At 70.6% G+C, this 115,343-nt stretch carries 103 protein-coding genes and 1 pseudogene (2 of these 104 cut by a window edge); 73 read left to right on the plus strand and 31 right to left on the minus strand.

Annotation, left to right across the window (positions count from 1 at the left end; genetic code table 11):
* The 12 genes from FHR38_RS24610 to FHR38_RS24660 all read left to right on the plus strand — a co-directional run.
* Positions 1-17: the final stretch of an IS982 family transposase gene (locus tag FHR38_RS24610; protein ID WP_184531708.1), read on the plus strand. Its footprint begins 886 nt before the window's first position; the window shows 17 of its 903 coding nt (coding positions 887-903); its start codon lies beyond the left edge, outside the window; its stop codon occupies positions 15-17.
* 116 nt (positions 18-133) lie between these two features.
* The gene (locus FHR38_RS24615; protein ID WP_312882111.1) at positions 134-1,252 is read left to right on the plus strand and encodes an IS630 family transposase; all 1,119 of its coding nucleotides are present in this window, start codon (positions 134-136) and stop codon (positions 1,250-1,252) included.
* Positions 1,253-1,335: 83 nt separating this feature from the next.
* On the plus strand, positions 1,336-2,427 hold the full coding sequence (locus FHR38_RS24620) for an IS630 family transposase (RefSeq protein WP_184536062.1): 1,092 nt from the start codon (positions 1,336-1,338) through the stop codon (positions 2,425-2,427).
* A gap of 47 nt (positions 2,428-2,474) precedes the next feature.
* Complete coding sequence (locus tag FHR38_RS24625; RefSeq protein WP_184536062.1) at positions 2,475-3,566, plus strand: IS630 family transposase; 1,092 nt, start codon at positions 2,475-2,477, stop codon at positions 3,564-3,566.
* Positions 3,567-3,667: 101 nt separating this feature from the next.
* Positions 3,668-5,248, plus strand: a complete 1,581-nt coding sequence (locus tag FHR38_RS24630) for a DNA polymerase Y family protein (RefSeq protein ID WP_184536884.1) — start codon at positions 3,668-3,670, stop codon at positions 5,246-5,248.
* Positions 5,249-5,395: 147 nt separating this feature from the next.
* On the plus strand, positions 5,396-8,698 hold the full coding sequence (locus FHR38_RS24635) for an error-prone DNA polymerase (RefSeq protein ID WP_376771497.1): 3,303 nt from the start codon (positions 5,396-5,398) through the stop codon (positions 8,696-8,698).
* 213 nt (positions 8,699-8,911) lie between these two features.
* Entirely contained in the window at positions 8,912-9,169 is a 258-nt protein-coding gene (locus FHR38_RS31685) for a hypothetical protein (RefSeq protein WP_221449171.1), read from the plus strand.
* Positions 9,144-9,506: a hypothetical protein gene (locus FHR38_RS24640; RefSeq protein WP_221449172.1), complete on the plus strand. Its 363-nt coding sequence runs from the start codon at positions 9,144-9,146 to the stop codon at positions 9,504-9,506. The genes FHR38_RS31685 and FHR38_RS24640 overlap by 26 nt, the downstream gene beginning before the upstream one ends.
* Before the next feature lie 215 nt (positions 9,507-9,721).
* The gene (locus tag FHR38_RS24645) at positions 9,722-10,465 is read left to right on the plus strand and encodes a class I SAM-dependent methyltransferase (protein WP_184540156.1); all 744 of its coding nucleotides are present in this window, start codon (positions 9,722-9,724) and stop codon (positions 10,463-10,465) included.
* A complete protein-coding gene (locus tag FHR38_RS24650; RefSeq protein ID WP_184536886.1) occupies positions 10,462-11,628 on the plus strand; it encodes an alkaline phosphatase family protein in 1,167 nt (388 codons plus the stop codon). Before FHR38_RS24645 ends, FHR38_RS24650 begins: the two co-directional genes overlap by 4 nt.
* 126 nt (positions 11,629-11,754) lie before the next feature.
* A complete protein-coding gene (locus FHR38_RS24655; protein WP_184536887.1) occupies positions 11,755-13,014 on the plus strand; it encodes a DNA polymerase IV in 1,260 nt (419 codons plus the stop codon).
* 115 nt (positions 13,015-13,129) lie between these two features.
* Entirely contained in the window at positions 13,130-13,513 is a 384-nt protein-coding gene (locus FHR38_RS24660) for an SCO2097 family morphological protein (protein ID WP_184536888.1), read from the plus strand.
* Between the two features lie 361 nt (positions 13,514-13,874).
* Here FHR38_RS24660 and FHR38_RS24665 read toward each other — a convergent pair whose 3' ends face one another.
* Genes FHR38_RS24665 through FHR38_RS24675 form a run of 3 tightly spaced genes read right to left on the minus strand, consistent with a single transcriptional unit; the run spans position 13,875 to position 18,702 of the window.
* On the minus strand, positions 13,875-16,346 hold the full coding sequence (locus FHR38_RS24665) for a transglutaminase TgpA family protein (protein WP_184536889.1): 2,472 nt from the start codon (positions 16,344-16,346) through the stop codon (positions 13,875-13,877).
* Positions 16,343-17,641 carry a DUF58 domain-containing protein gene (locus tag FHR38_RS24670; protein WP_184540158.1) on the minus strand — a complete coding sequence of 433 codons (1,299 nt, stop codon included), beginning with the start codon at positions 17,639-17,641 and terminating at the stop codon, positions 16,343-16,345. Before FHR38_RS24670 ends, FHR38_RS24665 begins: the two co-directional genes overlap by 4 nt.
* Before the next feature lie 2 nt (positions 17,642-17,643).
* Positions 17,644-18,702 (minus strand): AAA family ATPase, encoded by a 1,059-nt coding sequence (locus FHR38_RS24675; RefSeq protein ID WP_184536890.1) that lies wholly within the window; start codon positions 18,700-18,702, stop codon positions 17,644-17,646.
* Between the two features lie 388 nt (positions 18,703-19,090).
* On the opposite strand from FHR38_RS24675, the gene leuS reads away from it, so the two are divergent.
* Positions 19,091-21,931, plus strand: a complete 2,841-nt coding sequence (leuS, locus tag FHR38_RS24680; protein ID WP_184536891.1) for a leucine--tRNA ligase — start codon at positions 19,091-19,093, stop codon at positions 21,929-21,931.
* 186 nt (positions 21,932-22,117) lie between these two features.
* On the opposite strand, the gene FHR38_RS24685 is transcribed toward leuS, so the two are convergent.
* Positions 22,118-22,750: a hypothetical protein gene (locus FHR38_RS24685; RefSeq protein WP_184536892.1), complete on the minus strand. Its 633-nt coding sequence runs from the start codon at positions 22,748-22,750 to the stop codon at positions 22,118-22,120.
* 34 nt (positions 22,751-22,784) lie between these two features.
* Between FHR38_RS24685 and FHR38_RS24690 the strand changes: the two genes are divergently transcribed.
* Genes FHR38_RS24690 through FHR38_RS24700 form a run of 3 tightly spaced genes read left to right on the plus strand, consistent with a single transcriptional unit; the run spans position 22,785 to position 27,396 of the window.
* Positions 22,785-26,102 (plus strand): hypothetical protein, encoded by a 3,318-nt coding sequence (locus tag FHR38_RS24690; RefSeq protein ID WP_184536893.1) that lies wholly within the window; start codon positions 22,785-22,787, stop codon positions 26,100-26,102.
* Between the two features lie 9 nt (positions 26,103-26,111).
* Positions 26,112-26,789 (plus strand): hypothetical protein, encoded by a 678-nt coding sequence (locus FHR38_RS24695; RefSeq protein ID WP_184536894.1) that lies wholly within the window; start codon positions 26,112-26,114, stop codon positions 26,787-26,789.
* 28 nt (positions 26,790-26,817) lie between these two features.
* Entirely contained in the window at positions 26,818-27,396 is a 579-nt protein-coding gene (locus FHR38_RS24700; RefSeq protein ID WP_184536895.1) for a hypothetical protein, read from the plus strand.
* Positions 27,397-27,644: 248 nt separating this feature from the next.
* Here the strand turns inward: FHR38_RS24700 and FHR38_RS24705 are convergent, their stop codons facing one another.
* Positions 27,645-29,051: a glycoside hydrolase family 6 protein gene (locus FHR38_RS24705; RefSeq protein ID WP_184536896.1), complete on the minus strand. Its 1,407-nt coding sequence runs from the start codon at positions 29,049-29,051 to the stop codon at positions 27,645-27,647.
* A gap of 81 nt (positions 29,052-29,132) precedes the next feature.
* On the opposite strand from FHR38_RS24705, the gene FHR38_RS24710 reads away from it, so the two are divergent.
* On the plus strand, positions 29,133-29,534 hold the full coding sequence (locus tag FHR38_RS24710; RefSeq protein ID WP_184536897.1) for an amphi-Trp domain-containing protein: 402 nt from the start codon (positions 29,133-29,135) through the stop codon (positions 29,532-29,534).
* A 144-nt stretch (positions 29,535-29,678) separates the two neighbouring features.
* On the plus strand, positions 29,679-30,977 hold the full coding sequence (locus tag FHR38_RS24715) for a low temperature requirement protein A (RefSeq protein WP_184536898.1): 1,299 nt from the start codon (positions 29,679-29,681) through the stop codon (positions 30,975-30,977).
* A gap of 11 nt (positions 30,978-30,988) precedes the next feature.
* Here FHR38_RS24715 and FHR38_RS24720 read toward each other — a convergent pair whose 3' ends face one another.
* The 3 genes from FHR38_RS24720 to FHR38_RS24730 are packed head-to-tail and all read right to left on the minus strand — an operon-like array spanning position 30,989 to position 33,652.
* The gene (locus tag FHR38_RS24720) at positions 30,989-31,699 is read right to left on the minus strand and encodes a TVP38/TMEM64 family protein (protein ID WP_184536899.1); all 711 of its coding nucleotides are present in this window, start codon (positions 31,697-31,699) and stop codon (positions 30,989-30,991) included.
* On the minus strand, positions 31,696-32,415 hold the full coding sequence (locus tag FHR38_RS24725) for a type 1 glutamine amidotransferase (RefSeq protein ID WP_184536900.1): 720 nt from the start codon (positions 32,413-32,415) through the stop codon (positions 31,696-31,698). The genes FHR38_RS24720 and FHR38_RS24725 overlap by 4 nt, the downstream gene beginning before the upstream one ends.
* Positions 32,405-33,652 carry a MurT ligase domain-containing protein gene (locus FHR38_RS24730; RefSeq protein ID WP_184540160.1) on the minus strand — a complete coding sequence of 416 codons (1,248 nt, stop codon included), beginning with the start codon at positions 33,650-33,652 and terminating at the stop codon, positions 32,405-32,407. Before FHR38_RS24730 ends, FHR38_RS24725 begins: the two co-directional genes overlap by 11 nt.
* Positions 33,653-34,100: 448 nt before the next feature.
* Here FHR38_RS24730 and mraZ point away from each other — a divergent pair, with 448 nt between their 5' ends.
* From mraZ to FHR38_RS24850, 24 genes are all read left to right on the plus strand, one after another.
* Positions 34,101-34,532: a division/cell wall cluster transcriptional repressor MraZ gene (gene mraZ, locus FHR38_RS24735; RefSeq protein WP_184536901.1), complete on the plus strand. Its 432-nt coding sequence runs from the start codon at positions 34,101-34,103 to the stop codon at positions 34,530-34,532.
* 218 nt (positions 34,533-34,750) lie between these two features.
* The gene (gene rsmH, locus FHR38_RS24740; protein WP_184540162.1) at positions 34,751-35,890 is read left to right on the plus strand and encodes a 16S rRNA (cytosine(1402)-N(4))-methyltransferase RsmH; all 1,140 of its coding nucleotides are present in this window, start codon (positions 34,751-34,753) and stop codon (positions 35,888-35,890) included.
* The gene (ftsL, locus tag FHR38_RS24745) at positions 35,887-36,585 is read left to right on the plus strand and encodes a cell division protein FtsL (protein WP_184536902.1); all 699 of its coding nucleotides are present in this window, start codon (positions 35,887-35,889) and stop codon (positions 36,583-36,585) included. Before rsmH ends, ftsL begins: the two co-directional genes overlap by 4 nt.
* A 161-nt stretch (positions 36,586-36,746) precedes the next feature.
* Complete coding sequence (locus FHR38_RS24750) at positions 36,747-38,858, plus strand: peptidoglycan D,D-transpeptidase FtsI family protein (RefSeq protein WP_246446737.1); 2,112 nt, start codon at positions 36,747-36,749, stop codon at positions 38,856-38,858.
* A 91-nt stretch (positions 38,859-38,949) separates the two neighbouring features.
* Complete coding sequence (locus tag FHR38_RS24755; protein ID WP_184536904.1) at positions 38,950-40,476, plus strand: UDP-N-acetylmuramoyl-L-alanyl-D-glutamate--2,6-diaminopimelate ligase; 1,527 nt, start codon at positions 38,950-38,952, stop codon at positions 40,474-40,476.
* Entirely contained in the window at positions 40,473-41,873 is a 1,401-nt protein-coding gene (locus FHR38_RS24760) for a UDP-N-acetylmuramoyl-tripeptide--D-alanyl-D-alanine ligase (RefSeq protein ID WP_184536905.1), read from the plus strand. The genes FHR38_RS24755 and FHR38_RS24760 overlap by 4 nt, the downstream gene beginning before the upstream one ends.
* Before the next feature lie 211 nt (positions 41,874-42,084).
* Complete coding sequence (gene mraY / locus FHR38_RS24765; protein WP_184536906.1) at positions 42,085-43,209, plus strand: phospho-N-acetylmuramoyl-pentapeptide-transferase; 1,125 nt, start codon at positions 42,085-42,087, stop codon at positions 43,207-43,209.
* Between the two features lie 195 nt (positions 43,210-43,404).
* Positions 43,405-44,865: an FtsW/RodA/SpoVE family cell cycle protein gene (locus FHR38_RS24770; RefSeq protein ID WP_184536907.1), complete on the plus strand. Its 1,461-nt coding sequence runs from the start codon at positions 43,405-43,407 to the stop codon at positions 44,863-44,865.
* A 12-nt stretch (positions 44,866-44,877) separates the two neighbouring features.
* Positions 44,878-45,984, plus strand: a complete 1,107-nt coding sequence (murG, locus tag FHR38_RS24775; RefSeq protein ID WP_184536908.1) for an undecaprenyldiphospho-muramoylpentapeptide beta-N-acetylglucosaminyltransferase — start codon at positions 44,878-44,880, stop codon at positions 45,982-45,984.
* A gap of 31 nt (positions 45,985-46,015) precedes the next feature.
* The gene (murC, locus tag FHR38_RS24780; RefSeq protein WP_184536909.1) at positions 46,016-47,548 is read left to right on the plus strand and encodes a UDP-N-acetylmuramate--L-alanine ligase; all 1,533 of its coding nucleotides are present in this window, start codon (positions 46,016-46,018) and stop codon (positions 47,546-47,548) included.
* Positions 47,545-48,402, plus strand: coding sequence for a cell division protein FtsQ/DivIB (locus FHR38_RS24785; RefSeq protein ID WP_184536910.1), 858 nt, complete (start codon positions 47,545-47,547; stop codon positions 48,400-48,402). Before murC ends, FHR38_RS24785 begins: the two co-directional genes overlap by 4 nt.
* Positions 48,403-48,700: 298 nt before the next feature.
* On the plus strand, positions 48,701-49,816 hold the full coding sequence (gene ftsZ, locus FHR38_RS24790; protein WP_184536911.1) for a cell division protein FtsZ: 1,116 nt from the start codon (positions 48,701-48,703) through the stop codon (positions 49,814-49,816).
* Between the two features lie 9 nt (positions 49,817-49,825).
* On the plus strand, positions 49,826-50,572 hold the full coding sequence (locus FHR38_RS24795; RefSeq protein ID WP_184536912.1) for a YggS family pyridoxal phosphate-dependent enzyme: 747 nt from the start codon (positions 49,826-49,828) through the stop codon (positions 50,570-50,572).
* Positions 50,573-50,763: 191 nt separating this feature from the next.
* Complete coding sequence (locus tag FHR38_RS24800) at positions 50,764-51,453, plus strand: cell division protein SepF (protein WP_184536913.1); 690 nt, start codon at positions 50,764-50,766, stop codon at positions 51,451-51,453.
* 29 nt (positions 51,454-51,482) lie between these two features.
* Positions 51,483-51,794 carry a YggT family protein gene (locus FHR38_RS24805; protein ID WP_184536914.1) on the plus strand — a complete coding sequence of 104 codons (312 nt, stop codon included), beginning with the start codon at positions 51,483-51,485 and terminating at the stop codon, positions 51,792-51,794.
* A gap of 42 nt (positions 51,795-51,836) precedes the next feature.
* Positions 51,837-52,640, plus strand: a complete 804-nt coding sequence (locus FHR38_RS24810) for a DivIVA domain-containing protein (protein WP_184536915.1) — start codon at positions 51,837-51,839, stop codon at positions 52,638-52,640.
* A 44-nt stretch (positions 52,641-52,684) separates the two neighbouring features.
* Positions 52,685-53,290, plus strand: coding sequence for a hypothetical protein (locus FHR38_RS24815; protein WP_184536916.1), 606 nt, complete (start codon positions 52,685-52,687; stop codon positions 53,288-53,290).
* Positions 53,291-53,406: 116 nt separating this feature from the next.
* Positions 53,407-53,733, plus strand: coding sequence for a DUF167 domain-containing protein (locus FHR38_RS24820; protein WP_184540164.1), 327 nt, complete (start codon positions 53,407-53,409; stop codon positions 53,731-53,733).
* Positions 53,734-53,754: 21 nt separating this feature from the next.
* Complete coding sequence (locus FHR38_RS24825) at positions 53,755-55,260, plus strand: potassium/proton antiporter (RefSeq protein WP_184536917.1); 1,506 nt, start codon at positions 53,755-53,757, stop codon at positions 55,258-55,260.
* A 357-nt stretch (positions 55,261-55,617) separates the two neighbouring features.
* Positions 55,618-56,037, plus strand: a complete 420-nt coding sequence (locus FHR38_RS24830) for a TraR/DksA family transcriptional regulator (protein ID WP_184536918.1) — start codon at positions 55,618-55,620, stop codon at positions 56,035-56,037.
* Entirely contained in the window at positions 55,940-56,728 is a 789-nt protein-coding gene (gene lspA / locus FHR38_RS24835; protein WP_512698626.1) for a signal peptidase II, read from the plus strand. Before FHR38_RS24830 ends, lspA begins: the two co-directional genes overlap by 98 nt.
* A 77-nt stretch (positions 56,729-56,805) precedes the next feature.
* Positions 56,806-57,684 (plus strand): RluA family pseudouridine synthase, encoded by an 879-nt coding sequence (locus FHR38_RS24840; protein ID WP_184540166.1) that lies wholly within the window; start codon positions 56,806-56,808, stop codon positions 57,682-57,684.
* Between the two features lie 128 nt (positions 57,685-57,812).
* A complete protein-coding gene (locus tag FHR38_RS24845) occupies positions 57,813-59,456 on the plus strand; it encodes an ATPase (protein ID WP_376771433.1) in 1,644 nt (547 codons plus the stop codon).
* Between the two features lie 137 nt (positions 59,457-59,593).
* Positions 59,594-60,511: a DUF2567 domain-containing protein gene (locus FHR38_RS24850; protein WP_184536921.1), complete on the plus strand. Its 918-nt coding sequence runs from the start codon at positions 59,594-59,596 to the stop codon at positions 60,509-60,511.
* Here the strand turns inward: FHR38_RS24850 and FHR38_RS24855 are convergent.
* A complete protein-coding gene (locus tag FHR38_RS24855; protein WP_184536922.1) occupies positions 60,426-61,127 on the minus strand; it encodes an LON peptidase substrate-binding domain-containing protein in 702 nt (233 codons plus the stop codon). The two genes, FHR38_RS24850 and FHR38_RS24855, sit on opposite strands and share 86 nt — an antisense overlap.
* A gap of 121 nt (positions 61,128-61,248) precedes the next feature.
* On the opposite strand from FHR38_RS24855, the gene hisD reads away from it, so the two are divergent.
* The 8 genes from hisD (at position 61,249) to hisF (ending at position 67,221) form a co-directional block, all read left to right on the plus strand.
* A complete protein-coding gene (hisD, locus tag FHR38_RS24860) occupies positions 61,249-62,580 on the plus strand; it encodes a histidinol dehydrogenase (RefSeq protein ID WP_184536923.1) in 1,332 nt (443 codons plus the stop codon).
* Entirely contained in the window at positions 62,577-63,662 is a 1,086-nt protein-coding gene (locus tag FHR38_RS24865; RefSeq protein WP_184536924.1) for a histidinol-phosphate transaminase, read from the plus strand. Before hisD ends, FHR38_RS24865 begins: the two co-directional genes overlap by 4 nt.
* Complete coding sequence (gene hisB, locus FHR38_RS24870; RefSeq protein ID WP_184536925.1) at positions 63,659-64,270, plus strand: imidazoleglycerol-phosphate dehydratase HisB; 612 nt, start codon at positions 63,659-63,661, stop codon at positions 64,268-64,270. The genes FHR38_RS24865 and hisB overlap by 4 nt, the downstream gene beginning before the upstream one ends.
* Before the next feature lie 167 nt (positions 64,271-64,437).
* Positions 64,438-64,611, plus strand: coding sequence for a CG2302 family histidine operon protein (locus FHR38_RS24875; RefSeq protein ID WP_184536926.1), 174 nt, complete (start codon positions 64,438-64,440; stop codon positions 64,609-64,611).
* Positions 64,611-65,234, plus strand: a complete 624-nt coding sequence (hisH, locus tag FHR38_RS24880) for an imidazole glycerol phosphate synthase subunit HisH (RefSeq protein WP_184536927.1) — start codon at positions 64,611-64,613, stop codon at positions 65,232-65,234. The genes FHR38_RS24875 and hisH overlap by 1 nt, the downstream gene beginning before the upstream one ends.
* Positions 65,231-65,557, plus strand: coding sequence for a hypothetical protein (locus FHR38_RS24885; protein ID WP_184536928.1), 327 nt, complete (start codon positions 65,231-65,233; stop codon positions 65,555-65,557). Before hisH ends, FHR38_RS24885 begins: the two co-directional genes overlap by 4 nt.
* A gap of 43 nt (positions 65,558-65,600) precedes the next feature.
* Positions 65,601-66,326 (plus strand): bifunctional 1-(5-phosphoribosyl)-5-((5-phosphoribosylamino)methylideneamino)imidazole-4-carboxamide isomerase/phosphoribosylanthranilate isomerase PriA, encoded by a 726-nt coding sequence (gene priA, locus FHR38_RS24890; RefSeq protein WP_184536929.1) that lies wholly within the window; start codon positions 65,601-65,603, stop codon positions 66,324-66,326.
* Between the two features lie 109 nt (positions 66,327-66,435).
* The gene (hisF, locus tag FHR38_RS24895) at positions 66,436-67,221 is read left to right on the plus strand and encodes an imidazole glycerol phosphate synthase subunit HisF (protein WP_184536930.1); all 786 of its coding nucleotides are present in this window, start codon (positions 66,436-66,438) and stop codon (positions 67,219-67,221) included.
* 6 nt (positions 67,222-67,227) lie between these two features.
* On the opposite strand, the gene FHR38_RS24900 is transcribed toward hisF, so the two are convergent.
* Positions 67,228-67,683 carry a hypothetical protein gene (locus FHR38_RS24900; protein ID WP_184536931.1) on the minus strand — a complete coding sequence of 152 codons (456 nt, stop codon included), beginning with the start codon at positions 67,681-67,683 and terminating at the stop codon, positions 67,228-67,230.
* Between the two features lie 151 nt (positions 67,684-67,834).
* On the opposite strand from FHR38_RS24900, the gene FHR38_RS24905 reads away from it, so the two are divergent.
* From FHR38_RS24905 to FHR38_RS24915, 3 genes are read left to right on the plus strand one after another with little or no spacing between them, the layout of a single operon-like run.
* On the plus strand, positions 67,835-69,079 hold the full coding sequence (locus tag FHR38_RS24905; RefSeq protein WP_184536932.1) for an MFS transporter: 1,245 nt from the start codon (positions 67,835-67,837) through the stop codon (positions 69,077-69,079).
* A 9-nt stretch (positions 69,080-69,088) separates the two neighbouring features.
* Entirely contained in the window at positions 69,089-70,543 is a 1,455-nt protein-coding gene (locus FHR38_RS24910) for a TldD/PmbA family protein (RefSeq protein ID WP_184536933.1), read from the plus strand.
* Positions 70,540-71,895 carry a TldD/PmbA family protein gene (locus FHR38_RS24915; protein ID WP_184536934.1) on the plus strand — a complete coding sequence of 452 codons (1,356 nt, stop codon included), beginning with the start codon at positions 70,540-70,542 and terminating at the stop codon, positions 71,893-71,895. The genes FHR38_RS24910 and FHR38_RS24915 overlap by 4 nt, the downstream gene beginning before the upstream one ends.
* Positions 71,896-71,999: 104 nt before the next feature.
* Here FHR38_RS24915 and FHR38_RS24920 read toward each other — a convergent pair whose 3' ends face one another.
* The 3 genes from FHR38_RS24920 to FHR38_RS24930 are packed head-to-tail and all read right to left on the minus strand — an operon-like array spanning position 72,000 to position 75,211.
* Positions 72,000-73,487, minus strand: coding sequence for a M28 family peptidase (locus FHR38_RS24920; RefSeq protein ID WP_184536935.1), 1,488 nt, complete (start codon positions 73,485-73,487; stop codon positions 72,000-72,002).
* Positions 73,484-74,176 carry a TIGR03086 family metal-binding protein gene (locus tag FHR38_RS24925; protein ID WP_184536936.1) on the minus strand — a complete coding sequence of 231 codons (693 nt, stop codon included), beginning with the start codon at positions 74,174-74,176 and terminating at the stop codon, positions 73,484-73,486. The genes FHR38_RS24920 and FHR38_RS24925 overlap by 4 nt, the downstream gene beginning before the upstream one ends.
* 54 nt (positions 74,177-74,230) lie before the next feature.
* Positions 74,231-75,211: a class I SAM-dependent methyltransferase gene (locus FHR38_RS24930; protein ID WP_184536937.1), complete on the minus strand. Its 981-nt coding sequence runs from the start codon at positions 75,209-75,211 to the stop codon at positions 74,231-74,233.
* A 116-nt stretch (positions 75,212-75,327) separates the two neighbouring features.
* On the opposite strand from FHR38_RS24930, the gene FHR38_RS24935 reads away from it, so the two are divergent.
* Positions 75,328-76,518 (plus strand): MalY/PatB family protein, encoded by a 1,191-nt coding sequence (locus FHR38_RS24935; protein WP_184536938.1) that lies wholly within the window; start codon positions 75,328-75,330, stop codon positions 76,516-76,518.
* Between the two features lie 111 nt (positions 76,519-76,629).
* Here the strand turns inward: FHR38_RS24935 and FHR38_RS24940 are convergent, their stop codons facing one another.
* On the minus strand, positions 76,630-77,832 hold the full coding sequence (locus FHR38_RS24940) for a cytochrome P450 (protein ID WP_184536939.1): 1,203 nt from the start codon (positions 77,830-77,832) through the stop codon (positions 76,630-76,632).
* A 578-nt stretch (positions 77,833-78,410) separates the two neighbouring features.
* Between FHR38_RS24940 and FHR38_RS24945 the strand changes: the two genes are divergently transcribed.
* Positions 78,411-79,481, plus strand: a complete 1,071-nt coding sequence (locus tag FHR38_RS24945; RefSeq protein ID WP_184536940.1) for an aspartyl/asparaginyl beta-hydroxylase domain-containing protein — start codon at positions 78,411-78,413, stop codon at positions 79,479-79,481.
* A gap of 47 nt (positions 79,482-79,528) precedes the next feature.
* Here FHR38_RS24945 and FHR38_RS24950 read toward each other — a convergent pair whose 3' ends face one another.
* Entirely contained in the window at positions 79,529-79,780 is a 252-nt protein-coding gene (locus tag FHR38_RS24950) for a hypothetical protein (protein WP_184536941.1), read from the minus strand.
* 98 nt (positions 79,781-79,878) lie between these two features.
* Positions 79,879-80,547 (minus strand): membrane protein YczE, encoded by a 669-nt coding sequence (gene yczE / locus FHR38_RS24955; RefSeq protein ID WP_312882395.1) that lies wholly within the window; start codon positions 80,545-80,547, stop codon positions 79,879-79,881.
* Between the two features lie 57 nt (positions 80,548-80,604).
* Between yczE and yczR the strand changes: the two genes are divergently transcribed.
* Positions 80,605-82,062, plus strand: coding sequence for a MocR-like transcription factor YczR (yczR, locus tag FHR38_RS24960; protein ID WP_184536942.1), 1,458 nt, complete (start codon positions 80,605-80,607; stop codon positions 82,060-82,062).
* Between the two features lie 97 nt (positions 82,063-82,159).
* Positions 82,160-83,473: a low temperature requirement protein A gene (locus tag FHR38_RS24965; RefSeq protein WP_312882396.1), complete on the plus strand. Its 1,314-nt coding sequence runs from the start codon at positions 82,160-82,162 to the stop codon at positions 83,471-83,473.
* A gap of 133 nt (positions 83,474-83,606) precedes the next feature.
* On the opposite strand, the gene FHR38_RS24970 is transcribed toward FHR38_RS24965, so the two are convergent.
* The 4 genes from FHR38_RS24970 to FHR38_RS24985 all read right to left on the minus strand — a co-directional run bounded on the left by FHR38_RS24970 (position 83,607) and on the right by FHR38_RS24985 (position 88,188).
* Positions 83,607-85,433: an AMP-dependent synthetase/ligase gene (locus FHR38_RS24970; protein ID WP_184536943.1), complete on the minus strand. Its 1,827-nt coding sequence runs from the start codon at positions 85,431-85,433 to the stop codon at positions 83,607-83,609.
* 286 nt (positions 85,434-85,719) lie between these two features.
* A complete protein-coding gene (locus FHR38_RS24975; RefSeq protein WP_184536944.1) occupies positions 85,720-86,061 on the minus strand; it encodes a PepSY domain-containing protein in 342 nt (113 codons plus the stop codon).
* A 76-nt stretch (positions 86,062-86,137) separates the two neighbouring features.
* Complete coding sequence (locus FHR38_RS24980; RefSeq protein ID WP_184536945.1) at positions 86,138-87,499, minus strand: HAMP domain-containing sensor histidine kinase; 1,362 nt, start codon at positions 87,497-87,499, stop codon at positions 86,138-86,140.
* Positions 87,496-88,188, minus strand: coding sequence for a response regulator transcription factor (locus FHR38_RS24985; RefSeq protein ID WP_184536946.1), 693 nt, complete (start codon positions 88,186-88,188; stop codon positions 87,496-87,498). The genes FHR38_RS24980 and FHR38_RS24985 overlap by 4 nt, the downstream gene beginning before the upstream one ends.
* 116 nt (positions 88,189-88,304) lie before the next feature.
* Between FHR38_RS24985 and FHR38_RS24990 the strand changes: the two genes are divergently transcribed.
* Positions 88,305-88,766: a septum formation initiator gene (locus FHR38_RS24990; RefSeq protein WP_184536947.1), complete on the plus strand. Its 462-nt coding sequence runs from the start codon at positions 88,305-88,307 to the stop codon at positions 88,764-88,766.
* Positions 88,767-88,853: 87 nt separating this feature from the next.
* Here the strand turns inward: FHR38_RS24990 and FHR38_RS24995 are convergent, their stop codons facing one another.
* Both FHR38_RS24995 and FHR38_RS25000 read right to left on the minus strand, forming a co-directional pair.
* On the minus strand, positions 88,854-89,807 hold the full coding sequence (locus tag FHR38_RS24995) for a terpene synthase family protein (RefSeq protein WP_184536948.1): 954 nt from the start codon (positions 89,805-89,807) through the stop codon (positions 88,854-88,856).
* 162 nt (positions 89,808-89,969) lie between these two features.
* On the minus strand, positions 89,970-90,599 hold the full coding sequence (locus FHR38_RS25000; protein WP_184536949.1) for a TIGR03085 family metal-binding protein: 630 nt from the start codon (positions 90,597-90,599) through the stop codon (positions 89,970-89,972).
* Between the two features lie 221 nt (positions 90,600-90,820).
* On the opposite strand from FHR38_RS25000, the gene FHR38_RS25005 reads away from it, so the two are divergent.
* Together FHR38_RS25005 and FHR38_RS25010 are read left to right on the plus strand one after the other, a co-directional pair.
* Positions 90,821-92,674, plus strand: coding sequence for an ABC transporter ATP-binding protein (locus tag FHR38_RS25005; RefSeq protein WP_312882397.1), 1,854 nt, complete (start codon positions 90,821-90,823; stop codon positions 92,672-92,674).
* A complete protein-coding gene (locus FHR38_RS25010; RefSeq protein WP_184536950.1) occupies positions 92,671-94,455 on the plus strand; it encodes an ABC transporter ATP-binding protein in 1,785 nt (594 codons plus the stop codon). Before FHR38_RS25005 ends, FHR38_RS25010 begins: the two co-directional genes overlap by 4 nt.
* 85 nt (positions 94,456-94,540) lie before the next feature.
* Here the strand turns inward: FHR38_RS25010 and rpsD are convergent, their stop codons facing one another.
* Positions 94,541-95,152, minus strand: a complete 612-nt coding sequence (gene rpsD / locus FHR38_RS25015; RefSeq protein ID WP_184536951.1) for a 30S ribosomal protein S4 — start codon at positions 95,150-95,152, stop codon at positions 94,541-94,543.
* 71 nt (positions 95,153-95,223) lie between these two features.
* Between rpsD and FHR38_RS25020 the strand changes: the two genes are divergently transcribed.
* The gene (locus FHR38_RS25020; RefSeq protein WP_184536952.1) at positions 95,224-96,012 is read left to right on the plus strand and encodes a DUF2470 domain-containing protein; all 789 of its coding nucleotides are present in this window, start codon (positions 95,224-95,226) and stop codon (positions 96,010-96,012) included.
* Positions 96,013-96,068: 56 nt separating this feature from the next.
* Here the strand turns inward: FHR38_RS25020 and FHR38_RS25025 are convergent, their stop codons facing one another.
* The 3 genes from FHR38_RS25025 to FHR38_RS25035 all read right to left on the minus strand — a co-directional run bounded on the left by FHR38_RS25025 (position 96,069) and on the right by FHR38_RS25035 (position 98,215).
* On the minus strand, positions 96,069-96,674 hold the full coding sequence (locus tag FHR38_RS25025; RefSeq protein ID WP_184536953.1) for a TetR/AcrR family transcriptional regulator: 606 nt from the start codon (positions 96,672-96,674) through the stop codon (positions 96,069-96,071).
* Positions 96,675-96,737: 63 nt separating this feature from the next.
* Complete coding sequence (locus FHR38_RS25030) at positions 96,738-97,493, minus strand: ABC transporter permease (protein ID WP_184536954.1); 756 nt, start codon at positions 97,491-97,493, stop codon at positions 96,738-96,740.
* Entirely contained in the window at positions 97,490-98,215 is a 726-nt protein-coding gene (locus FHR38_RS25035; RefSeq protein ID WP_184536955.1) for an ABC transporter ATP-binding protein, read from the minus strand. Before FHR38_RS25035 ends, FHR38_RS25030 begins: the two co-directional genes overlap by 4 nt.
* Before the next feature lie 117 nt (positions 98,216-98,332).
* Between FHR38_RS25035 and FHR38_RS25040 the strand changes: the two genes are divergently transcribed.
* From FHR38_RS25040 to FHR38_RS25055, 5 genes and pseudogenes are all read left to right on the plus strand, one after another.
* Positions 98,333-99,130: an SMI1/KNR4 family protein gene (locus FHR38_RS25040; protein WP_184536956.1), complete on the plus strand. Its 798-nt coding sequence runs from the start codon at positions 98,333-98,335 to the stop codon at positions 99,128-99,130.
* Positions 99,131-99,566: 436 nt separating this feature from the next.
* A pseudogene (locus FHR38_RS33325) lies at positions 99,567-99,881 on the plus strand (phosphoribosyl-AMP cyclohydrolase); the annotation flags it as partial.
* Between the two features lie 222 nt (positions 99,882-100,103).
* Positions 100,104-100,535, plus strand: coding sequence for a phosphoribosyl-AMP cyclohydrolase (hisI, locus tag FHR38_RS33330; protein ID WP_312882598.1), 432 nt, complete (start codon positions 100,104-100,106; stop codon positions 100,533-100,535).
* Entirely contained in the window at positions 100,532-102,088 is a 1,557-nt protein-coding gene (locus FHR38_RS25050; RefSeq protein ID WP_184536958.1) for an anthranilate synthase component I, read from the plus strand. The genes hisI and FHR38_RS25050 overlap by 4 nt, the downstream gene beginning before the upstream one ends.
* A 137-nt stretch (positions 102,089-102,225) precedes the next feature.
* Positions 102,226-102,840: a Trp biosynthesis-associated membrane protein gene (locus FHR38_RS25055; RefSeq protein ID WP_184540172.1), complete on the plus strand. Its 615-nt coding sequence runs from the start codon at positions 102,226-102,228 to the stop codon at positions 102,838-102,840.
* On the opposite strand, the gene FHR38_RS25060 is transcribed toward FHR38_RS25055, so the two are convergent.
* Positions 102,833-103,114, minus strand: a complete 282-nt coding sequence (locus FHR38_RS25060; protein ID WP_184536959.1) for a hypothetical protein — start codon at positions 103,112-103,114, stop codon at positions 102,833-102,835. The two genes, FHR38_RS25055 and FHR38_RS25060, sit on opposite strands and share 8 nt — an antisense overlap.
* A gap of 425 nt (positions 103,115-103,539) precedes the next feature.
* On the opposite strand from FHR38_RS25060, the gene trpC reads away from it, so the two are divergent.
* The 5 genes from trpC (at position 103,540) to FHR38_RS25085 (ending at position 108,915) form a co-directional block, all read left to right on the plus strand.
* Complete coding sequence (gene trpC, locus FHR38_RS25065) at positions 103,540-104,343, plus strand: indole-3-glycerol phosphate synthase TrpC (RefSeq protein WP_184540175.1); 804 nt, start codon at positions 103,540-103,542, stop codon at positions 104,341-104,343.
* A 43-nt stretch (positions 104,344-104,386) separates the two neighbouring features.
* Entirely contained in the window at positions 104,387-105,628 is a 1,242-nt protein-coding gene (gene trpB / locus FHR38_RS25070) for a tryptophan synthase subunit beta (protein WP_184536960.1), read from the plus strand.
* Entirely contained in the window at positions 105,625-106,425 is an 801-nt protein-coding gene (trpA, locus tag FHR38_RS25075; RefSeq protein WP_184536961.1) for a tryptophan synthase subunit alpha, read from the plus strand. The genes trpB and trpA overlap by 4 nt, the downstream gene beginning before the upstream one ends.
* A 79-nt stretch (positions 106,426-106,504) precedes the next feature.
* Positions 106,505-107,698, plus strand: a complete 1,194-nt coding sequence (gene lgt / locus FHR38_RS25080; protein WP_184536962.1) for a prolipoprotein diacylglyceryl transferase — start codon at positions 106,505-106,507, stop codon at positions 107,696-107,698.
* A 17-nt stretch (positions 107,699-107,715) separates the two neighbouring features.
* Complete coding sequence (locus FHR38_RS25085; RefSeq protein WP_184536963.1) at positions 107,716-108,915, plus strand: FAD-dependent oxidoreductase; 1,200 nt, start codon at positions 107,716-107,718, stop codon at positions 108,913-108,915.
* A gap of 21 nt (positions 108,916-108,936) precedes the next feature.
* On the opposite strand, the gene FHR38_RS25090 is transcribed toward FHR38_RS25085, so the two are convergent.
* Both FHR38_RS25090 and FHR38_RS25095 read right to left on the minus strand, forming a co-directional pair.
* A complete protein-coding gene (locus FHR38_RS25090) occupies positions 108,937-109,542 on the minus strand; it encodes a GNAT family N-acetyltransferase (RefSeq protein ID WP_312882398.1) in 606 nt (201 codons plus the stop codon).
* Positions 109,543-109,594: 52 nt separating this feature from the next.
* On the minus strand, positions 109,595-111,100 hold the full coding sequence (locus tag FHR38_RS25095) for an APC family permease (RefSeq protein WP_184536964.1): 1,506 nt from the start codon (positions 111,098-111,100) through the stop codon (positions 109,595-109,597).
* A gap of 237 nt (positions 111,101-111,337) precedes the next feature.
* Between FHR38_RS25095 and FHR38_RS25100 the strand changes: the two genes are divergently transcribed.
* The gene (locus tag FHR38_RS25100) at positions 111,338-111,988 is read left to right on the plus strand and encodes a GOLPH3/VPS74 family protein (protein WP_184536965.1); all 651 of its coding nucleotides are present in this window, start codon (positions 111,338-111,340) and stop codon (positions 111,986-111,988) included.
* A gap of 157 nt (positions 111,989-112,145) precedes the next feature.
* Here FHR38_RS25100 and FHR38_RS25105 read toward each other — a convergent pair whose 3' ends face one another.
* Both FHR38_RS25105 and FHR38_RS25110 read right to left on the minus strand, forming a co-directional pair.
* Positions 112,146-113,180 carry a hypothetical protein gene (locus tag FHR38_RS25105; RefSeq protein WP_184536966.1) on the minus strand — a complete coding sequence of 345 codons (1,035 nt, stop codon included), beginning with the start codon at positions 113,178-113,180 and terminating at the stop codon, positions 112,146-112,148.
* Positions 113,181-113,312: 132 nt separating this feature from the next.
* Positions 113,313-114,161, minus strand: coding sequence for a GNAT family N-acetyltransferase (locus FHR38_RS25110; RefSeq protein WP_376771434.1), 849 nt, complete (start codon positions 114,159-114,161; stop codon positions 113,313-113,315).
* A gap of 144 nt (positions 114,162-114,305) precedes the next feature.
* Here FHR38_RS25110 and gltB point away from each other — a divergent pair, with 144 nt between their 5' ends.
* Positions 114,306-115,343, plus strand: the 5' portion of a protein-coding gene (gene gltB / locus FHR38_RS25115) for a glutamate synthase large subunit (RefSeq protein WP_184536968.1). The gene runs 3,708 nt beyond the window's last position; the window shows 1,038 of its 4,746 coding nt (coding positions 1-1,038); the start codon lies at positions 114,306-114,308; the stop codon falls past the right edge of the window.

The following is a 115,343-nucleotide window of genomic DNA, read 5'->3' on the forward strand; positions in this document are numbered from 1 at the left end:
TCGCATACGACCATTGACCAGCAGGGATTTAGGACTCAATCATCTAGTGCCGTGACCACGAACGTTCGCGGTGTTGGGTGACACGCCGTCCGGCCTGTCGGCTGGGCGGCGTCGTGGCGGTCAGGCTGTGGCGGTGGCAGATCCTGTACGTGTGCGGCGGCTGAGTGACCAGGAGGGTCAGCAGCTGCTCAGAATTACTCGCCGGGGAACCGGTTCAGCGATCCGACTACGGCGGGCGATGGTCGTGCTCGCCTCGGCCGGCGGGAACACGGTGCCGGCGATCGCCCGCCTCGTCCAAGCCGACGAGGACACGATCCGGCAGGTCATCCACCGGTTCAACGAGATGGGGATGGCCAGCCTGGACCCTCAGTGGGCGGGTGGCCGTCCCCGCCAGATCAGTCCTGACGATCAAGCGTTCATCGTCGAGACGGCCAACACCCGCCCCGAGAAACTGGGGAAACCGTTCACCCGCTGGAGTGTGCGTAAGCTCGCCGACTACCTGGGCTCGCATACTGCCCGCCCGATCCGTATCGGGCGGGAGCGGCTGCGGCAGATCCTGCACCAGCAGAAGATCACCTTCCAGCGGACAAAAACGTGGAAGGAGTCCACCGACCCTGACCGGGACACCAAACTCGCCCGGATCGAGTACGTGAGCAGCCACTTCCCGCAGCGGGTGTTCGCGTTCGACGAGTTCGGTCCCCTCACGATCCGCCCGCAGGCCGGCGCCGGGTGGGCACCGGCCCGACACCCACACCGGCTGCCCGCGAACTATCACAAACTGCACGGCGTCCGGCAGTTCCACGGCTGCTACAGCATCGGTGACGACCAACTCTGGGGCGTCGTCCGATGCCGCAAGAGTGCCGTGAACACCCTCGCCGCACTCAAGTCGATCCGCGCCGCCCGTCCGGACGGGGCACCGATCTACGTGATCCTGGACAACCTGTCCGCACACAAAGGCCTCAAAATTCGCAGGTGGGCAGCCCGGAACAAGGTCGAGTTGTGCTTCACCCCGACCTACGCCTCCTGGGCCAACCCGATCGAGGCCCAGTTCGGGCCGCTACGCACCTTCGTCATCGCCGGCTCGAACCATCCCAACCACCCCACGCTGACCCGGAAACTGCAGACCTACCTGCGCTGGCGCAACGCCAACACCCGCCACCCCGACGTCCTGGCAGCCCAACGCCGCGAACGCGCCCGCATTCGCAGCGAACGACAACGACAATGGGGCCAACCCGCCACCCGCGCAGCCTGACCCCGACACTCTGAACGTTCGTGGTCACGGCACTAGTGTCCTGCGCCAGAAATTCGCCTTATAAGTGGGTGTAGGCTACGAGGATGCCAAGAACCGGGCGTCCGACCCCACCGTTGACGCTGACGGACGAAGAGCGGGCGACGTTGACGCGCTGGTCACGGCGGGCGAAGTCGTCGCAGGTTCTGGCGATGCGGTCACGGATCATCCTGGCGTGTGCCGAGGGCGCCTCGAACGTCGACGTGGCGACGGAGCTGGGTGTCCATCTGTCCACTGTGGGTAAGTGGCGGCGGCGGTTCCTGAAGCTGCGGCTCGACGGCCTTATCGACGAGCAACGGCCGGGCCGCCCGCCGTCGATCAGCCTGGACCAGGTGGAACAGGTGGTGGTCGCGACTCTGGAGCAGGTACCACGCAACGCCACGCACTGGTCCCGCACGTCAATGGCCGAGCGATCCGGGCTGTCGAAGTCCACCATCGGGCGAATCTGGCGGGACTTCGGCCTCAAGCCACACCGGGCGGACACGTTCAAACTGTCCACCGATCCGCAGTTCATGGAGAAGGTCGTTGACGTGGTCGGCCTGTACCACAACCCGCCGGAACGGGCCGTGGTGCTGTGCGTCGACGAGAAATCCCAGATCCAGGCCTTGGACCGCTCCCAGCCGGTACTGCCGATGATGCCCGGCATGCCGGAACGCCGCACCCACGACTACGTCCGTAACGGCATCACCAGCCTGTTCGCCGCGTTCAACGTCGCCGACGGCACCGTGATCGGCCAACTCCACCGCCAGCACCGCGCCACCGAGTTCCAGAAGTTCCTGACCGCGATCGACAAGACCGTGCCCGCCGACCTCGACATCCACCTGATCTGCGACAACTACGGCACCCACAAGACCCCGGCCATCCGGGCCTGGCTCGCCAGACACCCCCGCTTCCACATGCACTTCACCCCGACCGGCTCGTCCTGGCTCAACCAGGTCGAACGCTGGTTCGGCTACCTCACCGAACAAAAGATCCGTCGTGGCGCGCACAAGAGCGTCCGGTCCCTTGAGGCGGACATCCGGGCGTGGATCACCGACTGGAACAGCAATCCACGTCCCTTCATCTGGACCAAGACCGCCGAAGAGATCCTCGAATCACTCGCACGATTTTGTAGGCGAATTTCTGGCGCAGGACACTAGTGTCCTGCGCCAGAAATTCGCCTTATAAGTGGGTGTAGGCTACGAGGATGCCAAGAACCGGGCGTCCGACCCCACCGTTGACGCTGACGGACGAAGAGCGGGCGACGTTGACGCGCTGGTCACGGCGGGCGAAGTCGTCGCAGGTTCTGGCGATGCGGTCACGGATCATCCTGGCGTGTGCCGAGGGCGCCTCGAACGTCGACGTGGCGACGGAGCTGGGTGTCCATCTGTCCACTGTGGGTAAGTGGCGGCGGCGGTTCCTGAAGCTGCGGCTCGACGGCCTTATCGACGAGCAACGGCCGGGCCGCCCGCCGTCGATCAGCCTGGACCAGGTGGAACAGGTGGTGGTCGCGACTCTGGAGCAGGTACCACGCAACGCCACGCACTGGTCCCGCACGTCAATGGCCGAGCGATCCGGGCTGTCGAAGTCCACCATCGGGCGAATCTGGCGGGACTTCGGCCTCAAGCCACACCGGGCGGACACGTTCAAACTGTCCACCGATCCGCAGTTCATGGAGAAGGTCGTTGACGTGGTCGGCCTGTACCACAACCCGCCGGAACGGGCCGTGGTGCTGTGCGTCGACGAGAAATCCCAGATCCAGGCCTTGGACCGCTCCCAGCCGGTACTGCCGATGATGCCCGGCATGCCGGAACGCCGCACCCACGACTACGTCCGTAACGGCATCACCAGCCTGTTCGCCGCGTTCAACGTCGCCGACGGCACCGTGATCGGCCAACTCCACCGCCAGCACCGCGCCACCGAGTTCCAGAAGTTCCTGACCGCGATCGACAAGACCGTGCCCGCCGACCTCGACATCCACCTGATCTGCGACAACTACGGCACCCACAAGACCCCGGCCATCCGGGCCTGGCTCGCCAGACACCCCCGCTTCCACATGCACTTCACCCCGACCGGCTCGTCCTGGCTCAACCAGGTCGAACGCTGGTTCGGCTACCTCACCGAACAAAAGATCCGTCGTGGCGCGCACAAGAGCGTCCGGTCCCTTGAGGCGGACATCCGGGCGTGGATCACCGACTGGAACAGCAATCCACGTCCCTTCATCTGGACCAAGACCGCCGAAGAGATCCTCGAATCACTCGCACGATTTTGTAGGCGAATTTCTGGCGCAGGACACTAGCGAGCCGCATGGGCTGTGCTCCACCTCCTCCTTCCGGGTCGGCCGGACGCGAATCGAACGCGTGTTCTAATCTGGCATTGTCACTGGTCAAGGGAGGTGTGATGGGGGACGGCGGGACGCCGGTGCGGACTCTGCTCGTCTGGTGCCCCGACTGGCCGGTGATCGCCGCCGAGATCGTCGACGGGGTACCGGCCGTCGACCCGGTCGCGGTGCTGCACGCCAACCGGGTGGTCGCCTGCTCCGAGGCTGCCCGCCGCGACGGCGTACGCCGGGGCCTGCGCAAACGGGAGGCGCAGAGCCGTTGCCCCCAGCTGACCGTCGTCGCGTACGATCCCGGCCGGGATGCCCGCGCCTTCGAGCCGGTGGTCGCCGCCGTCGAGGAGGTCGCCGTTGGGGTGGAGGTGCTCCGGCCAGGGATCTGCGCGCTCGCCGCCCGGGGCCCGACCCGCTACTTCGGCGGCGAGGAACCGGCCGCCGAACGGATCGTCGAACACGTCGCCGAAAGTTGCGAGGTGGAGAGCCAGATCGGCATCGCCGACGGGGTCTTCGCCGCCGGCCTGGCCGCCCGCGCCGGCCGGATCGTCCCGCCCGGGCAGACCCCGCACTTCCTCGCCGACCAACCCGTCGAGGCGCTCGGTCGGCCCCGACTGACCGACCTGCTGCGCCGGCTCGGCCTGCGTACCCTGGGCGACTTCGCGGCGCTGCCCGCCGGGGACGTACTGGCCCGGTTCGGGTTCGACGCGGCGCTGGCGCACCGGCTGGCCGCCGGCCGCGACCACCGGCCGCTCGCGGTCCGTCGCCCACCGCCGGACCTGGACGCCACCGAGACGTACGACGAGCCGCTGGACCGGGTCGACGCCGCCGCGTTCGCCGCCCGAGCCCTGGCCGAACGGCTGCATGACACGCTCGCCGGACACGGCCTGGCCTGCACCCGGCTCGGCATCGAGGCGGTGACCGCCGACGGGCAGGAACTGCACCGGGTGTGGCGGCACGACGGCCTGCTCACCGCAGCGGCGATCGCCGACCGGGTGCGCTGGCAACTCGACGGCTGGCTCTCCGGCACCAACCGGCGGCCCGGCGGCGGTGGCCGGCTCGCCCCACCCCGCCCCACCGCCGGGATCATCCGGCTCCGGCTGGTCCCCGCCGGGGTGCTCGCCCAGGCTGGCCTGCAACCCGGTCTCTGGGGTGAGACCGGCGCGGAACGCGAGCGCGCGCACCGGGCGCTGAGCCGGGTGCAGGGCATCCTCGGCCCCGAGTCGGTGGTTACCGCCGTACTCGGTGGTGGGCGTGCCCCGGCCGACCAGGCCCGCCTGGTGCCGTGGGGCGACGAGCGGCTTCCTGCCCGACCGTTGGCCCCGCCGTGGCCGGGCCGGCTGCCGCCACCCGCTCCGGCCGTGGTGCTGCCCGTGCCACTGCCGGCCGCCGTGCACGACAGCACCGGCCAACTGGTCGGGGTGACCGCCCGACTGGAGGTCAGCGCCGCGCCGGCCCGGCTCACCGTCGGTACGACCGCAGCCGTGGAGATCGTCGGCTGGACCGGGCCGTGGCCGGTCGACGAACGCTGGTGGGCCCCGGCCGAGGCCCGCCGGGCGGCCCGGTTCCAGGTCAGTCTCGCCGACGGGGGCGCTCTGCTGCTCTGCCTCGCCGCCGGTCAGTGGACGGTAGAGGCCATCTATGACTAGCCACGTCGGCGTGCCTCGCGGTGCCGGCGGGCCCAGCGGGACCCGGCGATGAGCTTTCACAACCCGGACCTGCCCTGGTCCGAGCTGGAACGCCGGCTCTCCGGGCGGGTCACCGCCGACCCCGGGCGGGTCGTCACCGACCCCGGGCTGAGCACCGCCGACCCGGCAACGCCTGGCGGGCGCCTGCGGGTGGTGGACCCACTGGCCGCCGCCGGAGACGAGGAAGCGCCCCGGAGCCGGAGTCGCGAGACGATTCCAGTCCGACCCGTCGAGCCGCCCCCGGACGCGGTGCCCTATGCCGAGCTGCACTGTCATACCAACTTCAGCTTCCTCGACGGGGCCAGCCACCCGGAGGAGCTGGCCGAGGAGGCGGCCCGGCTGGGGCTGACCGCGCTCGCCGTCACCGACCACGACGGGTTCTACGGCGTGGTGCGCTTCGCCGAGGCGGCCCGGGCGCTGCGTCTGCCCACCGTCTTCGGTGCCGAACTGTCGCTGGACCTGCCCGGTCCCCGCACCGGCGAACCCGACCCGCACGGCCGGCACCTGCTGGTCCTGGCCCGAGGGCCGGAGGGGTACGCCCGGCTGGCCAGGACCATCGCCCGGGCCCAGCTGCGGGGCGGGGAGAAGGGCCGCCCGGTCTACGGCGAGCTGGCCGAAGTCGCCGCCGAACTACGTGACCACGTGTTGCTGCTCACCGGCTGCCGCAAGGGGCCGGTGCCATCTGCGCTGCTCACCGAGGGGGTCGATGCGGCAGCCCGCGAACTGGACCGGCTGACCGCGCTGTTCGGGGCGGAATCCGTGGCGGTGGAGCTGACCGACCACGGCGACCCGCTCGACGCCGACCGCAACGACGCCATCGCCGAACTGGCCGCCCGGGCCGGACTGCCCACCGTCGCCACCAACAACGTGCACTACGCCACCCCGGGCCGCCGCCGACTGGCCACCGCGCTGGCCGCCGTACGGGCCCGGCGCAGCCTGGACGAGTTGGACGGCTGGCTGCCGGCGGCGGCCACCGCCCACCTGCGTACCGGGGCGGAGATGGCCGCCCGGTTCGCCGCCCATCCGGGCGCGGTGGCCCGGGCCGCCGCGCTCGGTGCCGAACTCGCCTTCGACCTGCACCTGGTCGCCCCGGAACTGCCCGCCTACCCGGTGCCGCCCGGGCACACCGAGATGACCTGGCTGCGCGAGCTGACCATGGCCGGTGCGTTGGACCGCTACGGGCCGCCCGGGGCGCACCCGGAGGCATACCACCAGCTCGACCACGAACTGAAGATGATCGACGAGCTGGGCTTTCCCGGCTACTTCCTGGTCGTCTACGACATCGTCGAGTTCTGCCGGCGCAGCGGCATCTACTGCCAGGGGCGTGGTTCGGCGGCCAACTCGGCGGTCTGCTACGCGCTGCGGATCACCAACGTCGACGCGGTCCGCCACCAGTTGCTCTTCGAACGGTTCCTCGCCCCCGAACGGGACGGGCCACCGGACATCGACGTGGACATCGAATCCGACCGTCGGGAGGAGGTCATCCAACACGTCTACGCCAAGTACGGCCGCGAGCACACCGCCCAGGTAGCCAACGTCATCTCCTACCGGCCTCGTTCGGCGGTACGGGACATCGCCAAGGCGTTCGGCTTCTCGCCCGGCCAGCAGGATGCCTGGAGTAAACAGATCGACCGTTGGGGTTCGGTTGCCGCGGTGGACGCCGAGGGCATCCCCGAGCACGTCGTGGCGTACGCCAACGAGTTGCAGACATTTCCCCGGCACCTGGGCATCCACTCCGGCGGCATGGTGATCTGCGACCGTCCGGTGATCGAGGTGTGCCCGGTGGAGTGGGGGCGGATGCCCGGTCGCACCGTGCTCCAGTGGGACAAGGACGACTGCGCCAACGCCGGCCTGGTCAAGTTCGACCTGCTCGGGCTGGGCATGCTCTCGGTGCTGCGCTACGCCCACGACCTGATCGGCTCCACGTTGGACCTGGGCAGCATGTCGTTGGACGACCCGGAGGTCTACGACATGCTGTGCCGGGCCGACTCGGTGGGCGTGTTCCAGGTGGAGAGCCGAGCCCAGATGGCCACCCTGCCCCGGCTCAAGCCCCGGGAGTTCTACGACCTGGTGGTCGAGGTGGCGCTGATCCGGCCCGGCCCGATCCAGGGCGGCTCGGTGCACCCGTACATTCGGCGCAAGAACGGGCAGGAGCCGGTGACGTACCCGCATCCGCTGATGCGCAACGCGCTGGAGAAGACGCTGGGCGTACCGCTCTTCCAGGAGCAGCTGATGCAGCTCGCGATCGACCTGGCTGGCTTCGACGCGGCCGGTGCCGACCAGCTACGCCGGGCGATGGGGTCCAAGCGGTCCACCGAACGGATGGCGCAGATCCGCGACCGGCTCTACGCCGGTATGGCTGAGCGGGGCATTACCGGCGAGCTGGCCGACGACGTCTATCTGAAACTGTCCGCCTTCGCCAGCTACGGCTTTCCGGAGAGCCACGCGATGAGCTTCGCCTACCTGGTCTACGCCAGCTCCTGGCTCAAGCGCTACCACCCGGCCCCGTTCCTGGCCGCGCTGCTCAACGCCCAGCCGATGGGCTTCTACTCGCCGCAGACCCTGGTCGACGATGCTCGGCGGCACGGTGTCGAGGTACGCCGACCGGATATCAACGCCAGCGGAGCCAAGGCGGTGCTGGAGTCCACCCCGGACACCCGGTGGGGCAGCGCACCCGGTGAACCACCGCACAGGTGGGGGCTGGGCGGGCCGGCGGTCCGGCTGGGGCTGGGCAGTGTCCGTACCGTCGGCGACGAGTTGGCCGAGCGGATCGAGGCCGAGCGGACGGCCGGTGGACCGTACCGGGACATGGCGGACCTGGCCCGTCGGGTCGGCCTGACCGCCGCGCAGTTGGAGGCGCTGGCCACCGCGGACGCCTTCGCCGGGTTCGGGCTGACCCGCCGGGAGGCGCTGTGGGCGGCCGGGGCCGCCGCCCAGGACCGGCCCGACCGGCTACCCGGCACCGTCACCGGAGCGAGCGCACCGGTGCTGCCCGGCATGGAGGCGGTCGACCGGCTGGTCGCCGACGTGTGGGCCACCGGACTGTCGCCGGAGAGCCACCCGGCCCGGTTCATCCGGCCCCAGCTCGACGCCCTCGGGGCGGTGCCGATCGCGAAACTGGCCCAGGTCGAGCCCGGCCGGCGAGTACGTGTCGGCGGCATCGTCACCCACCGGCAACGCCCCGGTACGGCCGGTGGGGTCACCTTCCTCAACCTGGAGGACGAGACCGGGATGCTCAACGTGACCTGCTCACCGGGGCTGTGGCAGCGCTACCGGAAGGTGGCCCGGACCAGTGCCGCGCTGGTCGTACGGGGTCGGCTGGAACGGCATGACGGGGTGACGAACCTGACCGCCGACCGGCTCGACGCGATCACCCCGCCGGTCAGTCCGGCCTCGCGCGACTTCCGCTGAGGGGTGAGGAAAGGCCTGCCTCGACGGTCGATCTTGTCGGCGGGGGTCGTTATGGTCGGCCGGCCGGACCCGCGACTGAGCACAATGGAGTGACATGAAGGATTTCGCCGGAGATTTCGAGACGCGCCTGACGGTACGTCTGGACGGCGGAACAGGTGGAGCCTGACACGGCGGAACAGGTGACGACGAGCCGTTACGCGACTGGGCCTGACGATGGATCCCGGCTGGATCACCCCGCCGGGACAGCGGTCCAGAGATCGCAGGATCCGTCCCGGCAAGCCGGAGTTCACCGATCCGGTGCAGGCGGACCGCTGGCGGACCCTGCGACGTACAGCCCTGGATCATGCTCTTGCCCTGGTCGCCGCGTCGCCGTTGCGGGAGAAGCTGGTACTGCGCGGCAGCATGCTGCCGCCAGCCTGGGCGGGAGAGCAGGCCCGTGCGCCGGGTGATCTCGACTGGGTGCTGGGTTGATCAGAGGATCGAGGCCGACCGCCTCTATGCCGACCTGGCCGACCTGTTGCGGCAGCAACCGAAGGTGACGGACGGCCTCGTCGACGAGAAGGATCTCTATGACGCGGTCCTGCTCGCGGAGGACCCCCGGGCGAAACTGTCCCCGTCTCTCCTGGACGAGGTGCTGGACCCGTGGTTGGCGGCCGAGGACGTTCCGGACGCGATCGATGACCTGGACGTGGATTGGGAAGACTTCCAGAAGGACTATCCCTGGGTGGGCGGGACCGGGGAGGAATGGCTTACTCGGCTGAGCCGGGCACTGACCCACATGCTCGACACGGCTGACGAGCAGCACTGACACCCACGAGCAGCACTGATGCCCACGAGTAGCACTGACGCCGCTTTGCGGTTAGGAAGGGCCCCTTTCGATACAAAAAGCGATAACAAGAGGCCCTTCCTAACCGGCAATCCCCATCCCGGGCCTCGCCCACTAGGCTCGGTCGGGTGGAGCGAACTCACATCCGACCGGGTACGACGGTGAGCCGGCCGACTTCCGCCGCCGCCGGCTTACCGGTGGCCCCGGGTGCTGCTGCCGGCCCGCACCCGTCCCCCCGTACCGCCGTGGTCTGGGCCGTGCTGCGCACCGAACTCGACCGCCGGGCCGGCGAGCCGCTCACCGTACTCGACGTGGGCGGGGGCACCGGTGGCTTCGCCGTGCCGCTGGCCCAGGCCGGACACCGGGTGACGGTCGTCGACGCCAGCCCTGATGCGCTGGCCGCGTTGACCCGTCGCGCCGCCGAGGCCGGGGTCGGCGACCGGGTCCGGGCGGTGCAGGGGGACGGTGACGCCCTGGCCGGGCTGGTCGAGCCGGCCAGCGCCGACCTGGTGCTGTGCCACTCCGTGTTGGAGGTGGTCGACGATCCGGCCACCGTGGTCGAGGCGGTGGCCACCGCACTGCGCCCCGGTGGCGCGGCCAGTGTGCTGGTCGCCGGCCAGGCCGCCGCCGTACTGGGCCGGGCGATGAACGGCCACCTCGACGTCGCCGCCGCGCTGCTCGCCGACGCGGAGGGCAGCGCCGGGCCCCGGGACACACTGCGCCGACGGTACGACGCCGCGAGCGCCACCGCCCTGCTGGACACCGCCGGCCTGCAGGTGGAGGAGATCCATGGCGTACGTGTCTTCGCCGACCTGATCCCCGCCGCCGCTGCCGAGGGGGATCCGCAGGCGCTGCTCGCCCTGGAGTTGGCCGCTTCGGCGTACCCGCCCTACCGGGATCTGGCCGCCCAGTTGCACCTGTTCGCCCGCCGGACGTCATGACCGAGCCCTTCGACACCGTCCAGCCCCGCTACGGCGCGGGCAGCCTGGCCGATGTGCTGCCCAGCGCGTTGGCGGTGCTGGGGGTGCCGGGTGCCGTCGACCCGCTGGGGCTGGTCGGGCAGCTTGACGGGGTACGCCGGATCGCGGTCCTGCTGGTGGACGGGCTGGGCTGGTACCAGATCCCGGTCGCGGCCCCGTATGCCCCGACCCTGGCCGACCTGGCGGCCCGGCATGGTCGGCCGCTGACCTCCGGGTTTCCGTCCACCACGCCGACCAGCCTGGTGACCCTGGGCACGGGCACTGCCCCGGGCGCGCACGGGGTGCTGGGCTTCCGGGTCAACGTGCCCGGCACCGACAGGGTGCTCACCCACATCGACTGGCCCGGTGATCGGCTCGGTGACCCGGACCCGCTGCGGTGGCAGCCGGTGGCCACCCAGTTGGAGTTGGCGAAGGCGGCCGGGGTCGCGGTGACGGTGGTGAGCCGACCCGAGTACGCCGGCAGCGGCCTGACGGTGGCGGCCAACCGGGGCGGGACCTATCGGGGGGCCGCCGATCCGACCGCGCTGGCCACCGAGATGCTGGCGGCGCTGACCGCCGGTACGGGGCCGACGCTGGTCTCCGGCTACCACCCGGACCTGGACACCCAGGGGCACCTCAGTGGGGTCGACTCGCTGCCTTGGCGGGCGGCGGCAGCCGACGTGGACGCGTTGCTGGCCCGGCTGGTCGCCGGGTTGCCGGCCGATGCCGCGCTGCTGGTCACCGCCGACCACGGCCAGCTCAACGTGCCGCTGGACCATCGGTTCGACCTCGACGCCGATCCTCGGCTGCGGGCCGGCGTACGGGTCGTGGCGGGTGAGCCCCGAGTCCGCTACCTGCATGTCGAACCCGGCGCGACCGACGACGTGGTGGCCGCCTGGTCGGCGGTGCTGGGCGAGGCGGCATGGGTGGCCACCCGGGCGGAGGCGGTCGCCGCCGGCTGGTTCGGGCCGGTGCCCGAGTCGCACCTGGCCCGGGTCGGCGACGTGGTGGTGGCCTGCCAGGGGTCGTACGCCGTGCTGGCCACCCGGACCGACAACCCGGTCGAGGCCCGGCTGGTCGCCTACCACGGCTCCAGTACGGCGACGGAGATGACCATCCCGTTGCTGGTTGTCCGGGGCAGCTGACACCGCTGCCGGTCGTCGTCGGCGGACCGGTCGCTCGGTCGGGGCCGGGGCTCCTGCCCCGGGCGGTGAACGGCACCGGCCAGGACGCGTCGGCTGGTTGTCCCACCCGGGGGTTAACCTGCCGACATGGGTCGCAGCCAGTCCGTTCCGCGGGGTGACGATCCGCGCTTCGGTGCGGACGCCGACGACACCGACTGCCCGATCCTGCACGTCGACATGGACGCGTTCTTCGCCGCTGTCGAGGTGCGCCGCCGACCGGAGCTGCGTGGCCAACCCGTCGTGGTCGGCGGGGTCGGCCCGCGTGGGGTGGTGAGTTCGGCCAGCTACGAGGCGCGGGAGTACGGGGTCCGCAGCGCCATGCCGACCATGCGGGCCCGATCGTTGTGTCCCCGCGCGGTCTTTCTGCCCCCCGACTTCTCGCAGTACGCTGCCGCGTCCCGCGCCGTGATGCAGATCTTCCGGGATGTGACGCCGCTGGTGGAGCCGCTTTCCCTGGACGAGGCGTTCCTCGACGTGGCAGGTGCCCGGCGGCTGTTCGGCCGCCCGGCCGAGATCGCCCGACTGATCCGGGCCCGAGTCGCCGAGCAGGAGGGGCTCACCTGTTCGGTCGGGGTGGCGTCGACCAAGTTCGTCGCCAAGCTCGGCTCTACCCGAGCCAAGCCCGACGGGCTGGTGGTGGTGCCGGCCGGGCAGGTGTTGGACTTCTTGCACCCGTTGCCGGTGGCGGCCATGTGGGGGGTGGGGGAGCGGGCGGCCGAGAGCCTGCGCCGGCTCGGGCTGTCGACCGTGGGTGATCTTGCCCACGCCCCGGTGGCCATGTTGCGCAACGCCCTCGGCCCGGCCGCCGCCACCCACCTGCACGAGCTGTCCTGGGGGCGCGACTCCCGACCGGTCGACCCCGAGCAGGTGGAGAAGTCGATCGGGGCGGAGGTCACCTTCGACACCGATGTCGCCGATCCGGCGGCGATCCGGCGTTCCCTGCTGGCACTGGCCGAGAAGGTGGGGATGCGGTTGCGCCGGGCGGGGCAGATCGGTCGGACCGTGTCGATCAAGGTGCGATTCGCCGATTTTCGTACCGTGAACCGGTCCCGCACCCTGTCCGAGCCCACCGATGTCGCCCGCGAGGTGTTCGAGACCGCTTGGGCGTTGTTCGGTGTGCTCGCCCCGAGCAGCCCGATTCGACTCGTGGGCGTACGGGTCGAAGGGCTTGCCGCCGCCGGCTCGACTCCGCAGCAGCTCGCTCTGGGCGCCCCGGAGCACGGTTGGCGGGACGCCGAGGCGGCCGTGGATGCCGCTGCTGTCCGATTCGGGCGTTCCGTGGTACGTCCGGCCAGTCTGTTGGACGGCGGCGGAGGGGCCCGAACGGAAATTCCGCCACGGCCATAGGTCGTCCCGCTTTCCGACCCGCGACCCCCCTCGTAGACTTGCGGGTAAGCAGCCGGTTGGCTGCCACGGTCTGTCGGTCCGACCGGACCGACCAACGTGACCGGGGAGGAGTGCCGTGCCGCTCTCGGAGCACGAGCAGCGCCTGTTCGAGCAGATCGAGCGGTCGCTTGCCGAGGACCCCAAATTCGCCTCGGCTGTGCGTGCCAGCGACCCACGCTTCCATGCGCGGCGTCGGCTACTCGTCGCTGCCGGCGTGATCATCGCTGGTCTTGCATTGGTCGTCTACGGCACGGTGAGCAAATCTTCGTTGCTCGGCGTGGCCGGCTTCGTGGTCATGCTCGGCGCGGCCGGGTTCGCGGTGCTTTCCCACCGTCGGGCCCAGTCACCCGACCTGCACGTAGTTGGCGGCACCGCCAGTCGGCGCACCCGCGCCCGGCGGTCTTCGTTGATCGACCGGCTTGAGGAGAGATGGCGTCAGCGGCCGGAAGGCCACCGCTGACCTGTCTCCCTGCTGTTGCGGGTGACCACACCCGCTGGGCGACGAGCGAGTAACGGCGTTGTTCGCGCGTGCGTGATTCGTGTGGGCAGGGGCGGCCGCAGTCCGGCTGGCTCTCCCTGCGCATACGAATCACGCATGTCCGGCATGATCGCGCTGCGCCTGTTCCTTTTGCGCGCATGACGCATGAATTCACTAATGGGATGAAGCACGCGAACCGGGTTCACCTCGCGGTCAGGTCCGGCCCGTCACGATCTTCGCCGTGACGGGCCGATCATGATCCGGCCGGGTCCGCCCTTCCTGACCACCCGGGCCGCCCTTTCCTGACCCGGGTCGGGGTGCGACCTTCACCGGCGGCGAGCCGTCAGCGGGTCGGCTGGCCGCCCGTCAACCGCCCGGTGCGCCAACGGCGAAGCCGGTCGAGGTTGAACAGCCGGCTGCGGACCCCGCCGACCCAGGTGATGAATCCGGTCGTGGTGTCCGTGATCGCTCGGCGCCACCGCATCAGCACCGAGGGTGGCAGAACCGTCGCGACCATCCGGGTACGTCGGCTGGTCTCGGCGGCGAGGGCCCGGCGTACCGAGTGCAGCGGCCCGATCAGTTGGCCGCTGGGCAGTGGCTCCCGGGCGTACCGGGCCCGCTCCTCGGCCCGGCCCAGCAGGCGGGTGGCCTCGGCCGCCGGCTCGGCCACGTGACCGTCGCGGATCAGTCGGTCGACCGTCGCCCGTGGGGTTTCCGTCGGGTCGACTCGGAGTCGGAGGTCGACCAAGGTGTCGATCAGCTCGTCCCAGGCCGCGTGTGCCTCTACCCGGGCCTGGTCCACCACCAGCCCGACCTCTGCCACCGGATGCATGGTGGCGCTCGCCCCAGCCGCCGCCAGCGCGGCCGATCCGGTCGGGACCCGGGGCGAGCGGCGACGGCGGAGCAGAGCCCGCCGGAGGGCCGGCAGACTGAGCAGGAGCACCACCGCGGCGGCGACGAACCAGGGCCAGATGGTGACCGGCCGGTCGATCGGTGCGCCGGATGCGTCGAACCCCGGGTCGACATCCCGCTCGGGGCGCTCGACACCCCCCGGCCCGGCCGAGGAGCCCGGACCGGCGGCGGTGTTCGGTCCCGCCGTCGGGGTGACCGGGGCCGGTTCATCGCTGTTCGGTGCCCACGTGGTACGGGTCGAACCAGGCACACTGGCCGCCGGGGTCGCGTCGAACGGCACCCAACCGACGCCGTCGAAGTAGACCTCGGTCCAGGCGTGCAGGTTGCGGTTGGTCAGGGTGTAGGTGTTCCCCTCCTTCCGGGTGCCGTTGCTGAACCCGAACGCCACCCGGGCCGGGATGCCGGCCGCCCGGACCAGCCACGCCATCGCCGAGGCGTACTGCTGGCAGAAGCCCACCCGGTTGGTCAGGAAGTCGACGATGTCCTGCCCGCTGGTGCCACCCTCGGTGGCGAGGCTGTAGCGGAACTTGTTGTCCTGCGAGAAGTGGTCGTAGATCGCCCGTACCCGGGCGTAGTCGGTCCGCTTGTCCTTGGTCAACTGGGCGACGAGTTCCTCGACCTCGCGGACCTTCGGTGTCTCCGTGTACCGCTGGCGCATCGGATGGTCTGCCGGCAGCGTCGGCACGGCCTCCAGCACCGCTGGCGTGTAGTCCGCCCGAAGGTAGTCGAAGGAGTACTTCCTGCCCTTCGACTGCTCCCGCCGGGAGAAGACGATCCGCTGGTCGGTGTCGTAGAGCCAGCCGGACGACAGTTCGACCATCAGCAACGGGTCGAGGTACAGCGGCAGCAACGGCATGTTGAAGCCGGCGGTGGTCTCCACGTCCGCCCGGTGCTGCTGATAGGTGACCCCGGCCCGGCTGCCGGACCGGGGATCCGGCAGACCCCGGCTGACCGGCCGTCCGCTCGGATTGCTCGCCGCGAACCCGCCGGGAAGGAGCCGGTCGGCCACCCCGAACCGCAGATAGAACGGGTTCGACTCGGTGGTGGTGACCTTGACCATGTCGACGGTGGTCGACTGGTTGAGCTGGCCGCTGAGCGAGGCGAAGAGGTCGACCCGGCCGGCGGGCCCACCCTGGCTGCCGCGTCCCTGACCCCCGCCACCGAGGGAGTTCTGCCGGTCCAACAGACCACCGGTCATCCCGGGTACGACGAAAGGCAGTAGGACCGCCAATGCCACCCCGGCGATGGCCAGCCGGCGACCGGCGGCCGCCAGTGGCGACGGCTCCCAGATGTCCACGTCGCGCCCGTCACCGGTGAACCGGCGGCCGAACCGGCGGACCCGTTCGACGTTCTCGGCGACCAGCAGCCAGAGGAAGCCGGCCGCTCCGACGACGAACGGCAGTGGCGGCACGCTGTCGACGTAGACCGCCACGGGCACCGCGTAGATGGCGAGCATCGGTAGTCCGGCCAGCGCCGGCCGGCGCATCCCGACCGCGAGCAGGTCCACCACCACCGCGACCAAGCCGACACCCAGTACGGTGATGAACAGCAGCGGCTCGGTGTCGGGCACCTTGAGCCCGTACGATCGGATGTCCTGGACCGAACCGCTCATCAGTTGGCCGAAGTACGCGAAGGTGTCCGGGGTCGGTAGCACCACGAGGATTTCGCGACCGCTGGGAAAGAGCCAGGTCAGCGCGATCAGCAGGGTGCCGAGCAGACCGATCGGCTGCGCCCAGAGGGGTGTCCGCCACCAGCGCAGCAGCATCCCGACCGCGACGAGCAGCGCCACCACGATGAGGCACTGCAACAGCCAGGTCCAGTCTCGGAAGATCGTGGAGAGCGGGGCGGCGGCCAGTAGGGTGGCTGCCCCGGCGACGAGGCCGAGCCGACGACTGCCTCTCATCGCACCCCTCCGGCGACCGTCTCGGCCAGCGCGGCCCGCCAGGCGAACCCCTGTGATCCCCGACCCGCCTGCGGCCACAGCGCGGCCAGTTTGCTGCCGTGTTCGACCTCGACCACCCGCCACCCGCTCTGCAACAGACTGACTACGGCGGCGCTGCGCGTCTGCGCGGCCTCGGCCCGGGCGGCTGCGGGCAGGTTGAGCCAGGTCGAGCTGTTCAACAGCAACGCCACGCAGGTCGCCCCGTTGCCGCGGAGCGCGGCCAGCAGCTTTGCCTCGGCGGGGGTCAGCATGCCCAGCAGGGCGATGATCAGACCGCCGTCGGACCGTTGCCGGACCCGATCCACCAGGGCGGCGATGTCGCTACGTTGGGCGAGCCGGACCTCGGCGAGATGGTCGAGCAGGATCCCGTCGCCGCCGGCCTCGGACGCGTCGGCGTCCAGCCCGGACCCGGTCACCAGCCGTAGCTTGTAACCGGAATGACGCAGGTGGACGGCGATGCTGGCGGCCGAGGCCACCGCCCATTCGAAGCTCGCGGTCGGCCCGTCGCCCCGATGGCCGTGCGCGCGGGTGTCCAGTACCACCGTGGCGCGGCTCTCCCAGGGCTGTTCCTCGCGCCGTACCATCAGCTCCCCGGTGCGGGCCGTGGACTTCCAGTGCACCCGGCGCAGGTCGTCGCCGCGCCGGTACTCGCGGGTCGCCGCGTCGTCCTCGCCGTGCACCGCCACCGACCGGGCACGACTCTCCCCGGAGCCGGCGTACTCACCGGCCAGACGGACCGTGGGCAGGGGGGTGACCTGCGGGATGACGGTGAGCCGGTCGGTGCTGGGGAAGGCCCGGCTCAGCTCGCACAGCCCGAACGGGTCGGTCAGCCGGACCACCAGCGGGCCGACCTCGTAGCGACCCCGGACGTCGGCCCGCACGGTGTACGCCACCGAGCTGGCCTGCTGCGCTCCCAACCGTTCCAGCACCACCCGGGGCCGGCTGCCCAGGGCGTACGGCAGCCGGTCCTCCAGCAGCAGTGTGCCGGTGGGCAGCCGGGACAGGTTCTGCAGTTGCAGCACTATTCGGGAACTGGCCCCTACCGGCACCCGGTGTGGTTCGAGGGTGCGGTGGCAGGCAAGCTTGTAGCGGCTCCGCCCGACGTAGAGCACCGCCAGCAGCGGCAGGATGGCGAGCAGCACCGCGACTCGCAGCAGGTCCTTCTCGCCGAGCAGTACCGCGGACAACGCCGCGGCGACGGCTGCGGCGAGGAACGATCGGCCTCGGGTGGTGAGACCGGCCAGCGCCGCGCGCACGGTCATCGCCGCCGCGGCTCGTACGGGGATCGCCCGCCGGCGTCGCCGGACGGTGGGCGGGTGTCGTAGGGCGAACGTTGCCGGGTCTGTGGCAGGGCCAACCGGTGCACCAGGTCGGCGACGATGGCGTCGGTGGTACGCCGGGCGAGCTGCGCGTCCGCGGTCGGGATGATCCGGTGCGCCAGCACCGGTACGGCCAGCGACTGGAGGTCGTCGGGGAGGACGTAGTCGCGCCCCTCCAGGGCGGCGAAGGCACGAGCCGTGCGCAGCAGTTGCAGGCTGGCCCGAGGCGACGCGCCCAGCCGCAGCTCGGGGGCCTCCCGGGTGGCGGTGACCAGGTCGATGGCGTACTGCTTGACCGCGTCGGCGACGTGCACCTGCCGGACGGTGGCGATGAGTCGCCGGACGGTGACCGCGTCGGCGACCGGGTGCAACGAGTGCAGTGGGTCCACCCCGCCGTGCGCGTCGAGCATGGCCAGTTCCGCGCCGGGATCGGGGTAGCCCATCGCGATTCGGGCAGTGAACCGGTCCCGCTGGGCCTCCGGCAGCGGGTAGGTGCCCTCCATCTCGATCGGGTTCTGGGTGGCGATCACCATGAACGGCGTCTGGAGCGCGTAGGTGGTGCCGTCGACGGTGACCTGGTGCTCCTCCATGCACTCCAGCAGTGCCGACTGGGTCTTGGGGGAGGCCCGGTTGATCTCGTCACCGACCACCAGGTTGGCGAAGACCGCGCCGGGTCGGAACTCGAAGTCGTGGGTTTCCTGGTTGTAGACGCTGACCCCGGTGACGTCGCTGGGAAGCAGGTCGGGGGTGAACTGGATGCGGCGTACCGAGCAGTCGATCGAGCGGGCCAGGGCCTTGGCCAGTTTGGTCTTACCCACGCCGGGTACGTCTTCGATCAGCAGGTGACCCTCGGCGAGCAGGACCGCCAGGGCGAGCCGAACCGTAGCGGTCTTGCCCTCGATGACCTTCTCGATGTTGGTGACGATCGCATCGCTGGCGGCGCGGAACTCGTCGTGTGGCAGCACGTCACCCAGCTCGTCCCGGGTCTGTTGTGTCACGGGCACCTCCTCGTCGCTACACGGACTTCTTACTAGACCCGTGAGGTCGGCCGTTAGGTTCGCGGGAAGACGACCCGACCGAGTGGCGTGGGTCACCCGCATGCTTCAGGCTAGCCGTATTCGGCAGCGGCTCCGAATGCGCGTTGGGTGGCGTGATGAGCAGCAGGTAGACTCCGGGCCATGCCCGGGGCCTACCTGCTCCTTAGCGAGCCGTGCTGACGCGACAGACAGCGACAGCGCGGCGCCCCTCCTGTGTGAGGGGCTTTTTTGTGCCCTGAACGCAGTGCCCTGAACGCAATACCCGACCGCTGCCCGACCGCAACGGCCGAACCGATGCCCGACGCAGCGCCCGAACGTGATGGCCCTGGACCAGACCCGAGGTGGACCGATGACTGAGGCAACCGAGCCGGTGGTGGACATCCCGCCCTTCCGCTACACCGCCGAGCTGGCCGGCGAGATCGAGCACCGCTGGCAGGACAGGTGGGCCGAGCGTGGCACCTTCCACACGCCCAACCCGGAGGGGCCGCTGGCCGACCCGACCCATCCCCGGGCCGGTGCCGAGAAGCTGTACGTGCTGGACATGTTCCCCTACCCGTCCGGGGCCGGACTGCACGTCGGTCACCCGCTGGGCTACATCGGCACCGACTCGTACGCCCGCTACCAGCGGATGGCTGGCCGTAACGTGCTGCACGCGATGGGCTTCGACGCGTTCGGCCTGCCGGCCGAGCAGTACGCGGTGCAGACCGGTACCCATCCGCGTACCACCACCGAGGCGAACATCGAGCGCTACCGGGCGCAGCTGCGCCGACTGGGCATGGGGTACGACCATCGGCGCTCGGTGGCCACCATCGACGTCGACTTCTACCGCTGGACCCAGTGGATCTTCCTGCAGGTCTTCAACTCCTGGTACGACCCGGCAGCCGGTAGGGCCCGGCCGATCGCCGAGCTGATCGCCGAGTTCGAGGCAGGAACCCGGCGTACGCCGGATGGGCGGGCCTGGGCGGAGCTGTCCGCTGTGGAGCGGCGGCGGGTGGTCGACGACCACCGGCTGGCGTACGTCTCCGAGGCACCGGTGAACTGGTGCCCGGGGCTGGGCACGGTGCTGGCCAACGAGGAGGTGACCGCGGACGGGCGTTCCGACCGGGGCAACTTCCCGGTGTTCAAGCGCAGCCTGAAGCAGTGGATGATGCGGATCACCGCCTACGCCGACCGGCTGCTGGACGACCTGGACACGCTGGACTGGCCGGAGCCGATCAAGCTGATGCAGCGCAACTGGATCGGCCGCTCCACCGGTGCGCACATCGACTTCCCGACCGCCGTCGACCCGGTCCGGGTCTTCACCACCCGACCGGACACCATCTTCGGCGCGACCTACATGGTGCTGGCACCCGAGCACCAGCTGGTCGACGCGCTGGTCCCGGCGACCTGGCCGACCGGCACCCGGGAGGCGTGGACCGGTGGCCACGCCACCCCACGGGAGGCAGTCGACGCCTACCGCAAGGCGGCCGGGGCCAAGACCGACGTCGAGCGGCAGGCCGAGACGAAGGAGAAGACCGGCGTCTTCGTCGGGGCATACGCCACCAACCCGGTCACCGGCACCGAGATTCCGATCTTCATCGCCGACTACGTACTGGCCGGCTACGGCACCGGGGCGATCATGGCGGTACCCGGGCAGGACGAGCGGGACTGGGCGTTCGCCGAGGTCTTCGACCTGCCGATCATCCGTACCGTGCAGCCGGCGGAGGGGTTCGACGGTAAGGCGTACACCGGGGACGGGCCGGCGATCAACAGCGCCGCGCCGGAGCGCGGCCTGGACCTGGACGGCCTGGCGGTCGTCGAGGCCAAGGCCCGGATCATCGAGTGGCTGGAGGCCAACGGGCATGGCACCGGCGCGGTCACCTACCGGCTGCGGGACTGGCTGTTCAGCCGGCAGCGCTACTGGGGCGAGCCGTTCCCGATCGTCTACGACGAGACCGGTCAGCCGATCGCGCTGCCCGAGTCGATGCTGCCGGTCGAACTGCCCGAGGTGGACGACTTCTCCCCGCGCACCTTCGACCCGGAGGACGCCGACTCGAATCCGGAGACGCCACTGTCGCGCCGCCGGGACTGGGTCGAGGTCGAGCTGGACCTGGGCGACGGGCCGAAGCGCTACACCCGCGAGACCAACGTGATGCCGCAGTGGGCCGGTTCCTGCTGGTACGAGATGCGCTACCTGGACCCGGCCAACGGCGACCGGTTCGTCGACCCGGTCAACGAGCGCTACTGGATGGGTCCGCAGGCACCCGGGGACTGCGGCGGCACCGACCTGTACGTCGGTGGCCAGGAGCATGCCGTGCTGCACCTGCTGTACGCCCGGTTCTGGCACAAGGTGCTGTTCGACCTGGGCCACGTGTCGTCGTTCGAGCCGTTCCGCAAGCTGTTCAACCAGGGCATGATCCAGGCGTACGCGTACACCGACGCCCGGGGCAGCTACGTCGAGGCGTCCGAGGTGGTCGAGCGCGACGGCGACTTCTTCCACGGCGAGGAGCAGGTACGCCGCGAGTACGGCAAGATGGGCAAGTCGCTGCGCAACGTGGTGACGCCCGACGAGATGTGCGCGGTGTACGGCGCGGACACGTTCCGGGTCTACGAGATGTCGATGGGTCCGCTGGAGGTCTCCCGCCCGTGGGAGACCCGGGCGGTGGTCGGGTCGTACCGGTTCCTGCAGCGGGTCTGGCGGGCCATTGTCGACGAGCAGACCGGCGAGCTGCGGGTCACCGACGACCCGGCCGACGAACCGACCCGTCGGCTGCTGCACAAGATGATCGACGGGGTCCGGGGCGACATGGAGGGGATCCGCTTCAACACCGCGATCGCCAAGCTGATCGAGCTGACCAACGGGCTGACCCGGCTGAGCGCCACCCCGCGTGAGGTGGCCGAGCCGCTGGTGCTGATGCTGGCACCGTTCGCCCCGCACATCGCCGAGGAGCTGTGGCAGCGGCTGGGGCACACCGAGTCGCTGACCTACACGTCGTACCCGGTGGCCGATCCGGTGCTGCTGGTAGCCGAGACGGTGACCTACCCGGTGCAGGTCAACGGCAAGGTCCGCGGCCGGATCGAGGTGGCCGCCGACGCGGCGCAGGATGACGTACGGGCCGCCGCGCTGGCCGCGATCGCCGAGCAACTGGCCGGTAGGGAGCCGCGCAAGGTGATCGTGGTGCCCGGCCGGATGGTCAGCGTCGTCCTCTGAGCTGGCTGGGGGAGTCAGGGCTCTGGCGAGGGGGTAGGACCTCGTCGCCGACCTGGTGACGGTGATGGGCACGTCTTCCGGCGTGCCCATCACCGTAGCGGGCAGTGCCTCCTCGGGCAGTTGCGGTTGCGCTAGCTGCTGCCCCCGCGTCGATGAGCGAACGGCGGGGGTTGCCCAACACTCGGCCTACGGTGCGCTGTGGTCGTAGCGGGTCCGGGGCTGGGGGCGCGACGTGAGGACAACGACCGAGGAACTCGGGGCCGGCAGTAATCCCGTACGCCGTGCCACGACGTCTGTTCCCGACCAGGTCACGGAAGGCTCCCGCGCCGCAGCCGAACCTGACGTCAACGTCTCCGCACCTGTCGTACCGGGGGCTCCATCTCGGACGCTGACTCCGGCGGTGGCGCAGCGGTTGCAGGCGGCGGCGGGTAATCGTGCGGTGTCGGGGTTGATCGCCCAGCGTAGGGCGGCGTCGACGCGTCCGGTCAGGTCGGCGCGTAGGACTGCGGCGGGTGGGAGTACGGCGGCTGCCCAGTCGACCCAGCAGGTGGGTTCGGCTTTGGGCTCGACTTCGGGTTCGGTTTCGGAGTCTTCGGCCGGGTCGGCGGGGGCCGAGGCGGTGTTGTTGCCGGCGGTGCAGCGGTTGGCTCCGGGTGCGGATGGTGGGCCGGTGGCCCGGCCGCCGGCTTCGGCCGATCCGAAGTTCGCGGTGTTGACCGGGGATGTGCGGGCGAAGCAGAAGCAGATGTCGGCGCATCCGCCCGCATCGGCGGAGGCGGCGAAGGCGCAGGGTGCGGCGAGGCCTCCCTCGGATGACAAGGAAGCCCAGGGTAAGACCGCGAACGCGGAGAAGATGAACGCCGCGAAGCCGGGTGGGTTCGACAAGGCCGGGTTCGTTACGGCGGTGAACGAGGCGATCGCCGCGCAGGCCCCGAAGAATTTGGATGAGGCGGACAAGTTCGGGGAGTCGGGTAAGGCCGACGCGGTCAAGGGGCGGGTGCAGGGGCAGGTCACCGACGGGAAACAGGCCTCGGCGGAGGCGATCGACACCGCGACGAAGGCACCCCCGGACACGTCGGCGGCGAAGGACAAGCAGGTCACGCCGTTGGTGGCGGACCGGCCGCCGGGTGCACCCGGGACGCCGGATTCGGGTAAGGCGGTGCCGGACAAGGCCCCCGCTGCGGCGACTGATTTCTCGGCCGGGCCGGCGCAGGTGGATCAGCAGATGACGGATGCGCAGGTCACCGAGGAGCAGTTGGCGAAGTCCAACGAGCCGGAGTTCACCGGGGCGTTGAAGGAGAAGAAGGCCGGGGAGGCGCATGCGGCGACCGCCCCTGGTGAGGTGCGGGCGGGTGAGGCGCAAACCCTGGCCGGGGCGAAAGCCTCGGCGGGGGCGGCGGGTGCGGCGGCGATGACCGCCCTCGCCACCGACCGGAAACAGGCCGGGCAGGCGGTCGGTGAGGGTAAGGAGACGGCGAAAGGCTCGGACGAAGCCAAACGGGCGCAGGTCACCGCCGTGTTGCAGAAGGTGTTCGACGCGACGAAGAAGGACGTCGAGGGCATCCTCACCGGTTTGGACAAGAAGGTCGATGAGGCGTTCACCCGGGGTGAGAAGACGGCGCGGGATGCGTTCACCGCTGATCACAAACGGCGGATGGACGCCTACAAGGACAAACGCTATTCGGGGCTGATCGGCAAGGGTCGGTGGGTCAAGGACAAGTTCGCCGGTCTGCCGAAGGAAGCCGACGAGATTTTCGTGACCGCCCGGAAGGGCTACGTCGACCGGATGCAGCAGGTCATCTCCGCCGTGGCGGACATCATCGGCGCGGAACTGGGTCGGGCGAAGCAGCGTATCGCCGCCGGCCGGGACCAGCTACAGGCCGAGGTCAAGAAACTCCCGGCTGACCTGCAGGCCATCGGGAAACAGGCGGCCGGCCAGTTCGCGGGCAAGTTCGACGAGTTGACCGAATCCGTCGACGCCAAAGGCAAAGAGTTGGTCAACACCCTCGCGTCGAAGTACAACGAGGCGTTGAAGGCGGTGGACGCGGAGATCGCCGCGGAGAAGGAGAAGAACAAGGGGCTGATCGCCAAGGCCGTAGACGCCGTCGCCGGGGTCATCAAAACGATCATGCAACTCAAGGACCTGCTGCTGGGTGTGTTGGCCAAGGCCGCCAGCGCCGTCATGGGCATCCTGAAGGACCCGATCGGGTTCCTCGGCAACCTCGTCACCGCCGTCGGCGCCGGACTGAAGGCGTTCATGGCCAACATCGGCACGCATCTGAAGAAGGGCCTCATCGGTTGGCTCCTCGGCGCGATGGCCGGCGCCGGCCTGGAACTACCCGCCAAGTTCGACCTACGCGGCATCATCACCATGATCGCCAGCCTCCTCGGGCTCACCTGGGCAGCACTACGCACCCGGATCGTGTCCCGTGGTGTTCCCGAACCCGCCATGACCGCCGTCGAGCAAACCGTGCCCGTCGCCCAGAAACTCCAGTCCCAAGGCGTGGCGGGCGTGACTGACGAGATCGGTCAGCAGGTCGGCGACCTCAAGGGCAACCTGCTGGGCAAAATCGCCGAATACTTGATCCCCACCGTCCTCATGGCCGGCATCACCTGGATCATCAGCCTGCTCAACCCCGCCAGCGCGTTCATCCGCGCCTGCAAAATGATCATCGACTTCGTCATGTTCATCGTCAACCAGGGCGCCCAGATCATCCAATTCGTCAACAGCGTCCTGGATGCCATCATCGCCATCGCCGGCGGCGGCGCAGGCGGCGTCCCCGCACTCATCGAGAAGGCCCTCGCCAACTCCATCCCGGTATTGATCGGCGCCCTCGCCGCCATCCTCGGCATCGGCGGCATCGCCAACAAAGTCAAATCCTTCTTCCAAACCCTCACCAAACCCATCCGCAAAGCCGTCGACTGGATCACCGACAAAATCGTCGCCACCGGCAAGAAACTCTGGGCAAAGCTGAGGGGCAAGAAGGGCAAGGACGGTAGCAGCCGCAAGGGGCCCGACAGTCCTGCGGGGAAGGCCGCCCGTGAGAAGGCAGCGCTCGCCGACGCCGAGCGGATGCTCGCGACCAAGCCCTCCCACGACAAAGCGGCGGACCGCCTACCGAGCATCGGACGTAAGCACCAGGTCCCGCTTCACCTCGTCGTCGAATCCCGGACCCCGGATGGCGAAGTCGTCCACGTCCAGACGGCCAAGACCAACAGCCATCAGATCGGTGGCAACGATGAGCAGCGCTACCAGGCGTTGCGAGCGCGGCTCACCGATGTCAAGGCGCAGATGGCATTGGATGATCTCGTCCGAGTGCAGCGAGCGGAGCGCAGGCCGCTGAGCAACATTCTCGGACCGCTGGAGAAGATCGCCGCCCGTTCCGTAGCGCAGTGCGAGGTGGTGCTGATCCGGCAGTACGGGGAGGAAACCGACACTGGTCGGTCCAAGCTTCCCGTTGACCGCCTGCTCACAAAGGTCAAGCAGGTGAAGATGCCGCTGGAGCACGCGATCGACCTGGAGACCAGGCGCCGACTTCCCGAGTGCGTGGCAGTGCTCTCCGTCATGCGGGGAATGAAGGGCGAACTCGACGACATCGAGGCCAAGCTGCGGATCGGGGCGATCGGCAAGAAGCAGCAAGAGGACGATATCCGAGCGCGGATCAACAACATCATGGAGAGGTTCGTCAAGGAGGCCGAGAAGCACGGGTATCCGTCGATCAGAGTGCTCAGGCATCCATCCGACTACGTGCTCGCGGGGGAGATCCGGGAGGAGTGGCGAAGCATGATCCGGCAGAAGTTCTACGGCACGATCTACTCCGCGGCCGTAGCGTCCTGGGGCGACCGGGAATTGGTGCGGCTGACCGATGAGAAGAAGAATCATCCGGAGCTGAAGAACGAGGTCGGCTACGAGGATGCCGACTACTTCTACTGCCCGAGCTGCCGTCGATTGAGGCACCGCAGTGACCGAACCTTCGACCATGTGAAGTCGCTTGCCGACCACTGGACCAATAGGGGTGGGAACAATACCAACCAGGCCGCCCGGCTCGCTTACTACAGCCTCATCAGCAACCTCGAAGTCATGTGTCGGCCGTGCAACTCGAGTAAGGGTAGCGCCGGTGAACGATACGACCCGCACGTCGGGCCGAGTTTCCGTGGTCCCGGTGAGTAGGATGAGCCGGTGACGAAGGTCGGATCGGAGATACGGAATCCGGACTTCCGCCTGTGGTTTCCAGACATCGATGTGTCAGGTCACGAGGCTCGATGCAGGTTCGACGCTGTTCAAGCGGGAGCCATTCTGTTGCATCAGGGCACCGAGGCGACGTGTCTGAAGTTCCTGGACCGTCTTGGGATCGTGACCCGCGAGGTCCGAGACTGGCATATCGAGCGCATCTGTACACCGTTCTTCACCGATCTGCCCGACGCCTCGGACTGGCGTGATCGCTACCGGGTCTCCTGGCGGGTGACGATCCGGGCGCTCGTCGCCACCCCGGTGCCCGACCCCGGAGCCGAGCCGATCGACGTCGTCGCCACCGATGCGACCGCCCAGGCCGGGCGGCCCGACTGGGTGCCGGGCGACGAAGTGTGCGAGGTGTTCGCCGTGCAGGTCGGTCGAGCCGGATCCGGAGCCGCGGACACGCTGTTCGAACGGTTACAAGAACACTTCCCTGACCACTCGCTATCAGTGCAGACAATGGTCGAGCCGGGACGCGTGGCCCGGATCGGGCGCATCCGGGTAGGACGGCTGGCGGTCGAGGCAGGACTCGATCGGCTCGACCTGATCAAGAACGAATGCGCCGAGTTGGGACTGGCGACCGACATCCCCAGCCTTGCGCTGCTGCGGGCCAGGGGCAGCTAGAAACCACAGACCACCGACGGAGTCGTACATGCCGGACCGACTACTGGGAATTTTCTTCATCGGGCATCCGTCCGACGACTACACCGACTGGCTCACCCAGCGGTTGGCGTGCGCCAAGATGGCAGTGGAGAACCTGCAGATCGTCGACGGTCGGGGAGTGGCGGTCGGCTCCTGGGTCGGTATTCCCTGCGTGGCCCGGCATCTCGATGACACCGACCACGGTCCGCTGCTTCTCACCTTCGCTCCCGAGGACTTCGAGTCGGCCATGAAGCTGCCGGCGGCCAACGACTATGAACTGGCACCGCCAATGGCCACCTTTGCCGACGCGTGCAGGGCGCTCGACTCCAACATCGCCTTGCTGACCGACGAGCCGCTCGACGATATCGCCATCGGACGGTACGCGGCCGAGCTGGAAGCAGCCGTCGCTGACGGGCCCTCGGCCGAGCTGTACGGGCGTTCGTTCCGGGCGTTGTACCTGTCCAACTTCGACATTCTGCTGCTCGAAGCCGAACGGCCACTTCCGGAGACGATGCACAGGCTGGACCTGGCCGGCGGGGCGGTCTTCTTTCCGGTTGGTGCCTCGCCGACCGGTTCTGCCGCGCACTGACGGATCTACCGGGTTTCGTCACCGCTGGCCCCGCCGTTCTGGCCGGCCAGGTCGCCCGGTCGGGCTCGGTACGCGAGTGCGTGACGACCGATGACCCGGCGATGCGTACCTGATCGGTGTCGGGGAGCTTCGACGGACTGGCTGAGCGAGCGGAGGGCGCGCATGGTCTGACCACGACCATGCACGCCCTCTCCGGTGAGCGCGGCCGGGGTACTGCGGCCCACCACAGGATGGGCCCGGGGCAGGGGTCAGGTGCCGTTGATCAGACGGATGGCGAGGTCGGGGTCGAACTGACCGGCGGGCGTGTTCGGGGCGATGCCACAGTTACCGTCGGAGTCACCGGGCACCTTGACCCACATCAGTAGTTCGGCACCGCCGCCGGCCTGGGTCGGGACGCCCAGCTTCCGGCCGGCGGGGTTGCACCACTCGCCGTTGGAGCCGTTGCCGTTGCGGCTGGTGTCCACCACGAACGTGCGGCGGTAGCCGAACTGGCTGGTCAGCTCGGCGTTCACCGCGTTGGCGTAGGTGATCGAGTCGCCGGTGGTGTGGTAGTTGGAAACGTTTACCGCAAAGCCACGGATCTCCCGCACCCCAGCGGCCTGCAGTCGTTGTGCCGTTACGTCCGCAGCGATCCAGGTGGCGTTGCCCCCGTCCAGGTAGGTCCACGCGTTGGGTGCGTAGGAGCGGAACTGCTCGCTGGCGTAGCGCAGCAGACTGGTTCGTACCGTCTGCTCGGCGGCGGGTAGGCAGTCGAGCTGAGCCAGCGCGTCCGGTTCGATGATCACCACTGCCGGCCGGGCCCCGATCGCCTGCGCGAATGCACGGATCCAGGTGCGGTACGCCTCCGGGCTGCCCGCGCCGCCGCCCGAGTGCGAGCCGCAGTCCCGTCCCGGGATGTTGTATGCCACCAGCATCGGCAGTTTGTCCGCCTGGTCGGCGGCACCGACGTAGCTGGACACGGCGGTGCTGATATCGCCGCTCCAGTTGCCGTACCAGCGGGCACCGGGCTTGTTGGCTAACTGGGACGAGATCAGGGCGGCCCGGGAATCACCGCCGTTGTCGGCCACCCACTGCTTCGGGTTGGAGTTCGGGTCGACGTAGAAGCCACTGGTCAGCGCGAGCGGACTGGGGGTCAGCGAGACGTTGTCCAGGTACGCCGTGTAGTTGGTGGTCGACCCGCCGAGCTGGAACGTCACCTGTCCGGTCGTCGCGTCGATCGGCGAGGTGAACGGGTAGAGGTAGTGCTTGCGACCAGGGCTCAGGGTAAGCGGCTGGTCGAGGGCCTTGGTGTACGGCGCGGATCCGAGCTGTACGGTCACGACGACCGAGACGGTTGCCGAGGCGGACGCGTCGAACGACAGGGTGTAACTACGACCGTTCGCCAGGGCGATACCGCTCTGGCCGACCTGTGCGTCCCACAGGTTCGCTGCGCCTGCGGTGACGTCGATCTTCCACTGCCCGTTCTCGGTCGTCGCCCCGGTGCCGGCGCTGTTCCACCACGACGCCGTACCGCTGTCGAAGGTGCCGTTGGTGACCAGCTCGCCGGTGGCCACTACGGCTGCGGCAGCCGCAGGTGGGTGCCCTACGGCGAACCCGGCTACCACGCCCAGTGCGAGTACGGCATGGCCCAGTCGTTGGGGGAGGGAGGTTCTCATCGACCACTTCCTTTCGCGAGGATGATCTTCAATGTAGACCAGGCTGCCCCCTTTCACGGTCAGTCCCCTGTGGATGCGAACATGACGGGCATGGAAATCTACGAGGACACCCGCGAGGTGTCGCGCGCCGATCTGGCTGCGTGGCTGCGTCAACTGGCCAACCAACTGGAGGGCGGCCAGCTCTTCTACGGAGCTGCCGGCACGGTGAACGTCGCCGACCAGGTCGAATGCGAGTTGGAGATCGAGCAGGAGGACGACGAGATCTCGGTAGAGATCGAGTTCACCTGGTCCAGCCCGAAGGCGGCGGAAGCCCCGGAGGCGTCCGACGCCGACGAATCCGACGAGGAAGAGGGCACCGAGGCGGAGGAGTCCGAGGCGGAGGAGCCCGAGGCCGAGACCACGGAGGTCGAAGCGGAGGAAGCCGTGGCCGAAGCTGCCGAGGCACCGGCGGCCAAGAAGGGTAAGTCCGCCAAGAAGGCGTGACCTAGCCTTCTTCCTGTCGCGAATATCGCCCCGAGGCCAGTTCGGTGAGCTGGCCTCTTGTTTTGTCTCCTCCGTACCGGCCGTCACCTTGGCCGGTCCCCGCCGGATAGACCGGGTGTCGTCGGCGTACGGGGAGCGAGGCAGATGCGTGGCCTAGGCGGCCTGCTCGGCAGGAGGGTCGACGGTCTGCCGCCCGGTGTCCAATCGGTGACCGAACGGACCCAGGTCACCACCGCGGAACTCTTCTTCGACCTGGTCTTCGTCTTCGCCTTCATCCAGGTCACCACGCTGATGGCCGAGGACACCACCGGGCTGGGGATGACCCGTGGGCTGCTCGTCCTGGCCATGCTCTGGTGGGCCTGGTCGTTGTACACCTGGCTGGGCAACCGGGTACGCGCCAACTACGGCCTTTCCCGGCTGGTACTGCTGGGTGCCACCCCGGTCATGTTCGTGCTCGCCATCACGATCCGCGAGTCGTTCAACGACCTGCCGGGCGGCCTGGACGGGCCGATCGTGTTCGCCATCGGCTACCTGCTGGTCCGGCTGCTCTATCTCGCCCTGCGGTTGTACGCCACGCCGGCCCTGACCCGGGCCGACCTGGTGGCGCTGACCGTGCCGATGGTCGCCGGCACCGGGCTGCTCTTCGTCGCGGCCGTGGTGCCCCAGCGGTTGACCGACGATCCGTTCCAGGTCGAGCTGTGGCAGGTCGGCTTCTGGGCGCTGGCGGTGGCGGTCGAATACGGCACCGGGCTCGGTCTTCCGATGCCGGGGCGGCGCATCTTCGCCGCCGGTCACTGGGCCGAGCGGCACCGACTCATCATGATCATCGCGCTTGGCGAGTCGATCATCGCAGTCGGTCTGAGCGGTGCGGACCTACCGGTGTCCTGGGGGCTGGTCTGGGTCTCGGTGTGTGCCGTCGTCACAGCCGGGGCACTGGAGTGGACCTACTTCGACGTCGTTACGCTGGCCGGGGAGCAGTCCCTGATCGACGCGACGCCCGAGCAGCGGACCAATCTCGCCCGGCATGCCTACACCTATCTGCATCTGCCGATGGTCGCCGGGATCATCCTCTTCTCCCTCGGGCTCAAGCACACGCCGTACTTCCTCAAACCCGACGTACAGCATTCGGGCGCGGCGTTGACCGGCCTGGCCCTGTGGTCCCTGTACGGCGGCGCGGCGCTCTTCCTGCTCGGCAACGTCGCCTTCCAGGTCCGGATCACCCGTCTCGTCCGGACCAACATCTGGCCCCGGCTGGTCACGGCGCTGCTGTTGCTGGCGCTCGTCCCGGTCGCCGGCTCGATGCCCGCGATGGACTCGCTGGTCCTACTCACCGTCCTCACCGTGACGTTGGCACTGGTGGAGGTCAGGGTGGCCGGCGAGCAGCGGCGTCGGTTGCGGGCGGCGGCGCTGGCCGAGGAGCCATCCGACGTCGTCGAGTACTGAGCAGACGAGGATCAGGCTCCGCGTTGCGCAGGCTCCGGGTGCCGAACCTCTGCCCGGATCTGTCGCTCCGACCGCCACCAGCGACTGACCAGCCAACTGGTGGTGACGAGTCCGATGATCGCCGGGGCCACCGCCAGCCAGTTGACCTCCGTGGGGGAGACGACCGCCGCCCCCACCGCGGCGTAGCCGAACGCGGACGGGGTCGAGGCCAGCAGGCTGCCGATCAGGTACGGCATCGGTCGGGCCGCGGTGGTCCCGTAGCCGTAGCTGATCAGGCCGAAGCCGCCGATCGGGATCAGCCGTACGCTGATCACTCCGAGGATGCTCTGCCGGGCGAACCAGCCATCGAGTCGGGCCAGTCGGCCGCGTACCCGTTCCGCCACGAAGTCCCGGCCGAGTAGCCGCCCGACCGCGAACCCCAGCGCGGCGGCCAGCATGGCGGCGGCCAACGCGTAACCGGCCCCGGTCAGCGACCCGAAGATCGCTCCCCAGGCCATCGAGATGAAAGTACGTGGGATCAGCACCACCAGCAGCAGCGCGCCGCCGAGCACGGCGGCCACCGGGGCGAAGGGGCCGAGTGGGTCCGCCAGTCCGGGCACCTCGTCCATGGACGGCAGCGGCACCAGGAGCAGGGCCAGACCGAACAGGGCGAGGATGACCAGCAGCAGGGTGAATCGCCGGCCCGACCGCTGGCGGACCAGCCGTCGGGCGGCGGCGATCATGGGCGCCCAGCGGCGACGGCAGTCTTGCGTTCGGAGCGCAGCCGCTCTGCCCAGGTGTCGTTCAAGGGCGGCAGGTTGTTGACCCCGAGCGCCCAGCGCAGCAGCAGGTCGGCCAGGGCCGGGTTGCGGGCCAGGGCCGGCCCGTGAGCGTAGGTGCCGAGTAGCTTGCCACGCCAGGCACCCTCGTAGGTGCCGTCATTGCCAACCCCGGCGGTGACCCGGGCCAGTGGGGACACCCCCGGGCCGAGGTGGGTCCGGCCGCCGTGGTTCTCGAAGCCGCTCAGCTGCGGCACCCCGAGCCGGGGGTCGATGTCGCCGGCCAGCTCGCCGACGGCCCGGCTCGGCCCTCGGTCGGATTGCAGATCGAGCAGCTCCAGGCCGGCGCACTTGGCGCCCTTGGCAAAGAACGAGGTGCCGAGCAGCTGGTAGCCGGCGCAGACCCCGAACACCACCGAGCCTCGCGCGACGGCCCGGTGTAGTCCGCCATCGGCGAGCAGGCGCTGCGCGCCGAGCGCCTGCGGACCGTCCTCGCCACCACCGATCAGGTAGATGTCGGCGCTGTGCGGCAGTGGATGGTCGGATCGGACCTCGGCGACCTCCACCGGCACGCCGCGCTGCATCGCCCGCCGGGCGAGGATCAGCAGGTTGCCCCGGTCGCCGTAGGTGGACAGCAGGTCGGGGTAGATCCAGACGATGCGCAGGCTCTCAGTTGACACGGTCCAACTCCGCTCGGATGTCCTGGAACGCGGTGTAGTTCGCGATCACTTCGAGTCGTCCGGGTGGCACCGATCCGACCGCGTCGCCGAAGGACCGTACGTGCTGGAATGGCACGTCGTTGACCTCCAGCCGGACGGCCAGGTCGTACGCCCGGTCACCGGTGATCAGGACCTGCCGGCCCCGCAACGGCGAGAAGTCGACGTCGTAGAGCCACGAGGTGTCCAGCCCGTCGGGGTCCCGGGCGTTGATGGAAAGCAGGGTCGGGGCGTGTTCGGCCATGTCGAACGCCTCCAGCCAGCTGGCCGGGTTCTTGGCCAGCAGCAGCCGGATGTTGCGTCCGTCGCGGGTCACCTGGGCGTAACGTCCGGCGATCGAGGTGACGCTGGACAGCCGGCCCACCGCATCGGTGGGGCGTACGTCGAACTGGGCCGCGACGGCCAGTGCGGTGGCGGCGTTACCGAGGTTGACCCGGCCAGGGAGCTGGAGAACGATCTTGTGCCACGCGCCGTGCGGGTCGACCACACCGTCGTCCTCGACGACCCAGTGCGGGGTGGGGCGGCGCAGCGGGCAGCCGGTGCACCACCACTGTTCGCCGGAGCGCTCGATCGGTGAGCCGCACTCCGGGCAGACCCACGAGTCGTCGTGCCAACGCTGGCCGGCGCTGAACCAGGTGATCGACGGCGGAGGGAGATGGTCGCTACGTTGCTGGGGAGGGGTCGCTGCCCAGACCACCATCGGGTCGTCGGCGTTGGCCACCACCCGGATGCCCGGGTGTCGAACCAGTGCGGCCCGCCAGAGCTGGGCCATCATCGACACTTCCTTGGCCCGGTCGAGTTGGTCCCGGGAGAGGTTCAGCAGGGCGACCACCCGGGGCTCGGTGGCCTCGAGGACCTGGGCCAGGTAGTGCTCGTCCACCTCCAGTACGGCGTACGGGGTGCTGCCCGCCTTGGCCAGTGCCGAGGTGTGCCCGGTCGGCATGTTGGCACCGAAGGAGTTGGTCGCCACCGGCCCGAGTACGCCCACGGCGGCGGCGGTCAACCGGGTCGTGGTGGTCTTGCCGTTGGTGCCGGAGATCAGGGCGATGGCCCGTCCGGCTGCCAGGTGGGCCAGCAGGTCTGGATCGATCTTGAGCCCGATCCAACCGCCGATAACCGATCCGTCGCCGCGGCCGGCGGCCCGGGACAGCGCCGCTGCGGTGCGCGACACCGAACTGGCGACCTTTGCCCGCAGAGGCATTCTCGCGTCCGTCACGCGAGCGAGGTTACCGGACCGGGGGCCGCCGGGGGCCGGGGCGGACCGGGGGACCCTCCCGGCGGGTCCGGTCGGCACATCGGCACGATCCGGATGGCAGGTCGGCACAGGTCAACGTCGGTCGATGTCGGGAGCCCTAGCAGTTTTTCCGCGTCGCCGCAATCGCGGTGTGGTCGGGACCGACTGGCGGGACGGCCGAGTCGATCTATGTCGGAAAGCGGACGGTGCCTCGGGTGCTCACCCCCTCCACTCCGCATCACCCCCTCTGACGTGCGGTTTTGCTCGTGACACGGGCGCGTTTCCCGGGCGATTCTGGTTGCGGGTGGAGGGAAGTGGAGTAGAGTGGGGCGCATTGGTGGGGCCGGAAGGGCCTACCGGCCCGGGGGGTCAGCGGCGACGCGAATCGCCGCTCAGGGGCGAGGGGGTTGGGCCGGTGTTTCTCGGCACCCACACTCCGCGCCTGGACGACAAGGGTCGGCTGATTCTTCCGGCGAAGTTCCGGGATGAGTTGGCGGGGGGTGTCGTGATCACGAAAGGCCAGGAGCGCTGTCTCTACGTCTTTCCGATGCCCGAGTTCCAACGCATTGCCGACCAGTTACGCCAGCAGCCGGTGACACACAAGGCGGCCCGAGCTTACAGCCGGGTGTTCTTTGCCGGAGCGCACGACGAGGTCCCCGACAAACAGGGCCGGGTCACCATCCCGGCCCACTTACGGGGCTATGCGGCGCTCGACCGGGAGTTGGTGGTGATCGGCGCGAGCACCCGGGTGGAGATCTGGGACAAGCGGGCCTGGGAGACCTACCTCGTGGAGAGCGAAGACGAATTCGCCGACATCGAGGAGGGGGTGCTGCCGGGCGGACTGTAGGGCGATGCGCCCGACGTACTGCGAGATCTCCAGCCGCTCCTGCTCCTGGCATCCCTTCCCCGATGCCAGGCGCCGCGATCCGAGGTCGCCGCCGATGCCGGCGGCCGGTGGAGCAGAGCGGATGGGGATCTGGCGGTATGACGGAGACGGCGCGGCACTGCGGGACGTGGTGGAGCGAGACGGATAACGAAGAGACGGTGGGGTCGGTGGGGGTCGACATGGGGGAGCGTCGTGGCACGCATGTGCCGGTGCTGCTTGAGCGGTGCATCGAGTTGCTCGCCCCCGCGCTGAATCGTGGCGACCAAACTAGTCGTGGCGATCGTACCGTGCACGTCGATGCGACGCTCGGGCTGGGCGGGCATGCCGAAGCGGTCCTCGCCAGGTTTCCCGACACCGTCCTGATCGGACTGGACCGGGATCCGGAGGCCCTGGCCCACGCCCGGGCCCGGCTGGCCCCGTACACCGACCGGGTCCACCTGGTGCACGCGGTCTACGACGAACTGCCGGAAGTCCTCGATCGGCTCGGGTACGCCCACGTCGACGGGGTGCTGTTCGACCTCGGGGTCTCGTCGCTGCAGCTGGACGAGCCGGACCGGGGCTTCGCCTACGCCCAGGACGCACCGCTGGACATGCGGATGGACCAGACCCGGGGGGTGACGGCCGAGGAGGTCGTCAACAGCTACTCCCACGCCGACCTGGCTCGGGTGCTCCGGGTCTACGGCGAGGAGAAGTTCGCGAGCCGGATCGCCGCCGCGATCATCCGGGAACGGCAGAAGGCCCGGCTCACCTCGACGGCCCGACTGGCCGAGCTGGTGCGGGAGTCGATCCCCGCGCCAGCCCGACGAACGGGCGGACACCCGGCAAAGAGAACGTTTCAGGCTTTGCGCATCGAGGTAAATAGGGAGCTGGCAGCGCTGGAGGCGGCGCTGCCAGCCGCTCTGGACGCACTCGCGCCCGGCAGTCGCATGGTGGTGCTGTCCTACCACTCGTTGGAGGACCGGATTACCAAGCAGGCGCTGGCCGCCCGCGCTCGGAGCACTGGCCCGGTCGACCTACCGGTCGAGTTGCCGGGCACCGGCCCGACGCTGCGGCTACTGAGTCGCGGTGCCGAGCTACCTGGCGAGGCGGAGGTCACCGCCAACCCGCGCGCTGCCTCGGTGCGGCTGCGCGCGGCGGAGCGGATCGACCCGGAGAGCGTCACCGGCACGGAACGAACCAGGCGGACCGACCGCGAACGGTCCCGCCGAGGCGGGAAGGCACTGCGTACGCCGAGCGCGTTGCGTGATGCCTCCACAGTGGAGCGAAAGGGCTTGCCCCAGGACGGAACGGGGACGGAAGTAGAGGGGGAGGGAACATGAACGAAAGCAAGCGCGACCGCCGGGAGCACCTTGGCGCGGATCGCGGCGTTGGGCAGCGCGTACCACGGTCGGGGGGCCGGATCGTGGCAGAGCGGACCACGCGTTCGAGCGTCGGCACCTCGCCGACGCGCAACACCCGGGGTCGGGACGCTCGCGCACGGGGGGTCCGCGAGTTTCCGACGCAGGGTACTGCCGCACTCCAGCCGCAGGAATGGGAACCGGCCACCGGCGACCGGACGGCGTCGGCGGTCAGCGACCGGATCAACCGGGCCCGGGCGGGCGCGGCGCACCCGGCCAGCGGCGGGCCGGCCCGGGTGGCACCGCCCCGGCTCAAGGTGGCCCCGCCACCGCCGGTACGGGTGCCGCAGGCACCGTTCGTGGCACTGATCCTGGCCGTCGTGGTCGGTGGGGTCCTCGGCATCCTGGTGGTCAACACCAAGATCAACGAGAACGCCTTCCGCCTGGACAAGCTGCAGAAGCAGCAGGCCAGCCTCGACATTCAGGAGCAGCAGCTGCAGAAGGAGATCGCCCAGGCCGAGGCGCCGGGCAACCTCGCCGCCCGGGCCCGCAAGCTGGGCCTGGTCGAGTCCGGTCCGCCGGCCTTCATCCGGCTGCCCGACGGTCGGGTGATCGGTATTCCGCAGCCGGCCGGCGGCGAGCCGGCCATCACCAGCCAGCAGGGCACGGGAGGCTGACCGTGGCACCGCGATCGGGCGACTCGCGCCGGGACACACCACAGTCCCGGCGCGAGTCGTCGCGGGGGGGCGCGGAGCGCGAAACCACCGGCCGAAGCACAGGCCGCGAAGCCAGCGACCGAAGCGCGAGCCGGGGAGACCAGCCGCCGGACGAGCCAGGCATGGGTGGCATCTCCGGCGCGCGGGCGTACACGCCGCGAGGTCGGACCGTACGTGAGACAGCCGACCTTCGGCGTACCCCTCGGGCCACCCGGTCGACGGACCCGTTCCGGCCCGCGCTCCAGGTGCTCGACGGCGGCCGGACCGGCGGTGGTCGTACCGCGCGTCGGGCACCGGCGGTCGGCACCACCACCAGCGCGGCGGGCACCGGACGCACGGTACGACCGGTGCGCGGCGACAACGACGTCACGGATCCGCCACCGCCACCCCGCCGTCGACCCCGGCCCGGAGGGGGCGGTGGTCCAGCTCGGCGGCCTGCTCCGGCGGCGGCGCGACGTCGGCAGTCCCGCAAACCACCCCGCCCGCCCCGACTGGCCGACCCGCACCGCCGGCTACGAGTGGGCACCCTGCTCGTCCTGGTCATCTTCGCCGTGGTCGCGATCCGGCTCGTCGTGCTCCAGGTGCTACCGGCCCAGGTGTACGCCAACGGCGGGGTCCGGGACCGGATCGTCCAGGTGGACGTACCGGCCCCCCGAGGGGCGATCTACGACAGGTCCGGTGCGGCCCTCGCGCTCAGTGTGGAAGCCCGGTACGTCTACGCCGATCCAACCCGGCTGAAAGATCCCGCCGCCGCCGCCGAGGCGCTCTCCCCGCTGCTCGGCATCCCCCGCTCGGAGCTACTGAAGCGGATGGCACCGAGGAACCGACCCAACGGGCGGCCCTCCGAGTTCGAGTACCTCGCCCGAGGGGTGGAGATCGACACGGCCAAGAAGATCATGGCGCTCGAACTCCCCGGCATCAACACCGACCGCGACGAGCGTCGGGAGGTGCCCGGTGGGGACCTGGCAGCGAACCTGCTCGGCTTCGTCGGCGAGGAGATGATCGGGCTGGAAGGGCTGGAGGCCCGCTACGACGAGGTGCTGCGCGGGATCAACGGCAAGCGGGAGTTCGAGGTGGGACAGGGCGACCTGGCCGCCCCGATCCCGGGCGGCCACGACGAGGTCATCACCGAGGCCCAGCCGGGCAGTTCGATCCAACTCACCATCGACCGCGACCTCCAGTTCGAGGTGCAGCGGGTGCTCAGCCAGACGATGCAGCGGGTCGCCGGTAGCACCGGGGCGGCCGTCGTGCTCGACGCCCGTACCGGCGAGGTGCTGGCCCAGGCCAGCCATCCCACCTACGACGCGGCCAACCCGCTCGACCCGAACACCAAACCCACTGACCGGGAGGACGCGGCCACCAGCTTCGTGGTCGACCCCGGCTCGGTGCACAAGGCGATCGTCTTCGCCGCCGCGCTCGAAGAGGGTGTCGTCCGCCCCGACACGAAGGTGCCGGTCGCACCCGCCATCAAGCGGGGCGACCAGACGTTCCGGGACACCCATCCGGCTCCCTCCGGCACCCTGATGAGCCTGCCCGGCATCATGGCCTACTCGTCCAACGTCGGCACGATCAAGGTCGCCGACGCGCTGGGCAAGGAGAAGCTGTACGAGTACCAGCAGAAGTTCTGCCTGGGTCGGGCCACCGGGGTCGGCCTGCCCGGAGAGGCGGCCGGTCGGCTACTCCCACCCGACAAGTGGAGTGGCTCGTCGTACGGGTCGGTGCCGATCGGGCACAGCGTGGACGCCACGCCCCTACAGATGGCCACCGTCTACGCCGCCATCGCCAACAACGGCACCTGGGTGCAGCCGCACCTGGTCAAGGAGACCATCGCCCCGGACGGCAGCCGGACCGCCGCCCCGGCACCCCGTACCCAGCAGGTGATCAGCCCGGAGAACGCCGCGGCGGTGCGGACCATGCTGGAGGCGGTGACCACGGTCCCGGACGCCACCGGCCGCAAGGCCGCCATTCCCGGTTACCGGGTGGCCGGCAAGACCGGCACCGGTGCCCGGCTGGTCGATGGCAAGTACGTCCCCGGCGAGGTGGCCTCCTTCATCGGGATGGCCCCGGCGGACAACCCCAGGTATGTGATCGCGGTCTTCGCGCACACCCCGAAGGGTGGCGGCGGCGACATCGCCAGCCCGGCCTTCAAGGAGATGATGGGCTTCGCCCTGCGGCACTACCGGGTACCACCGACCGGTACGAAACCGCCCAACTTTGTCGTCTATCCCCGCTGACCGGCTGAAACGCGACATCATCGGTTAGTGCGGGCGAACTACCGGGGCGGCTGTGCGTTACGGCATCCCCGACCGGGTAGGGTCTGACGCCGTGCCCGGCAATCCTCGTCCCCGTACCGTTGTTCCGATCCGGCTCGGCGACCTCGCCGCGCGACTCGCGATCGAGCCGCCACCCGCCGGTTCCGTGACGGTGACGGGGGTGACCCACGACAGCCGGGCGGTCCGGGCCGGCGACCTCTACGCCGCCCTGCCCGGCGCGCAGCGGCACGGCGCGGACTTCATCCCGGCGGTCGCGGCGGCCGGCGCGGTGGCGGTACTGACCGACCCGGCCGGGGCCCCGGCAGCGGCGGAGGCCGGCCTGCCCGCCCTGATCGTCGCCGACCCCCGGGCGGTGCTCGGTGAGTTGGCCGCCGCCGTCTACGGCGACCCGACCAGCGGGCTGACCGTGATCGGGGTGACCGGCACCGCCGGCAAGACCTCCACCGCCTACCTGATCGAGTCCGGGCTACGGGCCGCCGGTCACGTCACCGGCCTGATCGGCACGGTGGAGACGCGCCTCGGTGACCTCGTCCTGGACAGCGTGCGCACCACGCCGGAGGCGACCGACCTGCACGCCATGCTCGCCGCCGCCGCCGAGCGGGGCGTCACCGCCGTGGTGATGGAGGTGTCCAGCCACGCGCTGAGCATGGGACGGGTCGGCGGGGTCCGGTTCGCCGTCGGCGGCTACACCAACTTCGGCCAGGACCACCTGGACTTCCACGCCGACTCGGCCGAGTACTTCGCCGCGAAGGCACAGCTCTTCGACGGGCGGTGCGGTGTCGAGGTGCTCAACCTCGACGATCCGGCGCTGCGTCCGCTGTTCAAGCCGACCACGGTGAGCTACTCCGCCACCGGTGACATCGCCGCCACCTGGCGGGCCGCCGACGTCAGCGGCTCCGGCTACACACAGCGGTTCACCGCCCACGGCCCGGACGGCATCGCCGTCGCCGCCGGGGTGGCCCTGCCGGGCCGGCACAACGTCGCCAACGCCCTGCTGGCGATCGCCGCCCTGGTCGCCGTCGGGGTCGACCCGGCGACCGCCTCGACCGGTGTCGCCGCCTGCCCGGGTGTGCCCGGCCGGCTGGAGCTGGTCGAGGCCCCCGGCCCGGTCCGCGGGGTGGTCGACTACGCACACAAACCCGACGCGATCGTCGCCGCACTCGCCGCCCTGCGCGAGCTGGCCACCGGCACCGGTCGGCTGATCTGTGTGATCGGGGCAGGTGGAGACCGCGACCGGGGGAAGCGGCCGGTGATGGGGGCCGCCGCCGCACGTGGCGCCGACCTGGTGCTGATCACCGACGACAACCCCCGTACCGAGGATCCGGCCGCGATCCGCTCCGAGGTGCGGCGCGGTGCCGAGCAGGCCGACGGGGGCGCGCAACTGCTGGAGGTGCCGGGTCGGCGGGCCGCCATCGACGAGGCGGTACGACTCGCCGCGCCCGGTGACGTCATCGCCGTACTCGGCAAGGGGCACGAACGGGGCCAGGAGATCGACGGCCAGGTTCATCCTTTCGACGACCGGGTCGAGCTGGCCTCCGCGCTGGCCGCCCGGTTCAACAGTCCGGTGAGGCAACCATGATCGTGATAACCCTGCCCGAGATCGCCGAGGCGGTCGCCGGCCGGCTCGTCGCCGTCGACCCGACCGCACAGATCGTCACCGGCCCGGTCGAGTTCGACTCCCGCAAGGTGACCCCGGGCGCGCTCTTCGTGGCGTTCCCCGGCGAGAAGGTCGACGGCCACGACTACGCGGCCGAGGCGGTCGCTGCCGGTGCGACGGCGGTGCTCGGCACCCGGGAGGTCGCCGGGGTGCCGATGGTGCTGGTCGACGACGCGCTGACCGCGATGGGCGAACTCGCCCGCGCGGTGCTGGACCGGCTTCCCGACTTGACCGTGGTGGGCCTGACCGGCTCGTCCGGCAAGACCAGCACCAAGGACCTGATCGCGCAGCTCACCGCCCGGCTCGGGCCGACCGTGGCACCGCCCGGGTCGTTCAACAACGAGCTGGGCCACCCGTACACGGCGTTGCAGGCCGATCCGGGCACCCGGTTCCTGGTGCTGGAGAAGGGCTCCCGGGGGATCGGGCACGTGCGCTACCTGTGCGAGGTGGCACCGCCCCGGATCGCGGTCGTGCTCAACGTCGGCAACTCGCACATCGGCGAGTTCGGCTCGGTGGAGGCGATCGCCCAGGCCAAGGGTGAGTTGGTCGAGGCGCTGCCGGCCTACGGGCTGGCGGTGCTCAACGCCGACGACCCCCGGGTACGGGCGATGTCCGCCCGCACCCAGGCCCGGGTGGTGCTGGTCGGTGAGGCCCCCGACGCCGAGGTACGTGCCGAGGACGTCACCGTCGACGAGCGCGGACGACCGTCGTACACGCTGGTCACGCCGGAGGGCCGCGCGCCGGTGCGGCTCGGACTGACCGGCCGGCACCAGGTCGGCAACACCCTGGCGGCGGCGGCCGTGGCCCGGGAACTGGGCATGCCGCTGGCCGAGTTGGCCACCGCCCTCGGCGAACTGGAGCTGGTGTCGACGCGGCGGATGGACGTCTTCGACCGCCCCGACGGGGTGACGGTCATCGACGACTCGTACAACGCCAATCCCGCTTCCATGTCGGCGGCGCTGCGCGCCCTGGCCAGCCTCGGCCACGACCGTCGGAAGCTGGCCGTGCTCGGCTACATGGCCGAGTTGGGCGCGTACGAGCGGGAAGGACACGCGGGGGTTGGCCGGCTCGCCGCCGAATTGGGCGTCGACCGGCTGTTCGTGGTCGGTGAACCGGCCGCGCCGATCCACGAAGGCGCGTCCGAAGTTGAGGATTGGGGAGGATTGTCGGTGCTGGTACCCGATCAGGCAGCGGCGGTTGATGCGTTGCGGGGCGAGTTACGACCAGGGGACGTCGTCCTGGTCAAGGGCTCGCGGTACCGAACCTGGGAGGTGGCCGACGCGTTGCGTGCCGACGCTGATCAGGAGGGCGCCGCGTGAGCGCGAGGAGTGAGCTTGCGAGCCCCGCAGTCGCGAACAGAGAGACCCGTGTGAGCGCGAGGAGCGAGCGTTCCGGGGCGGCTCGCGTGGGACGCGGATGCGCCGGAATGCGAGTTGAGCTTGCGAGCCCCGCAGTCGCGAACGGAGGGGTCAGTGTGAGCGCGAGGAGTGAGCTTGCGAGCCCCGCAGTCGCGAACGGAGGAGTCATAGCGTGAGGGCGGTCATCGTCGCCATCGGGGTGGCCTTCCTCGTTTCGCTCTTCGGCACGCCACTGGCGATCAAGGTTTTCACCCGGCTGAAGGCTGGTCAGCCGATCCGGTCCGAGGGACCGACGATGCACCAGGGCAAGAAGGGCACTCCCACCATGGGTGGCGTGGTGTTCATCGTCGCCACGGTCATCGCGTACGTCGCCGGGCACCTGGCGCTGACCACCCTGCCGGACCAGCAGATCGCCCAGGTGGAACCGACGATCACCGCGCTGGTGCTGCTCGGTCTGATGGTCTTCTCCGGTGCGGTCGGGTTCGTCGACGACTTCCTGAAGGTCCGTAGACGCAACAGTGCCGGCCTCAACGCGCGGGGCAAGCTGTTCGGGCAGATCCTGGTCGGCGCGGTCTTCGGGGTGATCGCGCTCTACTTTCCGAGCAGCATGGTCGACTCGGAGGGCGGCTCGACCAACGTCGAGACGGTGGGCAGCACGACGCTCTCCTTCATCCGGGACATCGACTTCCTGGATGTGGGCAAGGTCGCCTCTGTGATCATTTTCATCTTCGTGGTGATGGCGGCGACCAACGGCGTCAACCTCACCGACGGGCTGGACGGGTTGGCTACCGGTGCCTCGGTGATGGTGCTGGCGGCGTACGCCCTGATCGCCTTCTGGCAGTACCGGCACTGGTGTGCGGACCCGGCCTACACCCGGGACTACTGCTATTCGGTACGCGACCCGTTGGAGATCGCACTGATCGCGGGTGCGGCGGCCGGAGCCTGTGTCGGCTTCCTCTGGTGGAACACCTCACCAGCGCGGATCTTCATGGGCGACACCGGGGCGTTGGGCCTCGGCGGCCTGATCGCCGGCATGGCGATGTCCACCCGGACGCTGCTGCTCCTGCCGATCATCGGTGGCCTCTTTGTGATCATCACCATGTCGGTGGTCATCCAGATCATCTCGTTCAAGTCCACTGGTAAGCGGGTCTTCCGGATGTCCCCCCTACAGCACCACTTCGAATTGGCCGGCTGGAGCGAGGTCAACATCGTCGTCCGGTTCTGGATCATCGCCGGGATCGGAGTGGCCATCGCCCTGGGCCTGTTCTACAGCGAGTACCTGACCGCGATGAGCTGACCGCGCTGCGGACAGGTGTGCCCCGGCCTCGGCCGGGGCACACCTGTCCGGGCCACCGTCACCGTCCGACACGCCGGCCGGCTCACCTGCGCCGGGCCGGGTGTGTCCGAGGTGATGATGGCCTGATGGGGAGGACCGGGGGCGGACGGCATGACGGGTGAGCGACCACGGCGGGCGGCCGGCGACGGCCGTACCATGACGTCCACGTCCGTACCCGGGAAGCGGGCTGGGCCGGGCGGCGGCGCGGGATCCGGGCCGGGCACCGGCCGATCGGGGAGCGGGCCCGGAGCCGGCCCGGCGGAGACCGGACGGCCGGGTACCACCAGCCGTCTCGACCTACTACGGGGCCTACTGGCCCGCCCGATGGCCTCCTACTACCTGCTTCTCTTCAGCGCCGGTCTGTTGCTGTTGATCGGCCTGACGATGGTCTTCTCGGCGACCAGCGTCAAGGCCTACGCCACCGACGGCAACACCTTCGCGGCGATCAGCAAGCAGGTGGCCTTCGCCTTCATCGGACTGGTCGCGTTCTGGGCCTTCCAGCGCCTGCCCGCGCGCACGTTCCGCGATCTCGGGGTGCCGGTGCTCGGCGCGGCCCTGGTCCTGCTGGTGATCCTCGACGCGTTGCTGGCCTGGGCGAAGCTGCGCAACCTCGAGGTTGCCAAGATCGGCCCGTTGGAGGCCAACCTGCTCTGGCTGCACATCGGGCCGATCCAGGTGCAGCCCTCCGAGTTGGCCAAGCTCGGCCTGGTGCTCTGGGGTGCCAACGTCATCGCCCAGAAGGGGGCCGCGCTGGGCTGGTGGCGGGAACTGCTCAACCCGCTGTTCCCGGTGGTCGGCCTCCTTTTCGTCCTGGTCGGCTACAACGACCTGGGCACCATGCTCTGTCTACTCGCCATCGTGGTCGGGCTGCTCTGGGCGGCCGGCGTCCGTAAACGGATCTTCGCGACCCTGTCGGTGCTCGGCCTGGCCGGTGTCGGGCTGCTGATCGCGGTGGCCTCGCTGGGCGCGGGATCGGGCGAGAAGGATGCCGAGAACTACCGGCTGCTGCGGTTGACCTCGTTCTTCCGTACCCCGGCGGACTGCGGCGATCCGTGTTACCAGGCGTTGCAGGCCCGGTACGCGATCGACAACGGTGGCTGGTTCGGGGCGGGCCTGGGCAAGAGCGTCATGAAGTGGAATTGGTTACCCGCTGCCGACAACGACTTCATCTTCGCTGTCCTCGCCGAGGAGCTTGGGGTGGTGGGCTGCATCGTGGTGCTCGCCCTCTTCGCCGTACTGGCCTACACCGGGTTCCGCATCGCCCGGCGGATCGGGGACCCGTTCCGCCGACTGGTTGCCGCTGCCATCACCACCTGGCTGGTCAGCCAGGCGGTGATCAACGTCGGCGGGGTGGTCGGGCTGCTGCCGATCACCGGCCTGCCGCTGCCGTTCATCTCCGATGGCGGAAGTGCCCTGGTGGTGACCCTCGCCGCGATCGGGGTACTGGCATCGTTCGCCCGCGCCGAGCCCGATGCGGCGAGAGCCCTGCATGCCCGTCCACCCGCCCGATGGGTCCGACTAGTCTGGGCCCCGTTGCCGCCGCTACCCGCGCGGCGTCGGCGGAGCGAGGACGACCCGCGCCGGGACGACCCGCGGACGCGTCGGGTCGGTCGGTGAGAGGAGAGGGTGATGGGGCCGCTGCGGTCGGTGGTGCTCGCCGGAGGAGGCACCGGGGGACACATCTACCCGCTGCTGGCCTTCGCGGACTGCCTGCGCCGGCATGATCCGTCGGTACGGATCACCTGCCTCGGCACGCCCCGAGGGTTGGAGAACGAACTGATCCCGCCTCAGGGCTACGACTTACGGCTGATTCCCGCATACCAGCTGCCCCGGTCGGTGAACATGAACCTCATGCGTACCCCGGACCGGATGTGGAAGGCGGCCCGCGCCGCCGGCAAGGTGATCGACGAGGTACGCGCCGACGTGGTCGTCGGGTTCGGGGGGTACGTCTCGGTGCCGGGCTACCTGGCGGCCTGGCGACGGGAACTGCCGATCGTGATCCATGAGGTCAACGTTCCCCCGGGAGTGGCCAACCGGCTCGGCATGAAGTTCACCAAGCAGGTGGCCGTCGGTTTTCCGCACCAGCCGGCGCAGGCCGAGTCGCTGCGCGACGCCCGGGTGGTCGGCGTACCGCTGCGCCGGGCCATCGCCGGCCTGGACCGGGCGGCACAGCGGGAGCCCGCCCGAGCCCACTTCGGGCTGCGGCCGGACCTGCCGACGCTCTTCGTCGCCGGGGGCTCGCAGGGGGCCCGGACGATCAACCTGGCGGTCTCCGGGGCGGCCCGGCAGCTCGCGGCCGCAGGCGTACAGGTGCTGCATGTCATCGGGGCCCGCAACGAGCCGGTGGTGGTCCCCGACGACCTGCCGGTGCCCTATGTCACGCTGCCCTACCTGTCGGAGATGGAGCTCGGCTACGCCGCTGCCGACCTGATGTTGGGCCGGGGCGGGGCGATGACCTGCGCCGAGGTTGCGGCGGTCGGGTTGCCCACCATCTACGTGCCCTACCCGCACAGCAACCAGGAGCAGCGCCGTAACGCGTTGCCCGTGGTCGAGGCGGGGGGTGGACTGCTGGTCGACGACACCGAGATGAGCTCCGGTTGGGTCGAGCAGACGGTGTTGCCGCTGATCCGTGATCCACAACGGTTGGCGGCGATGAGTTCCGCCGCGGCTGGCTACGGCCGGCGGGACGGTGACGAGGCGTTGCTTGATTTCGTCTACGAGGCGGTGGCCCGGTGACCGGGCGTACCGCGATCGGAAGGTTTGTTCTATGAACACCGCGCAGTTCAGCCCCGCCGGTACCGTGACCGCCGAGGAGTTGGGCACGGTCCACCTGATCGGCGTTGGCGGGGTAGGCATGAGCGGCCTGGCCCGGCTGTTGCTGACCCGGGGCATTCCGGTCTCGGGGAGTGAGTTGCGGGAGTGGCCGACGCTGGCCGGTCTGCGCGCTCTCGGCGGCACCATCCACCGCAGCCACGAGGTGGCCAACCTGGACGGGGTGGACACGGTCGTCTACTCGACCGCGATCCCGCAGGACCATGTGGAACTGGTCGAGGCGCGCCGACGCGGACTGCTGATCCTGCACCGCTCGGAGGCGCTGGCCGCGGCGATGACCGGCCGGCGGACCATCGCGGTGGCCGGCACCCACGGCAAGACCACCACGACGTCGATGGCCACGCTGATCCTGCAACAGGCTGGCCAGGACCCGTCCTTCGTCATCGGTGGGGAGATCTCCGAGGTCGGCTCCAACGGACATCACGGCAGCGGGGAGTACTTCGTCGCCGAGGCCGACGAGAGCGACCGCTCGTTCCTGCGGTACCGACCGTTCGTCTCGATCATCACGAACATCGACCGGGATCACCTGAACACCTACGGCGACTTCGCCGGACTTGAGTCTGCCTTCGCAGACTTCGCCCGGCTCACCGACCCGGACGGCTTCGTGGTCACCTGTGCCGACGATCCGAGCTGCCGGCGGATGGCCGAGACGCTGCGCGCCGAGGGGCGCACCGTCTACACGTACGGCGAGGCCCCCGACGCGGACCTGCGGCTGTCGGACATCGTCTCGTCCGCGCAGGGTGGGCGCTACCTGGCGACGCTGGAGGGCACGCCGCTGGGCGAGATCCGGATGCCGGTGCCCGGCCGGCACATGAGTCTCAACAGCGCCGCGGCGGTACTCACCGCCTGCAAGCTCGGCCTCGGGCTCTCGGACGCGGTGGCCGCACTCGCCGCCTTCCCGGGAGTGCGTCGTCGGTTCGAACGCAAGGGGGTCGCCGCCGGGGTGCTGGTCTACGACGAGTACGCCTACCACCCGGTGTCGATGACCGCCGCGTTGCAGACCCTGCGTGACGTGGCGGGCGACGGTCGGGTCATCGTCGTCTTCCAGCCCTACCGGGTCTATCGCACTCGCGACCTGCAGGCCGAACTCGCCACCGCGCTGGCCATCGCCGACGAGGTGGTGATGCTGGAGGTCTTCGGACCGGGTGAGGTTCGCCAACCCGGTGAGGGTGGGGTGGCGTTGGTCGCCGCGATCGATCTGCCAGCCGAGCGGAAGGTCTTCATCGAGTCCTGGACGGACGTACCGGCCGAGGTGGTCCGCCGGGCCGGCAAGGGCGACCTGGTGGTGACCATGGGCGCCCCGCCGATCTCCCTGATGGGCGACGAACTGTTGGCCGCGCTCGCCGAGCAGGGTGCGGGCGGTGAGTCGAGAGGGGTCACCGGGCCGACCAGCGTCGCCACCCCGGTCGGCACCGGGCCGTCGGCGAACGGGTCGGGGCCGGACGTCGTGGCCCGCGACGCGGGATGACACCCGGCTCGGGTCGGGGCCGCACCACCGGCCCGTCAGACGCCTCCGCCGGTGCGACCCCGGGCGGTCCGGGGTCCGGTTTGGGGGCCCGGGCCGGCGGTACGCGTCGCTGGCGGTTGGTCCGGGCCAACAACGATGCCGTTCCGCCGTCGGTACGGCGGTTCATGCGCCGCGCCCGACGACGTCGGATCCGGGCCGCGATGCCGTGGCTGGTGATCGGCGGTGTTCTCGCCTTGGCGGCCGTCCTGACCTGGGTCGTCCTCGGTACCGGGGTGTTCGGTGTTCGCGAGCTGCGGGTGGTCGGTGCCCAGTTGGTGACCCCGGAACAGGTACGGGCGGCGGCCGAGGTGCCGAACGGCGTACCACTGGCCCGGGTCGACCTGGCCGCGGTGGAGTGGCGGGTCGGCCGGTTGGCGCCGGTGGGCCGGGTGACGGTGTCCCGGGACTGGCCGGACGCCCTCCTGGTCGAGGTGGTGGAACGGACTCCGGTCGCGGTGGTGCCGCAGGGGCAGCAGTTCGCGGTGATCGACAGCGCGGGGGTGGTCTTCCAGACGGTGACCCGTCGGCCGGAGCAGTTGCCGGTGGTCCGGGTTTCCGAGCCGGGGTCGGCTGACCTGGCCACCCGTAACGCGTTGCAGGTGCTCGCCGCCCTGACTCCCGAGCTGCGGGAGCGGCTCACCGAGGTGGTGGTGGAGGGGCCGGCGCGGATCAAGGTGCTGCTGCGCGGTGGCCGTACGGTCATCTGGGGTGACGCGTCCAATGGCGACACCAAGGCCCGGGTGGTGAGTGCGCTGCTGTCCCGGGAGGGTGACGTCATCGACGTGAGCGCTCCCGACGTGGTCACGATTCGGTGACTGGGGGGCTGGTCGAGTCGGCAGGCGTGTTCGGGGGTGTCGATGTACCCGAGCACGGTGTCACGCACCCGACAAGTGGGAATGTGATCGAGGCGTGGCGACACGCCGGGTAGATCCTTGGTTCCCGCGGTACGGGCGCTTACGTTGCCCCGAGAGGATTCAGTGGTTGACATAACTGTAACCCTCTAGTAGAGGGTGAGGGTTACCCTTCGCTCTCCTCGCACCGAGGGGATGCCGATCGCGGTCTGGGCGGGCCGCACCGATCGGCACCCGCCAATCTCGAAGGAAAGGGACCCCGATGACACCTCCGCACAACTACCTGGCGGTCATCAAGGTCGTCGGCATCGGTGGCGGCGGCGTCAACGCCGTCAACCGGATGATCGAGGTTGGACTCAAGGGCGTCGAGTTCATCGCGATCAACACCGACGCGCAGGCGTTACTGATGAGCGATGCCGACGTCAAACTCGACGTGGGCCGGGAGCTGACCCGGGGGCTTGGTGCGGGTGCGAACCCGGACGTCGGGAAGAACGCCGCCGAGGACCACCGGGACGAGATCGAGGAGGTGCTCAAGGGCGCCGACATGGTCTTCGTCACCTGTGGTGAGGGGGGCGGTACGGGCACCGGTGGCGCGCCGGTGGTGGCGAACATCGCCCGCAAGCTCGGTGCCCTGACCATCGGCGTGGTCACCCGGCCGTTCTCGTTCGAGGGCAAGCGGCGGCAGGTCCAGGCCGAGTCCGGCATCGACGAGCTGCGAAACCAGTGCGACACGCTGATCGTGATCCCCAACGACCGACTGCTGGCCCTCGGCGACCGGGGCATCAGCATGATGGACGCCTTCCGCCAGGCTGACCAGGTGCTGCTCTCCGGCGTGCAGGGCATCACCGATCTGATCACCACCCCGGGTCTGATCAACCTGGACTTCGCCGACGTCAAGAGCGTGATGAGCGGGGCCGGTAGTGCGCTGATGGGCATCGGCAGCGCCCGGGGCGAGAACCGCTCGGTGGAGGCGGCCGAGGCGGCCATCTCCAGCCCGCTGCTGGAGCAGAGCATGGACGGTGCCCGGGGCGTACTGCTCTCCATCGCCGGCGGCTCCGACCTCGGGCTCTTCGAGATCAACGATGCCGCCCAGCTGGTCACCGACGCCGCCCACCCGGACGCGAACATCATCTTCGGTGCGGTCATCGACGACGCGCTGGGTGACGAGGTGCGGGTTACGGTGATCGCCGCCGGCTTCGATGGGGGCGCGCCGGCCTACAAGGCGGCGGAGTCGACTCGCAAGCCCACCCAGAGTCCGCCTCCGGTGTCGCACGGTGGTGGGCCGGTGTCGCCCCCACCCCCGCCGCCCGCCCAGCAGCCCCGTCGGGTGCTCTTCGACGACGTGGACGTCCCCGACTTCCTCAAGAACGGCTCCTGAGTTCTTCCCATGACCGATCCATCCGTCGCGGCGTCGACCGAACGTCGCGCGCAGCTCGCTGGCAGCCTGGCCAGGGTCCGGAGCCGGATCGTGGCGGCCTGTGCCGCCGCCGACCGGGACCGGACCGGGGTCACCATGATCGCGGTTACCAAGACGTACCCGGCCAGTGACGCCGTGCTACTGGCCGGATTGGGAGTCGCCGATCTGGGCGAGAACCGGGACCAGGAGGCGGCCGGGAAGGCTGCCGAGGTGGCGGCGGCCGGGGTCGACGTACGGTGGCACTTCGTCGGACAGCTGCAACGCAACAAGTGCCGTTCGGTGGTCGGTTACGCCGACGTGGTGCACTCCGTGGACAGCGTCCGGCTGGCCACCGCGCTGGGTGCCGCCGCCGAGCGCGGCCGGGACCGGGTGCTGGACGTACTGGTGCAGGTCAGCGTCGACGGTGACCCCGCCCGGGGCGGTGCCGTCGCCGGCAGCGCCGACCCCGACCGGGGGCTGGACCGGGTCGCGGCCGAGGTGGCCGGGAGCGGATCGCTGCGGTTGGCCGGGGTGATGGCCGTCGCGCCGCTGGGCTGGGAGCCGGAACGGGCCTTCGCCCGGCTGGCCGGGATCGCTGCGGGATTGCGCCCGGACCATCCGGACGCCACGGCGATCTCCGCCGGTATGAGCGGTGACCTGGAGGTCGCCATCGCGTACGGCGCGACACATGTACGTATTGGCAGCGCGTTACTCGGAATGCGTCCCACGCTGCGGTAGCCTGACCCGCGAAAGGTCAAACTACATCAGTGTTGTTTGAGACATTTCCCTCAGCGACGGGGGTCGGCGGGCGTTGGCGGTTTTGATTAGCCGCGCCGGGGAGAAGTCTCAAGCCGGTGGGCACGCAGTGTTCACGCGCGTGACAGCGACAGGCACGGGGGGCGTGCCGCACGGCGGACGGAGGGGCGCGGATGGGTGCACTGCGCAAGGCGGGGGTCTGGCTCGGCCTCGTCGAGGAGGACGACGAGCGGGCCTACGAGGAGGGTGGCTACGAAAAGGGTGGCTACCGTGACTCGCGTTACCGGCAGAGCCGATACACGGAGGACTTCGCCGACGAGGACGACGACCAGGACGACCCGCCCGCCGTACCCCGGGCCCGGGTTGGTGATCGTGGTCGGCTCTCCGAGCGGGCCAGTGTCCGCTCCGCCGACCTTGACCGGGCCGAGCCCGAGCGGACGGAGCGGTCCAGTGTGCGTTCGATCACCCGGCCGAGCACCCCGGAGACTCCGTCCAGCCTGAGCTACCACACCCGGGACAACCTGGCCCTGGCCCCCCAGCCGCCGATTCGGGAGCGGGAGCGGCCGGTGGTGGTCGAGGAGGAGCAGCGCTACCAGATCACGACGCTGCATCCCACCACGTACCGGGAGGCGCGCACCATCGGCGAGCACTTCCGGGACGGCGTGCCGGTGATCATCAACCTCACCGAAATGGATGAGGCCGATGCCCGCCGCCTGGTGGATTTCGCTGCCGGGTTGGCGTTTGGGCTGCGCGGTACGATCGAGCGCGTGACCAACCGGGTGTTTCTGCTCTCGCCGGCCAATGTCCAGGTCACCGCGGAGGACAAGGCCAAGATCGCTGAGGGTGGCTTCTTCACCGCCTGAGTTAGTCCGACCAAGGGATCTTGTCTGCCGTGTTTTCGATCCTGTTCCAAGTCCTGTACTTGGTCCTTTACGTGTTTTTGCTGGTTCTTTTGGCCAGGTTTGTCCTAGGTGCCGTCCTGCAGTACGGGCGGCGCTGGCAGCCCGGCCGCGGAGCAGCGGTGGGACTGGAATCCGTGTGGAGCGTCACTGATCCGCCTCTCAAGGCGTTGAGGCGTGTGATCCCACCATTGCGAATTGGTACCGTGAGCATCGACCTGGCCTCCCTTGTGCTCCTGGTTATCCTGTTCGTGCTGATGGAGTTCGTGTTAAGGCCGTTGATCCACCAGTCGAACAGCTGGTGACACCAGCGCGCTACGCGGCCGCAACTGACCCGAGGAGTTTCGATGCCGCTTACCCCGGCTGACGTCCACAACGTCGCCTTCAAGAAGCCGCCGATCGGCAAGCGGGGGTACGACGAGGAGGAGGTCGACGCCTTTCTGGACGAGGTCGAGCGTGAACTCGCTCGGCTGATTGAGGAGAACAACGAGCTTCGCGCCCAGGTGGAGCGCGGCGGACGTGGCGGCGCACCAGCCGGCCCGGGCGCCGACCCCAGGTTGGCCGCTGAGCTCAACGACGTCAAGACCCAACTCGACCGGGTGCAGCGCGACAAGGCAGCCGCCGAGCAGGCCGCCCGCGCGATGCAGGCCGAGTTGGAGCAGATGCGGGGGCAGACCGGCCAGGTTCCCGGCGGCGACGGCGAGCAGCAGGCCCTGCGGGTGCTGATGATGGCCCAGCGCACGGCCGACGACCACGTGACGGATGCCCGCCGCGAGGCCGACCAGCTGCTTTCCGAAGCGCGGACCAAGGCCGACGAGGTCACCCGGGAGGCGCGGGCCAAGGCCGACGCCCTGGAGCGGGACGCGCGTCAGCGGCACCAGGAGGCGATGGGCGGCCTGGACGCCAAGCGCACCGCACTGCAGAAGCACATCGAGGAGCTCAAGCAGTTCGAGCGGGAGTACCGCACCCGGCTCAAGGCGTACCTGGAGAGCCAGCTGCGTGACCTCGACGGGCGCGGGCAGGGCCTTGAGGTGGAGATGACCAGGACCGACGGCAATCGGTCCGGTGGCAGCTCCACGAGCCTGGCCGCAGCCGGTCTGGCCAACTCCTACAGCGGCAGCCGCTCCGGTGCCCTCGAAGCGGGACGCTGACGCCGACCACCACGGAAGCCGGAACGACGCGGCGGGGGTGAGCCATGATTCTCGCAAGTCTGCTGCTCATCCTCGTCGCCGTCATTCTGCTCGTGCTCGGCCTGGTCAGCGGATCGAGCGGAGCGCTGATCGGTTCCATCGCGGCAAGTCTGTTGGCGGCCGTCGCCCTGGTGGTGGGAGCCCGCCAGGCGGCCGCCGCCCGGACCAACGTCGACGATGCCGGACGCGCGGACGACGACCGGTTGTCGCGTCGCCGCCGGCCCGCTGACGGCACGGTCGACCCGAGCGGGGCGAGCGTTCCGACCCAGCACACGCCGACTTCCGCCGGCTTCGGCCAGCCATCCGACCCACGTTTCGCAGCCGCCGGGGACGAGCCGGACGGCCGTGCCGAGGCAGCCGCCGACGAGGCCCTGTCCGACGAGCCACCGGCCCAGGAGGTCCTGGCGACGGACGCCGCGCGGGTGGCCCGAATGTCCGCCGAGGTGCTGGTCGTCGACGGGCGGCCCCGCTACCACCTGCCCAGTTGCCCGCAGCTCTCCGACCGGACGGCGGAAGCGCTGCCGGTGAAGGAGGCGGTGGAGTTGGGCTTCACACCATGTGGCCGTTGCGAGCCGGACAGCACCCTGCTGGCCGACACCCGGCACGGCTGAGCGTCGCCATCGTGCCGGCCGCAGCTCGTCGACCCGGGCGGCGGGGTACCGACGACTCCCCGATGACCACCACCGCCTCCGACGCGTCGGCCCCACCGTCGAGCCGAAACACCACCATGCGGTCGTCGTCGGGACAGCTACCGGAGTCCGGACCGGTCACGGTCGCGGTCCGGGTGAAGCCGGGTGCCACCCGGGCCCGGGTGGGCGGCCGATTCGACGGGCCGTACGGGCCCGCCCTGGTCATCTCCGTCAACGCGCCAGCCGTCGATGGTCGGGCCACCGAGGCCGCCCGTCGAGCGCTGGCCGAGGCGCTGGACGTACGCCCACGGGCGGTGGAACTCCGCGCCGGTGCGGCCAGCCGCGACAAGCTCTTCCAGGTGGACGGCCTCGCATCGGCGATCGACGTACGACTGCGCCGGCTGCGGGACGGATCCGCGGACTGAGCCGGCCCGACCGGGGCGACCATGAGCGACAGCTTCAACCTCGCCTTGTTGCTCGGCGCGGCGGTGCTGCTGGTCGCCGTGGGCGCGGTACGTCTCTCCACCCGGGTCGGTCTGCCCAGCCTCCTGGTCTACCTGGCCATCGGCATGGTGCTCGGCCGCTCCGGTCTCGGCATCCGTTTCGACGACGTCGAGCTGACCCGTACCCTCGGTTTCTGCGCGTTGGTCGTGATCATCGCGGAGGGGGGCCTGACCGCCCGGTGGAGCACGCTGCGACCGGTGCTGGGCGTCGCCGCCGTGCTTTCCACGGTGGGGGTGGCGGTCAGCATCGTGGTGGTGGGGGTGGCCGTCCACCTCCTGTTGGGGCTGGACTGGCGACTGGCGCTGCTCTATGGTGCGGTGCTCTCCTCGACCGACGCGGCGGCGGTCTTCGCCACCCTGCGCCGGTTACGGCTCCCACCCCGCCTGGTCGCCATCCTCGAAGCCGAGTCGGGCATGAACGACGCGCCGGTGGTGCTGCTGGTCATCCTGCTGTCCAGCGTCATGCCGGAGGCCACCCACCCGTGGTGGCAGGACGTGCTGTTGGTCGGCTACGAGTTGCTCGTCGGCGCGCTGGTCGGCCTCGCGGTGGGGCTGGGCGGTCGGTGGACGCTGCGTCGGGCCGCGTTGCCCTCGTCGGGGCTGTATCCGATCGCGGCGGTCGGGCTCACCGTGCTGGCCTACGCCGCCGGCGCGGTCCTGCACGCCTCGGGTTTCCTCGCCGTCTACGTGGCCGGGGTACTGCTCGGCAACGCCCGACTACCGCATCGCCAGGCCATCCTCGGGTTTGCCGACGGACTGGCCTGGCTGGCCCAGATCGGCCTGTTCGTGTTGCTCGGCCTGCTGGTCACGCCGACCCGGCTTGACGAGGCGGTGGTGCCGGCGATTGTGGCCGGTCTGGCACTGGTGCTGTTGGCCCGGCCGCTCTCCGTGGCGGTCTGCGCCGCCCCGTTCCGCGTGGACCTGCGGGACCAGATGTTCCTGTCCTGGGCCGGGCTGCGCGGGGCGGTACCGATCGTGTTGGCCACGATCCCGCTCTCGCTGCGGGTGCCGGGGGCGGCCCGGCTCTTCGACGTGGTCTTCGTACTAGTGGTGATCTTCACGCTGGTGCAGGCCGGGACGCTGGCCCCGGTGGCCCGGTGGCTTCGGGTCACCGCCCCGGCCGAGGCGGCTGAACTTCGGGTCGAGACGGCACCCCTGGAACGGATGCGGGCGGACCTGCTCCAGTTGTCGGTGCCGCCGGGTTCCCGGCTGGCCGGGGTGCACATCGACGAACTGCGGTTGCCGGTCGGGGCCTCGGTGACCCTGGTGCTGCGCGACGGGTCCGGGTTCGTGCCGGGGCTGGACACCCGACTCCGGACCGGGGACAGCCTGTTGATCGTGGCGACCTTTGAGACACGCGACGCCGCTGAGCGGAGGTTGCGGGCGGTCAGCCGGCGGGGACGACTGGCCCGGTGGTTTGGCGAGTATGGCGACGATCGCAGCGAATGATCTGCTAGCGTTCGTTTTGCCCTGGTTTATGGATTGATTCGGGCTGTCAGGCGGCACATCGGTGCGGCATGTTGTCGGACGCATGTACGTTCCGTATTCTTGCCAACTCGGAGTGCGTGGCGTCCCGCCGCGCGCCGTTTTGCAAGTGGGGGACGCCATGGCCGAACGGGGACCAGGGCACGTACGGCCGCGAGACGGGACACGACCGCTCCGGAACGCCGCCGACACCACCACTACGGCCATGCCTTCGGGTGTGGCCATGTCCAATAGGGTTCACTGGCCGATCGCGTGAGGCGCCGGGGAGCCCTGTCCAGGCACCGCCGATCGCCGCGGAGTCCCGCGGCCAAGGGAGCGACGATGGCGAAGCCAGCCGACATCAACACCGCCAGCCGCAAGCTGGCGGGCAAGGCCCCCCGCAGTGCCGCGGAGACGGAGAAGATCCGGGCAGCCCTGGCAGCGCGGCGCGACGAGTTGCGTGCCGAGTACGATCAGACGCTGAGCGAGATCGCCGAGCTGCAGCGCGACCGGCTGACCGACTCGGCCGGGGACGACCAGGCCGACACCGGGACCAAGACGTTCGAGCGGGAGCAGGAGATCTCCCTCGCCAACAGCATCCTGGAGCGGATCACGCAGGTGGAGCGGGCGCTGGAGCGGCTCGACGAGGGCGGCTACGGCTGGTGTGAGAAGTGCGGTAACCCGATCCCGGTGGAGCGGCTCGCCGCCTTCCCGTCCGCGACCCTCTGCGTCACCTGCAAGCAGTTGCAGGAGCGACGGTAAGCGCGGGAAGCGAGCCTTCCGGCGCGGACGGAAGGTACGACCGCTGAACACCGATGGGGAGCAGATGACCGCAGCACGGCGCGCCGGCCCCGACACCCCTCCCGATCCCGCCGAACGGCCGGGCCACCCGTCCCGACGGCGCGCGGTCCTGATCCTCGCGGCGACCGCCGTGGTGGCGTTGCTCGCCGACCTCGGCACCAAGCATCTCGCCCTGGCCACGCTGGAGGATCGCGAACCGGTCCGCCTGCTCGGCGGCGCGGTCTACCTGAGCCTCACCCGTAACAGTGGGGCGGCGTTCAGCCTCGGGTCCGACTACACCTGGGTCTTTCCGCTGATCACGACGGTCGTCGTCAGCTGGATCTGCTGGATGGCCGTCCGACTGAGATCCGTGCCGTGGGCCATCGCCCTGGGGCTGGTGCTGGGTGGGGCGCTCGGTAACCTCACCGACCGGATCTTCCGGGCACCGGGCGTGCTGGTCGGCCACGTCGTCGACATGATCAGCGTGTTTGATCCGTACGGGCAGGTCTTTCCGATCTTCAACCTCGCGGACAGTTCACTGGTCTGCGGCGTCATCCTGGCCGTCCTGCTGGAGTTCACCGGACGGCAGCGCGACGGCACCCGAATCCGGTCGGGCGACGGCGAACCGGCCCCCGACGACAGCGTGAGCGACGACCAGCGGGAGCGGGCGTGACCTCGACCTACGAACCTGACCAGGTACGCCCGAGTGGCGACCGCCGCTCGCTACCGGTGCCGGACGGTCTGGACGGTATGCGGCTGGACCAGGCGGTGTCCCGACTGTTCGGCCTCTCCCGTACGGCCGCCGCCGCGCTGGTCGAGGCCGGTGACGCCCTCGTCGACGGGGTGGCCCGACCGAAGTCGGAGAAGGTCGACGCGGGTTCCTGGTTGGAGGTCACCCTGCCCGCCCCGGCAGCGGCACCACAGGTCGTCCCGCAGGCGGTGCCGGGGCTACGGGTGGTGTACGCCGACGACGACATCGTGGTGGTCGACAAGCCGGTCGGGGTGGCGGCCCACCCGAGCCCCGGCTGGACCGGACCGACGGTCATCGGTGGCCTGGCCGCCATCGGGCACCGGATCGCCACCAGCGGCGCGGCCGAGCGGCAGGGGGTGGTGCACCGGCTGGACGTGGGCACCACCGGCATCATGGTCGTGGCCAAGAGCGAGCAGGCCTACAGCCTGCTGAAGCGGGCCTTCAAGTTCCGCGAGGTGGAGAAGCGCTACCACGCGATCGTGCAGGGGCACCTCGACCCGCTGCGGGGCACCATCGACGCCCCCATCGACCGGCACCCCAGCCACGACTACCGGTGGGCGGTGGTCTCGGGCGGCAAACCGAGCATCACGCACTACGACACGATCGAGGCGTTCCCGGCCGCCAGCCTGGTCGACGTTCACCTGGAGACCGGCCGTACGCACCAGATCCGGGTGCACTTCTCCACCCTGCGGCACCCGTGCGTAGGCGACCTCACCTATGGTGCGGACCCCACCATCGCCGCCCGGCTCGGGCTCACCCGTCAGTGGCTGCACGCCCGGGAGCTGAGCTTCCAACACCCGGGTACGGCAGAGCAGGTCCGGTTCGTCAGCGAATATCCCGACGACTTGCAACGAGCGCTCACCATTCTGCGGGACTGACCGACGTGCCAGGGATCATTCCGGGTACGGATCATTTCGACGGCAAGGTGCGTCCTGGGGTGTGGCCTGAATAGGCTTTGCTTCGTAGCCTGTCAGGCGGGGCACCAATGGCGCTGGGAGGGCGAGCCGTGGACGGCACCGAGACGGGCTGGGGCCGACCTGGGGAACCAGCACCGCGCTGGCGCGCGTTGCTCGACCGGGCTCGGCTCGGCCGAACCGGTGAACACGACGACAGCGGCACCCGTACGACGGGCGATCGCTGGCATGACGAAGAGCACCTGACCGGTGGGCCGGCGGTCGGTAACCCGGGCCAGCCCGGTGGTGCAGACGTCGGGAACGCAGGTCGGTTCGGTGGTCCGGCCGACCTAGGTCATCCGGATGACCTGGGGCCACCAGGGTTCCTGGCGGAACCGCCTCGACCGGGCGAGTCCCGGTTCGCCCTGCTGGAGAACGGCTACCGAGCCGAGCCGCCCCGCTACGTCCCGCCGGCCGATTCGTCGTACCCGACACCGGCCGATTCGGGCCAGGCCACGCCGCCCCAGCGCGCGTACCCGGCACCGGTCGAGCGGGGGTTTCCCCGACCGATGGACCGGCCCGCCGGTGCGCCGGTGGAGCGCGGTCGAGCCCGGCCCGTGCCACCCCGGTACGCCCCGGCGGTCGACTCGGGACAGTCCGCGCCGGGGATCCCCGCCCCGGGGCAGGTCGGGCCGGGCCCGGGTGTGCCGGCTCAGCTCGGTCCGGGCCCGGGTGTGCCGGCTCAGCTCGGTCCGGGTCCGGGCGTGCCGGCTCAGCTCGGTCCGGGTCCGGTAGCAGCGGGCCAAGCCACGCCTGGCGTGTCCCGGTATGCGGCACTGGAGACTGGCTACCATGCTGAGCCGGGCTATCCCGAGCACGCCCGGACCACCGCCCGGGAGCCGATGGTTCCTCGCCGGCTGATGGAGTGGCGGGAGAGCCGCCGCGACTCGGAGGTCGACCGGGCGGTCAGCGTCCTACGACGTGATCTCGGATCGCCCCGAGTGCTGGCCTTCGCCAACCCCAAGGGTGGCGTGCACAAGACCACCGCCACCGTACTGGCGGCGGCCACCGTCGGTAGCGTGCGCGGTCGGGGCGTACTTGCCTGGGACGACAACGAGCTACGGGGCACGCTGGGGCTGCGGGCGGGCAGTGCTCGGCACGCCCGGACGATCCGGCACCTCATCACGGACCTTATCGACGTCGAGTCGCGGCACGGTGCCGACCTGGTCACGCGGCTCGACGACTACCTGCGGCACGCCTCTGACGGCTCCTACGACGTACTGGCCGGGGAGGAGAGCCCCCGGTTCGCCCAGCAGCTCGACCAGCACACCGTACGGCGGGTGCTCGACCTGCTACGCCGGACCCACGAGGTCATCTGTGTGGACACCGGCAACAACGTGGAGAGCGTCAACTGGCAGACGGTACTGCGGGCAGCCGACCAACTGGTGTTGACCACCGTGCCGCGGGAGGACGCGGCGTTCACCGCCGACTGGATGCTGGACCTGCTGCACGAGGTGGGCATGGGGGAACTGGCGAACAACGCGGTGACCCTGCTCTCCTGCCCCACCCCCGGCCGTTCGCCGCTGCTCGACGATCTGGAGCGGCACTTCGCCACTCGGACGAGGGCGGTGGCGGTGGTGCCGTACGACCCGGCGTTGGAGGTCGGTTCGTCGATCGAGTATGGACAGTTGCAGCAGGGCACCCGGGAGGCGTGGCTACGGGCGGCGTCGGTGATGCTGGAGCCGTTCGTCCGCTGACCGCCGATGCTCGCCCGCCGTGCGAGCCGGCCAGGAATGCGTTGGCCGTACGGCCACCGGAGTCATGTCGCGCCCGGTAGTTTGACGGATCCGGGTCCGGCACCCGCCGGATGGACTCGGCCTGAGAGGATCATCCGGTGAGCCCGGAATTCGCCGACCATCGTCGGTCCGACGACAGCGCTCCACCGGACGAGCGCCCCGCCGAGGGGACGTCACCACCGGGTGGGACCGGCCCGGACCCGACCCGGGAGCAGGGGCTGGGACGACCAGCACGGGAGGGCGCGGGCGGTCCGACCGTCGACCCGGTCGGGACGCCGTCGTGGCCGGGAGCGTTGCCGCCGGGAGCGCCGGCCGGGCCGTACTGGATTCCGGCCTTGCCGCAGCCGCAGCCCCTGGGACGGCGGCTCGCGGTCGGTGCGGGCGCGCTGTTGGCACTGATCCTGCTCGGCGTCCCGTTGGGCCTGCTCTGGGTGGCGGTCTCGCCACAGATTCCGGTAGTCCGCACCGAGACCGGTACGGTGCTGACCCAGCCCCAGCCGGAGGAGTTCATCGCGGCCGACGGCTGGTTCAGTCTGCTCGGGTTCGGCTTCGGTGTACTGGCGGCGATCGTGTTCTGGCTGGTCCTGCGTCGCCAGCGGGGTCCGCTGAGCCTGCTGCTGCTCGCCGTCGGCGGGATCGGCGCGGCCGTCGTCGCGTGGCAGGTGGGTCGCCGTATCGGATTGGACGAATACCAGCGGCTGCTGGCGACCGCCCCGCTCGGGGAGCAGTTCAACAAACCGCCGGACCTGCGCGCGGGTGCCTTCGAGTGGCTCTACGGCTGGCTCCCGACCGTGCAGGGCAACCTGCTGCTCCCCGCCTTCGGGGCGGTGGTGACGTACACCCTGCTGGCCGGTTGGTCCCGCTGGCCCGACCTGCGTCCAGAGCTGGAACCGGGGCCGCAGCCGGAACCGGGACCGGGACCGCAGCCGATCAGTTGGGGCTCGTCCGTACCGCCAGCTCCGGCAGGGGCACCGGCACCGCCCGAACCTGGCGCAGCAGAGCCGCCTCGCGGTTGAGCAACCGCAGTTCGGCCCGGAGCCGGTTGGCCGTGTCCGGGATGGCGAGCAGCCGTTGCCGGTCACCCACGGTCAGCGCGGCCGTGGCCGCCACCAGATGGGAGAGCACGGTCGGGTCCTCCGGCAACTGCTCGGAGATCTCCTGCGAGTCGACCCGGATCAGCCCGAGGTACTGCCGGAACACCGCGAGCACCCGGGGCGCGAGCAGGTCGGCGCTGTCGTCCGGCTCCGCCGGCTCGGTGAGCCATTCCACCTCGGCGATCAGATAGGGCGCGCTCCGGTCGTCCACATCCACGATCCGGAACCGGCGGCGACCCACCGTGACCAGGTCGAAGTTGCCGTCGGCCAGCTCGGTGACCTGACGTACCTCGGCGGTGCAGCCGACCTCGTAGAAGCTGACCACCGTGTCGGCGGGATCGTCCGCCGCTCCGGGCGGGGGCAGCACCTCCCAGCCGCTGCGGATGGCCACCACCCCGAATTCACGGGGCCTGCCGTCGGGCAGCCCGACCAGGTGTCGTACGAGTGCCCGGTAGCGCTCCTCGAAGATGTGTAGCGGTAGCACCAGTCCTGGGAAGAGCACCGTTCCGAGCGGAAAGATCGGCAGCCGCGCACCCATCGGTCGAGCCTAACCTCTCCGGTGGTCCCGATGCGCCACGGTATCCGGGGTGGCCCGGCTCACCATCCCGCTACCTGGGCAGTCTCGGTCCGGCAGGTGGGAGCCGCCTAGACTCGCAGGCGTGCTGAAGCGGATCGACCTGCGCGGCGACGCGCGTGACCCACGGGAGCTACTGCCCCGTGCCCAGATCGACGTTTCCGTGGCGGTCGAGGAGATCCGCCCCGTCGTGCAGGCCGTGCGCGAGCATGGCTTCGCCGGCATCCGCGAGGCCACCCATCGACTCGACGGCGTCACCCTCGACCAGTTGCGGGTGCCAGCCGAGGCGCTCGTCGCCGCGGAGCAGACCCTGGACCCCGAGGTCCGGGCCGCGTTGACCGAGTGCATCGAACGGGCCCGCCGGGTGCACACCGACCAGCGGCGCGGCGACCACACCACCGAGGTGGTGCCCGGCGGCACCGTCACCGAACGCTGGGTGCCGGTCGACCGGGTCGGCCTCTACGTCCCCGGTGGCCTGGCCATGTATCCCTCGACGGTGGTCATGAACGTGGTGCCGGCACAGGTGGCCGGGGTCCGTTCGCTGGTCGTCACCAGCCCACCGCAGGCAGACAACGGCGGACTACCCGACCCCCGGGTGCTCGCCGCCTGCGCCCTGCTCGGCGTGGACGAGGTCTACGCCGTCGGCGGCGCGCAGGCGATCGCGATGCTCGCCTACGGCGCGGCCACCGATGCCGAGGGCAGCCAGCGCTGCGCACCGGTCGACATGATCACCGGGCCGGGCAACATCTGGGTCACCGCCGCCAAGCGGCTGCTGCGCGGCGTGGTAGGCATCGACGCCGAGGCCGGACCGACCGAAATCGCCATCCTGGCCGACGACACCGCCGACCCGGCGCACGTCGCCGCCGACCTGATCAGCCAGGCCGAGCACGACCCGCTCGCCGCCAGCGTCCTGGTCACCCCGTCGATCGCGCTGGTCGAGGCGGTCGAGCAGGAACTCACCCGGCAGGTCGCCGCCACCAAGCACGTCGACCGGATCACCACGGCGTTGGGCGGCGAGCAGTCCGGGGTGGTGCTGGTCGACGACCTTGAGGCGGGGCTGCGGGTGGTCGACGCGTACGCCGCCGAGCACCTGGAGATCCAGACCCGGGACGCCCGCCGGTGGGCGATGCGGGTCCGCAACGCGGGCGCGATCTTCGTCGGGGCGTACTCGCCGGTGTCGCTCGGGGACTACTGCGCCGGTTCCAACCACGTGCTGCCCACCGGGGGCTGCGCCCGGCACTCCTCCGGGCTGTCCGTGCAGTCGTTCCTACGCGGCATCCACATCATCGAGTACGACGAGGCGGCGCTGCGCGACGTCGCGCCACACGTGGTGACCCTCGCCCGGGTGGAGGACCTGCCGGCCCACGGCCAAGCGGTCCAGGCACGGTTCCCGACCGGGCGGACGGCGGCATCGTGACCACCATCGACGACCTGCCGATCCGCGACGACCTGCGGGGCCGCCGGCCGTACGGGGCGCCCCAGCTGGACGTGCCGGTACGGCTCAACACCAACGAGAACTCCTACCCGGTGCCGGAGCCGGTGGTGGAGGCGATCAGCAAGGCGCTCGCCGCCGAGCTGCGGGACCTGAACCGCTACCCGGACCGGGACGCGGTTGCGCTCCGTACCGACCTGGCCGACTATCTGGGCCACGGGCTGGACACCGACAACCTGTGGGCGGCCAACGGCTCCAACGAGATCCAGCAGCAGCTGCTCCAGGCGTTCGCCGGCCCGGGGCGTACCGCCCTGGGCTTCACCCCGGCGTACTCGATGCACCCGCTGCTGGCGCTGGGCACCGGCACCCGCTGGGTGGACGGTCGGCGCGCTGCCGACTTCGGCCTGAGTCCCGCCGACACGGTGGACCAGGTACGCGTGCACCGGCCGGACGTGGTCTTCCTCTGCTCGCCCAACAATCCGACCGGCACCGCCCTGAACCCGGCGGTGGTCGACGCCGTGCTGGCCGCCGCACCCGGGATGGTGGTGGTGGACGAGGCGTATGCCGAGTTCGCCCGCCCGGGGACCCCCACCGCGCTGTCCCTGCTACCGGGGCACCCCCGGCTGGTGGTGACCCGGACCATGAGCAAGGCGTTCGGGTTCGCCGGCGGTCGTCTCGGCTACCTGGCAGCCGACCCGGCGGTGGTGGACGCGGTGCAACTGGTGCGCCTGCCGTACCACCTCTCCGCGCTCACCCAGGCCGCCGCGCGAGCGGCGCTGGCCCACCGGAGCGCGCTGCTCGGCACCGTCGAGGTGATCAAGGAGCAGCGGGACCGGATCGTCGCCGAGCTGCGTCGGCGGCGGTTCACGGTGGCCGACAGCGACGCCAACTTCGTACTCTTCGAGGTCGGTGGGGATCAGTGCGTGGTGTGGCGGGCGTTGCTTGAGCACGGTGTGCTGGTCCGGGACGTCGGTCTGCCCGGCTGGCTGCGGGTGACCGCCGGCACCCCGCAGGAGACCGACGCTTTCCTCGCCGCGATCGATCAGTCCGGAAAGGTGGAGCAGTGAGCAGAACCGCCCGGGTCGAGCGGACCACCGCGGAGACCAAGGTCCTCGTCGAGTTGGACCTCGACGGCACCGGCAAGGCCGAGATCAGCACCGGGGTCGGCTTCTACGACCACATGCTGCACCAGATTGCCCGGCACGGCGGCTTCGACCTCACCGTGCAGACCGTCGGAGACCTTGAGATCGACGCGCACCACACCATCGAGGACACGGCGCTCGCCGTGGGCACCGCCTTCGACCAGGCGCTCGGTGACCGGGCGGGCATCCGACGGTACGGCTCGGCCACCCTGCCGATGGACGAGGTGCTGGTACAGGCGGCGGTCGATCTCTCCGGCCGGCCGTACGTGGTGCACGACGAGCCGCCACTGACCCCGTACATCGGGCCGGTCTATCCGACCAGCATGACCCGGCACATCTGGGAGTCGTTCGGGCAGACCGCCCGACTGACGCTGCACGTGACGGTGCTGCGGGCCGCCCGGCCCGGCGGGCACCCCGACGCGCACCACGTGGTGGAAGCCCAGTTCAAGGCGGTGTCGAGGGCGCTGCGCGAGGCCACCTCGATCGACCCCCGGGCGGCCGGCGCGATCCCCAGCACCAAAGGCGCGCTCTGATGAGCGCGAGGAGCGAGCTTGCGAGTCCCGCAGTCGCGAATGAAGGTGGGCTCTGATGAGCGCGAGGAGCGAGTTTACGAGCCCCGCAGTCGCGAATGAAGGTGGGCTCTGATGAGCGCGAGGAGCGAGTTTACGAGTCCCGCAGTCGCGAATGAAGGTGGGCTCTGATGGATGCCGTGTTGCCGATTCTGCTGCTCGCCCTGGCCGGGATCCTGGTCGGTGGGGCCTGGTCGTCGTACCGGCAGGGGGCGTCGCCGAAGGCGATCGTCGTTATCGTCCTGCTCGCCGTGGTCTCTGCGACCGCTGGGGTGTTCTGGCTGTTGCCGGAAGGCAGCATCTGATGGCCGCCCGGGTGGTCGTGCTCGACTACGGCTCGGGCAACCTGCGTTCCGCCCAGCGGGCGGTGGCCCGGGTCGGTGCGGACGTCGTGGTCACCGACGACCTGGCCGCCGCCGTTGCCGCCGATGGCCTCGTCGTACCCGGGGTCGGGGCATTCGCCGCCTGTATGGCCGGGATCGAGGCGTTGGGTGCCGGCCCGATCATCGCCGAGCGGGTCGCCGCTGGTCGACCCGTGCTGGGCATCTGCGTCGGCATGCAGGTGCTCTTCGAGTACGGCGAGGAGCACGGCGTGGTCACCAAGGGGCTGGGCCTGCTGCCCGGCGGGGTGAGCCGGCTCGCCGCCCGGCGGCTGCCGCACATGGGCTGGAACACCGTCGACCCGGCACCCGGTTCGGTGCTCTTCGCCGGGCTGCCCGCCGGTAGCCGGTTCTACTTCGTGCACTCGTACGCGGCCACCGACACCGCAGCGTTGACCGGGGCGGGGGCCCTGGTCACGACCGCCACCCACGAGGCCGGCTTCGTGGCCGGGGTCGAGCGGGGGGCGTTGTCGGCGGCCCAGTTCCATCCGGAGAAGTCCGCCGACACCGGGGCGACCCTGCTACGCAACTGGGTGTCGACCCTGTGAGCAAGGAGCGGGCCCGGCGGCGGGCGGCCAGGCTGGCCGAGGCGGAACGGGACCGGGTCCGCCGGGCCCGAAGGGTGGCCCGGCGGCAGCGACGGCGGGCTCTGGTGCACCGGCTTACCCCGCGACTGCCCCGTCGACGTACCGGACGGCTCTTCGCCCGTCGTAGCCGAGGGGAACGGGCCGGGGTGGTGGTGTTGTCGCTGGCGGGGCTGCTCGCCATCTGGCTGCTGATCGATTCCCTGGCGTTGCGCCTGATGTCGATCGTGTTGATGCTGCTCGTGCTGCCGGCGGTCGTGGTGATCGCCCTGGGCCGTCGTACCTAGCGTCGGCTCACCTAGCGCCGTTGTACCTAGACAGGAGACCAAGTTGAGCCTCACCCTGCTTCCCGCTGTCGACGTGGCCGACGGCCAGGCGGTACGCCTCGTCCAAGGGGCCGCCGGCAGCGAGACGAGCTACGGCGACCCGTTGGAGGCGGCGCTGGCCTGGCAGCGGGACGGAGCGACCTGGATCCACCTGGTCGACCTGGACGCCGCCTTCGGTCGGGGGTCGAACGCGCATCTGCTCGCGGAGGTGGTGCGGCAGCTCGACGTGGCGGTCGAGCTCTCCGGCGGTATCCGTGACGACGAGTCGCTGCGGGCGGCGCTGGGTACCGGCGCGGCCCGGGTCAACATCGGCACCGCCGCGCTGGAGGACCCGGTCTGGTGTGACCGGGTGGTCGGCGAGTACGGCGACCGGGTGGCGATCGGCCTGGACGTGCGTGGTCGTACGCTCTCCGCTCGTGGTTGGACCCGCGACGGTGGCGACCTCTTCGAGGTGCTGGAGCGGCTGGACAAGGCGGGAGCCGCCCGCTATGTCGTGACCGACATCACCAAGGACGGCACGATGCGCGGCCCCAACCTGGAGCTGCTGCGCGAGGTGTGTGCCCGCACCGACGCGCCGGTGATCGCCTCCGGTGGCGTCTCCACCCTCGACGACCTGCGTGCGTTGGCGGCGTTGGAACCGATCGGGGTGGAGGGCGTGATCGCGGGCAAGGCGCTCTACGCCGGGGCGTTCACCGTGGCCGAGGCGCTCGCCGTGCTGGCCCAGCCGTGACCAGGCAGGTTCGTCCAGCCGCGATCAGGCAGGCTGGCTCGGCCGTGACCAGGCAGGTTTGCCCAGCCACGACCGGATGGTGGTCGGCGCGGCCGGATAGGCTCGGCGCATGACAGTGGCGGTACGGGTGATTCCCTGCCTCGACGTGGACGCCGGTCGGGTGGTCAAGGGGGTCAACTTCGTCGACCTGCGTGACGCGGGTGATCCGGTCGAGCTGGCCGCCGCCTACGACCGGGCCGGCGCGGACGAGTTGACCTTCCTCGACGTGACCGCCTCCTCAGCCGGCCGGAGCACGATGCTCGACGTGGTACGCCGTACCGCCGAGTCGGTGTTCATCCCGCTGACAGTCGGTGGGGGAGTACGGCAGGTTGCCGATGTGGACACCCTGTTGCGGGCCGGTGCGGACAAGGTCGGCGTGAACACGGCCGCGATCGCCCGTCCGGAACTCATCACGGAGATCGCCGAACGGTTCGGCCGGCAGGTGCTGGTCCTCTCGCTCGACGTCCGGCGGGCCCCGCAGGGCACCACGGGCAGCGGGTTCGAGGTGACCACCCACGGTGGGCGCCGGGGCACCGGCCTGGACGCCGTGGACTGGGCGCATCGGGCCGCCGAGCTGGGCGCGGGGGAGATCCTGCTCAACTCGATGGACGCCGACGGCACGAAGGCCGGCTTCGACCTGGAGTTGATCCGGACGGTGCGCGAGGTGGTGGAGGTGCCGGTCATCGCCAGCGGCGGTGCCGGTGCCGTCGACGACTTTCCCCCGGCGGTCGCGGCCGGTGCCGACGCGGTGCTCGCGGCCAGCGTCTTCCACTTCGGCGAGTTGAGCATCGGCGAGGTCAAGGACGCGCTTCGCGCGGCTGGCCGCCCGGTCCGGGACAGCGTCACCGCCGGCTGAGCCCGGCTAGTGGGAGTCCGCCTCCGGGGAACGGCGGGGTCTCGGAATCACCTGGGCGGTGTATTCCTGCACCGCCCGGGCGTGGTCGTCCTCGGCTAGCGCCCAGTCCCCGCTGCCCGGCGCGTGCCGCCGGATGAGCACCCCGCGCATGGTCTCCACGGCGGCGGCGAGACCACCCTGTGGCCGGGTACGCCACAGGTGCTCCCCGGCCGGGGTGAGCTGGAACCAGCCGTCCGTCACACTGATCAGCCCCGCTCCGGCGAGCCGTTGGACCGCGATCTCCACCTCCTGCCGGGCGGGAATGGCCCGCCGGAGGTGGTCAGCGGTGGAGAGGACGTCGGCGAGCCGTACGCCCTCCGGTCGTCGGGTCGACGCCGACCGGCGGTGGCGACCCGCTCCGCCCGCGATGACCAGCGATACGAAGATCCAAGCGTCCGACAACCGCCATCCCTCGTCCCCCATGGCGAACATGATGCCGCGTGATCGGCTTCGAGGGAACCGGTGTATCCGGTGGATGCCTTCGGCCATGTCGTACCGACATTGACAACCCGGGTCTGTCGGTACACGGTGGACAGATGGTCGTGACGGGTCCTGTGCGCCACCACTCTCGACCGTGACCGGGAAGCCGGACGGGCCAGCCACCGTCGCTGTCGGTGGATACGCCGCACTGCTCGGCCGACCGGAGGGGCGTCGTCTCGCCCTGGCCGCGCTGGGGGCCCGGCTGCCCCAGGGCATGATCGGTATCTCGATTCTCTTCCTGCTGGCCGATCGGGCGGATGTCCGTGTCGCGGGCGCACTGGTGGCGGCGTACACCCTCGGTTTCGGCCTGGTCGCGCCCGTGAGCGGCCGACTGGTCGACCGGTTGGGAGCGCACCGGGTGATCCGGGTGGGCATGGCCGTGTTCCTGGTCACCGCCGGACTGTTGGTGCTGGCGGCGGTCCGGGACGCGCCGGTGCCCCTCACCGTGGCGTGCGCCGTGCTCGCCGGGGCCAGCATGCCGCCCCTCGGCCCCGCCGTACGGGCCCGCTGGCTCGGCCTGCCGGAGACGTACCGGCGCGTAGGGGTCGCCCTGGACGCCGTACTGCTCGACGTCTGCCTCATCGTGGGGCCGGTCGTCGCGTCGGCACTGGTTGCCGTCCGGCCGTACCTCGGGGTGCTGGCCATCGTGGTGATCACCGGGATCGGCGCGTACCTGCTGCTCTCGGTCCTTCGCGTCCTCCCCGCGCCGGCCGACGGCCCGGGCGACCAGCCGCGCCCGGGCTGGTGGGGACCGCTTCGCTCGGCGGCCTACCGGCGGCTGCTGGTGGTGATGCTCTTCGCGAGTTGCGCGATCGCCGCCGTGGCGGTGGGGCTGCCCGCCCTGGCCGGGGTCGCCGGTGCCCGGTGGGCCAGCGGCCCGCTGGTGGCGGCCTTCTCCGTCGGCAGCATCGTCGGCGGCCTGCTCTGGGGACGCTGGGGTCGGCGGTCCGGGGAGCCGGCTGCGGCCCGGCCCGGACTGACCAGGCTGCCGGTGGTGCTCGGCGCGCTGGTCCTCGCCCTGGCCGTCCTTCCGCTGGCCGGGGCCCGACCGCTGGTGCTGCTGGGGCTCGCGCCACTGGCCGGCCTTCCGGTCGCGGTCGTGCTGGCGACGCTGGCGATGGCCGCCGGGCAGCGTGCGCCCGCCGGCACCGCGATCGAGGCACAGTCCTGGCTGGTGTCGGCCAACACCCTCGGGTCGGCCACCGCCGCGCTGCTCACCACCGGCCTGCTCGGTCGGGGGCACCTCACCGCGACCCTGGTCGCGCCGGCCGGGCTCGCCCTCGTGGCGGCGCTGGTGGCGCTTGCCACGGGTGCGACAAATAGTGATCGTTGTAGATAGAGTGCGTCGATGGACCGCACTGAACTGGCGGAGTTGGCCCTCACCGAGGTCACCGCACTCGGCCCGGCGTTCGCCGACGTCCGGGCCGTCGCCGAGGATTCGGAGTCGATCGACGTACGCGACGACCGCGTCGAACGGGCCACCCGGACCGCGAGCCGGGGAGTCGGCGTACGGGTGCTCGTCGACGGCGCCTGGGGGTTCGCGGCCACGGCCGACGAGGACGGCGCGGCGGTACGGCGCACCGCCCGGCTCGCCGTGGAGATCGCCCGGGCGAGTGGCCGGGTGTCGGGCGCACCGGTCCGGTTGGACGACACCCCGCCGGCCTGCGGGACGTACACCACGCCGCACGTCGTGGACCCGCTGACGGTGCCGGTCGCGGAGAAGGCGGAATACCTCCTACGGGCCACGGAGGCGGCGCGCACGGTGGCCGGAGTGTCCTTCGTGGAGGGCACCACCGATGCCTGGCGGCGGCACACCGTCTACCGCTCGACCGAGGGTGCCGCCGTGGCGCAGACCGTGCTGCAGGTCGGGGGCGGCCTGGCGGCGTTCGCCGTCGGTGGTGGCGAGGTCCAGCGCCGGTCGTACCCGACGTCGTTCCGGGGGCAGTTCGTCACCGGCGGCTGGGAGGAGATACTGGCGCTCGACCTGCCCGGCCACGCCGCGTCGACCGCCCGGGAGGCGGTCGCCCTGCTGGCAGCCCCCGACCTGCCGGTCGGTGCGGCCACGACCGTCGTGCTCGACTCGTCGCAGCTCGCGATGCAGATCCACGAGTCGATCGGGCATCCGCTCGAACTCGACCGGATCCTCGGCATGGAGCGGGCGTACGCGGGCGGGTCGTTCGTCCGCCCTGACGACCGTGGTCGACTTCGGTACGCCGCACCGCTGGTCTCGGTCACCGCGGACGCCACCACTCGGAACGGGCTGGGCACCTTCGGGTACGACGACGAGGGGGTGCCGGCCGGTTCCGCCCCGATCATCGCCGACGGTTTGCTTGTCGGCTTCCTCACCAACCGGGAGACCGCCGCGTTGCTGGGTGGGATCTCGAACGGCACGGCCCGGGCGGACTCGTGGGGCAGCATCCCGCTCATCCGGATGAACAACGTCTCCCTGCATCCCGGGCCGGACGAGGACGTGGATCGGGCCGACATCGTGGCGGACACCCGGGCGGGTTTCCTGTTGAGTACGAACCGCTCATGGTCCATAGACGACCAGCGGACCAACTTCCAGTTCGGTTGCGAGGCGGCGTACGAGATCTCCCACGGCCAACTGGGCCGGCTGTATCGCAACCCCACCTACGCCGGCCGGACCATCGACTTTTGGCGGTCCTGTGACGCCCTCGGTGGGGCGCGGGACTGGCGGATCTGGAGTGTGCCGATCTGTGGCAAGGGTCAGCCGTCCCAGGTTGCCCGGGTGGCCCACGGGGCATCGACCGGGCGGTTCCGGGCCACGGTGGGGGTGCGATGAGCCGCTACGGCGCCGAGCGCCTCTTCGACCTGGCCGTACCCGTTTTGGGGACCGATGAAGCGGACGGGGTCGAGGTGGTCCTCACCCGGGACCGCACGGCGTTGACCCGGTTCGCGGACAGTCGGATCCACCAGAACACCGACCGGTCGGACGGCCAGGCCCGGGTACGGGTGGTGCGGGACGCGCCGGGTGGGGTCCGGGTGGGGGTCGCGTCGACCAACCGGCTGACCCCGGACGGGCTGCGCGAGGCGGCTCGCCAGGCGACGGCGATAGCCGCCGCCACCCGCCCCGCCCCGCACTTCGGCGGGCTGGCAGCGGGTGGCCTGGCGTACCCGAAGGCGGGCCGGGACGACCACGGGACGGCCGACTGCCCGCCGCAGCGCCGGGCGGACATCGTCGGCGACCTCCTCAGGGGACTTTCCGTCGGCGTCGCCGGGGCGGGCGTGGTGGAGACCACCGGTAGCGAGATGGCCGTGATGAACAGCCACGGCGTACGGGCGTACCACGTCGGCACCCGGGCGATGATCAACATCTTGGCCACCGGGGCGGACTCGGCCGGCTACGCCGAGGGGGTCGCCAGCGCGCTGGACGACCTGAACCCGGTCGTGCTGGCCCGCCGGGCGGATGACAAGGTACGACTCGGTGCCCGGCCCCGCGAGGTGCCGCCGGGAGACTATCCGGTGGTGCTCGAATCGGGGGCCACGGTGGTGCTGCTGCACCGGCTGGCGCAGGCGTTCGCCGGGCGGGCCGTACGCGACGGCAGTTCACCGTTGGCCGGGCGGGCGGGCCAACAGGTCTGCGCACCGTCGGTGACCCTGGTGGACGATCCGCTCTCCCCGCTGTTGCCCGGGTCACCGTTCGATGCCGAGGGGGTGCCGAGGCGGCGGACCACGTTGATCGAGCGCGGGGTGGCCGGGGAGCTGACCTACGACGCGGCGACCGCCCGAGCCGTGGGTGCGAAGCCCACCGGACACGCCCTACTGCCGCCGAACCCGCTCTCCGGCCAGCCCACTCACCTGCTGATGGACGGTGGCGACGCCGACTTGGCGGAGCTGGTCGGCGGCGTGGATCGGGGCCTCTACGTCACCCGGTTCCACTACACGAACCTCGTGCACCCGGTGCGTTCGACGGTGACCGGTACCACCCGGGACGGCACGTTCCTGATCGAGGATGGTCGGATCGTCGGTGGGGTCCGGAACCTGCGGTTCACCGAGTCGGTGCTGGCGGCGTTGACCGCCGTCGAGGCGGTCGGCCGGGACGGCGAAGTGGTCTACGAGCGCTTCTTCGGAGACGCGTACGCTCCGCCGTTGCGGCTCTCGTCGTTCCAGTTCACCTCGACCTCGACCCACTGACCCGGACGGGGTGCACCCGGATGGGGTGTCGCCGGGCTGACCCGGACGGGGTGTCGCCGGGCGAGCCATCGACCGGCCCGCCCGGCGATCCGGCACCGATCTGGTCAACCGATCCGGTTCCGTTGAGCGACCACGTCGCCGACAGCCACGGCGAACCGGCCGACCACCCAGGCCACCGCCCGGCAGTTCCGGTCGAACTCGGCCCGGTTGATGCTGGCCACCGTGTCGCAGGGCTGGTGGTAGCAGGGGTCGAACATCTCGCCGGCCAGCCCGCCGTACCGGGCCGCCTGCTCCGGGGACTTGGCCTGGTAGGTGCCGCCGTCCAGGCCACCGATCGGGATGCCGGCGTCGCGGAACGGCCAGTGGTCCGAACCGATGCTGTTGATGTCGGCCGTCTCGTAGCCCAGCCCTCGGCTGGCGTAGTAGCCGGTGAGCACCGCCTCCACCGCCCCGGAGCCGAGTGGTCCGGGCCCGCTGCCGGTGCCGGGATGGTCGCTGTCGTCCCCGTCGACGATGAACCGGCCGAAGTTCGGCGAGGCGATCAGCTCGTAGTTCAGGTAGAGGGTGATGTTCGCCCGCTGTTCGGGGGTGAGTTGCCGGAGGTAGTGGATCGAACCGACCTCGATCAGTTCCTCCGCACCCCACCAGGCGAACCGGACCTTGTTGCGGATCTGCCGTTGCCGGGGTGCGAGCTGGAGGGCGGTCTCCAGCAGGGCCCCGGCGGCTGCGGCGTTGTCGTTGATGCCCGGCGTCTCGGTGGTGCTGTCCAGGTGCGCACCCGCCATCACCACCCGGTCGGGGCGGCCTCCCTCGGTTTCGGCCAGGATGTTCTCGGTCACCACCTCGGCCGTGTGGGCGCGAAGCTCTAACCGCAGCCGTACGGTCCGCGCGGCACTGTCGGCCGCCAGCCGCTCGGCGTCCCGCTGGGAGACGTTGGCCAACGGGATGCTGATCGCGGCCGGGTCGAACAGGTACGCCCGGTAGATGTTGTCGGGCCGTACGGTTCGGACATAGAAGAGCATCGCCCGTGCCCCGAGGGCCACCGCCACCCGCTGCTGGGCGACGAACCCGCAGGAGGTCTGCGGCGCGACGACGATCGCGCCGTGCACCGGCAGGCCGGCGTAGTCGGCGGCCTCGCATCCCGGGGTCGGGTCCGGCAGGCCGTCCTGGATGGTCGGGGTCAGCACGACCGGGGCCTCGATGCCCGCCGCTGGGGTGGTGGGCGACCAGCGCATCAGCAGCACCCGGGGACCGGGGACATCGCGGTCGAGGCGTACCGCCCGCTCGATGTCCACCTGGTGCTCCTGGTAGGGCACTGCTTGTCGGGTCACCCGGTAGCCGGCCTGTCGCAGGGTACGCACCAGGTAGTCGGCGGACTGGGCGAAGCCGGGTGTCCCCGAGGCACGGTTGCCGCCGTGCGTGTCGGCGGCCCGTTGCCAGGCGGTCAGGTGGCGCAACGCCTGCTCCCCGGTCACCGCCTGTTCGAGCCGGTCGGCCAACCGGTACGGGTTCGCTGGCGGGTTCGACCCGGTGCCGGCCGGAAGCGCCAGGGTGAGGGTGAGCGTGGCGGCGGTCAGGACGGTCAGCTTCATCGGGCATCCTCCTCCTGCCGGATCGCGGTCCGGGTGTCCTGCGCCACTGTGGTGTCCTGCGTCGCTGTGGCGTCGCCGGTCGCCGGGACAGGAGCCCAGCCGAGGTCCCGGCCGGCGTATGCGGCGAGCTGGTCGGCGACGCTGGCGTTGGTCGGGACGGGACAGACCGGCGCGAACGGGGCATCGGTGCCCCGGGGGAGCGACCGCCCGCGCAGGATGTCCAGGCAGGAGCGGCACAGGTCGGGATCGAAGTCGGTGGGCTGTCCGGTCGCTCGGGCCAGATCCCAGCCGTGTACCAGGAGTTCGATCACCCGGGTCTGGAGCAGGTGAGTGCCGGGTTCGGTGCCGATCGGGGTGGCGTGCTCCGCGGCCAGGACGTCGTCGTCGGCGCAGATCTCGGTCAGCCGGGCCAGCGAGGAGCGAAAGGCGGCCACGTGGTCGGCACCGAGCAGCACCGTCTCCCGGTCGGGGACCGGCTGACCGGTCATGATCGCGATGAACCGGTGGTTGCCGTTGACGATGTGGTTGAGCAGCCCGCCGACGTCCCAGTCCGGGCATGGCGTGGGGTGGGTGAACTGGTCGGGGTCGACGGTGGCTATGAGCCGGTCGGCCAGGGCACCGGCCCGGCGGTGCAGCCGTCGAGGGGCCTGCTCCGGGTCGGCGTCCGGCTGCACGGAGGCGTGGGACATGGGTCTGCTCCCTTCGGATGACGTACGGCGTTCTCCGGTGACGCGTCGGTGGTGTCAGCCCGTCGCCCGGGTGACCGATGTGCCGGGGACCGACGTCCCGGTGACCGGCGTTTCGTCGGTGGCCCCGTCGGCGGTGGTCCGGGCGGCGACGTGCACGGTCGACGCGGCGAGCAGGAACGTGTCCGGACGGCGTAGCACCCCGTGCGCGCTGTCCGGGTCGAGTAGCCGGTCGAGCTGCCGGCGGTCGTCGGAATCGAGCCGGTCGTCGAGTAGGTCTCGTTGGCGGGTGAGCATGTCGTGTACGTGTTCCCGGGTCGCCGGGTCCAGCGGGGCCGGCAGGTCCACGAGGAACGTCCGGCTGCCGACCGGGGTGAGCCCGGCGACCGAGAGTAGACCCGGCCAGTCCTCGGCGACCGCGACGCTGCCGGCGAGGGCGTCTCGTCGGGCGGCGAACCAGTCCTCCATCAACGCGTCGAGCCGGGCCTGGAGACCGGGTCGTCCCGTGCCGGTGTCGCGGGGTAGGAACCGGGTGGGCAGACCCCCCTCGGCCACCGCCAGCAGACCGCCCGGCCGTAGGACGGCGGCGAGCCGGCCGAGGGCGGCCCGCTGATCGCCGAAGTGGTGCACCACACTGCTCGCCCAGATGAGGTCGGCTGCCGGTAGTTGATCGCCGGAGTCGCCCAGGTCGGCGCGGAGGGTGCCGATCCGGTCGGCGAGCCCGAGGCCACGAGCCCGGTTGGCGGCCCGGTCCAGCAGTTCGGGCTGGATGTCGACGGCGAGGACGCGGGCCGCGGGAAACGCCTGGGCCAGCAGGCAGGCGGTCACGCCGGGGCCGCTGCCGACATCCAGGATCGACCCGGTCGGTACGGCGGATGGGCCGGTGTCCGTCACCAGCTCGGGTGATCGGGCCACCACGAGTTCGCGTAGCCAGGCTGTCGCCTGCCGCTGCCACGGGCTGCGGATCTGGGCGAGCTGTTCGAGTTCCGTGGCCAGTGCGGACCAGTCGACCTGGTGCTTCTCCTGGTACGCGCCCACTCGGTGTCCTCCCAATCGATTGATAGAACTAGCGGCATCGATATTCGTTCGGATAGAACGTACAGGGTCGGATGCCGACGTGTCGGCTCAACCACCCACCCGGAGGGCCGTGTCTGATGTCGATGTCCGAACCGATGGCCAGGCCGGAGGATCCAGCGTCGTTCGCGGCGACGGCGGATGGGATCACCCTCGAAGCGCTGCGCCGCAAGCGGGGTGCGAAGTGGACGGAGTCGCCGCCGGACGCGATAGCCGCCTGGGTGGCCGACTCGGATTTGCCGCTCGCCCCGGTGGTGACCACGGCCATCCGCGCGGCCGTGGAGCGGGGTGACCTTGGCTATCCCCACGAGGACGGCGCGCCGGTACGGGCCTGGGCGGGTTGGTGCGAGCGCCGGTACGGCTGGACTCCGGACGTACGGCACGTCAGCCAGCACGGAAACGTCGTCGCGGCCCTGGCGGCCTGCATCGATCTGCTCACCGAGCCGGGCGAGCCGGTGGTGGTGCCGGTCCCGGCGTACCCGCCGTTCCTGCTGGCACCGGGGGACCTGGGGCGGACCGCGGTCCCCGTCCCACTGGTGACCGACGGTTCGGGGCGGCCCACCTTCGACCTCGACGCCATCGCTGCCGCGCTGCGGGCCGGGGCGCGACTCGTGCTGCTCTGCTCGCCGCACAACCCGACCGGGCGGTCCTGGTCGGTGCCGGAGCTGGAACAGTTGGCCGAGGTGGTGTTGCGTCACGATGGCTGGCTGGTCAGTGACGAGATATTCGCCGATGTGACGCTGCCCGGTGCGCGACACGTCCCCACGGCGTCCCTGGCGCACGAGGTGGCCGCCCGGACCGTCACGCTCGCCGCGGCGAGCAAGGCGTTCGGCATCGCCGGGTTGCGGTACGCGTTGGCCGCAGCGCCCGACCCGGAGCTGCACATGGCGATTCGGCACCGCCGACACGTGCGTGGCGCGACCCCCAGCGCACTCGGTGCCGTCGCGACCGAGGCGGCCTGGCGGGGCGGGGACGGTTGGCTGGACGCGGCCCTGGCGTACCTCGATGCCCGTCGGGCCGACCTGGCGGCGGCGTTGCCCAGCCTGACCGGGGTGCGCTGTCATCTGCCGGAGGCGACCTATCTGGCCTGGCTGGACCTGCGCGTGACGCCGTTCGCCATCGATCCGGCGGCGAAGCTGCTGGCCGCTGCCCGAGTGCACCTCTCCGAGGGGACACCGTTCGGCACCGCCGGCTTCACCCGGATGAACCTCGCCCTGCCCGGACCGGTGCTGGCCGAGGCCCTGGACCGACTGGCGGCCGCGTTCCGGTGACCGGGAGCAGACCCGGCCGGTCCTCGGTGACCGCGATGCTGCCGGTTGCCGGTTGGCCGCTCCGCGGGGACCCGGCCGGTTCAGCCGATGGTCGGCCCCAGCCGGCCTGGCTCAGCCGACGGCGACCTCGACCGGCAGGCTGGACAGCCCGCGGAGGGTGGGGTTCGGCTCGCGTACGACGTGCCCGGCGATCCGGATCGCCGGGGCGGCAGCGGCCAGGGCGGTGAACACCGCGCGGGCCTCGGCGAAGGCGAGCGCGGCACCGAGGCAGGCGTGGGTGCCCCGGCCGAATCCGAAGTGGGGATTCGGGTGCCGGGTCAGCACGAGTTCGTCGGGGTTGGGGAAGATCGCCGGATCCCGGTGGGCCGCGCCGAAGAGCACCACCACCCGGGCCCCGCGTGGGATCCGGCGGGTGCCCAGTCGGGTGTCGATGGTGGCCACCCGTTCCTGCGCCTGGAACGGGGTGTCGAAGCGGAGCAGTTCGTGCAGGGCGGTGGCCTGGCCACGCTCGGCGAGCCGGCCGAAGCCTGCCATCGCCCCCGGCGTACGGAGCAGGGCGTAGGCGGCGTTGCCGAGGAACCGTTGGCCGGTGTTGAGGCCGGCGAGCAGCACGGCCCGCAACGAGTTCATCAGCAGGTCGGTGCCGACTGTCGCCGCTGCGTCCCGGGACCGGAGGTAGCCGAGGATGCCGCTGTCGGGCTGGTGCTCGTACGCCTGCCGGATCAGCTCGCTCAATCGGGCCCGCGCCGCCAGGCCGGGTTGCTCCGTCTCTGGTGCGACGCCCGCCATCATGCTCCGCACGACCGCCCGCGACGCGTCCTGGAAGTCCTCCTGTTGTGACAGGTCGCCACCGAGGATCCGCGCGATCCCGTACGAGGTGACGGGGACCGTCAGGTCGGTGACCAGGTCTCCGGCACCGTGGTGCAGCAGGTCCTTGATTGCCCGGTCGGCGAACTGGCGCAGGTCCTCGCGAAGGGCCGGGATTCCCTGGGCGCGGAAGGCTTCGGTCAGCAGTTGGCGTACCGGTAGCTGGTCCGGTGGGTCGAGGGTCTGCACGGTGATCGTCTGTGGTTCCGCCGGGATGCCCGCCCGTCGGTAGTCGGCCGCGAACCCGGCGCTGTCCTCGATGACCCGCAGGCAGTCGTCGTACCGGCTGAGGACCCAGGACGCCAGTTGCTCGTGCCAGTGCACCGGATCGTCGGTCCGCAGCCGGTGGTATGTCGGATAGGGGTCCTCGATGAACTGTGGCGAAAGTGGGTCGAAGAGTTCTTCGGGCGTGGCGGCCGGGCTGCTGTCGCGACCGTTCGTGACCATCGGGGACTCCCTGCAATTGTCGAGCATATTCCGAAATGGTTCTTCGAAGTTATTCGGCGGCACCCAGTGATTGTCTCGTTAATTGCTGACGGATTGTCGACCGTGTTGGTGACGTGTTTCAACCCTAGGCGGTGCTCCCCGGTTTGGCGAGCTTGAGAGGGATGGGATCCATCGAAGATCTTCAAGGTTTGCGAGAAAGTAAATAGTTCGTTAACTGGTATGAACGGGGGCAAAAATACGGGCGTTAGGGTCGCGTCTCTCGTCTCCCTGTGGCACTGTCTCGACAAAGAGGCGAAACGGGATCGGCCCGGTTCGCCTCGTGTGGTGCTGGATGAAGGGGGGATTATCGTGCGTCACTACTACTGATTAGTTGGGTCACGCTATCGTCGTTGGCGAATTTGTCGGTGCGCTGACAGTGGCGACTCAGGCGATGATTTGCCAGCGTCCTGAAACGGGAAGGGGGCGTTTCTCATGCGCCACTACTACTGATCTGACCAGTCGCGCCGCCGCCGCCGGTGATGCCGGCGGCGGCGGCGCCCCCTCGCCAATGCCAGCCCAGACAGGAAGGAGCGGTCCAGATGTCCCGGCCCCCCTTGTTTCCCGAGACCCTCGCCGGCGAGGCGTCCGCCGTACGACTCGCGATGGAGTTCGATGCCGAGCCACTGGCGGCAGAGCTACGGTCCCTGGAGCAGCAACCCTGGCGACACCAGCGGCCGTACTCCGCGGGGCAGGTGGGAAAGCCGATCGCCCAGGGCTGGACCTGCTTTCCGCTACACAGTCCCGGTGGTCTACTGGAACGCACCGACCCGGGCGGCCCGGCGCTGGTGCCGTTCGCCGACACCCCGGCGTTGTCGGCGTTGCCGGCGATGGCGAAGGTGCTCCGGGAACTGCCCTGTGAACTGCGGAGCGCCCGCCTGCTCGCGCTCGACGCGGGAGCGGAGCTGGCCGAGCACCGCGACGAGTTCATCGGGTTCGGCTACGGCCAGCTGCGGCTGCACATCCCCATCGTCACCAACCCGGGCGCGCGGCTGTTCATCGAAGGCTATGAGCACAATTGGAAGCCGGGTGAGCTGTGGTACGCCAACTTCGCCCTGCCGCACTTCCTGCGCAACGACGGTGCCCAGCGACGGGTGCACCTGGTGGTCGACTGCATGCTGAACGACGCACTGCTCGCCCTCTTCCCCGGTTGGTTCCGGGATCGGGTGGGTGCCCTGGCCTATGTCAGCAACCGGCCGAGAACGACGCCCGCCCCGCTGCCGGCGCTGTCGGAGTTCCTGCTGCCGGCACCGTTGGACACCGACCTGCTCGCCCATCTACCCGAGACGGGGCACGACGACGGACCGGGTCGAAGCAGCGCCACGTGCCACGACGGCGTACCCCGACCGGCGGCCGGGGTGGCGGACTCGACCGGGGAGCCGATCGACCGGGCGCAGGCGTGGTTGGAGCGGAAGCCAGAGGGGCTTGTCCTACGGACCGCTGGTGGCGCGCAGACCGCGCTGGTGCCGATCGGAGCCTACGAGTATCGCTTCGAAGGCTGGACCGACGAACGGACCATCGACCTCGGGCAGCTACCCGACCGGGTGGTGTTGCACGACCGGCGGAACTGGTGGCACCGGACCTGGAGTTGCCCGGTGCGCTCCACCGCCTGACCGGCTGCTGATCGGGTTGGCCACCGCCTGACCGGCCGCTGATCGGGTCAGCCGATCGGGCGCTTCAGGTGGTAGCGGTGCACCTCGGTGGTGCCCTGGAGGTTGTTGACGTCCTCCTGTGCCGACACCAGCTCCCAGCCCTCGGCGCCGACCCGGTTGAGGTGGGCGATCGCGGTGTCGCCGTAGTCGGAGACGTCCCGCCGGTGCCCGTCCGGGCCGTACCAGTAGTAGGACAGCCCCCACCCCTGCCCCTGAGCGTGCCGACGCCGGACCAGCAATGCGTACTCCCACTTAACCATCGGTCCATTATGGCGGTAGCCGGCTGGTTACCGAAACAGACGCTTGCTTTCGTAGACCGGATGGTCCGGCTCGGCCACGACCGTACACAGCCGACGTTTCACACTGGTTCGGCGACGGCGGTGGGGCCGGTCCCCGGCTTGCCGGAGCGGTTTGCGGGGACGGTGCGGGGCGCAACGGTGAACAACGGGATGAAGACGTGGGCGAGCGGGCCGATGGCGAGCGCGTACGCCACCGTGCCGATGCCGAAGGTGCCACCGAGCAGCCAGCCCACCGCCAGTACGGTCACCTCGATGACGGTCCGCACCAGCCGGATGGAGCGCCCCGGCCGCCGGGCCACGTAGCCAGTCATCAGCCCGTCCCGGGGGCCGGGGCCGAGGCGGGCACCGAGGTAGAGGCCGGTAGCCATCCCGTTGAGCACGATGCCGGCGGCCAGGAAGCCGATCCGGGCCGCCACCGGTGTCACGGTGGGCAGCAGGGCCAGGGCTCCGTCGACGACCAGGCCGATGACCACCACGTTGCTGACCGTGCCGACTCCGGGGCGTTGCCGCAGCGGGATCCACAACAGCAGTACGAGCGCCCCCACGACGATGGTGGTCACGCCCATGGACAGTCCGGTCCGGTGGGCCAGTCCCTGGTGGAACACGTCCCAGGGGTTGAGGCCGAGGGTCGATTCGATCGTCAGCGCCATGCTGGTCCCGTAGAGCAGCAGCCCGAGGTAGAGCTGAGCGAGGCGGCGTATCAGGCGTTGATTGCCAATCGTGGTCACACGTGCCACCCTAAAAGCCAATTGTCGTGGGGAAAGAGCCAATATTCGGAGCGTGGCATGACATCGCTGGTCCGTGGGCCACAATTGGCTCGGCTTCTCGGGCAGTGGCATGCCCTGCCGGGGCGGCGCCGGAACCCCGACTACCGTGCGCTCGCCGACGCGGTACGCGGTCTGCTCGCCGACGGGCGGCTGCCGCTGGGCGTACGACTGCCCGCCGAGCGGGAGCTCGCCGAGGCGCTGGGCATCAGTCGTACCACCGTCAGCGCCGCCTACCGGGAGCTTCGGGACAGCGGCCACCTGCACAGCCGGCGGGGCGCGGGCAGCTGGACCAGGCTGCCCGGGGGGCACCGGGTCGCCAGTTCCGGCCTGTGGACCCCGCAGGACCAACTCGACATGATCGATCTCGGTTACGCGTCGATGGCCGCCCCGGCCGAACTCCTACCGGCCGCCCACGCCGCCGCCGAAGACCTGCCGCGTTACCTCGGCGGGGCCGGCTACCACCCCATCGGGATCGTGGAACTGCGCGAGGCGGTCGCCCAGTGGTACACCGCTCGGGGGGTGGCCACCAGTCCCGAGCAGATCATGGTCACCAACGGCACCCAGCACGCCTTCGACCTGGTGGTGCGGCTGCTTCTGCCGCCTGGCGGCAGCGTCCTGGTCGAATCGCCGACCTATCACAACGCGTTGGCCGCGCTCGCCGCCCGTCGGGCCCGCATCGCCACGCACGGGCTGCTCATCGAGGGGCCGGGCTGGGACGCCGAGCTGCTACTCGGCAGCCTCCGGCAGATTCGCCCCCGACTGGCCTACCTGATTCCGGAGTTCCAGAACCCCAGCGGACACCTGATGTCGGCCCCACTACGAGAGCAGCTGGTCGCCACCGCCCACGCCACCGGCACCGACCTCGTCATCGACGAGTCCTTCGTCGAACTCGCCCTGGACGGCACCGTCGTACCGCCGCCGGTGGCCGCCTTCGACCGGCACTCCCGGGTCATCTCCATCGGCGGGATGAGCAAGCCCTACTGGGGTGGCCTGCGGATCGGGTGGATCCGCGCCTCCGCGCCCCAGGTGCAGCGGCTGGCCGCCGCTCGGGTCGGGGTCGACATGGCCAGCCCGGTGCTCGACCAACTGCTCGCCGTACATCTGCTCGCCGACGCCGACACGATCGTGGCGGCCCGCCGGGCGCAACTGACCATCCAGCGGGACGCGCTGCTGGCGGCGCTGGCCGAGCTGCTGCCGGAATGGCGGGTTCGGGTGCCCAGCGGCGGCGTGATCCTCTGGGTGGAGCTGGACGGACCGATTTCCAGCGCGCTGGCGCGGGCCGCCGAGGAGGTGGGTGTACGCCTCGCCCCCGGCCCCCGGTTCGGCCTGGACGGGACGCTCGAACGGTTCCTCCGGTTGCCGTTCACCTTGGCCCCCGACGACCTGGTCGACGCGGTACGACGCATCGCGGCGGTCCGCTACGGCCTCGACCACGCCCCGCGTCCACAGTGGATGGACTCAGCCGTGATCGCATGATGGGGGGCGGCCCCTACGCCGACGGCTATTCATGCCATTCTCGGACTATATGCCAGAAGCTCACCGCCGCCGTCACGTCGGTTGACACAATCCCCGAGTGGGGGATCAGGGACCGCGCTGGTCACACCGAATCCAGCCGGGGGCGCCCGGGTTACGGGTGACCCGGTTGGAACTCTTCTACGACCTGGTCTTCGTCTTCGCGTTCCTCAACGTCACCGCGCTGACCTCCGAGGAGATGACCTCGGGCGCGTTGCTGAGCGGGTTGGTGGTGCTGGCCCTGCTCTGGTGGTGCTGGACCGGGTTCGCCACCGTCGGCAACGCGGTTCGGGCCGACCAGGGGCTGGTCCCGTTGGCGGGGCTGGCCAGTACGGCCGCCATCCTGGTGCTGGGGCTGAGCATCCCGGAGGCGTTCATCGACGAGCCGGGCGGGCTACCCGGCCCGCTGGTCTTCGCATCCTGCTACTTCCTGGTTCGAGTCTTGCAGGTGCTGGTCTTCTGGTCGGTCGTGCGCGGTTCGTCGGAGCTGCGTCGGCGCTGGCTGCTGCTCGCCCTCCCGGTGTGGATCAGCACCATCCTGATCCTGGTCGCCGCGCTGCTACCACCGCGAATCTTCGAGGGTGCCGCCGTGTCCGGGGTGCGGTTCGGCCTGTGGGTGGTGGCGCTCCTCGTCGAGTACGGCGTGGGTGCGGCGGTGTGGCGCTCCGGCTGGACCCTGAGGTCGGCGGGACACTGGTCGGAGCGGCACGCGTTGATCGTGCTGGTCGCGTTGGGCGAGTCGGTCATCTCGCTCGGCACCGGGCCGAACCTGCGTCCGGGACTGCCGCTGACCTGGGAGATCCTGGTGGCGACGATGCTCGGGGTGGCGGTGATCGCGGCGCTGTGGTGGGCGTACTTCGACACCCTCGCGCTCGCGGTCGAGCAGTGCCTGCACCAGACGCAGGGGCCGAAGCGGGTGTCACTGGCCCGGGACGCGTACACCTACCTGCACCTTCCGCTTATCGCCGGGATCATCATGTTCGCCCTCGGGCTCAAGCGGATCCTCGCCGAGATAGCCGATCCCGCCCTGTCGGACTGGGCGGACACGGTCGACCAGGCCGACCTCTACGTCCTCTACGGCGGGGTGGTCCTCTACGAACTCGCGTTGAACGCGATCTCGCTGCGGGCGTTCCGTACCATTCGACTCTCCCCGGCGGGGGCGGCCACCATGCTGCTGCTGTTGACCCCGCTGGCCGTCCAGATGCCCGCGCTCATCGCGTTGGGGCTGTTGGTGATCGTCTCGGTCAGCCTGGTGACGTTGAAGGTGCTCCGGCCCGCCCAGTCCCGCCGCGAGGTACGGGAGGCGGCACTGAGTGAGCAGATCGCACTGGAGGCGGAGGAGACGCGGTGGCGAGCCCGGCATCGACGTGAGTGACGGGGGTCGGGTGTTGGGCCGTACGCGTCGTCCCGCGGCGGGTGGCCCGGGTGATCGTCGGGCCCCACCGGGTCGTCAGGTCCGGCGGCCGTCGCCCGGGGGCTCTGGGCCACGACCGCCGTGGACCCCGACGTCAGATCTTGGCGACCGTACCGTCGTACATTCCGTCGATCTCGCTGGCGAAGTTGGTCTCCACCACCCGGCGCTTGATCTTCAACGAGGGGGTCATCTCGCCATCCTCGATGGTCAGGTCGCGGGGCAGGATGGTCACCTTCTTGATGGTCTCCCAGCGGTTGAGCCTGGCGTTGAGTTCCTCGACGGAACCCTCCACCATCGCCCGTGCCTCGGCCGAGGCGACGATCTCGGCGTACCCCTTGTCGGCCAGCGGGCCCTCGGCGGCCCACGCGGTGATCGCCTCGGGGTCGAGGGTGACCAGCATGGTGCAGTAGTTGCGGGCCTGGCCGATCACCACCGCCTGGGAGACGTACGGGCACAGCGCCTTGAACATGCCCTCGATGTGCGAGGGGGCGATGTACTTGCCACCCGAGGTCTTGACCAGGTCCTTCTTCCGGTCGGTGATCTTCAGATAGCCGTCGGTGTCGAGTTCGCCGATGTCGCCGGTGCGGAAGAACCCGTCCTCGGTGAACGCTGCGGCGGTGTCCTCCGGCAGGTTGTGGTAGCCCCGCATCACCGGAGCGCCCCGCAGCAGCACCTCGCCGTCGGTGTCGATCCGGCACTCCAGGTCGCCCAGTGCCTGACCCACGGTGCCGATGCGGAGCGCGCCCGGGCGGTTGACGAAGTTGCCGGCGCTGCTCTCGGTCAGGCCGTAGCCCTCGGAGATCGGCAGGTTGGCTGCGGCGAAGAAGGTGGCGATGTCCTTGCTCAGCGGGGCGGAGCCGGAGACCAGCACCCGGATACGTCCCCCGAGCTTCGTTTGGATCTTGCTGAAGACCAGCTTCTCGGCCAGGCCGTAGCGCAACCGCAGTCCGCCCGGGACCGGCTTGCCCGTCTGCTCCAGGGCCACCTTCTCCTTGCCGGTCCGCACCGCCCAGTTGAAGATCTTGGCCTTCAGGCCACCGCCGACCAGCGCCGTGGTGACGGACTTGTTGTAGACCTTCTCGAAGATCCGGGGAGCGCCGCACATCAACGTCGGCTTGACCACCCCGAGCATGTCGACCAGCTTGTCGATGCGACCGTCGACGTAGGTGGGCAGGCCGACGTGGATCACGCCGCAGAGCAGCGTCTTACCGAAGGAGTGCGACAGCGGCAGCCACAGGTACTGCAGGTCCTCCGGCAGGAGGAGACCGAGCTCGGCCTGGGCGACCCCCTCCCAGCACCAGCCGGCGTGCAGCAGTTCGACGCCCTTGGGGCGGCCGGTCGTGCCGGAGGTGTAGATCAGGGTGGCGATGTGGTCCGGTTTGATCTCCGCCACGATCCGTTCGACCAGGTCGGGGTCGCCGGCCAGGGCCTCGGTGCCGCGCTGCTCCAGTTCGGCGAGGGTGAGCTGGGGCGGGCTGGCCGCCGGGTCCGCCGTACCGTCGATCACGACGACGTGGGTCAGCGCGGGCAGGTCGGTGCCGGTGACCTTGCTGGCCTGGGCGGCGTTCTCCGCGATCAGGACCCGGGAGCCGGAGTCGGCGATGATGTAGGTCGTGCCCTCCGGTTCGGTCGTCGGGTAGACCGTGGTGGTCGCCCCGCCCGCGCACATGATGCCGAGGTCGGCGATGACCCATTCGAGCCGGGTGTTGGCCAGGATCGCCACCCGGTCCTCCGTGCCGACACCCAGGCCGTGTAGGCCGGCGGCGATCGCCTTGGCCCGCTCGCCGACCTGCCGCCAGGTCAACCAGACCGGACCGGAGTCGTCGGGCGCGGGATGGCCAAAGGCGTCGCCATCGGGGGAGGCCGCGACCCGTTTCAGGAACATGTCGGGGATGGAACGGTAAGGAACTTCGAGAGCCATCGCTTAGTCCGCCTTCAGGGGGTGCGCGTGACCGGCGTCACGTGAACTTGCGGTTACCGAAGAGTATTGCCTGCGGTGTGACCTCGGCTAGTCCTCGATTCGGCGGCGATGCCCACCGTTGTCGACAATCGAACGAGGTGGCTCGACCAGCGTGGTGGAGCAAACCTCACCGACCGGACGTGGGATACGGAACACGGGACCGGACGTGGGATACGGAACACCGGGCCGGCCGCCGGGAGCGGGGACACCGCCTCGGCGACCGGCCCGGGGTCCGGATCGGTCCGGCTCAGTCACATGATCCGTCGTCGTCCGGGGAGTCCTGGTCCGCCCCGACGACCGCACCCGTGACACGGTCGACGTCCACCTCATGGCAGACCCCGCTCTTGGCGATCTCCACATCCCACACGGCACGGCCGTGCTCGTGGTCCAGCTCCACCTCGACGAGCCGGCCGCCGCCGACGTACCCGCGCGCGATCTCGACGGCCTGCCGAGCGGTGACGCCGCTCGCCGTGGTGACGGTGGCCGACGACGACGCACCGGGTGTCGCAAGGGCGGCCCCGACCGGCGTACCGACCACCACGGCGGTGAGTGTGCCGCCGACGAGCAGCAGCAGACTTCTGCGAGCCATGATGAACCTCCATGGGTTGTTCCGACTACTGATAGGAGGTTCGCCCGATCGGAGATAGTGCCGTGCTGTGCGAGTGCTAAGCGGAGGTAAAGGCGGCCGGGCTCCCCGGTGTCGCCCGATCCGCCGGCGGTCCCAGTTCCAGGGACACCCGCGCCCCACCGAGCGGCCCGGTCGACAGACAGAGCCGACCACCGCTGGCCTGTGCGGCCCGATGGGCGATGTCCAGGCCCAGACCGGTGGAACCGGCGGAGCTGATCCCACGGATGACCGGGGTCATCGAAGCGGGGACCCCACCGGACTGTCGCGGGACCTCCGGTACCCCCGGTAGACCCGGACCCGCGTCGGCCACGGTGAGCTGGGCACCACCACCGGGCCTTGGCCGTAGGGTGACGGCGAATGCGGTGCCCTCCGGCGTGTGGGCGAACACGTTGCCCAGCAGCGCGTCCACCGCCGCGCCGAGATCGTCGGCGGGTACCCGTACCGGCAGCGGCTCCGTCACGAGGTCGAGGGTGACCGTGCGGCCGGTGTCCTCGGACAGCACCGACCAGAACGCCACCCGGTCCCGGACCACGAGTGTCGCGTCGCAGACCCGGGCAGCGTCGCCGGTACTGCGGCGGCGGCCCTGCTGGATCAGGCTGGTCACCGCCCGCTCCAGATCGTCCACCCGCGCGGTGATCCGCGCGGCGTCGGCCGGATCGGCCAGCGACTCGGCCTCCAGCCGCAACGAGGTCAACGGGGTACGCAACCGGTGGGACAGGTCGGCGACCTGCTCACGTTCGTCCCGGAGCAGTTCCTGGATTCGGCTGGCGAGGTGGTTGAGCGCCCCCGCCACCCGGCGCAACTCCGGTGGCCCGGCCGGCCGGGCCCGCGCGGTCAACTCCGCCCGGGCCAACCGGTGGGAGACCGACGACAGCTCGGCGATCGGCGCGACCAGGTTACGGGCCAGCCGGTCGGCGACGAAGAGGCCGAGTAACAGAAGGGTGACACCCAGGGCGGCGAGCACCAGCCAGGATCGATTGACGCCCTGGGTCAGCTCGGCCCGGGAGACGAAGGTGCGGATGACCACCGTTCCGTCCGGTCGGCCCTGCACGGCCACCACGACCTCGTAGCCGTCCGGCCGGTCCACCGTGAGACTGTGTCCCCTGACGGCCAGCTCGACGGCGTCGGTACGTGGTGCCGGCGAACCGAGCACCGAGCCGTCCGGCAGGAAGACGGTGACCGGCCGGTGCGAGGTGGCCGCCAGCTGCTCGGCGCTGAGTCGCAGGGCGGCCGGCTCGGCGGTGCCGACCAGCGAGACGAGGCTCTGCACGTCGGCGCTGGCGGCGACGACCGCCCGATCGCGGGCCACGGTGCGCAGCAGCACCGCCAGCGGCACCAGGAAGGCGAGCAGCACCAGGCACATGGTGGCCGCGACGAGCAGGGACAGTCGGGCTCTCACCGCGGGTCCGGGAGCGTCCCGAACCGGACCCCGACGCCGCGCACGGTATGCAGATAGCGGGGTTCCTGCGCGGTCTCGCCCAGCTTGCGGCGCAGCCAGGACAGGTGCACGTCCACCGTCTTGTCGGCACCGCCGTACGGCACTCGCCACACCTCGGTCAGCAGTTCCCGTTTGGTGACCACCTGTCCGGCCCGGCTGGCGAGGTGGTGCAACAGGTCGAACTCGCGGGGCGTGAGGTCGAGCGGCACCTCACCCAGGCTGGCCGTACGGGCCGCCGGGTCGATCCGCAACCCATCGACCACGATCACCTCGGCTCGGTCCGGCCGGCCGGGACCCCGGCGCAGCACCGCGCGAATCCGCGCATCGAGCTGGGTGGCGGTGAACGGCTTGACCACATAGTCGTCCGCGCCCGCATCCAGCCCTCGGACGATCTCCGCGTCGTCGTCCCGGGCGGTCACGATGATCACTGGCGTCCGGTTGACCGCCCGCAGCATCCGCAGCAGTTCCAGACCATCCAGATCGGGCAGCCCGAGATCGAGGATCACCAGTTCGGGGCGCTCGTCGAGGATGGTCTGCAAGCCACTCATCGCGGTGTAGGCGGTGGCCACGGCGTGCCCCCGGTCCTTCAGGGCGCGGATCAGCGGCGTCCGGATCGCCGGGTCGTCTTCGATCAGTAGCAGCCGGGCCACCGAATCACGGTAGCCCGACGGGTCACCGGCGTACGGTAACCCGGCCGTCGAAGCAGGTCGATGTCGCCGCCTCCCCGGCGCCCCCGTCGACCGGGCACCGGGCATAGTTCGAGGGTATGAACCGCCGATTCCTGCTCGCGGTGGCGGGGTGGCTGGTCGCCGCGGGGGCGGCCACGGCCACTGGCCTGGCGGCCGTACACGTCATCGGACCTGGCATCACCGGCCCGGTGGGTGAGGTGGTCAGCGAGGCGGCGGTGGCCCGATCCCTGGCCGCCGCCCCGCCGCCCGCGACGGCCGTGCCGACCGGCGTACCCGGGCCGCCGACGCGGCCCGGGGCCGGACCGACCGATGATCCGAACTCGGACCGGGTGATGTCGACCCCTGGCGGGACGGTGGTGGCCCGGTGCCTGGAGGGCGAGGTGCTGCTGGTGTCCTGGGCACCGGCGCAGGGCTACGGCATCAAGGAGGTCGACCGGGAACCGGACGCCCACGTCCAGGTGACGTTCGAGGGCGTGGCGGGCCAGGTCGAGGTGGACCTGAGCTGCGTGGCCGGTAGGCCGGCGGCCTCCTGGGACTGACCCGCCACCCGGCAGCGATCTCGCGCGTCCCCGTCCAGCCGAAGGCGTGACCTCGCGCGTACTGTCTCGCCGGAACGGCGCGACCGCTCAGTGGTAGCGGCTGGCACCCATCGACCAGTCGTAGGTGCCCCGGATCCAACAGCGGCGGGCGGTGGCGAACCGGACCACCTCGGGGTCGTCGCCGGCCAGCACCTCCGCCTCCAGTCGGAGGTACGTCGCGAGGCCACTGTTGAACCGGTCGACCGTCTCGGCCAGCGCGGACCGTTCGTCCTTACCGGTTTCCCTCGCGATCGCGTTGGTCAGGTTGTGGCCGGTGGATTCGAGCCGCCGCTCCTTGTCGTAGGAGAACGCGTCGTTGCACCAACAGACGAGGTCCGCAGCCAGCGCGTCCAGAGCGGAGAGCACCGGGTCGGCGAGCCGCTCGGCGGTGGGCAGCGCCCCGTGGGCGATGTCGGTGAGGGTGAAGCTGGGGTATACGGCTCCGGTGTGCCGACGCATCTGGACGTATTCGGCGACGGCCGGCACCCGCTGATGTTGCCGGTTGGCCGCCTCCCAGAGCAGGGCCAGCAGATAGTCCCGCAGTTGCCGGGTGAAGCGCAGCAGCAACCTCGGGTGGCCGAGCCGCCGTACCCGCCGGCAGAGGTCGTGAAGCGCCGTCGCGGCCGGCTCGGCGGTCGTCACCGCCCGGGCCGGGGCATCGCCACCGAGCCGATCGAGCACGTCGAGCAGTCGGGCAACGGCCGGCGACAGTCGGGTAGGGTCCGCGCCCAGCCCGTCATCGTCACAGTTGTCGTCGAAGGCGAAGAGCCAGGTGACGAGATCGGTGAGCAACGCGAGCTGCTCCGGCTCGGCGTCGGGGCAGGCCCGTCCGGCCAGGTCGGCGGCGTTCGCCCGGCCGAGTCGGGTCGCCGCGTCCGGACCGGTCACCAGGCCGAACTCGGCTGCCCACCGAGCGGACCGTGCGCCGACCTCGCCGGCGTACGGGTTCACCTGCGGCACGAACGGTGGCCCGATGAGTGTCGTGGCGACGAGCGTGCGCATGTGCCTCCTCTCGCCCGGGGACGTCCGCGCCCGCCAACGTCCACTTTGAACTTTGGTGAACCCTAGCCCGTACAACGAGAAATCGGCATGGTCGTCCCGCCCGATGGCCGGCTCACGACCAACGGGAGGCGAGGTCGAGCGGCATCGGACCGGTGCGGGTCCTCAGACTCCGAACCGCGCGGTACGCAGCCGGTCGGCCAGCGCGGCCGGTCCGACCAGCTGTACCCGAGCCACCCGCTGTCGTCCGAACAGGAAGAGGGCCAGTTCGCCGGGTGGGCCGACCAGCCGTACCGGCTCGCCACCCGCGCCGGTCGACAACTCACCCCGACCCGGTGCCTGGACGAGCACGCTGGCCGGGAACCGGCGCAGAGTGAGCCGGGCCAGTGGCGATGTCCGCTTCCACAGTGCGGCCGTCAGGCCGGGGGTCAGGTCGCGGGGATGCCACTGCGGCTGGGCCCGCCGGAGGTCCTCATGGTGGATGAAGAACTCCATGAGGTTGGTGAGCTCGTCGAGAAGCGGATTGCTCACCGGACTCCACCACGGTGGGCGGCGGATCTCGTCGACGAGTTGTGCGAAGGGTCGCCTGGCCACCGCCTGTTGGACGCGTTCGGTGCGCCTCCGCAGCGGTTTGAGCAGGATGCCGCCGGCGGCGTCCGGCCGGCGTTCCCGGACCACGAGATGCGCGGCGAGGTCTCGCGCCAGCCAGCCCTCGTTGATGGTCGGGGCGTCCGGGCCGAGGGTGAGCAGGAGAGCGGCGAGTGACTGGCGTTCCGATTGCGCGTACCTCGGCATGACTCCGATCGTAGGCCGACCGTCGCCGATCGGCCTGGCGGCGGTGATGAGCAGACGTCCGAACGGTCCGGCAGGGGCGGTTAGCGGGGCGGCGGCCGATCGGCCCGGTCGGAGCCGCGCCGGTCCTGTGACCACCCCGACATAATCGATACCAGGTAGTCGTCGGTGCCCGGTTCGGTAAGGATGAGGGGGACGATCTGAGGCTTACGGCGGGGGAGAGCGTGGCGATCAGTACGAAGCGGGATGTGCTCGTCCGGGGGATGCGGATTCTCGGTCGGGCGATCCGTGAGGAGCCGCGCATCTTCGCGGTCGGGGTGACCGGTAGCGTCGTCTTCGGGCTGATGATCATCGCCAGCGCGTACGTGGTCGGCGCAGTGGTCGGCGAGGTGGCGGTACCGGCGATCGCCAAGGGAGAGGTCGATGTCGGGATTCTCGCCCTCGGTGCCGGGGCGCTGATCGCGGTCAGCCTGGTCAAGGTGGCCGGCATCTTCGGCCGGCGGCTCGGTGCCGGATTCATGCAGTACCGGCTGCAAGCCACCTACCGGCAGCGGGTCACCCGGCGCTATCTGGACCTGCCCCTGTCCTGGCACCACCGACACGCCACCGGCACCCTGCTCTCCAACGCCAACTCCGACGTGGAGGCGGCCTGGTATCCGATCGCGCCCCTGCCCTTCGCGGTGGGCACGGTGGTGATGCTCGCCGCCGCCATCGGCTCGCTGTTCGCCACCGACTGGGCGCTCGCCCTCGTCGGGCTGGCGATCTTCCCGGCGTTGTTCACCCTCAACGTCGTCTACTCGCGGCGGATGGCCCCCCGACAGACCCGGGCCCAGCAGCTCCGGGCGGAGGTCAGCGCCATCGCCCACGAGAGCTTCGACGGTGCCCTGGTGGTCAAGACGATGGGCCGTGAGGAACGGGAGACCGCCCGGTTCACCGCCCGGGTCGACGAGCTGCGGGACGCGTTGATCGCGGTCGGTCGACTGCGCGGCGTCTTCGACCCGATGCTGGAGACCCTGCCCAGCCTCGGCACCCTGGCCATCCTGGTGGTTGGCGGCATCCGGCTCCGGCAGGACGCGATCACCGTCACCGAGCTGATCAGCGTGGCCTTCCTGTTCACCGTGCTCGCCTTCCCGGTCCGGGCGATCGGTTGGGTGCTCGCCGAACTGCCGCGCAGCGTCGCCGGCTGGGACCGCCTACAGGCCGTGCTCACCGCCACCGGCGGGATGCCGTACGGCGACCGCAGCCTGGACAAGCCAGTGGACGCACCGGCGGAACTCGCCTTCGACCAGGTCGGCTTCGGCTACCAGCCCGCCGACCCCGACGTGCCGAGCACGCCGGTGCTCCATGACGTCTCGTTCAGCGTGCCGGCCGGCCGTACCGTGGCCCTGGTCGGTCCCACCGGCTCCGGCAAGTCGACAATCGCGTCGCTGGCCGTCCGGCTGGTCGACCCCGTGGCCGGCTCGGTGACCCTCGACGGGGTGGACGTCCGGTCGCTGACCGCCGACTCGCTCGCCGGCAACGGCGCCCTGGTGGCACAGGTGCCGTTCGTCTTCGACGACACCGTCCGGGCCAACATCACCCTGGACCGGTCGGGGATCACCGACGACGACGTCTGGGCCGCGTTGCGGCTGGCCGAGGCGGCCGGGTTCGTCGCCGCGCTGCCCGACGGGCTGGACACCATGGTCGGAGAGCGGGGCACCTCACTCTCCGGTGGGCAGCGGCAACGGCTCACCCTGGCCCGAGCCCTGGCCGGCGGGCCCCGGTTGCTGGTGCTCGACGACGCCACCAGCGCCGTTGACCCGAGGGTGGAGGCGGCGATCCTGGCCGCGCTGCGCGCCGGTGAGGACGATGCCCCGGCCGCGTCCATCCTTGTGGTGGCCTACCGGCGGGCCACCATCGCGCTCGCCGACGAGGTGGTCTACGTCGAGCGGGGCCGGGTCGTGGCCCGAGGTACGCACCAGGGACTGCTGGCCTCCGTCCCCGGCTACGCCGACCTGGTCACCGCCTACGAGAAGGCCGAAGCCGAACGGGAGCGGGAGAACCCACGCCCGACCGACGAGATCATGGTGGAGCAGTGAGCGCGGCGGTGGAGACGACGGAACCGGTGGAGAGCACCTGGCGGACCCTGCGCCGAGGACTGGCGCTCTCGCCCGAACTGCGGGTGGGGCTGGCCGGCACCCTTGCGTTGGCCGTGGTGTCGATGGTCGGGCGGGCAGCCGTACCGGTGGCGGTCCAACAGGGCATCGACCGGGGCCTGACCGTGCCCGGCGGCCCGGACCTCGGTGTGGTCGGTGCGGTGGTGGCCTTCACCGCCGCCATCCTGGTGGTGACCACGCTCTGCGGCTATCTGATGATGCGACGACTCTTCACGGTCAGTGAGACGGCGCTGGCCGGCGTACGCACCCGGGCCTTCCGGCACGTGCACGACCTGTCGATGCTGCACCAGCAGTCCGAGCGGCGTGGCTCGCTGGTTTCCCGGGTCACCAGCGACGTCGACCAGATCACCCAGTTCCTCCAGTGGGGCGGGGTGATCCTGCTGATCAACCTCGGTCAGGTGGTGGTCACCTCGATCGTGATGGCGGTCTACTCCTGGCAGCTCACCCTGGTGGTGTTCGCCGCGTTCCTGCCCGCGTTGCTGGTGATCCGGTTGTTCCAGCGTCGACTGGCCGCTACCTACGGGCTGGTCCGGCAACGGATGGGGGCCATGCTCGCCGCGATCTCCGAGAGCGTGGTCGGCGCGCCGGTCATCCGGGCGTACGGGGTGTCCGGCCGTACCGCCGGTCGACTGAACGAGACGATCCAGGGGCAGCGGGTAGCCCAGCAGCGGGCCCTGCGTACCAGCGTGATCGCCTTCTCCACCGGGGAGATCGCCGCCGGGCTGGCGTTGGCCGCCGTGGTGGTGCTCGGGGTACGGCTCGGTGTCGACGGGACGCTGAGCATCGGCCAGCTGACGGCCTTCCTCTTCCTGGTGACGCTCTTCATCCAGCCGGTACAGATCGCCACCGAGGTCCTCAACGAGGCGCAGAACGCCATTGCCGGGTGGCGGCGGGTGCTCGACGTACTCGACGTCGAACCGGATGTGGCCGACCCGGGTGAGCGGGGGATGGAGCTGCCGGTCGGGGCGATCGACGTCCGCTTCGTCGACGTGGGTTTCGCGTACCCGGGTGGCCCGCCGGTGCTGGCCGACGTCGACGTGGAGATCCCGGCGAAGACCCGGATCGCCGTGGTGGGGGAGACCGGCAGCGGCAAGACGACCTTCGCGAAGCTGCTCACCCGCCTGATGGACCCCAGCTCCGGGACGGTGCTGCTCTCCGGCGTGCCGCTGGACCAGGTCCGGTTCTCGTCGTTGCGGTCCCGGGTGGTGATGGTGCCGCAGGACGGGTTCCTGTTCGACACGACGGTGGCGGCGAACGTCCGGTTCGCCCGGCCGAGCCTGACCGACGCGGAACTGGCCGAGGCCTTCACCGAACTCGGTCTGGCCGACTGGGTGGCCGGGCTTCCGAAGGGCCTGGAAACCCCGGTGGGTGAACGGGGTGAGGCGCTGAGCGTGGGCGAACGGCAGCTCGTCGCGTTGGCCCGGGCGTACGTCGCCGACCCGGATCTGCTGGTGCTCGACGAGGCGACCAGCGCGGTGGACCCGGCCACCGAGGTGCGACTCCAACGCACGCTGGACGCAGTGACCCGGGGACGTACCACGGTGGCGATCGCGCACCGGCTCTCCACCGCTCAGGCGGCGGACGAGGTGATCGTCGTGGACCGGGGCCGGATCGTGCAGCGGGGCCCGCACGACGAGCTGGTCCGGGATCCGTCCTCGGTGTACGGGCTGCTGTACGCGTCCTGGTTGGAGCAGACGCGCTAGGTGCCGGCTGTCCGGGGTGCGGACGGGTCCCCTGCTGTCGCCTTCGGCGCGGGGAGGGGTCGTTCCGCACCCCCGGGGCGGAGGGTCAGCGCGAGTAGAACTCGACCACGAGCTGCTCGTCGCAGACGATCGGGACCTCGCGGCGGGCGGGTTCCCGGAGCAGGGTGGTGCGCAGGTCGGCGAGGCTGACCGACAGGTATGGCACGACCGGTCCGTCCCCGGCGTGCGCGCCGGCGGCGGCGAGCTGGAACGGTGGCTTGGTCCGGCTGCGCTCGCGTACCTCGACTACCTGACCGGGGCGCAGCCGGTACGACGGGCGGTCCACCTTGACTCCGTCGACGGTGAGGTGTCCGTGGGCGACGAGCTGGCGTGCCTGGTAGATGGTGCGGGCCAGGCCGGCCCGGTGCACCACCGCGTCGAGTCGCCGTTCGAGTAGGCCGACCAGCGTGTCACCGGTCTTTCCGCCGGCCTTCGCCGCATCGTCGAAGGCACGCCGCAACTGGGTCTCACTGACGTTGTACTGGTGGCGCAGTCGCTGCTTCTCCAGTAGTCGTACCTGGTAGTCCGAGGTTCGGCGGCGCTGTCGGCCGTGCACCCCGGGCGGGTACGGCCGGCGCTCGAAGTATTTCGCGCACTTGCGGGTGAGGGGGATGCCGAGGGCCCGGGAGAGCCGGGCCTTGGGCCGGGGGTGGTTCATATGGACGTCTCCAGCTCGCTGGTTTAGCCTACCCTTACTTAGGTGAGCCTAACCTGCCTGGAGGTCCTGTCATGCAGCAGCCCAGTCCCGCGGAGATCGCCCGGACGCTGTCCGCCGGCCGGCTTGCCGGCACCGCGTACATCGCCTGCCGTCCCGGCCCGCATCCCGTACGGCACGTCGTCGACCGGCACGGACGGGTGCTGTTGCTCGTATCGGTGACCAGCGACCTGGCCATGGCGCTGTGGCCGGCGGTCGGTGCCGAGGATGTCGCGATGGTGCTGGATGTGCGGGACCTGCCACCCGGCGCGGGAGCGCCCTCGCTGGGCCGGGTGTGGCTCTCCGGCTGGGCGAGCGTGCTCGACGGTCAGGAAGCCCGACAGGCGGCCCTCGACTTCTTCGACGTCGATCCCAGCGGCGACCTGCTGGATGTGGGCCGAGGATTTGCCCTCTACCGGTTCGAGGTGGCCGAGGTCCGATTGGAGCAGGCCGATAGGACCATAAACGTCGACCCGGAGGAGTACGCCTCAGCCGAGCCGGATCCGCTACATCAGATCGAGCGGGAGCTGCTGGCCGACCTGGCCGACCACCACGGTCCCGCCATCTCAGCTTTCGTGCGCGATCGGCTCGGCAACCTGGCGGGGGCAGCCGACGGCCTCCCGGCCCAGGTGGTGCGCCTGGACCGGTACGGCTTCGTGGTGACGGTGGGCCCGGCGGACGCGCGCCTCCAGGCCCGGCTTTCCTTTCCCCGCCCGGTACGGGACCGGGCCGACCTGGCTCGGCTGCTGCACCTGGTGCTCTGCGGGCACCGGCGCCACGGTTCCGTAGCCTGGGACGCGCAACCCCGACGACGGTCGGCCTAGCCCGGTCGGTCTCGCCGGTCGGCCTGGCCGGGTCGGTCCCGCCAAGGTGGAACCGGTTACCCGACAGCCTCCGAGAGGTCGCCCGTGAGGTAGTGCTGGACGGTCGGCCCTACCGCCGCCACCAGCACCTCCGGCGCGGTGGAGGCGAGTGGTTCCAGCTTCAGGATGTGTCGCACGGTGGCCATCCCGACCAGCTGCGAGGCGACCAGCGAGGCACGCAACGGTGCCTGGCTCGGGTCGATGGCCAGTTGGTCCGCCACCCGTCGCATGATCTGGGTGACGACGAACTCGCGGAGCAGGCGGGCGGTCCACTCGTTGCTCACCGCCGAGCGCAGCAGCGCCACCCCGGCGGCGCCCGCCGGTGAGTCCCAGACCCCGAGGAAGATCCGGACCAGTCGGGCGCCGATCGCGTCCGGTGGCCCGTCGGTGATCTGCGGCAGCAGTTCGCGCGGGTCGAACGGGACGTTCATGGTGGCCAGGAAGAGTTGGTCCTTGCTGCCGAAGTAGTGGTGGACCAGCGCCGGATCCACCCCGGCACCGGCCGCTATCGACCGGATCGAGGCACCGTCGAAGCCGCGCTCGGCGAATGCCTGTCGGGCCGCGACCAGGATCGCCTCGCGGGTGTCCGGGCTGCCGGGTCGCCGTCCGGTCCGTCGTGCCATGAGCATCCTTCGTGTCGTACGGGTCGTGCCCCGGTCCAGCGCCGATCCGGGTGACGTCCCGGCTCAACCGGTGCGGCGCCGCAGGGTGGCCGAGGCGAGGACCAGGGCCGCGATGACCGCGCCGGCCACGACCGCCAGGTCCCGCCACATGACGCCGGTCGGTTCGGCGTGTGCGCCGACCTCCTGGAGCGCCTCGACCGCGTACGACAGGGGCAGCACCTTGCTGAGCCACCACAGCCAGTCCGCCATCTGCTCGCGGGCGACGAACAGGCCGCACAGCAGGAGTTGCGGGATCACCACGATCGGCATGAACTGTACGGCCTGGAATTCGGTGCGGGCGAAGGCACTGCAGAACAGCCCCAGCGCCACCCCGAGTACGGCGTTGACCGCCGCGATCAGGACGACCAGCCCGGCGCTGCCGGCGGTGTGCAGGTCGAACAGCCAGTAGGCCACGGCTGCCGAGATGACGGCCTGGACCGTCGCGGCGAGACCGAATGCGATCCCGTAACCGAAGAGCAGGTCGAGCCGGCCCAGTGGGGTGGTCAACAGCCGTTCGAGGGTGCCGGTGGTCCGCTCGCGCAGCATGGCGATGCTGGTCACCAGGAACATGATGACGAATGGGAACACGCCCAGCATGATCAGCGAGATCCGGTCGAAGGTGGACGGTGTGCCCGGCTGGACCGGCTCGTTGTCGAACATGTAGTAGAGCAGGGTGAGCAGTACCGCCGGCACCACGACCAGCAGGGCCACGGTACGTCGGTCGTGGCGTAGTTGGCGCAGGATCCGGCCGGTGGTCGCCGCCAGGATTCTCGGGCTCATCGGATGACCGTCCCTTCCTGCTCCCTGATCAACTGGAGGAACGCCGCGTCGAGGTCGGTGGTGCCGGCGGTGGCGCGTACCGCCTCGGGGGTGTCGTCGGCGATCAGCCGACCGTCGCGGATCAGCAGCAGTCGGTCACAGCGGGCGGCCTCGTCCATCACGTGGCTGGAGACCAGCAGCGTGGTGCCGTTCGCGGCCAGTTCGTGGAACCTCGCCCACAGGTCGGCCCGGAGCACCGGGTCCTGTCCGACCGTGGGTTCGTCGAGCACGAGCAGGTCGGGCCCGCCGACGAGCGCGCAGGCCAGCGACACCCGGCTGCGCTGGCCGCCGGAGAGGGTGCCGACCAGTTGGCCGACCGCCGGGGCGAGGCCCACCTCGGCGACCACCCGGTCGGCCACCGCCGCGGGTACGCCGTGCAGCGCGGCGAAGTAGCGGGCGTTCTCCCGTACGGTCAGGTCGAGATAGACGCTCGGTGCCTGGGTCTGGTAGCCGATCCGGTGGCGCAGGGCGGTCGAGCCGGCCGGTTCGCCGAGCACGGTGACCGTGCCGGCGGTGACGACCTGCACGCCGACCACGGCCCGCATCAGAGTGGTCTTGCCACTGCCACTGGGCCCGAGCAGCCCGGTGACGCGGCCCCGGGGGATCACGCAGGAGATGCCGTCCAGCACCCGTCGCCTCCCGCGATGTACGACAAGGTCGCGCACCTCGATCGCGGTCTCCATCAGTTCCTCCCCGAAAACTCATCGGACGTTGAACTCAACGCTAGATGAAATCTTGGTGGGTCGGAACCGGTGGCGAGCCCCGACTGTGGTTGATCGGTTCTGGCAGGCTCGGCTCCCGTGGAACCCGACCTGACCCTGCTCCGCGAACTCGTCGAGGGCACGCCGATCCTGTCCACCCACCCGGGTCGTGGCGTGCCCGAGGAGTGGATCTGTCAGGTCGAGGCCATGCTCGGCCCACTGCCGCCGTCGTACCGCTGGTGGTTGACCGAGTACGGCAGCGGCACGCTGGGCGGCGCGGGGATCGCGACGATCGCCCCGCCGAATCTGCGGGTCTATGCCGACGACGATCTGACCGCGCCGTGGCGGCTCGCCGACGGCCTGCTCTGTTTCTACGCCGAGCCGGACTGCGGCGACTCCTACCACTTCGTCCACCCTGGCCACCGGTCGCCGGGGAGTGTGGCCTCGGCCGAGTGGCCGGTGGTCCGCCGCGACGTCTTCGGCGACGAGGAACCGTTCGCGGAGTCGTTCGCCGGGTTCCTGAGCATCTCCGTCGCGCGGGCCGCTGGGCTCGGCGATGGGCCCACCCCGGCGCTGGCCCGGCTCTGGCGCTCGACGCCCGGCGTCCTGCTGCCGAACGGGGTGATGATCTACGGCCCGCAGATCATCACTGAACGCAACGAAACGTACGAGGTCGACGATTACGCTCCGCATTGGGTGTTGATCGGTGACGACAGCGGTGGTGGTGGCCTGTTCATGCGTCGACACGGCCGTGACCGGGCTTCGGTCCACCACCTCGACTTTGGCGCAATCTCCTCGGACACGGTCGCGGCCAGCGAAAAGGTGGCGGACGATCTTCTCGTGTGGCTGCGCGGGGGTGCTGCCATTCCCGGCCGTCAATCCACTTTGGGACAGTAGCTATCTGACCGGACAGCCGGGCCTTGACCGGACATTGCGCCCGGCTACGGCTTTGGGGCACGATGGCGCTGTGGGTCACGGTCCGTTACTGCGCAGCGGATTTCTTGACGAGTGGGCGGCCCGATTACGCCACACCTCCAGCCGGCCCGTCGTCGGCGTCCTCCTGCGCGGCAGCCACGCCCGCAGCGCCGCCACCGTGTATAGCGACATCGATATCGACGTGCTGGTCGACGGCCCGCCATATGCGTCGCGACCGGCCTACCTGGCGGACACCGAGGACCGGCTGGCCCACCTTTCGGTCGCCGTACGGGACGTGGTGTCCTGGCTCGCCCGCATCGAAGAGCCGGCCGACTGGGCGTTCGGGCTGCCGGTCAGCACACCCGTCCGGCTGCTCTGGGCCAGTCCACGGTGGCGGTCCCGGGTCGACCTCGCGGTGGTGTGCCATCCGGCCGGCGAGCCGCGGCTGGAGGAACTCGTCGCCACCCTCGGCAAGGTCGCCAGCGCCACCGCCGCCGAGGACGCGATCGGGGCCCGGCTCGCCGCGAGCGACCTTGCCCGGGCCTGTCCCTCGGTGCTCCGGTTGGCGAACCCACCACTGGCCGTCGCGTCCCGCCGGGCCGCGTTGGGGGCGGCACTGGATCTGCCGGTCGCGCCGCCGAGCTACCGCGACGACATGCTCACCTGCCTCGGCCTGCGGCCGGTGACCACCGCCGGGGTCCACGCCGCTGCGGGCCGCCTGGTCGCCGGGACGATCACCCTGGTCCGGCCGTACGCCGACCAGTTCGAGCCGGTGGCCGGGGCCGATCTCGCCGCCGCTGTGGCCGATGGTCGACTGGACCGGTACGTCGCCCAGTTGGCCCCGCCCACCTGGCCGCTGCGGGCCCGCTCCAGTGACCCGGACCGCGCCGGATGGGACAGGGCTACGCCCGCGTCGCCGCGTACGGAACAATCGGGCACTGTGCCCGTACCCGAAGTGACTGAAGGTGGCATCCCCACCACCCCGGCCGCGCCGACGGCGCCCGGCCCGGCGCGGCCCTCCGCGCTCGATCCGGAGATCGCCGCCCGGCTGCGCCGCACCCCCGACGGCCTGGTCGCCGCCGTGGTCCGGCAACACGACTCCGGCGAGGTGCTGATGCTCGCCTGGATGGACGACGAGGCGTTGCACCGGACCCTGACCACCGGCCGGGCCACCTACTGGTCGCGTAGCCGGCAGGAACACTGGGTCAAGGGCGCCACCTCCGGGCACCACCAGTACGTCCGCTCGGTGGCGCTGGACTGCGACGGGGACGCGCTGCTGGTCAGCGTGGACCAGGTCGGCCCGGCCTGCCACACCGGCACCCGGAACTGCTTCTCGATCGAGTTGCCGGTCTCGGGCGGCGACGCCCTTCCGAGGGAGCACGAGTGACCAGCGGAGCCGTGAGCCCCGACGAGGCGGCCTTCCACACCCGGGCCCGGCACCGGCGGGTGGTGCCGGTGACCCGACGGCTGCTCGCGGACGGGGAGACCCCGATCGGGGTCTACCGCAAGCTGGCCGGCGGCCCCGGCACGTTCCTGCTGGAGTCCGCCGAGCAGGGGGCCGGCTCGGCCGGCATCGCCTGGTCCCGATACTCGTTCATCGGGGTACGCAGCAGCGGCACCCTGATCGAGCGCGACGGCCGGGCCCACTGGCTGGGTAACCCACCGAACGGACTGCCGACCGACGGCGACCCGGTGACGGTGCTCCGCGACACCGTGGCGGCCCTGACCGGTCCGGCGGATCCGGGGGACGGGCCGGCGATGCCGCCGCTGACCGGGGGAATGGTCGGCTATCTCGGCTACGACCTGGTCCGCCGGTTCGAGCGGCTGCCCGAGCTCGCCGAGAACGACCTCGGCGTGCCCGAACTGGGCATGATGCTCGCCACCGACCTGGTGGTGCTCGACCACTTCGAGGGCTCGGCGATCCTCGTGGCCAACGCGGTGCTGCCGGTCTCCGACGAGCCGGACCGGGAACGGTCGGTCGCTGCCGCGTACCACCAGGCGGTGGGCCGGCTCGACGCGATGACCAGCGCCCTGTCCCGGCCGATCCCGCCGATGATCTCCACGATCGAGCGCCCACCCCCCGGTGAGGTGGTCGCTCGCACCCCGGAGGGCGGCTACCAGAAGGCGGTCGAGGTCGCCAAGGAGGCGATCCGGGCCGGCGAGTGTTTCCAGATCGTGCTCTCCCAGCGGTTCGAGCGGGAGACCGAGGCGGACCCGCTGGACGTCTACCGGGTGCTGCGCGCCACCAACCCGAGCCCGTACATGTACCTGCTGCGCTTCGACGGCTTCGACATCGTGGGCTCCTCGCCGGAGGCGCATCTCAAGGTGACCGGATCGGTCGACGGTACCCAGCGGGCGCTGCTACACCCGATCGCCGGCACCCGGCCGCGTGGGGCCACCCCGGAGGCCGACGGCCGGCTCGCCGCCGAACTGATCGCCGACCCGAAGGAACGCGCCGAGCACGTCATGCTGGTCGACCTGGGCCGCAACGACCTGGGCCGGGTCTGCGAACCGGGCACGGTCGAGGTGCCCGAGTTCGCCACGATCGAGCGTTACAGCCACGTCATGCACATCGTGTCGACGGTGGTGGGCACGCTGCGCGCCGATCGGGGCGCCTTCGACGCGCTGGCCGCCACCTTCCCCGCCGGCACCCTCTCCGGCGCCCCGAAGGTACGCGCCATGGAGATCATCGAGGAGTTGGAACCCACCCGTCGGGGACTGTACGGCGGCACGGTCGGCTACTTCGGGTTCAGTGGGGACATGGACATGGCGATCGCCATCCGTACCGCCCTGTTCCGTAACGGACGGGCGTACGTGCAGGCCGGGGCGGGTATCGTCGCCGATTCAGAGCCGGCCGCCGAAGAGCAGGAGACCCGCAACAAGGCGGCGGCCGTACTGGCGGCGATCGCGGCGGCCGAGACGCTGCGGCCGGCCCGATGAGCGGACCGGAGACGTCGACCGGCGACGAAGGGACCGGTGCGGTGGAGGCCGGCGACGGTGCGGGGACCGGTGCGGTGGAGGCCGCCGACGGAAGGACCGACGCGGTGCGCAACGACGAAGGGACCGACGCGGTACGGATGGGTGCCGTCGACACCGAGGTTCACGGGAAGGCCGCCCGGCGGCAGTTGGCGTACGCCGTCCTGCTCTGCTTGGTCGGTGCTGGTCTCGCGGTCTTCGCGGCGACCCGGATCTGGGCGGTGGAGGTGACCGCCCGGCCGGCCCCGCTGCCCAGTGTGCGGGTGACCCGTACCGGTGGGGAACTGCTGCCCTGGTTGCCAGCGCTGGCGGTGGTCGGGCTGGCCGGCGCCGGGGCGGTGCTGGCCACCCGGGGGATGGGGCGACGACTGGTCGGGGTGTTGTTGCTGCTCGTCGGGTTGGCGGTGGCGGTCGGCGGTGGTTATGGCGTGGCGGGACTGGCCCACGAGGACACGACGGTGGGCTGGCCGGCGCTCTGCGTACTGGGTGGGGTGCTGGCCTTGGCCGGCGGTGCGGTCACCGTGCTGCGTGGTGGGAGCTGGCCGGTGATGGGGGCCCGCTACGAGCGCCGGTCGACCCGGGAGAACTCACCGGTCCAGGACGGTTCGGCGGCCGGCTCGATGGCGGCGAACGATGGCAAGGGCCCGGTGGTGGCCCGGCGCACGGTGGCGGCCTGGGACGCTCTGGACCGGGGTGAGGATCCGACGGTCAGCTGACCAGCTTCCTGGTGGCCGACTCGTTCCTCCGGCCGGTCAACTCGTCGGCCTTCGGCACGGTCAGCGCGGCGACCATCCGGCGGACCTCCTCGCGCTGGTGGGCTCGGTCCCGGTCGGCGCAGACCGCGGCCCAGGCGTTGTCCTGGGCGGTGCGGCCGGCGGTCTCCCCGGCCATGGCCCGTTCGATGGTGTGCGCCACGCCGATGGCGACCGCGGTGACGGCCCGGGAGATGGCGGCTAGGTCGATGGTCGATCCGGGCTCGACGGTGTTCATGGTCCACTCCACGACGAGAAGCGATCCGACGGGTCGGGCAGTCTGTCGCACATCAGTCTGCCTGACACTGATGCTGCCCAGCTGGTGTTTCCCGTGGGTTACCCGGCCGTCGACATGTCGTGTCGCTCACGGGGAACCCGTATCGAGCAACATCGTGGTTCGCCCAGCGCTTCCTTGACCTGCGTCACAGCTGTCGACACCGATGCGCGCCGATGGTGCGTAGTGACGTGGAGTAATTTCTTGCTTACGAGAGGTCGGTCATTATGCACCAGTCCATCTCGTGAGGCACGCCATACCCCCGGCTGCGACTACTCTCTGCCGCCCCCTAGCATCGGCCCATGACACCCGGAGAGGGGAGTCCGCTGGTGACTGCTGAGCATGGGCACACGAGGGAGGACGCGGCCGGTCCGGCACCGTCCGCGAACGTGCTTGACGAAATCCTGGCCGGGGTGCGGGAGGATGTCGCGCGCCGACAGGAGCAGATTCCGCTTGAGCAGATCCGGGAGCTGGCCGCCGCCGCGCCACCGGCCCGCGACGCGTACGCGGCACTGCGCCGGCCAGGGGTGGCGGTGATCGCGGAGGTCAAGCGCTCGTCGCCGTCGAAGGGGCAGCTGGCCGAGATCGCCGATCCCGCCGATTTGGCCGGTGAGTACGCCTCGGGCGGGGCCCGCTGCATCAGCGTGCTCACCGAGGGCCGGTGGTTCGGCGGGTCGCTGGACGACCTCGCCGCCGTCCGCGCCGCCGTCGACATCCCGGTGCTGCGCAAGGACTTCGTCGTCTCCAGCTACCAGGTGCACGAGGCCCGGGCGCACGGTGCCGACCTGGTGCTGCTCATCGTCGCCGCCCTGGAGCAGAACGTCCTGGTCGGCCTCCTCGAACGGATCGAGTCGCTGGGCATGACCGCCCTGGTCGAGGTGCACGACGAGGAGGAGGCCGACCGCGCGTTGGCGGCCGGCGCGCAGGTGATCGGGGTCAACGCCCGTAACCTGCGTACCCTCGAAGTCGACCGGTCCGTCTTCGAACGGATCGCACCCGGCCTGCCCAACAACGTCGTGAAGATCGCCGAGTCCGGCGTGCGCGGGCCGCACGACCTGATCCGGTACGCCTCGGCCGGTGCCGACGCGGTGCTGGTCGGCGAGGGACTGGTCACCAAGAAGAGCCCACGCGAAGCGGTGGCCGAGCTGGTCAACGCGGGCAACCACCCGGCCACCCCCCGTCCGGTCCGCTGAGTCGGGTCGGTGGCGTGCCGGTCAGTGAGAGGACGACGATCCGATGAGCACGACCGCGCTGGCCTCGGCGGCCGGCCTGCTACCTGACCCCGACGGTCACTTCGGCCGCTACGGCGGCCGGTTCGTGCCGGAGGCGCTCGTGGCCGCGCTCGAACAGCTCGACACCGCCTACCGGCACGCCATGGCCGACGAGGCGTTCCAGGTCGAGTTCGCCGCGCTGCTGCGCGACTACGCCGGCACCCCGTCCCGGCTCTACCGGGCCGAACGGCTCTCCGCGCAGGTGGGGGCCGAGATCCTGCTCAAGCGGGAGGACCTCAACCACACCGGAGCACACAAGATCCGCAACGTGCTCGGGCAGGCACTGCTGACCAAGCGGATGGGCAAGACCCGGGTCATCGCCGAGACCGGGGCCGGCCAGCACGGGGTGGCCACCGCCACCGCCGCCGCCCTGCTCGACCTGGAGTGCGTGGTCTACATGGGGGAGGTGGACACCGAACGGCAGGCGCTCAACGTGGCGCGGATGCGGATGCTGGGTGCCACGGTGATCCCGGTGACCACCGGCTCCCGCACCCTCAAGGACGCGGTCAACGAGGCGCTGCGCGACTGGGTGGCCCACGTCGACGAGACGCACTACCTGCTCGGCACCGCCTCCGGGCCGCACCCGTTCCCGGCGATGGTGCGCGACTTCGTCCGCGGCATCGGGGTCGAGGCCCGCCAGCAGTGCCTGGACCTCACCGGGGCGCTGCCCGACGCGGTCACCGCCTGCGTCGGGGGCGGCTCCAACGCGATCGGTATCTTCCACGCCTTCATCGGCGACGAGGGCGTCCGGCTCTACGGCTTCGAGGCCGGCGGGGATGGCGTTACCACCGGCCGGCACGCGGCCAGCATCACCGGCGGCTCCTCCGGGGTGCTGCACGGTGCCCGCACCTACGTCCTACAGGACGAGGACGGGCAGACCGTCGATTCGCACTCGATCTCGGCCGGGCTGGACTACCCGGCCGTCGGGCCGGAGCACGCCTGGCTCCACGACACCGGCCGGGCCAGCTACCTGCCGGTCACCGACGCCGAGGCGATGGCCGCCTTCCAACTGCTCTGCCGCACCGAAGGGATCATCCCCGCGATCGAGAGCGCGCACGCCCTGGCCGGCACCCTCCAGATCATCCCGGCGCTGACCGAGGAACTCGGGCACCAACCCACCATCGTGGTCAACCTCTCCGGCCGGGGCGACAAGGACGTGCACACCGCCGGCACCTACTTCGGCATCCTCGACGAGGAGCAGGCATGAGCATCTCGGTCGCGTTCGACAAGGCCCGGGCCGAGGACCGGGCCCTGCTGGTCGGCTGCATGCCCGCCGGGTTCCCGACCGTCGACGGCAGCATCGCGGCGATGATCGCGATGGCCGAGGCCGGCGTCGACGTCATCGAGGTCGAGCTGCCCTACTCCGACCCGGTCATGGACGGCCCGGTGATCCAGCGGGCCAGCGACATCGCGCTCGCGGGCGGCGTACGCACCCGGGACGGGCTGCGCGTCATCGAGGCAGTCGCCGCCACCGGCGTTCCGGTGGTCACGATGACCTACTGGAACCCGATCGAGAAGTACGGGCCGGACGCGTTCGCCCGGGACCTGGCCGCCGCCGGGGGCACCGGTCTGATCACCCCCGACCTGATCCCCGACGAGGCCGACGAGTGGTTGGCCGCCTCCGACACGTACGGCCTGGACCGCACCTTCCTGGTCTCCCCCTCGTCCACCGACGCCCGGATCGCCATGACCGTCAACCACTGCCGGGGCTTCGTCTACGCCACCGCCCTGATGGGGGTCACCGGCGCGCGGGAGCAGACCTCCGAGGCGGCACCCGCCCTGGTGGAACGGGTCCGGGCGGTCACCGACCTGCCGGTCGGAGTGGGGCTGGGCGTGGGTAACGGCGCCCAGGCGGCCACCGTCGGAAGCTACGCCGACGGCGTGATCGTCGGCAGCGCGCTGGTCCGGTGCCTGCTCGACGTACCCGACCAGGCGACCGGGTTGACCGCGTTGCGGGGGCTCAGCGCCGAGCTGGCCGAGGGCGTACGCGCCGCCCGCCGGTGAGCGCCGACAGCCGCAGACCCATGTTGCCGGCCAGCCCGGGGTGCCGCTGGCCCGGGGTGCGACGGTAGCGTATGCAAGCGTGAACCTCGCCTCACTGTCCCCCCAGGCGGCCCTGCCCAGTCCCAGCACCGCGGTCTGGCACCTCGGCCCGGTTCCGATCCGGGCCTACGCCCTGTGCATCGTGCTCGGCATCGTGGTCGCCGCCGTGGTGACCGAGGTCCGGCTGCGTCGCCGGGGCGTGGCCCCCTGGGCGGTGCTGGACATCGCCGTGTGGGCGGTACCGGCCGGCATCGTCGGTGCCCGGATCTACCATGTGATCACCTCACCGCAGGCCTACTTCGGCGAGGGCGGTAATCCGATCGAGGCCCTCTTCATCTGGGAGGGCGGGCTCGGCATCTGGGGTGCGGTCGCCGGCGGCGCGGTCGGTGCCTGGCTCGCCGCCCGGCAGCTCGGCATCCCGCTGACCGTGGTCGCGGACGCGCTGGCCCCCGGTCTGCCGCTGGCTCAGGCGGTCGGCCGGTTCGGCAACTGGTTCAACAACGAGCTGTACGGCGGCCCGACCACCCTGCCCTGGGGCCTCCAGGTGCACGAGATGTCGAACAACCAGGCGGTGCTCGACCCGGCCGGCAAGCCGATCCTCGAACCGGGCCTCTACCACCCGACCTTTGCCTACGAGGCGCTGTGGAACATCGGGGTGGCGGTGCTGGTTCTCCTGGTCGACCGGCGGTGGAAGCTCGGCCGGGGTCGGGCCTTCGCGCTCTACGTGATGGGCTACACGGCCGGTCGGTTCTGGATCGAGATGATGCGTACCGACGAGGCGAACGAGATCCTCGGCCTCCGGCTCAACGTCTGGACCGCGGCGCTGGTCTTCCTCGGTGCGCTGATCTACTTCCTCCGGGTCCGTGGCTTCCGCCAGTATCTGATCCCGCTGGCCCCGGCCATCACCGAGCCACCCGCCCGGACCAGCGACGTCGGCCAGGTGGATGTGTCCGGCAAGGTGGAGACCGCCGAGGCGGTGCCCCTCGGCTACCGGGTGGTGACCGAGGAGCAGTACCGGATCTATCAGGAGACCGGCGAGGTCCCGCCGGAGACTGAGGTGGATCCGGCGGCCGGCACGAAGACGGCCGAGACCCGCGCCGCCGACCGGGACACCGACACCGACCGGGATGCTGACCTCGACCGGGACACCGACACCGACCGGGACACCGACACCGACCGGGACGTCGACAACGACGGCGATGCCGTGCCGCGGCCGGCTGACCGGGACCGCTGAGCGAAGGAGCCGCACCGATGCGTACGGCGGTGGTGGTGGGGGCGGGCCTCGGCGGCCTGGCCGCCGCAGGCGCGCTGGCCCGGTCCGGTTGGCAGGTGACCCTCCTCGAACGTAACGACCGGATCCGCGCGGAACGTACCGCCCTGGTGTTGTGGCCCAACGGGGTCCGGGCATTGCGGGCACTCGGCCTGGGCGGCGGGCTGGACGCCATCGCCACCCCGCTGCCCGACACCGGGATCCGCCGGCCCGACGGGCACTGGCTGGTGCAGCCGAGGGCCACGGCGGTCGAACGCGCCCCGGTGGTCGTACACCGGGAGGACCTGCACGACGCGCTCATCGCCGGCCTCGGCGACCGGGTCGAGATCCGTACCGGGATGGCGGTGCGGACGGTGCGTACGACGGCGGGTGAGCGACCGGCGGTGGGCGACGAGCGGTCCACCGTCGAGGCCGACCTGGTGGTGGCGGCGGACGGCGTCGACAGCGTGGTGCGCCGCCGGCTCGCCCCGGAGGCCACGGTGGTCAGCTCCGGTTGCGCGGCCTGGCGCGCCGTCATCCCCTGGTACCGCGCGCCGCAACTGCCGCCGGACCGGCCGGTGGGGAGTGAGACGCTCGGTGCCGGCTACCGGTTCGTGGCGGCGTCACTGGGGGAACGCGGGTCGTCCGGCGGCTCCACCCGAGGTGGCATCTACTGGGTGGCGACCGCGGCCGGGGCGTCCCGGCCGGAGTCACCGGAGACCCAACTGGCCCTGCTCCGCCGGTGGTACGCCGACTGGCCAGCCCCGATCGGCGAGTTGCTGGCCGCGACCGAGCCGGACGATCTCGTGCAACAGGAGGTACGCGAGCTGCGGCCGTTGCCCCGCCGGTACGGTTTCCCGGTCGGTCCGGGTGGCTTCGTCCTGCTGGGTGACTCAGCCCATGCGATGCCGCACCACCTGGGCCAGGGTGCCTGCCTGGCCTTCGAGGACGCCGCGACATTGCAGGCGGTCACCCGGGAGGCGGTGCCGGGCAAACCGTTGTGTGCGGCGGTGGAGTCCTACAGCACGGTGAGGCTGCCCCGGACGGCGACCATGGTGCGGCAGACCCGTCGCATGTCCGCCGTGTTACAGACCCGGGGCCGGCTGGCCCTGCGGGCCCGGGACGCCGCCCTGGGCAGGATCACACCGAGGCTGCTGGGCAGCGCCGCGTCGGCCGCCGCCCAGTGGGAACCGCCCCGCTGAGGTCGTTACCGCTGCGGATGGTCATCGCGGGGCACGCCACATCGGGTACAGGGTCGGCCCGTCCGGCAGGTCGAGGGTGACCGGCAACCGGGTGAAGCCGAGTCGCTCGTAGAGCGCCGCGTTCCGTGCCGTGCTGGCCTCCAGGTACGCCGGCTGACCGGCCTCGTCGAGCTGTTCGAACCGGTGCCGCAGCAGCGTCGCTCCGACGCCGTGGCGCTGCCGGTCCGGTCGGACGGCGATGAACGGCAGGTACTGGTGGTCCACGTGGTGCGGGTGGTGCGTGGCCATCAGTTCGTCCAGGATCCGGAAGCGTCCGGTGGCCGGAACACCGATGACCGTCTCGTAATGCTTGGTCAACTGCTCGTCGGGAGCGGCCGGGACGGTGACGTCGACGGGGAGCCAGAGCGCTACTCCGGCGAGGTCGGTGGTGGTGTGGACCAGTCCCTCGACCATCGCGAGTTCGACGAAGGGGCGGAAGAAGGCCGGATGCCGCAGTGCCCGTTCATCGGCGTCCGGAAAGATCCATCCGCTGACCGGATCGGCGAGGAAGGCGGTGGCCAGCACGGTGGTCAGTTGGTCGAGTTCGGCTCCGGTGGCGTGCCGGACCCGGGGTTGCTCGGTGATCACTGGTGACTCCAGGCAGGCAGGGGCGGAGGTGTCGGGGCGGTGGGACGGATGGTCACCGGTCGATCCGAGTGCTGACGAGTTCGGGCTCGCGCTGACGCTCTGCTGACGCCCATTCGTCGGCGGGGCGGCCGATACCGGCGTAGACCCGCGGCCGGACCGTGCGGAGCAGCATTCCCCAGAACAGTCCGGCGGCGGCGGCGCAGCCGATCACGCTCGGCAGTAGCCAGGCCAGGTAGGCGGGACTGGTGGGGGCGAGCAGAGCGTCGAAGTTGACGACCAGCACGGCGAGGATGGCCAGTAGTGCGAGGGTGGCCGAGGCGGGCGCGACGACACGTTGCCACGCGCTCTCCCCGGTGTGCGGGTGTCGACGGAAGTAGCCGACGACCGCGGCGGAGGTGAGCGTCATCAATAGCACCACACCGACGGCGGAGAGCCCACTGAACCAGGTGAAGAGATCGATGACGGGGTCTCGTCCGGTAGCGGCGAAGCCGAGGACGACGACCAGGGCGAGCAGGGTCTGGGTTGCCGAACCGGCGACCGGGGCTCCGGTACGGACACCGATGCGGCTGAGGAAGCGGGGCAGCACCTGTTCCCGACCGAGGGCGAACAGATAGCGGGCGACGCTGTTGTGGAACGAGAGCAGGGCGGCGAGGACGGAGGTGATGAACAGGAGGTTGGCTACGTCGGCCACCAGCACGCCGACGTACTGGGCCAGGGTGCCGAAGATCGCCCCGGCCCCGGCCTCCGCCGAGGTGGCCACGACGTTCGCCGGGCCGGTGACCACGGTCAGCGACCACGCGGAGAGTGCGTAGAACAGGCCGGTGAAGGCGACGGCGATGTAGGTGGCACGAGCGACCGTACGGCGCGGGTCCTTGACCTCCTCGCTGTAGATGGCACCGGACTCGAAACCGGTGAAGGAGGCGATTCCCAGTGCCAGTACCGCCCCGAGCCCGACGGTGAAGAGGTTGCCCGGGTCGAGGCCGTCGAAGGTGATGATGCCGCCGGCCGGGTTGCTCAGGGCGGCTATGTCGAAGACGGCTACCGCGACGCATTCGAGGAGCAGCAGCACCGCCAGCACGGTGGCGTTGAGGTCCACCCGGAGCAGGCCGAGGATGCCGACCACCGCCCAGGCGAGTAGCGCCCAGAACCACCAGGCCAGACCGACGTCGAACTTCGTGTCGACGAAGTCGGCGACGATCGCGCCGAAGAGCCCGTACAGGCCGATCTGGATGGTGTTGTAGGCGGCCAGGGCGATGAAGGAGCCGGCGACGCCGCCGGCCCGGCCCAGGCCGTTGGCGACGTAGGAGTAGAAGGCCCCGGCGTTGGAGACGTGCCGGCTCATCGCGGCGTAACCGACCGCGAAGAGGCCGAGCACGGCGGCCAGCAGCACGTACGACACCGCGCCGCCGATGTTGCCGCTGACCGCGTACATCGTGGTGACCCCACCGCCCAGGACGGTGAGGGGCGCCGAGGCCGCCACGGTGAAGAAGACCAGATGACCTGTGCCGAGTCGGCCCCGGCGTAGGCCGTTCTCGAATGAGGGGATTTCCGTAGACATAGACGTTCCTCGGATGATTAGGGGTTGTCTCGATCGAGGCTTTTCGAACAGTAGAAGGATCCTGCTAATGCGGCAAATCTATGTCTATCGATCTATAAAATGTTTTTGCGATGTTGCCGATCTGAGATGCGGATATCGGGTAATCGGGGTTGAAGGCATCGTGTGCATGCCGTACGGTCCGGCATCGATGTGGGCGCCAATCAACGCGTCCCGATGCCTCGTCAGGGACGGGATACAGTGGATTACTGGCTCATCGGCGACCAGCGCCTTGCTGATCAACTCTTTCTCATCGCGCATGACAATCACACGGGTAAGCCGCTGGTCGGTCCGCACAATCTCGACGCCGCACTGGCTGGCGCGGTCCTGGTCGAGTTGGCGCTCGATGGTCGGATCAAGTTCGTCGACGGCAGGATCCACGTCATCGACCATCGACTGTGGCGGGAGGAGGTCACCGACGAGGTACTGACGGAGATGGTGCGGCGCGGGGACGGGCACACCATCCAGGCCTGGTTGGCGCACCTCGGTCCCCGGGTGCGGGAACTTGTGGGTCGTCGACTGGCGAACGCGGGCCTGGTGGCGCGCAGGGAGAGTCGAGGACTGACGATGCGGGTGTCCGTGCGTTGGCCGGGAATCGACCCGGATGTGGTCGCCCGACCCAGGGTGCGGCTGGGAGCGGTGCTCAGTCAGCACGACCAACTCGACGTCAAGACCGCCGCGCTGGCGGCGCTGGTGCATGCCGGCGGAATGACGCGGGTGCTGAACCTCTTCGACCGGTCGGTCACCGACCGGGTCGGGGTCGCCCGGCGGTTACTGCCGAAGGTCCTGGTGGACCTACTCGACGCCGTCGACCGGGCCGTCGCCGCAGCGACGTTGACCGTACGACGCTGACTTGCCGTATTGGCCGCACGCGTTGCTGCTGTTTTCTCTGGGATCAGACCGGACGGGTCGGAGAACCGCCCGAGTCTCCCGCCCTGCTTTATAAAATACACTTTCCACGAAGTTGCTCCGCCGAACGCTATTGACTAGCGCGGATAGCTTGCCCTGACTAGCACGGATTGTTGGCTGTTCCCGAGTTGGACAGCGTCTGCCCGTTGCTCAGCGTCACGGTCATCGACCAGGGTGCGGACGAGCCGAATAGCTCGCTGGTGTCTGGATCATTGGGCGGAATCGTCCCCGATATCGTCGTACCGCCGCTGATCGAGAGGCGGTAACTGTTCGCGTGAACCCCTCCCGTGCTGCCGTGCCAACCGGTGGCGGACCTGGCCGTGCCGTTGCGAACCGTACCCGACAGGTGTAGCACCCAGCCTCCGCCGGCCGCCCAGACACACTCCGTACGCGCACTGGCCGACAACGTCGCGTTCGTTGGCGCCGCCGTGCGGGGCGGGGCCGAGGAGCGCGTCGGTCCGGGGGCCGGGTCCTGCGGCTGCGAGGGTGTCGACCGGGGTGGCGAGGTGGGCCCGATGGGCGGGGTGGCCGTCGCATCCGGGGAGGCAACGTCTGTCGGCCCGATGGTGGACGACGTTGGTTCCGCCGCCTCCGGGTCGCCGACCACGGGTGCGACATCCGCCGGTGGCTCTGCCTCCACCGACCCGGGGTCGGGTCGGGCGAGCCATACCACCCCGGTGGTGAGAAGGGCGGCGAGCAGCGCGGCGACCGGGACCAGCCAGCGGCGAACCCGGCTGTTCGGCCTCGCCGCTGGTCGGTATCCGCCGGAACTCTCGCTCCCGGGGGCATCGGACGACGGCTGGCCGTTCGGCTTGCGGTGCCGTCCGCCGATCTTTCTGTCGACCTCTTCGCCGGGACTGGCGCCATCCTGGCCGGCGGTGGCTTGCGACGCGGTGGCGGCTAGATCGGCGGTGGCTTGCGACGCGGTGGCGGCTAGGTCGGCGGTGGCTTGCGACGGGATGGCGGCTAGGTCGGCGGTGGCTTGCGACGCGGTGGTGGCTAGGTCGGCGGGCGCGGGGGTCTGTGCGCCGGGGGTCTGTGCGTCGGGCAGGAGCGCGCCGCAGAACGGATTACGGCAGTAGAGGTTGCCGCTCTTGTCCTGTCGTTGCCCACAGGAACCGCATACGACAGCCATCCAAGCCTCCGCGGGGCCGGTCAGGTTTGCCGCATTCTATGGCTCGGAGGACGCCGCGACGTGTTCAGTTGGACAAACCAGCCGTCCTATCAGGAACCACTCAACTCTCCGCAGGTCGCTCAATCGCCGTACTCAGGGCGCGAGTACGGCGGCGGGCTCGGCGATGCAGGCGGTGCCCACCCGGCGGAACCCGGTGCGCAGGTAGACCCGGGCGATCTCCTCACTGCCTGCCGAGAGGAACACCAGGTCCACGCCGTCGTCGAGCATCCGCCGGGCCAACGCGCCGGTGACCGCCGCGCCGAGGCCCCGTCGTCGGGCGACCGGCAGGGTGGCCACGCCCGCGATCTCTGCCGCGTCACCGACCCGCATCGCCAATCCGCTGGCCAGTACGCCGTCGGCGGCCGACTCGGCCAGGGCGGTCACCCGTCGGCCGGTCTCCGCCCGGGCCAACTCCTCGGCCAGCGCCTCCGGCGTCGTCTCGACGCGGGCGGTATCGCGCTCGGCCGGCCCGGCGTCACCGGTCGCCGTACCGGCCGCGGCGAATCCGACGGCGGCGACGGCCCGCCGGGCGGCGATGTCCGTACAGAAGTCGTCCGAGGCGGGATCCACGATCCGTACCGGGATGTCGGAAAGCTCGCTCGGTGCTGGCAGGGCGGTGGGGTCCAGCACCATCAGGGGCGCCTCGAGTACGGAAAGACCCGCCGACCGAGCGACCGGCAGCAGATCCGGGCTCTGCTCGTGGACCCATTCGAATGCCTCGGGCACCCCCAGGTCACGCTGCCGCTGACGGACGGCGAGGATGTCGGCGGCCGACGGCGGGCCGGAAGCGTCCCGGCGAGGGCGGGCATAGAACGGCCAACCATCGCCGTCTTGGACGAACAGGGTCAGCCCTCCGAACTCCTCCGGATGGCCCCCATCTCGGGGCAGGGCGTCATAGAACTCTTCCAAGCGGGCAAACAGCTCATCGTTCGGCATGGCCACTGCGCGGGACCATCCTTCCCAGATCGTGGACGTGTGATCAATCTTTACTGGTAATGCCGGCTGTGCCCTAACGTAGACTCAGCAACACCGCAGGGCCGACGTCGTCCCGACCAGGAATGAAGACCCGTGACGACAGGAGGCCCGGTGGCCCTTCCGTACCCTCAGCGACCGCACCTCACGCCAGACCGTGACCAGCCGGTTCCGCAGGCCGCCGGTCTGTACGACCCGGCCCAGGAGCGCGACGCCTGCGGGGTGGCCTTCGTCGCGGACCTGCACGGTCGTCGCTCGCACGACGTCGTGGCCAAGGGACTGTCCGCGCTGCGTCGGCTCGACCACCGGGGTGCCCGGGGAGCCGAGGAGAACACCGGCGACGGCGCGGGGATCATGATCCAGGTGCCGGACGCCTTCCTGCGGGCGGTCGTCGACTTTCCCCTCCCTCCCGCCGGGCAGTACGCCACCGGCCTGGTCTTCGTCCCGGCCGAGCCCGCCGCCGAGGCGCGCGCCCGCACCGTACTGGAGAAGTACGCGCTGGTCGAGGGAATTGAGGTCCTCGGCTGGCGAGAGGTGCCGGTATGCCCCGACGACCTCGGCGTGACCGCGCTCGACGCCCGCCCGGCGATCCGGCAGGTCTTCCTCGCCGCGCACCGGCTCACCGACAGCCCGGCCGGTCGGGCCGGGGACGCGTTGACCGGGATCGACCTGGACCGGGTTGCCTTCGCGGTACGCAAGCAGACCGAGCGGGAGACCGCCGAGCGCGGCATCCCGGTGTACTTCCCGTCGCTGTCGGCCCGCACGATGGTCTACAAGGGAATGCTGACCCCGGACCAGTTACCGGCCTTCTTCCCGGACCTGACCGACCAGCGGATCGCCAGCGCCATCGCCCTGGTGCACTCCCGGTTCTCCACCAACACCTTCCCCTCCTGGCCGCTGGCGCACCCGTTCCGGTTCGTCGCGCACAACGGCGAGATCAACACCATCCGGGGAAACAAGAACTGGATGCAGGCCCGCGAGGCGCTGCTGGCCAGCCCGGACCTCCCCGGCAGCATCAGGCGGCTCTTCCCGGTCTGCACCCCGGGCGGCTCCGACTCGGCCAACTTCGACGAGGTCCTGGAGCTGCTGCACCTGGCCGGCCGCAGCCTGCCGCACGCGGTGCTGATGATGATCCCGGAAGCCTGGGAGAAC

The organism is Micromonospora polyrhachis (assembly GCF_014203835.1).
GTDB lineage: Bacteria > Actinomycetota > Actinomycetes > Mycobacteriales > Micromonosporaceae > Micromonospora_H > Micromonospora_H polyrhachis.

Excerpts from the sequence above, each read along its gene's own strand:
- FHR38_RS24665 (WP_184536889.1), bottom strand. The coding sequence starts at position 16,346 with ATGAGAGGCAGTCGTCGGCTCGGCCTCGTCGCCGGGGCAGCCACCCTA.
- FHR38_RS24630 (WP_184536884.1), top strand. The coding sequence starts at position 3,668 with ATGGGGGACGGCGGGACGCCGGTGCGGACTCTGCTCGTCTGGTGCCCC.
- FHR38_RS24795 (WP_184536912.1), top strand. The coding sequence starts at position 49,826 with ATGACCGATCCATCCGTCGCGGCGTCGACCGAACGTCGCGCGCAGCTC.
- FHR38_RS24910 (WP_184536933.1), top strand. The coding sequence starts at position 69,089 with ATGGACCGCACTGAACTGGCGGAGTTGGCCCTCACCGAGGTCACCGCA.
- FHR38_RS24875 (WP_184536926.1), top strand. The coding sequence starts at position 64,438 with ATGGATGCCGTGTTGCCGATTCTGCTGCTCGCCCTGGCCGGGATCCTG.
- trpA (WP_184536961.1), top strand. The coding sequence starts at position 105,625 with ATGAGCATCTCGGTCGCGTTCGACAAGGCCCGGGCCGAGGACCGGGCC.
- rsmH (WP_184540162.1), top strand. The coding sequence starts at position 34,751 with ATGGGGGAGCGTCGTGGCACGCATGTGCCGGTGCTGCTTGAGCGGTGC.
- FHR38_RS24820 (WP_184540164.1), top strand. The coding sequence starts at position 53,407 with ATGCGGTCGTCGTCGGGACAGCTACCGGAGTCCGGACCGGTCACGGTC.
- rpsD (WP_184536951.1), bottom strand. The coding sequence starts at position 95,152 with ATGAACCACCCCCGGCCCAAGGCCCGGCTCTCCCGGGCCCTCGGCATC.
- FHR38_RS24700 (WP_184536895.1), top strand. The coding sequence starts at position 26,818 with ATGCCGGACCGACTACTGGGAATTTTCTTCATCGGGCATCCGTCCGAC.
- FHR38_RS24940 (WP_184536939.1), bottom strand. The coding sequence starts at position 77,832 with ATGGTCACGAACGGTCGCGACAGCAGCCCGGCCGCCACGCCCGAAGAA.
- FHR38_RS24705 (WP_184536896.1), bottom strand. The coding sequence starts at position 29,051 with ATGAGAACCTCCCTCCCCCAACGACTGGGCCATGCCGTACTCGCACTG.
- FHR38_RS24770 (WP_184536907.1), top strand. The coding sequence starts at position 43,405 with ATGACGTCCACGTCCGTACCCGGGAAGCGGGCTGGGCCGGGCGGCGGC.
- murC (WP_184536909.1), top strand. The coding sequence starts at position 46,016 with ATGAACACCGCGCAGTTCAGCCCCGCCGGTACCGTGACCGCCGAGGAG.
- FHR38_RS31685 (WP_221449171.1), top strand. The coding sequence starts at position 8,912 with ATGGATCCCGGCTGGATCACCCCGCCGGGACAGCGGTCCAGAGATCGC.
- FHR38_RS24625 (WP_184536062.1), top strand. The coding sequence starts at position 2,475 with ATGCCAAGAACCGGGCGTCCGACCCCACCGTTGACGCTGACGGACGAA.
- FHR38_RS24920 (WP_184536935.1), bottom strand. The coding sequence starts at position 73,487 with ATGAAGCTGACCGTCCTGACCGCCGCCACGCTCACCCTCACCCTGGCG.
- FHR38_RS25030 (WP_184536954.1), bottom strand. The coding sequence starts at position 97,493 with ATGAGCCCGAGAATCCTGGCGGCGACCACCGGCCGGATCCTGCGCCAA.
- FHR38_RS24650 (WP_184536886.1), top strand. The coding sequence starts at position 10,462 with ATGACCGAGCCCTTCGACACCGTCCAGCCCCGCTACGGCGCGGGCAGC.
- ftsZ (WP_184536911.1), top strand. The coding sequence starts at position 48,701 with ATGACACCTCCGCACAACTACCTGGCGGTCATCAAGGTCGTCGGCATC.
- FHR38_RS25085 (WP_184536963.1), top strand. The coding sequence starts at position 107,716 with ATGCGTACGGCGGTGGTGGTGGGGGCGGGCCTCGGCGGCCTGGCCGCC.
- FHR38_RS24690 (WP_184536893.1), top strand. The coding sequence starts at position 22,785 with ATGAACGCCGCGAAGCCGGGTGGGTTCGACAAGGCCGGGTTCGTTACG.
- FHR38_RS24915 (WP_184536934.1), top strand. The coding sequence starts at position 70,540 with ATGAGCCGCTACGGCGCCGAGCGCCTCTTCGACCTGGCCGTACCCGTT.
- FHR38_RS24715 (WP_184536898.1), top strand. The coding sequence starts at position 29,679 with ATGCGTGGCCTAGGCGGCCTGCTCGGCAGGAGGGTCGACGGTCTGCCG.
- FHR38_RS24710 (WP_184536897.1), top strand. The coding sequence starts at position 29,133 with ATGACGGGCATGGAAATCTACGAGGACACCCGCGAGGTGTCGCGCGCC.
- FHR38_RS24900 (WP_184536931.1), bottom strand. The coding sequence starts at position 67,683 with ATGGGGGACGAGGGATGGCGGTTGTCGGACGCTTGGATCTTCGTATCG.
- FHR38_RS24970 (WP_184536943.1), bottom strand. The coding sequence starts at position 85,433 with ATGGCTCTCGAAGTTCCTTACCGTTCCATCCCCGACATGTTCCTGAAA.
- FHR38_RS24855 (WP_184536922.1), bottom strand. The coding sequence starts at position 61,127 with ATGGGTGCGCGGCTGCCGATCTTTCCGCTCGGAACGGTGCTCTTCCCA.
- FHR38_RS24975 (WP_184536944.1), bottom strand. The coding sequence starts at position 86,061 with ATGGCTCGCAGAAGTCTGCTGCTGCTCGTCGGCGGCACACTCACCGCC.
- FHR38_RS24750 (WP_246446737.1), top strand. The coding sequence starts at position 36,747 with ATGGGTGGCATCTCCGGCGCGCGGGCGTACACGCCGCGAGGTCGGACC.
- FHR38_RS25000 (WP_184536949.1), bottom strand. The coding sequence starts at position 90,599 with ATGCCGAGGTACGCGCAATCGGAACGCCAGTCACTCGCCGCTCTCCTG.
- FHR38_RS24945 (WP_184536940.1), top strand. The coding sequence starts at position 78,411 with ATGTCCCGGCCCCCCTTGTTTCCCGAGACCCTCGCCGGCGAGGCGTCC.
- FHR38_RS24995 (WP_184536948.1), bottom strand. The coding sequence starts at position 89,807 with ATGCGCACGCTCGTCGCCACGACACTCATCGGGCCACCGTTCGTGCCG.
- FHR38_RS24825 (WP_184536917.1), top strand. The coding sequence starts at position 53,755 with ATGAGCGACAGCTTCAACCTCGCCTTGTTGCTCGGCGCGGCGGTGCTG.
- FHR38_RS24815 (WP_184536916.1), top strand. The coding sequence starts at position 52,685 with ATGATTCTCGCAAGTCTGCTGCTCATCCTCGTCGCCGTCATTCTGCTC.
- yczR (WP_184536942.1), top strand. The coding sequence starts at position 80,605 with ATGACATCGCTGGTCCGTGGGCCACAATTGGCTCGGCTTCTCGGGCAG.
- FHR38_RS25095 (WP_184536964.1), bottom strand. The coding sequence starts at position 111,100 with ATGTCTACGGAAATCCCCTCATTCGAGAACGGCCTACGCCGGGGCCGA.
- FHR38_RS24950 (WP_184536941.1), bottom strand. The coding sequence starts at position 79,780 with ATGGTTAAGTGGGAGTACGCATTGCTGGTCCGGCGTCGGCACGCTCAG.
- FHR38_RS24810 (WP_184536915.1), top strand. The coding sequence starts at position 51,837 with ATGCCGCTTACCCCGGCTGACGTCCACAACGTCGCCTTCAAGAAGCCG.
- FHR38_RS24760 (WP_184536905.1), top strand. The coding sequence starts at position 40,473 with ATGATCGTGATAACCCTGCCCGAGATCGCCGAGGCGGTCGCCGGCCGG.
- hisF (WP_184536930.1), top strand. The coding sequence starts at position 66,436 with ATGACAGTGGCGGTACGGGTGATTCCCTGCCTCGACGTGGACGCCGGT.
- FHR38_RS24800 (WP_184536913.1), top strand. The coding sequence starts at position 50,764 with ATGGGTGCACTGCGCAAGGCGGGGGTCTGGCTCGGCCTCGTCGAGGAG.
- FHR38_RS24655 (WP_184536887.1), top strand. The coding sequence starts at position 11,755 with ATGGGTCGCAGCCAGTCCGTTCCGCGGGGTGACGATCCGCGCTTCGGT.
- FHR38_RS24830 (WP_184536918.1), top strand. The coding sequence starts at position 55,618 with ATGGCGAAGCCAGCCGACATCAACACCGCCAGCCGCAAGCTGGCGGGC.
- FHR38_RS24785 (WP_184536910.1), top strand. The coding sequence starts at position 47,545 with ATGACACCCGGCTCGGGTCGGGGCCGCACCACCGGCCCGTCAGACGCC.
- FHR38_RS25020 (WP_184536952.1), top strand. The coding sequence starts at position 95,224 with ATGCAGCAGCCCAGTCCCGCGGAGATCGCCCGGACGCTGTCCGCCGGC.
- FHR38_RS25055 (WP_184540172.1), top strand. The coding sequence starts at position 102,226 with ATGGGTGCCGTCGACACCGAGGTTCACGGGAAGGCCGCCCGGCGGCAG.
- FHR38_RS24720 (WP_184536899.1), bottom strand. The coding sequence starts at position 31,699 with ATGATCGCCGCCGCCCGACGGCTGGTCCGCCAGCGGTCGGGCCGGCGA.
- ftsL (WP_184536902.1), top strand. The coding sequence starts at position 35,887 with ATGAACGAAAGCAAGCGCGACCGCCGGGAGCACCTTGGCGCGGATCGC.
- murG (WP_184536908.1), top strand. The coding sequence starts at position 44,878 with ATGGGGCCGCTGCGGTCGGTGGTGCTCGCCGGAGGAGGCACCGGGGGA.
- FHR38_RS24840 (WP_184540166.1), top strand. The coding sequence starts at position 56,806 with ATGCGGCTGGACCAGGCGGTGTCCCGACTGTTCGGCCTCTCCCGTACG.
- FHR38_RS24925 (WP_184536936.1), bottom strand. The coding sequence starts at position 74,176 with ATGTCCCACGCCTCCGTGCAGCCGGACGCCGACCCGGAGCAGGCCCCT.
- trpB (WP_184536960.1), top strand. The coding sequence starts at position 104,387 with ATGAGCACGACCGCGCTGGCCTCGGCGGCCGGCCTGCTACCTGACCCC.
- FHR38_RS25105 (WP_184536966.1), bottom strand. The coding sequence starts at position 113,180 with ATGGCTGTCGTATGCGGTTCCTGTGGGCAACGACAGGACAAGAGCGGC.
- FHR38_RS25025 (WP_184536953.1), bottom strand. The coding sequence starts at position 96,674 with ATGGCACGACGGACCGGACGGCGACCCGGCAGCCCGGACACCCGCGAG.
- FHR38_RS24730 (WP_184540160.1), bottom strand. The coding sequence starts at position 33,652 with ATGCCTCTGCGGGCAAAGGTCGCCAGTTCGGTGTCGCGCACCGCAGCG.
- FHR38_RS24935 (WP_184536938.1), top strand. The coding sequence starts at position 75,328 with ATGTCGATGTCCGAACCGATGGCCAGGCCGGAGGATCCAGCGTCGTTC.
- leuS (WP_184536891.1), top strand. The coding sequence starts at position 19,091 with ATGACTGAGGCAACCGAGCCGGTGGTGGACATCCCGCCCTTCCGCTAC.
- FHR38_RS24620 (WP_184536062.1), top strand. The coding sequence starts at position 1,336 with ATGCCAAGAACCGGGCGTCCGACCCCACCGTTGACGCTGACGGACGAA.
- FHR38_RS25060 (WP_184536959.1), bottom strand. The coding sequence starts at position 103,114 with ATGAACACCGTCGAGCCCGGATCGACCATCGACCTAGCCGCCATCTCC.
- FHR38_RS24990 (WP_184536947.1), top strand. The coding sequence starts at position 88,305 with ATGAACCGCCGATTCCTGCTCGCGGTGGCGGGGTGGCTGGTCGCCGCG.
- hisH (WP_184536927.1), top strand. The coding sequence starts at position 64,611 with ATGGCCGCCCGGGTGGTCGTGCTCGACTACGGCTCGGGCAACCTGCGT.
- FHR38_RS25035 (WP_184536955.1), bottom strand. The coding sequence starts at position 98,215 with ATGGAGACCGCGATCGAGGTGCGCGACCTTGTCGTACATCGCGGGAGG.